The organism is Rhodophyticola sp. CCM32 (assembly GCF_004751985.1).
Lineage (GTDB): Bacteria > Pseudomonadota > Alphaproteobacteria > Rhodobacterales > Rhodobacteraceae > Rhodophyticola.
Genome location: NZ_CP038492.1, coordinates 459,628 through 571,476, shown reverse-complemented (window position 1 = coordinate 571,476; position 111,849 = coordinate 459,628). Strand labels below are relative to the sequence as shown.

The window sequence follows — 111,849 nt, the reverse complement described above, 5'->3', positions numbered from 1 at the left end:
ATCCGCCAGAAGCCGCGCACGGATCGAGACATGGTTGTCAGGGCTGTTGACCGCAATGAACAACGGGCCATCGTAATTGTGGAACGTCTCTGCCGTCAGCCCCACATCGGTCCGTACCTGGAAGATCTGGTTCACGCTGCGCGCCGCAACAAAGGGCAGATCGCCGGAGCCTTCGGGAACCTGTTGCAACCCCAGCGCCCAGCGGATCGGCGTGCCGGCGAAATAGCCGATATGCAGGCCATCGGGCGGAACCGAGTCGATCAGATATTCCACAGCGGCCGTACCACCGGCGCCCGCGCGGTTTGTCACGATCACATCCGGTGTGCCGGGCAGATGGCGCGCAACGAAAGGTGCGACCAGCCTTGCGGCGGTATCGGTCCCGCCACCGGCTGCGAAATTCACCATAATGTCGATGGTCTCACCCTCAAAGCTGACCTCTTGCGCGATCACCATACCGGAAAGGCCAAGCCCGAATGCAAACACCCCGCCAGCCAGTGCCATGCGACGTGTGACAGTCATTTTCTCCATCATATCTCTTCCTCCCTTTTACCGAACCGGCATGCGCCCCTGAGTAAAACTGTGCACCCGGCGCAAACCGACATCCCCCTTGCGGGCCGAAAGGCTAGGGCGAATAGGATAGCGGCTTTGTTCACCGGGCGACAATTGCCGTAAAAGCGGGTGACGCGCGCAAGCCGCGCCAAACGCGCCGGAACGGCCGTTTCCAGACTGGCCGAACCCCGGTCAAAACCTTGGCCTGGCATTCCGCGTGATACATATATTGCAAAGAGGGCAGAGCCCGCACCGAGGGGTGGGCGCTGCCCGGCGGTGCCGCCGGGCGGAATGGTGGTGAGGGGTGGTGCGGAATTTCAGTCCGAAGCCATCTCACCCTATAGCAAATGGAATTGTTCAACCTCGGCATGCGGGTATAGTGCTTCGAGATCGGGGATGATGATTTCCCCATATCCCAGGCGGATCAGACCTTCCTTTTCCAGATCTTTCAGAAGTTTGTTCACAGTCGGGCGCGAACACTGCACAAAACTTGCAAGAGTTTCCTGGGTGATTTTGATGTGCGGTGTGTCCCCGGATGAAAACATCGTCCGATCCCCGGTCAGCATGACAAGCGTCCGGCGAAGCCGGGTATCCAATGTATCCAGAACCAGATTATACATATGGTCATATGATTTGCGAAGCCGCGCACTCAACGCTTCGGCAATCATCGTGTTCAATTCGGGATGCTGCTTCATCAGGTTTCGAAAATCGCTGATCTGAAAGCACGCAATCTCGGTCTCGCCCTGGGCATAGATATCCCATGGGCTTGGCGTCGGGCTGACAAGGCCAATCCAGCCATAAAACGCCCCGCGGCGCAGAACCGACATCGACATTTCATGCCCGTCATAGCCGATAAGCGAGTTGCGTATGCCACCGCGAATGATCACACCGGCCAGGAGAATTTCATCTCCGCGGCTGAACAGCCGCTCATTCGCTTTGAACCGGGTCAGTCGCGTATGCCCGGCAATGGCTGCAAGTGTCGCCTCCGGCAGCTTCGCCAGCGTCGGGTTCATACGCAACCGATCCGCCAATAACGCAACGGTATGTCTGGACTTTTGCACGTTCCCCCCCAACGGCCACGCAAAATAGTTGGTGAGACCGAAGCGCCACGTCTGCGGTTCTGCCCTAGGACTATCGGTATTCTGCTTTCATCGCAACGCATTGACGGAAACGCGCCAAACCGGTCGCACGATGTGAACCGGGCCCAAACATCTGCTTATACGGGCAAAATCGACAAAGCATGCATTCCTGCCGGCACCCCCGTCACCATAGCGGACCAGTCCCCCATCATCAGTCGCAAATCCTGCCATGACGGGATGCTTTTCCGTGATGCCCCAAGGCTAGAGGCGGCGAGCCATGCGAACTGTCGGGGAGAGAACAATTCACCCGGCAGAGCGCGCGTAGCTTGGCAAAACCTGAAGGTGGCGATCAAAAACCTTGCCCTGCAAGAGCACAGAGCAAGGCCGATGCGGACCATGGGCAGGTGTCATCTTACGATTGGGCATTGCGTTCAGCATGTTGCCCGTAAGAGGCTGGTGGACGGGAGGGAAATGCACCGCATGCTGGATGTCTTGAACGCAAGTGCCGAGGGCTTCGTTCTGCTGTTCCACTGGCGGACATTCCTGTTCATGATGCTGGGCATTACGTTTGGCATGATCTTCGGCCTCATTCCCGGGCTCAGCGGGCTTACCGGGATGAGCCTGCTTTTGCCCATCGCCATCACCCAGCCGCCCGAAATCGCAATCGCCTTTCTGTTGGGCATGTATGCGGTGACCACACAGACCGATGCGATCCCGGCGGTTCTGATCGGGGTGCCGGGTACATCGGCGGCACAGGCGACCTATCTTGACGGCTATCCGATGGCAAAACGCGGCGAGGCCGGGCGCGCGTTAAGCGCATCTTACTTCGCAAGCGTCTGGGGCACGTTGGTATCGGTCTTCGTCATCATCCTGTTTCTTCCTGTCCTGCGCGCGGTGATCGACAATTTCGCGTCACCGGAATTTTTCATGACCTCCCTGTTCGGGCTGATGCTGGCCGCCTCTCTCGTGGGCACATCGGTCACGCGCGGTTTGATCGTCGCGTTTCTTGGCCTGCTTCTGTCGACCATCGGCTATGCCGAATTCGCCAGCCAGGACCGTTTCACGATGGATATCCCCTATCTGGAAGCGGGTATTCCGATTGTGCCCATTGCGCTTGGCATCTTTGCATTGCCCGAGGTGATCGACATGCTGTTGTCGCGCCGCTCGATTTCCGAGAAAGCGGAAGGCTCCAACCCCAATTCCGGGGCGCTTGAAGGGTTCAAGGACACGATCCGCAACCGGTGGCTGACCTTCCGGGCCGGGGTTATCGGCTGCGTGGCCGGGATGATCCCCGGGCTTGGCGGCACAGTGGCCGAATGGCTGAGCTATGGGCATGCTGTGCAATCGGCCAGGGACAATGCGATGTTCGGGCGTGGGGATGTGCGGGGCGTGATCGCACCCGAAGCCGGAACCGCCGCGCAGAAACCCGGCGCCATCGTGCCAACCGTGGCGCTTGGTATCCCCGGCAATGCGTCGATGGCGGTGATGATGGGGGCGCTTTTGATTGTCGGCCTGCGCCCCGGTCCCCCGATGCTGTTTGAAAACCTGCATATCACCTTCCAGATGACCTGGACGGTGGTGGTGGCCAATCTGATCGTCGCGTTCCTTTGCCTCTGGCTTCAGCGTTATCTGATCCTGATCTGCTTCGTGCGGGCGGAAATCATCGCCCCGACGATTTTCTGCTTCATGATTGTCGGCGCCTCCATGGCCTCCAACAGCATCGGCGATATCATCCTGTTCGGCGCCTTCGGGGTTGTCGGCTATATCTTCAAACATGCCGACTGGCCGCGCGTGCCGCTGATCATCGGCTTCGTTCTGGGCGGGTTGCTGGAAAACAACCTGTGGATCACGACGCGGCGCTATGATGTGGCGTTCATGTGGGAACGACCGATTGTCATGATCATGGAAGTGATGATCGCAGCGATCATCGCCAGCATCGTGATCTCGCGGCTCCGCAAGCAGAAAACCACCGTCAAACCGGCCGAAAGTTTCGAGGATTAAGGGATGGCACTTGTCCGGCAAAAGGCGCTTCGTTCAATCACATGGTGGATTGGTGTGGCCATTCTGGGCTTCGCCGCGATCACCTATGCCGTGTCCGGCGATTATGGCCGCGGTGGCATGATGCCGGGCGCCACATCAATCGCGATTATGGGGCTGGCATTGCTTCATACGGTTTATGGGCTGATTGCCGGGGTCGTGGCCAATGATGAGGAATGGCATGATGAAGACGCGCGCAAGGCCTATACCCGGCGGCGCCTGAATTATGTCGGCCTTGCATTGGCGGTTGGTATCGGCGTCTGGCTGGTGGGGTTCCATATCACCCTGCCGATCTTTCTTGTGACCTTCATCGGGGTTGTGACCGGCCGGTGGATCATCGGCACCTGCCTGGCCGTGGCAATCTGGTGTTTCACCTATCTGGTGCTGTCGCAAACGCTGAACATCGTTTTCCCCTCAACCGTCCTGCAGCGATGGATGATCGCCAATGGCTGGTTCTGAGTTTCCCCGCACACGGAGGCGTCACAGATGACCCGCAAGCCAAATATCCTGTTCATGATGCCCGATCAGCAGCGGGCCGACATGCTCGGCTCCTATGGCGATCCCTGCGCGCGGACCAAGACAACGGACTGGCTGGCCTCCGAGGGGCTGCAATTCGAAAACTGTTTCTGCCAGGCCCCCCTTTGCATGCCGTCCCGCGCCTCGATGCTGTCAGAGCGTTACGTGCGCGATCACGGCGTGTTTCAGAACGTCGCCCGGGTTCATGACACGGTGCCGACCTTCGCACAGGCGTTGCAAAGCGCGGGCTACCACACGGCCCAGATCGGCAAGACGCATTTCTATACCCACCTGCCTTGGCCCGGCGGGCATATGAATGATCAGGCTGGTATCCTGCATCACTACGGGTTTACAGAGACCCACGAGACCGCAGGCAAGGAAGCAAGCCTGAGGGTGGATTCCCTTTATACCGACTATCTGAAGGAACATGGCCTGCTTGATGAGTACCGGACCTATCTGACCAGCCGGAACAAACATGTGCTGGAAGAAAACCCCGGGATGGAGGCCGCGAAAGCCTGGAATGCCGATCCGCTGCCGCTTCCCCTGCATGCGCATCAGGATGTCTGGGTCGGGGATTATGCCGCTGACTGGATCCGCGATTACGACCGGGAAGAGCCGTTTTTCCTGCAGGTCTGCTTTGCCGGTCCGCATGACCCCTGGGATGCCCCCGAGGAGGCGCTTGACGAATATGGCACCCCCGAGATCACCATGCCGGACAGTTTCGAGCCGCCCGAAATGCCGCAAAGCGGGCCGCTTGCCACTTTCCTGGAGGTTCTGACGGACTATTGCGACACCGATACGATGACGCCCGAGGCCATTCGCAAGGCCCGCCGCGCCTATCAGGCCAACACGATGATGATCGACCAGAGCATGGGCCGGATCATCGAGGCGCTGCGGGAAAAAGGCCAGCTGGACAACACATGGATCGTCTATGTCTCGGACCATGGGGAGATGATGGGCGAACACCGGATGGTCAAGAAGATGGTGTTCTACGATCCCTCGGTGCGGGTGCCGATGATCATCCGCCCGCCCGGAGGCACCGGCCCGCGAAAAATTGACGAGATCGTCGAACTCTCTGATATTTCCACCACTTTCCGCGACATTGCCGGGGCGGATCTGCCAAGTTCGCAATTTCAATCGCTGCTGCCAGCCTTCGACGGCAAAAGCGTGGCCAAGGAGGTTGCGATCAGCGAGGCTTACGGCGTTGCCATGTTCCGCACAGCAACCCTCAAACTGGTGGTTTATGAGGATACCGGCGAGGCGATGCAGTTTTTCAACCTTGAAGAGGACCCGCTGGAAGATCGCAATCTGGTGCTTTCAGGCGGGGCCGAGGATGAGATTGAGGTGATGATGGCACGTTATGTGCGCCCGTTCTTCAAGATCCGCCCGATCCGGCCTGCCCGCACCCTGATCGAGCGTGGCTCGATGGCCAAGAACAGCTTTTTCCTGCCCGGCGATGTCTTCGTGCGATAGGCCAAAGTTCCGCAACATACCTGCACAACGCAGAGGGCAGCGCCCGCCCCACGGGGGCGGTTCGGGCGCTGCCCGGCAGTGCCGCCGGGCGGAAGGGTGGTGTGGCTGGTGCGGAATTTGAGTACGAAGCTGTAAAATGTGCCGGGGTCGACAATTGCCTGACAGAACCGCCGCTAAGCTCTGGTGAAAGATTGCGCCGGATCATGCGCATCACTGTCGGGTCGGGGAGGGCCGCGCTATGACATCATCAGAATTCTACCTGAAGCGGGGCCATCTGGCGCTGGACTGGGCGGCGGCGCTGGTCGATCCCGATACGGGCTTTCGCGATGCGGGAAACCTGATCAATGGCTACTACAAATCCATCGTGGCAATGACAACCGGCGCACGTATCCGCGAGGCGCGTGTTCTGGCGCAATTCGTCGGGCGGACCTTTCTGAAAGACGGCGACATCAACACCCTGCCCGACGATCCGACGGCGCAGGGTCTGGCCAGTTACCGCGCGGCCTGGATCGCACGGGGCCTGCATGTGCTTGGGCGCTACGATATGGCCGCAGAGATCGGCCGGCTGGTCGAAAACCAGATGCATCCGGTGACCGGCGGGCTTGCGACCCTTGCCAATCAACCTCCGGCTGAGCGTGTCTATTGCCTTGGCAGCACGGGGTCTGCGGTTCTGGCATTTCTGGCCATGGGCCGGGTCGAGGCCGCGCGCCGGGGCGGTGCCTTCATCGCCGGGTTGCTGGATGAACAGACGGGCACGAAAGGCAAGTTCTATCTGCTGCGCAACGCGGACGGGGAGATCATCCGCGAGGACCGCAAACAGGGGCTCGCCATGGTTTCCAGCATTGATATCGGAACGCCGGGGCAGGTTTACTGGTATATCGGCATGGCCATGAACGCCTGTGCCAGCCTCTATCTCGCCACCGGCGAAAAACGCTGGCTTGATGCGGGTCACAAGGCCTATGCCCTGTTCCTGAATTGCGCTGATGACATTTACCAGATCATCAGCAACGGCAAGGTTGCCTGGGGTCTGGGATGGATGCATGCCGCCACGCGCGACCCGGCCTTTGCCAGGGCCGCGCAGGAGGTCTGGGCCTGGCATTGCGATATTCAGGCCGGGGATGGCAGATGGCTCAGGGTCGGGCAATTCGACAGCCTTGATGCACAACCGCTGCATATCACCCTCGATACGACTCTTGAGCGGGCATTCTATATGTTCGAACTGTCGCGCACGCTCGACATCTGACCAAAGGATTCACCCATGCAACCGAATATCCTGATCATTCAGGTCGATGAACTGGCCCCCCAGGCAATGCCGACCTATGGCAATCAGACCGCGATCACCCCGGTTCTGGATGCCCTGGGGGCCCGCAGCGTCGTTTTCGACAATGCCTATTGCAATTATCCGCTTTGCTCCCCCTCGCGCGCCTCGATGCATGCCGGGCGGCTGCCCTTTGCGATGCGGCAATGGGATAACGGGGCCGAGTTCCATTCCGAATATCCGACCTTTGCGCATCACCTGAAACAGGCGGGTTATTCCACAACCCTTTGCGGCAAGATGCATTTCATCGGCCCCGACCAGTTTCATGGCTATGAAGACCGGCTGACAACCGATATCTACCCATCCGATTTCTCATGGACGACCGATTGGTCGAACCCGATCCGCAAGGGCGGTGGGGTGCGGGTCCGCAATGTCACCGATGCGGGTATGGCGATCCGCAACCTGCAACAGGATTTCGATGAAGAGGTCGGGTTTCAGGCGGTCAGAAAGGTCTATGATCTGGCCCGTGACCCGGATGACCGTCCCTTCCTGCTGACCGTCAGTTTCACCCAGCCCCATCCGCCATTTGTCGCCGACAAGGCACATTGGGACCTCTATGAGGGTGTCGAGATCGACATGCCGCGCGTGCCGCCCGTTCCCTATGACGAGCTTGGCCCGTTCGATCAGGCCAAGCATATTGCCCAGGGGTCCCATCTGTTCGACCTGAATGAAGAGCGTACACGCGCATCGCGCCGGGCCTATTACGCAATGATGTCCTATATCGACGACCGGGTCGGCGAGATACTGGAGGCATTGGCCGCCACCGGGCTCGACGAAAACACGGTCATCATCTTCACCTCTGATCATGGCGAGATGCTGGGCGAACGCGGCATGTGGATGAAGGATTGCTTCTATGAATGGTCAGCGCGGGTGCCGCTGTTCATTGCCGCGCCCGGTGTCGCGGCGGGGCGTTCGGATGCGGTGGTGTCTCTGGTCGATCTGATGCCGACGCTGCTTGATTTTGCCGGGGCCGATTTGCCGGTTGCAACCGGTCAGGATGGCGAAAGCCTTGTGCCGCTTCTCCATGGCGACACGGAGGGCTGGCGCGACGAGGCGATCGTGGATTATGCGGGCAGCGGATACCCCTCCCCCTCGCGGATGCTGCGCCGGGGGCGGTACAAATACTGGCTGACCTGGGGGCTTGACCCGCTGCTTTATGATGTGGTTGCGGACCCCGATGAGTTGCAGAATCTGGCCGGTCACCCGGACCATGCAGAGCTTCAGGCGGAATTGCATGCCCGTCTGATGCAGGACTGGGACCCCGATGCGGTCAAGGCCGCCTGTATCGAAAGCCAGGCGCGGCGGCTGTTATTGCGCAACCTGACGGAAACCGTACCCAGCTATGACACCTGGGCGCTGGAAGTGCGAAAAGGCGACAAGGATCGTTACGTGCGCGGGCGACAGGCGGCCTTTCACCGCAAGGCGCTGCAACGCTTTCCGGTCTTCGAACCGGTGCCGTATGATTTCGAGCCCGAGGAGGATGCCCTCAAACCCTGACGGGCCGGGCGCCGGAACTGTTTCAAACGGAACATTTGCTGTGCATCCGGGCCGGTAGGCTCATCGGACAAACGGGATCATGCCGGGGCATCACGCGATGAGCAACGAAAGCTATGACTATATCATTGTCGGGTCTGGCTCGGGCGGTGCGGCGCTGGCGGATGCCCTGGTGGAGGATGGCCGGTACAGCGTTCTGCTGCTGGAATCCGGGGCGGATGACCGCTGGATCTGGACCCGTATTCCCGCTGGTGTCTTTTACCTTTTACGCGGAGACCGGGCCCTGTCCCGCTTCTTTACCGAGCCCGAGCCGAATATGAACCGGCGCAATATCTTCTGGCCCCGGGGGCATGTGGTGGGCGGGTCCTCCACGGTCAACGGCATGATCTGGGTCCATGGGGACCCTGCCGAGTTTGACCATTGGCGCGATGCATTCGGGCTGCCCGGCTGGGGGTTTGACGATCTGGCCCCGCTGTTTCGGCGGCTTGAGACATATGCACCCGGGAACCCGGCCCATCGCGGCACGGATGGGCCGGTCACCATCACCGAATTTTCCCCCCATGCGCCGCTGATGGACGCGTTTATCGAAGCCTGCGTGACAACCGGCATTCCGGCAACCGCCGATTACAATGCCGGCGGGTATGAAGGTGTCGGATACCTTCAATTCAACACGAAACGCGGCTGGCGGCAGGGCACGCGCGAGACGTTTCTGAAACGCGCGCAACGCTCACCAAAGCTGAGGATGTTGACCGGCGCGCATGTGGGGCGGGTCACCTTTGACGGGCGGCAGGCGACCGGGGTTGTCTATACCCGCCACGGGCAGACCTGCACGGTTGCGGCGCGTAAAGAGGTGATCCTCTGCGCTGGCGCTGTCCAGACACCGCAAATCATGGAATTATCCGGTATCGGTCAGGCAGCACGGCTGAAAGCCCATGGGGTTGATGTGGTGCATGACCTGCCGGGTGTGGGTGAAAACGCCCATGATCATTTGCACACAAGGCTGAGTTACCGCTGCCGGGACGCCGTGACCCTGAACCAGATCATGCGCAACCCGATCCGCAAGGGCCTGATGGCGGCGCGGTTCGCCTTGCTGGGCAACGGGTTGATGTCATGCTCGGGCCAGATCAGCCATGCACTTCTGAAAAGCTCGGCAGAGCTTCCCCAGCCCGATATCAAGATACAACTGCACTGGCTTTCCAGCCCCGATGCACGCGACCCCAAAAGCCTTGTGCTTGACGATCACCCGGGCATTTCCATCGGGACATTTCCGCTGCGCCCGAAATCCCGCGGCTCGGTCCATATCCGGTCTGCCGACCCGATGGAAAGCCCGGCGATATCCGCCAATTATCTTGCACATCCCGACGATGTCGCAACCACATTGGCCGCCATCCGCATTGCCCGTGATGTGGCAGCGCAACCCGCCCTGCAACGGTTCGGGGTTGAGGAAATGCGCCCCGGGCCAGAGATGGAAACGGATAAAGACCTGCTCGATTTCGTGCGGCAGAGCGCGCAGACCTCATATCACCCGGTGGGGACATGCCGGATGGGCACTGACCCTGACGCGGTTGTCGGCCCGGACCTGAAGGTTCGGGGTGTTGAAAACCTTCGGATCGCCGATGCGTCGGTCTTTCCGACAATGTGTTCGGCCAATACCAATGCCGCGTCCATGGCCGTTGGCTTGAAGGCCGCAGAGGTTTTATTGCAATCGTAATATGGCGGTTCAGGGCGACAAAGCCGCGCGCATTCTGCGGCCTTCATCCCCCATCCGCGTGAATTGCACCTCTGGCAGATCGGGTTGCGGGGCATTATGGGTCCAAAGCGCATCTGATTGCGGTGTGACCACAAGCTCAACAAAGATCGGACCGTCCGACTGCAACACCCCGGGCAATGCCTCAACCCAATCCTGCAGACGATCAAACCGGTATGTCTTCGGAAACCCCGAGGCCGAGGCAAGCGTCGCATATTCCGTACCCCCCGTCCCGGGCAGGGGCAGGTTCACCATATTCTCGAACCAGACACCATTGTTGAACACGATATGCAGCAGGTTTTTCGGCGCAGCGCCCGCGATCGAAACCAGACTGCCCAATTGCATAAGCAGCGAGCCATCCCCGTCCAGCACCACAACCTTGCGCTCCGGCTGCGCCAGGGCAATGCCAAGGCCAAGCGCCGATGCCCCACCCATAAGCGGCACGCAGGAGATGTTCAGCGGGCTGGGCGAAAGCTGATTGATCCACGCGATCGAGGTCATCGTGGCCACGATAATCGCTTCATCCGGGCCGGACCCGCGATGGTCAGCCATTGCGGCGATAGCATCCTTGCATATGAAATCGGCCATGTGCAGTCCTTTCAGGCTTCAAGCGGCAGATTCTGACCGAAGATGACGGCGGATGGCCAGCCGTCTCGGAAAGCGGTCTCGAAGGCGGCATCGATGACGCCCAGATCCGAGCGATCCTCGACCCGCCAATGCGGCACTTCAACCGCGTCCAGCACCGGCTCAAGAATGCGCACGACACGGCGCGCGGATTGCGCCGGATCTGGCGTGAAATGCGCAATTTCCCGCCCGAACTGACCGATGAACAGAACCAGCGGCATCCCTGCATCAAGCCCAATGGCCCGAAGCGCATTCAACCCGGCATAGAGACCCTGGTTCTGGATAATGACAACGGGGCGTTTGCCCCCGATATGCAAGCCGGCACCGGCTGTGATCGCTTCATCTTCCGTGCAGAACGGGACCACGTCGATATCCCCATCCGCACTTAATGCCTGATGCAATCCGATCTGAATCCAATCGGGTACAGTCACCGCATGAGTGACCTTGTTTTTCTTTAGTCTGGCGAGGATGGCCTCACCCGTCGGCATCGCCATATCTGCCTCCGCCTCATCCTTCCAAAGCAGCACTCACACCGCTGCTGGAACAGTAGAGCAGATATTTCCGGGGCTTTGTCATCTGCCCGACAATGCCGGGCAAAGACAGCCGGCCTTCGCATCAGATACGCTTTTCGCACACCCGCCCGCCCGCGACGGCCGTCCCTGTCACATCGGATCGGGCAAAAGCAGGGATATGGCCGGGAACCCGGCCACGGTTTTGTATGAACTGCAAAACCAAATATCGCACTGCCACCAACCCGGCACGTTTGGCGCAAGACTGAACGTCAACACTGTCCTATCTGCTTTGACCAGAAGGATTGAATCGCTGAATCATGTCGCCGATACACTATGGCTAGAGGACCGGTTTGTAGTTGAAGCAAGTCTGCCAGTAACAAGATATGAGTGGTTGAACGCATGCCCTCCGGATCTCGCCCTGTTTGATGATGAACGCCTTCTGCGCGTCTGTGAATTTGGATGCTTTCATCGCTATCCGATCCTCTCACAGCCAAGGAAAATCTAAAGCACCCTGCCTTAAACTTGAATCACAAATACCCTGCCACGCTTCGCGTTCCCAGGGTATTTGTGATGCGCGATGTCTCAGGTTTAAGGCAGCATGCTGTAATCAACGCTGGTTCAGGCCGCCGTCACAGCCCGCCCGGTCATCACCTTCACAAGATGCGCCCGATAGGCGCCCGTGCCATGCAGGTCCGAGATCATGCCATCCTCGCCCAGGCTCAGCTCCGCAAGCGCATCGGCAGAGAAATCGGCGGAGAGCGCCGCCTCGGCCTCGGCCCAGCGGAACACACCATCATCCGAGGCACCGGTGACCGCAACCCGCACGCCGCTTGCGTATTTGCCCACAAACACGCCCACCAGCGCGAAACGCGAGGCCGGCTGCACGAATTTCTGGTAACTGGCCCGCTCCGCCACCGGGAACCGGACCTCGGTGATGATCTCCCCCTCCTCCAGCGCGGTGGTGAACATCCCCTGAAAGAACGCATCCGCCGCAATGTCCCGGGCATTGGTCGTGATCACGGCCCCGGTGCCCAGCACCGCCGCAGGGTAACAGGCCGAAGGGTCGTTATTGGCCAGACTGCCGCCCAGCGTGCCCCGGTTGCGCACGGCCGGGTCACCGATCCGCCCCGCAAGCGCGGCCAGCGCGGGAAACTGCGCCGCCGCCTCGGTCGCGACCACCGCATGGGGTGTGGCGCCCCCCACACACAGTTCACCCGCATCGCTGACGCAGACACCCTGCATCTGCGGAATACCCGTCAGGCTGACCAGACTGGCCGGTGCCGCCAGCCGCTGTTTCATGGTCGGGATCAGGGTCTGCCCGCCGCCCAGAGCCTGGGCCTCATCCCCTTGCAGCGCTGTAACAGCCTCCTGAATGCTGGCTGGGCGCAAAAAGTCGAAATCATACATCTCGGTCTCCTTGGCAAAGAGGGTCTGGCCCCCTTCTTCTTGTTCCAAATACGCAAATCCGGGCTTCTCCACAAAGGGCAGAGGCCCGAAACGTCATCCCTGCATCGCCGCCCAGACCCGTGACGGGCTCAGCGGCATGTCGATATGGGTCACATCGGCATGACCCCCCCGTTGCAGTGCATCAACCACCGCATTGACCACCGCAGGCGGCGACCCGATGGCACCTGCCTCGCCACAGCCCTTCACCCCAAGCGGGTTATGGGTGCAGGGTGTGGCACAGGAATGATCCACATCATAAAACGGCAGGTCATCGGCGCGCGGCATGGTGTAATCCATGTATGACGCGTTCACCAACTGGCCATCCGCATCATACACCGCCTGTTCCAGCAGCGCCTGGCCGATGCCCTGGGCCACGCCGCCATGGACCTGACCATCCACGATCATCGGGTTGACGATATTGCCGAAATCATCAGCGGCGGCAAAGGACATGACCTGCACCTTGCCGGTCTCCGGGTCGACCTCCACCTCGCAGGCATAGGCGCCGGCGGGATAGGTGAAGTTGCCGGGGTCGTAAAACGCCGTCTCCTCCAGCCCCGGTTCGATCTCCTCGATCGGGTAGTTATGGGGCACATAGGCCGCCAGTGTCACATCCCCCCAGGCAAGCGATTTATCCGTTCCCGCAACTGTGAACTGGCCATCTTTCAACTCGATATCGCCCTCACTGGCCTCCATCATATGGGCGGCGATCTTTTTGGCCTTGGCGATGATCTTCTCGGTCGCCCGCACCATGGCAGAGCCCCCCACCGCCAGAGAGCGCGAGCCATAGGTGCCCATGCCCATCGGCGTATTGGCGGTATCGCCATGGACAATCTCCACCTGATCCTCGGGGATGCCGATCATATCGGCCACCACCTGGGCAAAGCTGGTCTCATGACCCTGCCCGTGGCTGTGGCTGCCGGTCATCACCACCAGACCGCCGGTGGCATTGACCCGCACGGTCGCGCTTTCATACAGTCCGGCGCGCGCGCCCAACTGCCCCACCAGGGCCGAAGGCGCGATGCCGCAGGCCTCGATATAGCAGTTCACCCCAAGCCCCCGCAGCTTCCCGCGGGTGGCGCTCTCATCCCGGCGGGCCTCAAACCCGTCGCGGTCGATCATCTCCAGCAGTTTATCCATCGTCGCATTGTAATCGCCGGTGTCATATTCCACCGCCACGGGCGTGGCATAGGGAAACTCGGTGATGAAATTCTGCTGCCGCAGGGCAATCGGGTCAACGCCCAGCTCCCGCGCGGCCTTGTCGATCACCCGTTCCAGCTGATAGGTTGCCTCAGGGCGGCCCGCCCCGCGATAGGCATCCACCGGTACGGTGTTGGTGAACACCGCCCTGACATTCACATGGATATTCGGCGTCTTGTAATTGCCCGCCATCAGGATGCCATGCAGATAGGTCGGCACTGAAGGCGCGAATGTGCTGAGATAGGCGCCCATATTGGCCAGCGTGTCGGTGCGGATGCCGGTGAACATATTCTCCGCATCCAGCGCCAGTTCGATCCGGGTCACATGGTCCCGGCCATGGGCGTCGGACACAAAAGCCTCGGACCGGCTGGCGGTCCATTTCACCGGGCGTTTCAGGGCCTTGGCCGCAAAGGTGCAAAACGCCTCTTCCGCGTAATGGAAGATTTTCGAGCCGAACCCGCCGCCCACATCGGGCGCCACCACGCGCAGCTTGTGTTCAGGGATGCCCAGAACAAACGCGCCCATCAAGAGCCGGATCACATGGGGGTTCTGCGAGGTTGTATAGAGCGTCGATTCGCCGGAATGGGTGGCATAATCGCCCACCGCCACACGCGGCTCCATTGCGTTCGGGGCCAGCCGCTGATTGACAAGCTCCAGCACCGTCACATGGGCCGCGGCCTCAAACGCCGCATCGGTGGCCGCCTTGTTCTCCTCGATCCAGCCCCAGTCATAACACAGGTTGCTGTCCAGCTCGTCATGGACCTTTGGGCTCTCCCCCTCAAGCGCCGCCTTCATGTCGATAACGGCGGGAAGCTCGTCGATATCCAGCACAATCGCCTCTGCCGCGCTGCGCGCCTGCTGCCGGGTTTCGGCCACCACGGCGGCAATCGGGTCGCCCACATGGCGCAGCTTGCCCTGGGCCAGAACCGGATGGGCCGGTTCCTGCATCGGCTGACCCGCTTTGTCGGTCACCTGCCAGCCGCAGGGCAGACCGCCGATCCCCTCGAAATCGGCGCCGGTGAAAATGCGCAACACCCCGGGCATGGCCGCCGCCGCACCCGTGTCGATCCCGTTGATCTTGCCATGGGCCATGTCCGAGCGCAGGAAATGCACATAGGCCTGACCATTCAGATTGATATCATCGGTATAGCGCCCCTGCCCGGTCAGAAACCGCACATCCTCGCGCCGCTTGGTACTTGCGCCAATGCCATGATCTTTCGGCATGGTAACCCTCCCTTATGCTATGCTGTCCTCCTCCGGCGCCGCCATCATCGGGGCCACCTGAGGCGATATCCGGGGGGTGTCCCCCCTTCTTCTTGTCAAAAATACGCAAAACCCCACGCCCTCCTCCGGCGCGGGCCCGCGTTATTCCGCCGCGATGGCGGACACATCCTGCCCGCTGGCCGCCAGGATCGCCTTGACGATATTATGGTAGCCCGTGCAGCGGCAGATATTGCCTTCCAGATAGTCCCGGATCTCCGCCTCGCTTGGCGTTGGATTGTCTTTCAGAAGTGCTGCCGCCGACATCACCATGCCCGGCGTGCAGAACCCGCATTGCAACCCGTGATGGTCCTGAAAGGCCTGCTGAATACGCCCAAGCGACCCATCCGCATTGGCCATCCCCTCGATGGTTCTGACCTCGGCGCCCTCCAGTTCCAGCGCCAGAACCGTGCAGGCTTTCACCGCCTGGCCATCCACATGCACCACACAGGCGCCGCATTGGCTTGTGTCGCAGCCCACATGGGTGCCGGTCAGGCCCTGGCCCTCGCGCAGAAACTCTACCAGCAGGGTCCGCCCCTCGACATCCCCGGACATGGTGCTGCCATTCACGGTCATGCTTACCTGGGTCATCAAAATCCTCCCTCGGTTATGTCTCATATCCAATCACGGATCGGCAGAATTGCAAAAGGGATTTTCCGGGGGCTCGCCGCCGGGCCTGTTGCAGCGTGCGCTCGCATCATTCATCTTTTTGGTTGACTGATGCCGGTGTCACCTATAATTCACCCATATGGTTGAACGAACAGAGCCAGATCAGCTTACGGCGATTCTCAAAGCCGCCAGCGACCCCACCCGCCGGGCCATCCTGACGCTGCTTGCGCAGCATGGGCCGCAAAAGGTGACGGTGCTGTCGGATCAGTTTGCGATGAGCCTGAATGCGGTTTCCAAACACATCAAAACCCTGGAAGCCGCAGGTCTGGTCACCCGCCGGACCGAATGGCGGGATCACTATATCGAGTTGCAGACCGACCCGCTGTCGGAGATCGACAGTTGGTTTGCCGATCTGCGCTCGATCTGGGCCCAACGGCTTGACGCGCTCGACCGGATTTTCACCAAGGAGGCTGCCAAAGATGACTGAGACAACAGACCTGGAACTGACCACCACCCGCACCATTTCCGCCCCGCCCGAGGCCGTGTTCGATGCCTGGCTGGACCCGGCCCTGTTGACGCGATTCATGACGCCCAACCCGGACATGACCGTGCCAAGCGCCAAAACCGACCCGCGTGAGGGCGGACGTTTCGAGATTGTCATGCGCGCGGGTGAACAGGATATACCCCATGGCGGCACCTATCAGGTGATCGACCGCCCCAACCGGCTGGTCTTTACCTGGGAAAGCCCGTTTTCGACCGAGGGCAGCACCGTGACGCTGACCCTGTCACCCAGTGAGGGCGGCACCGAGGTCACTCTGCATCACATCCGCTTCCCCAGCGAGGAAAGCCGTGACAATCACGCCGGTGGCTGGGCCGCAATCCTTGCCGCGCTTGACGCGGCACTGGCATAAGGGGGCCGGGCGATGACGATCCCTGAAACCCTGAACTGGCTGGCGGTGATTGTCGGCACCGCCGTGGCCTTTGGCGCGGGCTGGCTTTGGTATGGTCCGCTCTTTGGCCGGGTCTGGGCCAGCGGCAGCGGGATGAGTGAGGCCGATCGCGACAGCATTCCGATGCTGGCCATGGTACTGCAACTGGCGGGATTGTTCCTGCTGGCGCTGGTGATCGGCGTCACCGCCACGACCGAGGCGCTTGGCACCGCACTTCTGGCCATCCTGGCCGTGGCGGTGCTGCTGATGTCCGCCGGGGCGTTCATGCGCAAATCCACTGCGGCGATGCTGATCGACGGCTTCTATGCAATCCTTGCCGGTGTGGTGATGATCGCCGCACAGGGGATTTTCTGACATGGCGGATGTCTCAAACATGTCCCGACACGTTGTACGTGACAGGCCATATGTCATGTTTCCCGGGACCTGCTGCAAGACGCCAGGAGGGTGGAAAACTCAAGTTTTCCACCCGGAATTCTGCAGAATTCCGCCTTGAACCTGCCTGCCCGATACCCTGCCCCGCCCTCGGGGCACTGGCGATGGCTCATGGCAGACACAAATCACCTTACCCGCGTTTCGGGCGTCTCTCTCGCGGTTGCGGCCGCGAGGGGATTTCCTTCAGCAGGCCCCCCACCCCCATCGCCGCAATATCCTCATGGGTCACATCAAGCCCGCAGGCGACCCGTTCCAGCACCCAGTCCGCCCCGTTCAGCGCGGGCGACCGGGCACATCCGGGCAGGCCGATCACCGGCTTGCCCGCCAGATGCCCCAGAAACAGCAGATTGCCCGGGTCCACCGGCATCCCGAATCGGGTCAACTGCCCGCCCGCCGCGATCAGGGCCGCAGGGGCCACATCGCCCGCATCCGAGGTGGCGGAGGCGGTGAGGATCAACGCCATATCAGCCCCCGCCCCCGTCCTGACCAGTGCCGCGGCAATCGCCGGGGCGGCGTGGGCCACAATCTCCACCCGGCTCAGCGTGACCCCCAAAGCCTCCAGCCGCCCGGCCACGGCGCGCACGCCCTTGTCCCCGGCATTGGCGGGTGTGCCCGGGCCTTCCGTGACAATCAACACCGCGCTGTGCCGGGCCACCGGCACCCGCCACAGCCCGCCTTTGGCGATTGTCTTCGCCTGATCCAGCGCCGCGCGCGGCACCGCGTAGGAGATGATCTTGACCGTGCCCACCATCATGCCCGCGCTGACCCGCTGGTGAAGCGGCAGGGTGGCCAGGGTGATCATCGGGTCGATGGCGTTCAACGCCGCGATCGCAGGGGCCTCAAGCCCCACGATCCCCGGCCCGGTAGCGCGGATATTCACCCGGCCGGTGAATGGCGCCTCCACCACCAGCCCGGCCTTTTCCGGTACAGGCACCAGTGCTGCGGCCAATTCGGCAGCAGCGCTGTTTTCATCCACATCCCCCGGTTCCAGCCGGGCAACGCTGACCTGCCGCAGACCGGCAGCGTGCAGGGCATCCAGATCACCGGCGGTCAGCACCCGCCCCTTGCGCAACCGCCCACCCGGCACAGCCAGCGAATGCGCCAGAATACTGCCTTCAGCCTCATCCACCGCTACCGGCCCGAATTTCATCCCTGGCGCAGCCTCTGCGTGATTTCCGCCATGATCGCCACTGCAATCTCTGCCGGGCCCTTGGCCCCGATCCGCAGCCCGACAGGCCCATGGATCCGCCCGATATCCCCGGGCGAGACCCCGGCGGCCTGCAACCGGTCCACCCGTTTTGCATGGGTCCGGGCAGAGCCGAGGCATCCCAGATAGAACACATCCCCGGTCAGGGCCGCCAGGATCGCCGGATCGTCCAGCTTGGGATCATGGGTCAGGGTCACCACGGCGGTGCGCCGGTCCAGCCCGATCGCAGACAGGGCCTGATCCGGCCAGTCCTCGACAATCCGCTCCCCGGGAAACCGGGCCTCGGCGGCGAAGGCCGGGCGCGGGTCCACCAGCACCGGGTCATATCCGGCCATCCGCGCCATCGGCAGCAATGCCTGCGCGATATGAACCGCGCCGACCACGATCATCCGCAAGGGCGGGTTGTGAATGCCGATATAGCGCGGGCCCTCCATGCCTGACCGATCCTCGCGGAACCTGTCGGCCAGCTCTGCCACCTCCGGTCCGGCCAGATGGCGGGTATCCGTGCCGGTTTCGGCGATATAGGCAACGGGGCGGCGCGCCGCGCGGGCCGCGACCAGCGCCTCCAGCATCCCGACCGGCAGCACCGGCCCCACGGGTTCGACCAACACCCGGATCGTACCGCCACAGGCCAGCCCCACCGCGAAAGCCTCATCATCGCTGACCCCGTATTCCAGAAGCCGCGCCGCCCCGGTCTCCAACGCCTCCATCGCCTCGACCACCACGGCGCCTTCAACGCAGCCGCCCGAGACGGACCCCTCCATCCCGCCGTCAGAGGAGACCACAAGCTGGCTGCCCACCGGGCGCGGCGCACTGCCCCAGGTGTCCACAACCGTGGCCAGCACCGCGCCCCTGCCCGCCCGGTGCCAGTCCAATGCCCGTTCCGGCATCCGCTCCATACTGTCGGCCATCGCCTGCTCCTTCAGGTGTATATATCAAACGAAACCACGGGCCCTGCCAAGCGGTTCCGGGGATCACGGCATATGTCCTATGCCGCCAGCCAGCGCATCAGCCTGGCCTTTTCGCCCGGGTCATCAGGACGCGACAAAGCCTCCGCCAGACCTTCCAAAGCCGCGATATTATGGCCCGCGCGGAACAGATCCACATGGGGCAGGATCGCCCGGATCCCGGCGGCTTTCGGGGCAAAGCCTTCCCATCTGAGCAGCGGGTTCAGCCAGATCACCCGCCGGGAGGACAGGTGCAGCCGCTCCATCTCGCGCGACAAGGCCCCGGCATCCTCCCGTTCAAGCCCGTCGGTGATCAGCAGCACCACCGCGCCCTGGCCCAGCACCCGGCGCGACCAGTCGCGGTTGAACCTGTGCAGGCAGGCACCGATCCGTGTGCCGCCTTCCCAATCCTGCGCCTCGGCGCCGGCGGCGGCCAGCGCGGCATCCACGTCCCGCTGCCCCAGATGCCGGGTGATATTGGTCAGGCGCGTGCCGAATGTGAACGCATGCACCCGGGCCCGGCCCGCGCGTTTCTGATTGGCCAGCGCATGCAGAAAATGCAGCACCGCCCGGCTATAGGACGACATCGAGCCGGAAATATCGCAGAGGCAGACCAGATTGGGCCAGCGCAGCCGCCGCATTTTCCGTTCAAACCCGGTGATTTCGCCCCCCTGGCGCATAGCGCGGCGCATCGTGCGCGGCCAGTCGGGCAGCAGGCCCTGCGATGCGGCCATTGTCCGGCGGCTCTGCAAGGGGCGGACCGGCAGGGTCAGACGGGACAGACGCCGCTTCGCCTCAGCCATTTCGGCTGTCGACATCTGTTCGAAATCCAGACGGCGCAACCGTTCCTCGGAGGACAGGGTCAATCTGGCATCCATCTCGATCTCGGTGCCGTCCTCTGGCCTCTCGCCGGTCCCGGGCAGATCCCGCGCGGCCCCGTCCAGCAGGGCCTCCGCGGCGCGTTTCTCTGCCGGTTTCACCAGCCTCTCTTCGGCAACACCGCGCATCGCGGGCAGCAGAAGCGACATCATATGTTCCAGATATTGCGGGTCGCGCCAGAACAGGCGAAAGACCTGCGCAAAGACCTGCCGGTGTTCCGGGCGCGTGACCAATGTGGCATGCAGCGCCCAGTAGAAATCCGTGCGGCTGGTGAACCCGGCCAGTTCCACAGCCCGGATCGCCTCGATCACCTGCCCGGGCCCAAGCGGCAGCCCGGCTTTGCGCAGCGCCCGGGCAAAATGGGTGATGTTATGGGCCAGGCGGCCATCTTCGGGCATGCTCAGCGGGGCATATTCAGACATGGATATATCCGAAACCCGAGACGCTGCATGGGTGAGCCAGGGTCATGCCGCAGCCGCCTCGGCGCGGACCTCCTGCAATATCCGTGCAGCCTCGGACCCGTCCAGCTTCTGAATATCGTCCTGATATTTCAGGATCGCCCCCAGCGTATCGGCAATCACCTCGGGGCTGAGGCTGATCACATCCAGCGCCAGCAGGCATTTCGCCCAGTCGATGGTTTCCGCCACACCGGGGCGTTTGAACAGGCCTTCGGTGCGCAGCTTCTGAACGAAGGCCACAACCTCACGCGAAAGCACCTCTGCCGCCTCGGGCACCCGCGCCGTGATGATCTCCATCTCGCGGGTGAAATCCGGGTAATCGACCCAGTGATACAGACAACGCCGTTTCAGCGCATCATGCACCTCCCGCGTGCGGTTCGAGGTCAGGATCACAATCGGCGGTTCCGGCGCCGTGATCGTGCCCAGTTCCGGGATGGTGACCTGAAAATCCGACAGGGCTTCCAGCAGGAAGGCCTCGAACGGCTCATCGGTCCGGTCCAGCTCATCAATCAGCAGCACCGGCGCGCCGGAGGCATCCGGGCGCATCGCCTGCAACAGCGGCCGTTCGATCAGATAGGTATCGGAAAACAGCGATGTGGTCAGTGCATCCGCATCCGCCCCGCCCTGCGCCTCTGCGGCGCGAATCGCCACCATCTGGGCCGCGAAATTCCATTCATAGACGGCGCTGGACGCATCCAGCCCCTCATAACACTGCAAGCGGATCAGACGCCGGCCCAGAGCAGCGGCAATCGCCTTGGCAATCTCGGTCTTGCCGGTCCCGGCCTCGCCTTCCAGAAACAACGGACGGCCCAGTTTCAGGGACAAAAACACCACGGTCGCCAGGGACCGGCCGCAGACATATTTCTGATCCGCCAAAGCGCGGGCAACCGCGTCGATACTCTGCATGGCCTGTCTCCTCCTCCGGCCCATCAAGGCGGTCTTCCGCTTGCTGCTCAGATTTTGTTAACCTCTTCTCTCTGAAAAGCCATATCTGTTTCGCAGCTTTGCCTTAGTTGCAGGTAATAACGCTCCCACATGCTGTCAAATTTGGTAAAAGGTAAATTATGTGTAGTGAAATTATGTTTAGTGAAACTGTCCAGCCATCCGCCTACGAATCGCGCAAGGCCTGGCTTGACCATCTGACAGAGATCGGGCGCAGCCACGGATTCTTTGAGCGTTTGGGTCAACATCATTCAGCGCTTTATGTGCAGGAGGGCAGCACCCTTCTGGTCACATTTGACGAGGCTGGCCGTGTCTATCGCCAGACCAAAGACGGTCTGCCCCTGGGCTTTGACGCCGTACAACGGCGGGAATGGTCGCTTCTGAACATCATGGCATCCGGCCAGAGCTGGTTTCGCGATGCAAATCTTTACCGGTTTTTCGACCGGCTGGTGGATGAGGATTTCTTTGATGATTTCGACCAGGTGATCTTTCTGGGCGCGGGGCCGATGTGCGGCTATGCGGCCTGCGCCTATTCTGTCGTTTCACCGGGCGCGCGCGTGCTTTCCCTCAGCCCGGCGGCAACGCTGGACCGCGAGGATGCGCCGTTCGAGATGCGCTTTCGCGCGGCAAGGCGGCTGAATTTCAACGATCGCTATGGCTATGCCCCCTACATGCTGGAAGGGGCAGAGCAGGCAACCATTGTCTATGATCCCCATGAACCGCTTGGCGCGGCACATGCCGCACTTTATCGCGGGCCGAATGTGCAGCGGGTTCCCATGCGCTGGTGCGGCATAAACCTGTACCCGATTCTGGAAAGCGACGGGGCGATTGACCGGCTGGTGCAGGCGACGGCACGGGGCAATCTGCGCCCGCTTCGCTTTGCGCAGATCACCCGCAACACGCGGCGGAACTATCCGCCCTATCTGTTCCGGCTGATGACCCGCGCCCTGGAGAAAGGGCACCCTGATCTGGCGCGCAAGGTCGCGGTTCATGGCGCAAAAGTTACCGATGATCCGCGGTTTGCCGAACAGCTGAAGGCGTCGGAGCAGGTGTCAGAGCCCGCCGGCGTCACGTAGAAACGCCACCACATCGGCCACCCCTGTCCCCTCCCGCAGGCTGGCCATGACAAAGGGCAGGTCGCCACGCGCGGCCTGCGCGTCACGCTGCAACAGATCGGGATCAACCCCCACATGGGGCGCCAGATCGGTTTTGTTGATGATCAGCAGATCAGACCGGGTGACCCCCGGCCCCTTCTTGCGCGGAATATCCTGCCCGGCGGCGGTGTCGATCACATAGAGCGTCACATCCGCCAGTTCCGGGCTGAAGGTCGCGGCCAGATTGTCACCACCGGATTCGATGAAAATCACGTCCAGATCCGGCAGCCGTGCCCGGAACTCCGCCACCGCCGCCAGATTGATCGAGGCATCTTCGCGGATCGCCGTATGCGGGCAGCCGCCGGTTTCCACCCCCTTGATCCGCTCGGCCGGCAGAACCTGGGCGCGCAGCAGATATTCCGCATCCTCGGCGGTATAGATATCATTGGTGATCACAGCGACCGAGAACTCAGCGGCCATCGCGCGGCATAAATGTTCGGTCAGCGTTGTCTTGCCCGCGCCGACAGGCCCGCCGATGCCCACGCGCAGGGGGCCATTGGGGCTGCTCATCTATCTGTCTCCTCATCCTCGGCATCCTCGGCAGCGAAGACCTCAAGCGCTGCGTTCAACCCGCTGATCGCGCTTGGAAACCCGCCATAAAGTGCCATCTGCCAGATCACCTCGGCAATCTCTTCCCGGCTCAGCCCCGCCTTGCGCCCGCCCGCGATATTGATCTTGAGTTGCGGCGCGGTCTGGCCGCCAAGGGCTGTCAGCGCGGCAATCGTCGCCAGAAGCCGGTCGCGCAGCGGCAGACCGGGGCGCGCATATTGGCGGCCATAGGCGAAATCAACCACCCCTTCGGCCATGCCGGGCAAGAGATCACCATAGCGCGCCTCAAGCGCGGCCTCCATCCCCGGGTTCAGCGTCTCGGAAAGCTTGCGGCCGGTTTCGGTTGTGTCAGAGAGAGGGGTATCAGACATGGAACATATTTCCTTTGCATATCAGCTGCGAAACAGCCGTACCTCCTGGGTTTCATGGGTCATCGCGGCCAGATCAGCGGCAAAGGCCGCGCCGCCCAGATCATCGGCACCGGCCAGCGCAGCCTCGGCCGCCACGTCGCGGATCACCGGGTGCAAAGCGGTAAGCACGCCCTGCCCTGCAGCCTGCCCCAAAGGCATGAACCGCACCGCCGCCGAGACCAGATTGGCCGCAAACCCATGCAGAAACAGCTCAGCCACCAGATTGGGCGGCAGCGCCAGATCACGGGCGGCATGCCCGACCACAACCGGATAGGGCAGATCGGGGATATCGCGGCCCATGGCGCGCAGGGTTTCGGCAAACGCCACCCCCTGGGCGCGGGTTTCCTCCCACCGCTCGGCAGAGCCTGCCAATGCTTCGGCCAGATCGGCCAGCGCCCCGGTCTCTTCGGCATCGCGCAGGGCCAGACACAGAAGGATTGCATCATTGCGCCCGGCGCCTGCGGCAATCACCGTGGCGATCCAGGCGCGGACCGCTTCGCTATCCTGCACCTTGCCCTCCGCCATCGCCGTCTCAAGCCCGTGGGAATAGGCATAGGCGCTGATCGGAAAACCCGGGGACAGCCATTGGGTCAGGGTCAGAAGATCGCCGGTCTCAATGGGCATGTGCATGGGTCCGGCCATGCCCATATGCCCCGCCTTCCGGTGTAAACGGCGCCATGACCGGCGTGGTCCCGGCCCCCAGCACTTTCAGCATTTCGGCCATCACATGATCGGCGCGGATCAGCAGATGATCGGCCGCAATCTGGCAGGGGGTATGACGGTTGCCGATATGCCAGGCCAGTCGCGTCAGATCGCCGGTCACCTTCAGCAAGGACTCAGGGGCGGCACATATCTCGATCATCCGGCCCAGATTGGTTTCCAGCGCATCACCATGGTTGAAAGAGACGGTTTCAGCCAGATCAACCATCAGCGCGGCACCAGAGGTTGTCACCAGCCGTTTGCGGCGCAGGAAGCGGGATTGATAATCCAGCATCAGCTGGTCATGGGCCGGACCGGACCAGGTGCCGGCACGGTGATGGATATGGGCGGCAGTCATCGGGGAAAGGGGCCTTTTGCGTGGTCAGCAGGTAAAGATATCGCTGACCACGATAAGGTGCGTGACGGGCCGCGCAATCGCAATTTGGTGCAATCGCCCGTATTCAGACGAAGAGATGACCGAAAACATGGCGCACAATGTCATCGCGCTTCAAACCGCGCTTGGCCAGATCCTCATCGCTGAGCGCCTGCAGAAACTCGACCTCGCGATAGCGGGAATTGTTTTCCATGATGTTGACCATGAAATTCCCGAAAGCGACGAACGGTTTGGTGAGCAGATCAACAATCGTGCCGGGATGTTTGATATTCGTCGTATTCGCAGCCATTTGAGAAGTCCTGTTATTGTAACACGTATATCCTCCCCCTGACCCGGATATAATGGCTTTGCTGCATTGCGGCAATTGCCGTTTCTGCAAAGCCGCAATGCAGCAGACGGGACGGAGCGCAAAGCGGTTAACAGCAGTGGAGTGCAATTCTGACCCCTGCATCACCTTCCGCCCGGCGGCACCGCCGGGCAGCGCCCGTACCGCCCCCACGGGGCGGGCGCTTCTCGCCCACCCCTCGGTTCGGGCGATGCCCTCTGCGCAATCTACATATGTTTCAGAACATGAAATAGCGCTGCGCCATGGGCAGTTCCGCCGCCGGTTCGCAGGTCAGAAGCTCGCCATCGGCGCGCACCTCATAGGTTTCGGGATGCACATCGACCTTGGGCGTCGCCGCATTGTGGATCATGTCTGTCTTGCCGATCCCGCGGGTGTTTTCCACCGGCAGGGTTTCCTTATGCAGCCCCAGTGCCGCCCCGATACCCGCAGCCTGGGCCGCGCCCGAGACGAAACTGACCGCCGAGCGGTCCACCGCGCGGCCAAACGCCCCGAACATCGGCCTGCTATAGACCGGCTGCGGTGTCGGGATCGAGGCATTGGGATCGCCCATCTGCGCCATGACGATACTGCCGCCGATCAGCGACATTTCCGGTTTCACACCAAAGAAAGCCGGGTTCCACAGCACCAGATCGGCGCGTTTGCCCGGCTCGACACTGCCGATATGTTTTGAAATCCCATGGGCAATGGCCGGGTTGATCGTGTATTTCGCCACATAGCGTTTGACACGGGCATTGTCATTCTCACCGGCTTCTTCCGGCAGGCGGCCCCGCTGTTTCTTCATCTTGTCGGCGGTCTGCCAAGTGCGGATGATCACCTCCCCCACCCGGCCCATGGCCTGGCTGTCAGATGCGATGATCGAGAAGGCCCCCATATCATGCAGAATATCCTCGGCGGCGATGGTTTCGCGGCGGATGCGGCTTTCGGCAAAGGCCACATCCTCGGGGATCGCCTTGTCCAGATGGTGGCAGACCATCAGCATATCCAGATGCTCTTCCAGCGTGTTCACCGTATAGGGCATGGTCGGGTTGGTGGAGCTTGGGATCACATGATCAAAACCCACAACCTTCATGATATCGGGCGCATGGCCGCCGCCGGCCCCTTCGGTATGAAAAGCATGGATCGTGCGGTCTTTCATCGCCGCCAGGGTGTTTTCCACAAACCCGCTTTCGTTCAGCGTGTCGGTATGGATCATCACCTGCACATCCATGTCATCGGCGACAGAAAGGCAGCAGTCGATGGCACCGGGAGTGGTGCCCCAATCCTCATGCAGTTTCATCGCGCAGGCCCCGGCCTCCACCATCTCGACCAGCGCGCCGGGCTGGCTGGCATTGCCCTTGCAGCTGAGCCCGAAATTCATCGGGAACGCGTCAAGCGATTGCAGCATCCGCCCGATATGCCAGGCCCCCGGCGTACAGGTGGTGGCCAGCGTTCCATGCGCCGGGCCGGTGCCGCCGCCCAGCATGGTGGTGATGCCGGAATGCAGTGCATCCTCGATCTGTTGCGGGCAGATGAAATGGATATGGGCGTCGAACCCGCCTGCGGTCAGAATCCGCCCCTCGCCCGCAATCGCCTCGGTGCCGGGTCCGATGATGATATCCACGCCGGGCTGCGTATCGGGGTTGCCCGCCTTGCCGATGGCGTGGATCTGCCCGTCTTTCAGGCCGACATCCGCCTTGTAGATGCCGGAATGGTCCAGGATCAGCGCATTGGTGATGACCGTATCCACCGCCCCGCCCGCGCGGGTCACCTGGGATTGGCCCATCCCGTCGCGGATCACTTTGCCGCCGCCGAATTTCACCTCCTCGCCATAGGTGGTGAGGTCGCACTCCACCTCGATGATCAGATCGGTATCGGCCAGCCGCACCCGGTCACCGGTGGTGGGGCCATACATATCGGCATAGGTGGTGCGGGGGATTGGGGTGGGCATAAGAGGTTTTCCTCCGGTCAAATATTTCAAGTGTTCACTTGATGTGAGCTTTCAACAGGTTGTCCATTCGATCCTGACCAAGTTGGTTGGAGTTACCAAGCCTCAACCATATTCGGAGGCATCAAATGACAAGCACAGCATTCTGGCTCCAAGCCATCGGCGAGACGATCTTCCTGCTGGCCATTCTCGGCCAATGGCGTGGCCGGTGGTGATGCTTCAACCAATCGCCCCGTCCGGGCGACCAGCCCGGGCAGCGCCCGACCCTCCCCCCGGGAGGGCGCCCATGCAAGGTTGCAAACCAATCCAACGACAGATGCGTGCGACACCGTAAAACGCTCAACACCTGCGTTGTGATGCGCCCACCCAGGGTCGGGCGCTGCCCTCTGTTCCGCCACAGCCTTCACGCCCTGAACACCTCATCCACGTCAACCTGCAACCCCGTCACCAACCCGTTGGTCTGCATCGCCATCCCGATCACGGCCAGAAGTTCCCCGTGCTGCTCTGCCGTCATCCCACGGGCCTTCGCCGCTGCCGTATGGGAATGCACGCAATAGGAGCAGCCATTCGCGGTGGAGACCGCCACATAAAGCATCTCTTTCACCAGCGGGTCCAAAGCCCCCGACCCCATCACCTTTTTCAACCGCTCCCATGTCGCTTTCAGCGTCACAGGGTCATGGGCCAGCGCGCGCCAGAAATTATTGATGAAATCGGTGCCACGCACCGCGCGGATATCCTCAAAGACGGCCAGCGCCTCGGCGCTGACCTCCTCATCTGACAAAAGCGGAACGGTTCCCATTCAGACCATCCCGAAAATGCGCGCCGGGCCGCCGGTGCCGCGCCCGGTTTTCGGCGCGCCCACAACCAGCGTGGCACCGGAGGCCGGCATCTGATCCAGCCCCGCAAGGCATTCGATGCCAAACCGGTTGCTGGGCAGCCATGCATAATGGGTTGCAAAATCACCTGATGGCCCGTGATCCAGCGACAGGGTATCGACCGCAATCGCGCCCGCGCCGGTTTCCAGCAGCATCTGCGTCGCCTCGATATGGAAGCCTGGGAAATGCATCACGCCTTCACCATCGGCATTGCGGAAAGCCTCGGTCTGCACCTTCGGGCCCCACCCCGAATGCATCGCCACGCAGGCACCCTCGGGGATTTCCCCATTGGCGGCGATCCAGGTCGACAGATCATCCGGCGTCACCTGCGCATCCGCATCTTCGGCCGCACGCGCCGCGATATCGACCACGCAAAGCGGGCAGACCAGATTTTCCACCGGAATTTCATCAACCGAAAGCCCATCCGCCGAGAAATGCAGGGGCGCATCAATATGGGTGCCGGTGTGTTCATTCACCGTCAGCACATTCAGATTGAACCCGTTATCGGCAAAGTTGAAAACCTGATCATAGGAAATCCCCGGCTCGCCGAAATATGTGGGAAATGTCTCATCCATCATATGGGTCATGTCGAACACCCCGCCATGACCGGCCGCCATCGCGGGTGTCGTTGCCCCGGTGCTCAGCGCCACCGCAGCCGTGGCTGCAACCCCGGCGGTAAAAAAGCTCCGCCTGGACAGCATCTGATCCTTTACCACATTCATTACGCAGATATCGCACATCGCTTCGTCTCCCGTTTTATGGCCCGGTTGAGCCCTTTCCCTGTCTGCCTGATGCCGGTTTGTGCCGGTCTGTTTGCCCCCCGTTACCCTTTATGCTTGGATTTCAGCCACATATCTTCCTCGCAGAGCAGCACTGCCTGTCTGCGCGGGGGCCCTCACAACGGGCCCATGACATGTTGATTGAACCCGTAAACCACCCGATCACCGCCAAATGGCACCAGTTGCACCTCCCGGGTCTGGCCCGGCTCAAAGCGCACGGCGGTGCCTGCGGCGATATCCAGACGATAGCCACGGGCCGCCGCCCGGTCAAAATCAAGCGCGGCATTGGTTTCCGCAAAATGATAATGGCTGCCGGCCTGAACCGGCCGGTCGCCGGTATTGGCCACGGTCAGGGTGATCGCCGCGCGGCCCTCATTCAGCACAATCTCTCCCGGGGCGGTCAGAATCTCACCGGGGATCATCCGTCATCAGCCTTTTTGGATTTGCGCGGCTTGCGGGGTTTGGCGCTGGCCGGTGGCGGTGTTTCGGCCTCCGCTGCGGCCTCGGCGGGTTCCGCCGCCGCCTCAACCTGCTCTGCGTCGTCCGGTGGGGCCTCATCTGCCGGGGCCAAATCCTCCGCCGCCGTCTCAGGCGTCATGATCATCTGGTAAATCTGCTTGCCAAACAGCCCCGACAGCGCGCCCAGAACCAGCGGAAAGGCCATGCTGTTGAGGCCGAACAGCCAGACCAGTATCGCCGCCGCCAGCAACAGCGTGACCAGGCTCAGCATGTCATAGTCAACCTCCCCCGGAGGAGGTTTGACCTGAAAGGTATCCTCCAGCACCCGTTTGATATGCGGGGCGGCAATCGGGGTCAGATACCCGGCGATCGCCCCCAGGACCAGGTTCAGCAACATCTCGGTTCACTCCTTTGGCACGGAAGATTGGTATGAAACGCGGGGCCTGCCCCGCCATCCTTTGTCTCACGGGGCAATCGCCCAAACGGATCGGCACAGATGATTCCACAGATACGCATACGACCCTAGCGGATCGGATGGTGGACAGTCACCAGTTTGGTGCCGTCGGGAAAAGTTGCCTCCACCTGCACATCATGGATCATCTCGGCAATCCCCGCCATGCATTGATCTGCGGTGATCACCTGCGCACCGGCGGTCATCAGTTCCGCCACACTGCGCCCGTCGCGCGCGCCCTCGACAACGAAATCCGTGATCAGCGCAATGGCTTCGGGATGGTTCAGCCTGACACCACGGTCCAGACGGCCCCGCGCCACCATCGCGGCCAGGCTGATCAGCAATTTGTCTTTTTCCCGGGGGGTAAGGTTCATCGGATATCCTTGGTTGTGGTCACATCTTTGCCTGGGCTCACATCTGCCAGACCCGCGGCAGGGGCTGACCGCTCAATACCTCTATGGCGCGGCCCACGGCACGGCGCAGCGGATAGGCGTCAGTGGCCATGAAACGGGCGGTGATCCGCCCGCCCCAGGCCGAGGCTGCGGCCACCACGCCTTCGGCGGGCAAAACCCGGCGCAGGGCCGCCAGCCGGTCCTCTGCACCGGGCGCGATCATCGTCAGACTGGCCAGCGCCCCGGCCCCGTTCAGGCCCGCGCATCCCGCCCGGGTCAGATCAGCGGTGTTCAGCCGCACCGGTTCCACCATCATCAACCGCCCGGCCCGGCGCACGGCCCGGTGATCCCGCAAATCGACCCGGGCCAGCACCTCGCCCATGGCTGCACGCCCCAGAACCAGTGTTTCCAGAGCAATCAAGGTGGCATCGGCGGCCATATCAACCTGAAAATCCCGCTCCAGCGCGGCCCCGTCAAACAGGATCAGCTCCTGCGGCAGCCAATGCAGAACCGCCCCGGGCCCCAGGGTCAGACGGGTGGCCACCCGGGCCCGCCCGCCGGCGCTGCGATAGGCCCGCTCCGCCGTCTGGGTGGTGACAACCGCCGCACTGTCTGCACCCAGATCAACCTCATACTGCAACCGGTCCCCGCCGGTGACCCCGCCCGCGGTGTTCAGAAACACCAGTTCGGGCACGCGCCCATGCATGCGCGGCAGCATCGCCTTGGCGGCGCCTTCCTGATGCAGATGGGTCAGCCGCCTGCCCGCGATGGCAACATGGGCCCGCCCATGGGTGCGTTGCAGGGGAAGAACGGGAGCGGCGGCATCAAACATGGACCGACTCTTGCAAGCCACCCCCGCCAAGACAAGCGACCCCCGGGCCTGCCCCCATCTTCGCATTGCAATTCGCACAATATTTAGGCAGATCGGCGCAAAAATCCGGCATGGCCCATATATCCCCCGCCCTGCGCCTTCCCCCTTGGCAGTTCCCGCCCCCCGGTGTAGCGCTAGGCCCATGACCACGCTGACCCTGCGCCGCCCCGATGACTGGCACCTGCATCTGCGCGATGGCGCGATGCTGGCCGCCGTTCTGCCGGAAACCACCCGCCATTTCGCCCGGGCGATCATCATGCCCAATCTGGTGCCGCCGGTGGTGCGCGGCACGGATGCCGCCGCCTATCGCGCGCGCATCCTCGCCGCCCTGCCCAAGGGCAGCCCTTTTACCCCGCTGATGACGCTGTATCTGACCGAAGACACCGACCCGGATGATGTGGCCGCCGCCCATGCAAGCGGGCTGATCACCGCCGTGAAACTCTACCCGGCAGGCGCCACCACAAATTCCGCCTCGGGCGTGACCGATTTCGACAAGGTGCGTGGCGTGCTGGACAGGATGGCCGAGATCGGCCTGCCGCTCTGCATCCATGGGGAAGTCACCAGCCCCGAGGTCGATATCTTCGACCGGGAACAGGTTTTTCTGGACACCGTGCTTGACCCGCTGCGCCGCGCCACCCCCGGCCTGACGGTCACTCTGGAACATATCACCACAAGCCATGGCATCGACTATGTCTCTGACGCCACAGGAAAAATCGCAGGCACCATCACCACGCATCACCTGATGATCAACCGCAACCATATTCTGGCAGGCGGTATCAGACCGCATTATTACTGCCTGCCCGTGGCCAAACGAAACACCCATCAACAGGCCCTGCGCCGGGCCGCGACCTCGGGCAATCCGCGCTTCTTTCTGGGCACGGACAGTGCGCCGCATACGGACCCGAACAAACTTTCGGCCTGCGGCTGCGCGGGCTGCTTCACCGCAACCAACACGCTGTCCTGCCTCGCCCATGTGTTCGAGGAGGAAGAGGCGCTTGACCGGCTGGAAGGCTTCACCTCGCTCCACGGCCCGGCCCATTACGGCCTGCCCCCCAATGACGCCACACTCACCCTGACCAAACAGGCCAGCCCCGTCCCCTACCCGACCCAGATCGCCACCGATGAAGGCCCCGTCACCCTGTTCGATCCCGGCCATCCGCTGTTCTGGCAGGTGACCTGATCTTCTCTGCTTGATAAATATCCCCGCCGGAGGCATTCCCGGCCCACCACAATACCCGCCATATGAGGCACCAGATGATCCCTGCCACCTATCCCGACCCACACACCATGGCGCAGATGACTGCCCGCATGTTGCTGGACATCAAGGCCGTTCATTTCAATGCGGCAGAGCCGTTCACCCATTCCTCGGGCAAACAGGCGCCAACCTATATCGACTGCCGAAAACTCATCTCCTACCCGCGCATCCGCGCGACGCTGATGGATTTTCTGACCTGCACGGTGATGCGCAATGCCGGGCTGGAGGCTTTCGACAATATCGCCGGGGGCGAAACCGCCGGCATCCCCTTTGCCGCGCTGGTTGCCGAGCGTATGGCGCTGCCGATGACCTATGTCAGAAAGAAGCCCAAAGGCTATGGCCGGGATGCCCAGATCGAGGGCCAGATGAACGCAGGCGAGCGGGTGCTGCTGGTGGAGGATCTGACCACCGATGGCGGCTCGAAACTGAAATTTGTCGAGGCGATCCGCAAGACCGGGGCCCTTTGCGGCGACACAGCGGTGATTTTCTTCTATGACATCTTTGCCGATACGCTGCCCGATCTGGCGGCCGAAGGCATCACCCTGCATTACCTGTGCACCTGGGCCGATGTGGTGGCCGAGGCGCGGCGGGCGGGCGATTTCGATGAGGAAACCCTGACCGAGGTGGAGCGATTCCTTGCCGGCCCCGACGCCTGGCGCGCGGCCCGCGGCGGCGGCTGACCCGAGGCCGCCTGCGAATAAATCCCCCGCGTGTTTATTTGGCCACGGACATGGCGCAAAACCACCAGATGTTGACGTCTGCCCCATAAAAAAGGCAATATACAGGTCCGATTTCGACCCACAGCCTATCCACAGCTTATCCAGATTGACCGGTCTGCGCCTGCTCCTGTAGGCCCGATCCAAAGGTGGGGACCAGGGCGGCAAAAGCACAATAAGGGACGGCGACATGAATGAGGTACAGGCCATCAATCCGACCGGCGACGCGTTGGAAGCCGCCGCAGAGCTGCCCCATAACATCGAAGCGGAACAACAGCTTCTGGGCGCGATCCTGTCCTCCAATGATGTGCTGGACCGGGTGGATGACCTGGTCAAACCCGACCATTTCTATGACCCCGTCCATGGGGAGATTTTCGCCACCGCCGCCAGCCGGATCACCAAGGGGCTGCAAACCGACGCCACCACGCTGAAGAATTTTCTGGCCGATCATCCGGGACTGAAAGACCTGGGCGGGGCGGAATATCTGCTGCGCCTGCAACTGTCCGCCATCGCCACATCGGCGGCGCGCGATTATGCGCAACTGATCCATGATCTGGCGCTCAGGCGCGAATTGATTGATCTGGGGCGCACCATCGCCGACCGCGCCCAGACCGTCCGCGATGAGGCCACACCGGATGAACAGATTGTCGAGGCCGAAGCGGATTTGTTCAAACTCGCCTCCTCCGGCACCACCTCGCGCGGGTTTCAAAGCTTCCTGCGGGCCCTGACCGACGCGGTGGATATCGCCAATGCGGCCTATAACCGGGGCGGCGGTCTGGCCGGGATATCGACCGGCCTGACAGATATGGACAAGATGCTGGGCGGCTTGCACAATTCCGATCTTCTGATCCTTGCCGGTCGTCCCTCCATGGGCAAGACATCCCTGGCCACCAATATTGCCTTCAACGTGGCCAGGGCCTGGAAACGGGGCGCGAAACCCGATGGCAGCGACGGCACGGTCGATGGCGGGGTTGTGGGGTTTTTCTCGCTTGAGATGTCGGCGGCGCAGCTGGCGCAGCGGGTGTTGTCCGAGGCGGCAGAAGTGCCCTCGGAACTGATCCGCAAGGGCGATCTGAATGAGCAGGAATTTCAACGGTATCTGCGGGCGGCGCAGGATCTTGAAAGCTGCCCGCTTTATATCGACGACACGCCTGCTCTGCCGATCAGCCAGCTGGCGGCCCGGGCCCGGCGGCTGAAACGCTCCCCCAGGGGCTGGACCTGCTGATCATCGACTATCTGCAGCTTCTGCGCGGGTCGGGGAAATCCGAGAACCGGGTGAATGAGGTCTCGGAAATCACCCAGGGCCTGAAGGCCATCGCGAAAGAGCTGAACATCCCGGTGATTGCCCTGTCGCAGCTTTCGCGCCAGGTTGAACAGCGCGAGGACAAGCGCCCGCAATTGAGCGATTTGCGTGAATCCGGCTCGATCGAGCAGGATGCGGATGTGGTGATGTTTGTCTATCGCGGTGAATATTACAAAGAGCGTGAAAAGCCGGGCGAAGACAATCTGGAAGCCATGGCGAAATGGCAGCAGGAGATGGAACAGCTTCACGGCAAGGCCGAGGTGATCATCGGCAAGCAGCGGCACGGGCCCGTCGGCTCGCTTGATCTGAGCTTTGAGGGGCAGTTCACCCGGTTCGGCAATCTGGTCAAACCCTGGCAGGCGGGCAATTCGGACGGGTTCTGATGGCAATCTCGGGGGTCAATCACATCACATTGGCCGTGTCCGACCTGAGCCGGTCCTTGCAGTTTTACGAGGATGTTCTGGGCGCGCGCCGGGCCGCCATATGGCCCCGGGGCGCCTATCTGGAGCTTGGCACGCTCTGGCTCTGTCTGGAAGTGAGCACCGAGATGTCGCCACGCGGCGATGACAGCCATATCGCCCTATCCTGCAGCCCCGGAGGTTTCGCCGATCTGGCCAGGAAAATCGCCGCCTCCGCGCGCCTGTGGAAAGACAATCGCAGCGAGGGCGCATCGCTTTATTTCCTTGATCCCGATGGCCATAAACTGGAGCTTCACGAGGGCGATCTGGCCTCGCGGCTGGCGCATTATCGCACCCATCCCGCCCCCGGCATGACCCTCACCGACGCCAAGACACCCTCTTGACGCTCCGGGCCACAGACCCGACAGAGACATATGGCAACCGGAATCCTGCATATCGACCTTGATGCGCTCTGCGCCAACTGGCGCGCGCTGGACCGTCTTTCAGCCGGAGAGACCGGTGCCGTGGTAAAGGCCGATGGCTATGGGCTTGGCCTGGTGGAGGTGACCCGGGCGCTGGCCTCGGCGGGGGCCAGACGCTTCTTCGTGGCGGTCGCCGAGGAAGGCGCCACCCTGCGCAAGGCCCTTGGAGAAAATGTTGAAATAAATGTCTTTTCCGGCCATATGGTGACAGATACGGCCATAATCCGTGGCGCGGGTCTGACCCCGATGCTGAACAGTGCGGCGCAGGTGGCGCGCCATCGTGAGGCCCTGCCCGATGCGCCTTACGGGGTACAGCTTGACACCGGCATGAACCGTCTGGGGATGGAGGCCGATGAATGGGCCGAACTGCGCGCCGGGCTTGAGGCCGGGCCGCTGACCCTGGTGATGAGCCATCTGGCCTGCGCCGACACGCCGGAACACCCGCAAAACGCCGCGCAACTGGCGCAATTCATTGCGATGACCGAGGGGCTTCACGCTCCCAGATCGCTGAGTGCGACGGGCGGTATCCTGCTGGGGCCTGAGTATCATTTTGATCTGACACGCCCGGGGATCGGCCTTTATGGCGGCCTGCCTTTTGCGGCGGCCCGCCCGGCCCTGCGCCTGTCGCTGCCGGTGATCCAGACACGCGACATCGCCCCGGGGGAGACCGTGGGCTATGGCGGCACGTATTGCGCGCCCTCGCCCCGGAAGATCGCCACGGTTTCAGGCGGCTATGCCGACGGGTTGATCCGGGCGCTGAGCGGGCGGGCCCGGCTGTTTGCGGGCGATACGCCCTGCCCCGTGGTCGGTCGCGTGTCGATGGATATGATCGGGGTGGATGTGACCGATCTGCCCCACATGCCCGAGATGCTGGATATTATGTGCCCGGCCCAGAATGTGGATGCCCTGGCCGAGGCCGCAGGCACCATCGGCTATGAAATACTGACATCGCTTGGCGCGCGGTATGAGCGTCACTATAGCGGGGGGCCGTCATGATCCTGCTCTCCCCCCTTGCTGCGACAGGCCGGGCGACCCTTGGCATGCTGGGCGTTATCGGGCGGATCGCACTTTATGCCGCGCAGACGCTCAGCCATCTGGTCCGGCCACCATTCTACCCGCGTGAATTTGCCCATGCGCTGATGCAGATCGGCTGGCTCAGCCTGCCGGTGGTGGGGCTGACGGCGCTTTTCACCGGGGGCGCGCTGGCCTTGCAGATCTATGCGGGCGGGTCCCGGTTCAACGCGGAATCCGTTGTGCCCTCGATCGTCGCCATCGGCATGGTGCGCGAGCTTGGCCCGGTTCTGGGCGGGTTGATGGTGGCCGGTCGTGTGGCCGCCGCGATTGCCGCCGAGATCGGCACCATGAAAGTGACCGAACAGATTGACGCGCTGGTCACGCTGTCGACCCATCCGATGAAATACCTGACCGTGCCGCGGGTTCTGGCCGCGGTGCTGACCCTGCCGCTGCTGGTGGCGGTGGGCGATATCATCGGCATTTTCGGCGGTTATCTGGTGGGCACAACACGGCTTGGCTTCAACCCGGCCATCTATCTCGACAACACGGTCGATTTTCTGGAACTGTGGGATGTGTTGTCGGGCCTTGTGAAAGGGGCGGTTTTCGGGTTCATCGTGGCGCTGATGGGCTGCTATCACGGGATGCATTCGGGCCGGGGCGCGCGCGGCGTGGGGCGGGCCACGACCAATGCGGTTGTGTCGGCCTCGATCATGATCCTGGCGGCCAATTACCTGCTGACGGAGCTGTTTTTCACCGGATGATCGAGCTTGACGATGTTCATAAATCCTTTGGCGCCAAGCAGGTGCTGCGCGGCGTCGACCTGAGCCTTGTGCGCGGCCAGAGCCTGGTGATCATCGGCGGGTCCGGCACCGGCAAATCGGTTCTGCTGAAATCCATCCTTGGCCTGATCCGCCATGACAGCGGCACGATCCGTTTCGAGGGTGAGGATATCCGCAAGACCGACCGCGATGCGTTTCTGGCGCGTTTCGGGATGCTGTTTCAGGGCGCCGCGCTGTTTGACAGTCTGACGGTCTGGCAGAATGTGGCCTTCCGGCTGTTGCGCGGCTCTTTGAAGCGACCGGTGGCCGAGGCCCGCGAGATTGCGGTTGAGAAACTGCGCCGCGTGGGGCTGAACCCGGATGTGGCAGAGCTGTTCCCGTCTGAATTGTCCGGCGGCATGCAGAAACGGGTTGGGCTGGCGCGCGCCATCGCCGCGGAACCGGATGTGATTTTCTTTGACGAACCGACCACCGGGCTTGACCCGATCATGGCCGGTGTCATCAACGCGCTGATCCGTGAGATCGTGGTCGAGATGGGCGCCACGGCGATGACCATCACCCATGACATGTCATCGGTGCGTGCCATCGCCGACCGGGTTGCGATGCTCCATGACGGGGTGGTGAAATGGGAAGGCCCGGTGGCCGGGATGGATGCGGCACCTGACCCTTATCTGCACCAGTTCATCACCGGCGCGGCGGAGGGGCCGATCGAGGCGGTGCGCTAGATGGGCCGCGAAACCCTTCCCCCGATAGCGATACCCCTGCCCGGTGACCTGCCGCCTGTCTGGGGCGGGTTTTATCTGCTGTTCAATCTGATGCTGGTTCTGGTGCCGTTTCTGGCATGTGTCTTTGCCGTGCTGAACCTGCGGGTGACACCTGAACAGAAGGCCCAGTTTGCCTTTGCGGTGATCTCTTCCGGTCTGACGGGGCTGACCACATCATGGGTCATCTATCTGCCCCGCGCGGTTCCCGCAACGCTGCGATCCGAGAATATTCTGGAATTCACGCTGGTCTTTCTCTGGGCCTGGACCCTGCTGGATTTCTGGCGCGGCACAAAGGCGACCGGCTGGCGCCCCCGGCTTGCGGCCATTGCGGTTGCGCTGAGTGTGATATCCCTGCCGGTGATCATGGCGCTGCTTTGGCTGCTTGCCCCATGAGCCCCATTGCCACGATCGAGGTGATCGCAACCGGGCTTTGGGTCTATGCCGGGCTGGGTCTGGCGGATTGGGGGCTGCGCGTGTTTCAAAGCGAACGCGGCCAGCATATCGCTTCTGTGACCGGATTGCTGGCCAATCTGGTGCCGGTGATGATTGCGCTGGTGGTGGTGGTCATGGTCGGGGCGGTGATCGGGTTGCCATCGGTTGTTGTGATCATCGCATTGCTGTTCCCGGCCGGGTTGGGCTTTGGGGTGCATCAATCGCTCAACGAGATGCGCGAGACGCGCTGGCGGTTTGAAGCAGGCAAACTGGCACTGGCAATCGTGATCTCGGCGGCGGTGATCTGGCACCGGCAATTTGCCTGAAGGCTTTGGGGTATAAAGTAATTCGGAAACGCGCCTCCACCAGTTCTGAGGGCAGTGCCCGAACCGAGGGGTGGAAAACTCCAGTTTTCCACGGGGAATTCTGGAGAATTCCGCCCGAAAGCGGTTCACCTTTGATCTGGCCCGCAAACCACTGCCTCTCTCGCCATCCGCTCCAGTGCTTTTTCGATATGACCCGTTTCAGGTTGACCCCGAAAAGCCATCATTACGACCCTCAGGCCAGCGGTTTGCGCATGATCGGCCGTGTGTCTGATCGCCGTGCGACCTCCACAAAGCCCGCCTTGCGATAGGTGCCCATGAACCCGGTCCAGGCATAGACCGGCGGGTAGCTCTTTTTCGGGCTGTCGATCGGATACCCTTCGATCATCCTGGCCCCCTGCCCTTTGGCAAAATCGCAGGCCGCGTTCAGCAGGGCGGTCGACAGACCCTTGCGCCGAAACCGCTTGTCCACCAGAAAGCAGGACACACTCCAGACCGGCAGGTCATCAACCGGTTTCAACACCCGCGACCGGTCAAGCCTTGGGAAGGCGGCGCGCCTGTCCACCTGTATCCAGCCAATGGCAACAGCGTTGTGATAGGCCACAAGCCCCGGCACCTCACCCGCCGCAAACAGCGCCTTCATCGCCCTGCGGTTGCCATCCCCCAGACCGGCATCCATCTCGGATTTCGACAGCCGCCAGATCATGCACCAGCACCCGCCACAGCCGCCTTTCTCGCCCATCACGGCGCTGAACCCGGCCCAATCGGCGGGGCGAATGTCAAATTCCATTGAAGAGGCCCGGTGATCTGTCATGAAACTCTCTTACAGCTTGCCTGATGGTAAATAAGAACATATAGGGAACATATAATCAATCACCAGGCACCGCTGATGGGCAAAGACTTGCGCATCCCGCATGCCTTGGGTCATGTCAGGGCCGTGGCCCGTCACATATCAGGATCGCCCATGCGCGTGTTGCTTATCGTCAATCTGTTCCTGCTGATCCTGTTCCCGATCTCGTGGTTTGCACCATTGATGCGGGCGGGTCTGCTGCCGCTGTTCGGGCTGGATGAAATCTCGGTCCTGTCCGGCATTGGCGCCCTTTGGGAGGATGAAACGCTGTTGGCCATACTGGTGGTGTTTTTCGCCCTGGTGGCGCCGATCAGCAAGACCATCGCACTGGCATTCATCCATGCGGGGCGTCTGGCCGAACGCTGGCTGCCGTTGACCGCGGCGCTTGGCAAGCTGGCCATGGCAGATGTGTTTCTGATCGCGCTTTATATCGTGCTGGCCAAAGGGGTCAGCGTCGGCCGGGTGGAAACCGCCTGGGGGCTCTGGCTGTTCACCGGCTGCATTCTGGCCTCGCTGGCGGTCAGCCTGTGGACCAGCCATCTGGTCAAGCAGGGCCGGCTCGGCTAAGCCCTTCCCATGGCCAAACCCGTCACCCGTTTTGTCTGTTCCGCCTGTGGCAGCGTCACCCAGAAATGGGCCGGGCGCTGCGAAAACTGTGGCGAATGGAATACCATCGCCGAGGAAGCGCCGCTTTCCGCCGGGCCGGGCAAATCCCTTGGTGTGGTCAAGGGCCGGGCCATGGTGCTAAGCGATCTGACCACCGAAGAAGCACCACCCCCCCGCCAGAGCGCGGCCATGGCCGAGTTGGACCGGGTGCTGGGCGGCGGGCTGGTTCCGGCCTCGGCCTGTCTGGTGGGCGGCGACCCGGGGATCGGGAAATCAACGCTGCTGTTGCAGGCGGCGGCCAGTTTCGCGCGGACCGGGCTGAAGGTCATCTATGTCTCGGGGGAAGAGGCCACAGCCCAGGTGCGGATGCGCGCTCAGCGGCTTGGCCTGTCCGACGCCGCTGTAAAACTTGCCGCTGAAACCAATCTGCGCGACATCCTGACCACGCTGGATGCGGAACGCCCGGATCTGGTGATCATCGATTCGATCCAGACCATGTGGCTGGACACGGTGGAAAGCGCCCCCGGCTCGGTCAGCCAGGTGCGCGCGGCGGCCCATGAACTGGTCACCTTTGCCAAGAAACGCGGTGTGGCGGTGATGCTGGTGGGCCATGTGACCAAGGAAGGCCAGATCGCGGGGCCGCGTGTGGTTGAACATATGGTCGACACGGTGCTGTATTTCGAAGGCGAACGCGGCCATCAGTTTCGCATCCTGCGCGCGGTGAAAAACCGGTTCGGCCCGGCTGATGAGATCGGCGTTTTCGAGATGACCGGCACAGGTCTGGCCGAGGTGCCAAACCCGTCAGCCCTGTTCCTGTCAGACCGTGACAAACCCGCCCCCGGTTCGGTGGTGTTTGCCGGTATCGAAGGCACCCGCCCGGTTCTGGTGGAAATTCAGGCGCTTGTGGCGCCCTCCTCTCTCAGCCAGCCGCGCCGGGCGGTGGTGGGCTGGGACAGTGGCCGCCTGTCGATGATCCTGGCAGTGCTTGAGGCGCGTGTCGGCATCTCGTTTCAGGGGCTTGATGTCTATCTGAATATCGCCGGCGGCATGCGGGTCTCCGAACCGGCGGCCGATCTGGCCGTTGCCGCCGCCCTTCTGTCCGCCCGGGAGGATGCCGCAATTCCGCCACATTGTGTGGTATTCGGGGAACTGAGTCTCTCTGGCGCGCTGCGTCCGGTGGCTCAGGCGGAAAACAGGTTGAAAGAGGCCCGGAAACTTGGTTTTTCACAGGCCATGGTGCCCGAGGGGTGTAAAACCGGCGACGGGGCCGGGATGGACCTGATGCCCATGGCCGATCTGACCCGTTTTGTGGGCGATGTGTTCGGGGCCGCGTAAAACAGCGTTGCGAAATCACTGCGTCAACGGACGCGCGTATATGTAGAAACAGACGAGGGCAGCCATGGACGGCTTCACAATCATCGACGGCGTTGTTGCAGCCGTTATCGTGATCTCGGCCATTCTGGCCTATTCCCGTGGCTTCGTGCGCGAAATCATGGCCATCGCCGGATGGGTCATCGCCGCGATTGTCGCCTTCATCTTTGCCCCGAATGCCTTTCCCCTGGTCCGTGAAATTCCGTATGTGGGGGATTTCATCGGGGACAGCAACGAACTTGGGATCATCGTCGCCTTTGCCGGTGTCTTTGCAATCGCCCTGGTGATCGTGTCGATTTTCACACCGCTGTTCTCCACCGCGATCCAGCGGTCGGTTCTGGGGGGGCTGGATGCCGGGCTGGGGTTTCTGTTCGGGGTCGCGCGCGGGGTGTTGCTGGTGGTCGTGGCGCTGGTTGTCTACGACCGGGTTGCAGGCGATCAGGCGGTGCCGATGGTTGATGACAGCCGGACGGCACAGATTTTCGCCCGGCTGAAAGATCGGATCGAAGCGCAGATTCCAAGTGATGCCCCGGGCTGGATTCTGGACCGGTATGACGAGTTGATCAACTCCACCGATGCCGCCACCGAAGAGGCAGCACCGGTCGAAACACCCCCGGTGGCCACCGACAATTAGGGCAGGACCGCAACAATTGTGACAGGTTGGAGAACCGACGCGTGACAGAGCGGGTCAGACACCCTACACAACACTCGAACCACCCTCGGATTCGGACCTCACCTGCTGCCACAGGAGCGACTGAATGAGCCACCCGACCGGCGCCGCTGACGCCCGTTTCCCCGCCCATCCCTTTGATCCGTTCGACGATGATAAATTGCACGAGGAATGCGGCGTTTTCGGCGTGATCGGCCTGACTGACGCAGCCAATTTCGTCGCCCTTGGCCTGCATGCGCTGCAACATCGCGGGCAAGAGGCCGGCGGGATCGTCGCCCACCACCCCGATCACGGCTTCAACTCCGCCCGGCGATTTGGCTATGTGCGGGACAATTTCACCTCCCACAAGGTGATGGAAACCCTGCCCGGGCCGCTTGCCATCGGTCATGTGCGCTATTCCACCACCGGGTCCAAGGGCAACACCGCGATCCGTGACGTGCAGCCGTTTTTCGGAGAGTTCGCCATGGGCGGGGCTGCCATTGCCCATAATGGCAATATCGTCAATGCCGAGGAATTGCGCCGCGAGCTGATCGGGCGCGGCTCGATCTTTCAAAGCTCAAGCGACAGTGAATGCATCATCCATCTGATGGCGCGCAGCTATCAAAAAACCATCCCTGAGCGGATGAAAGACGCCCTGCGCCGGGTCGAGGGCGCGTTTTCCATCGTTGCGATGACCCGGACCAAGCTGATCGGTGTGCGCGACGCGCTTGGCGTGCGGCCGCTGGTTCTGGGCCGCTTGGGCGAGGGTTGGGTGCTCAGCTCCGAGACCTGCGCGCTGGATATCATCGGCGCCGAGTATGTGCGTGATGTGGAACCCGGTGAAATGGTGGTGATCAACGGCACTGGCATCGAAAGCTATATGCCGTTCGAGCCGCGCAAACCGCGAAGCTGCATCTTCGAACATGTGTATTTCAGCCGCCCTGACAGCATCCTTGGCGGGCGGTCGGTGTATGAGACCCGCCGTCAGATCGGTGTGGAACTGGCCCGTGAGGCCCCGGTTGACGCCGATCTGGTCTGCCCCGTGCCCGACAGTGGCACACCGGCAGCGATCGGTTTCAGCCAGGAAAGCGGTATCCCCTATGCGATGGGGATCATCCGCAACCAGTATATGGGCCGGACCTTCATCGAGCCGACCGAACAGATCCGCAATATGGGTGTGCGTCTGAAGCTGAACGTGAACCGCGCGCTGATCCGCGACAAACGGGTGATCCTGGTGGATGACAGCGTGGTGCGCGGCACCACCAGCCGGAAGATCAAGGAGATGATCCTGGATGCGGGCGCCGCCGAGGTGCATTTCCGCATTGCCAGCCCGCCCACGGCCTGGCCCTGTTTCTACGGCGTCGACACGCCGGAGCGGGAGAAACTGCTGGCCTCGACCATGTCGGAAGAGGAAATGCGCGCCCATCTGCATGTGGATTCGCTGCGCTTCATCTCGCTGGATGGTCTTTACCGCGCCGTGGGCGAGGCCAAGGGCCGCAACACTCACGCCCCGCAATATTGTGACGCCTGTTTCACGGGCGACTACCCGGTCAGGCCCACGGATATGGCGGCCAAAGGGTTCGAGTTCTGCAAAGAACCGGCAGAATAGAGCGAGCCGGGATATTCCTTCGCTGCGTTAAAGCGGTTTGTGAGCGGCCCATGGGGACGGATCAGGCGCTGCCCTTCGTACAATACATATGTGCTGCAGAGTTTTGGTCCTGAACCTCGTGGGTCTGACCATGAAAACCCATGCTGCCTTCTCAAAGCTCAAGACATACAGGGCGGTCGCGACCGGAGACGAGAAACATGACGCGACCTTCCGCGCCCTCGTCAGGCACGCCGCCGCTCGCATCTGGTTGCGCGTTTATGAGTTGGTGGCCTACGGCACCTTGCCGGTCCCCTGTGTCACCAGCCACAGCAGGCCGATCAGCACCGGCTGGTGAACCAGATAGACCGCCAGAGAATGCCGCCCCGGCCAGGCCAGCACCCGCTGCACCGCCCCGGGCACCGCCGGGCGCGGCAGCCAGCCGGACCGGTCCAGCATCCGCGCCACGCCCAGCCCTGCCAGAAACGGCGCCGCCCAGGGAAAGATCGGCTCATAATCCATCGTCGGGGGCCAGATGGTGCCAAGGCCCGTCCACCAGAACCAGGGCGTATTGAACAGCTCGAACCGCGCATATTGCGGCAGCAGCAGCACCCCCAGGGCACATCCCAGTGTCAGCAACCCCGGCAGGCGCAGAAAGGCCAGACCGATCACACTGCACATTGCGATGGAGTGTAAAATGCCAAAGAAAATAAAGCTTTGCGGCATCGCCACATAAGTCGCAACCGTGATCAGCGCCGCCGCGCCGCCCACCATCGCCAGCCGCCGCCGGAAAGCGGGCCAGAGCAGCCCGCGCCCATGGGCCAGCCACAGGCTCCCCCCCGCCAGAAACAGAAAGCTCCCCGCCACCAGTTTGGCAAATGCCGCCCAGACACCGGTGATGGCCGTGTCAGGCGGCAGATACCCGAACAGCGCCAGATCGAAGGTGAAATGATAGAGGATCATCCCCAGCAGGGCCGCGCTCCGCGCCAGATCCAGCGCCATAATCCGCCCTGTCGGCCCTGCTATCGCCCCGGTCGCATCCCGCGCCTCCACCTGTGTTCCGGGGCCAGCCTAACGCCAAGCCGCGCCCATGCCACCCCCCTGGCGCAGAAATCCGCGCACGGATCAGGTGGGCGTCTTATCCCTGTTACACAGAGCACCCATCCAGACAGTCATGAATATCGCAGCCCGCACCGACCCGCTGATCGCCGAGCGCGCGCCCTGGCTGTTTTCCGGGCGGCCCGGGACCGCCTTTGCCCGCGCAGCGCTCAACCATATTCTGGGCTATCACCGCACGCTCCGGCTTGGCGATGCGCTCACCACATTGCCGATGCCACAGATCATGGACCATCTGGCACAGATGATCGCCCAGAATGTCACCGCCCGTGGCCTCGCCCATATCCCCGTAACCGGCCCGGCGCTGATTGTGGCCAATCACCCCACCGGCATCGCCGATGGCATTATCCTGCATCACCTGATCTGCAAGCGGCGGCCGGATGCCTTCATTATGGCCAATGCCGATATCCTGCGGGTCCTGCCGCAGATGGAAGAGTTGATCCTGCCCGTTGAATGGCGGCCCGAAAGGCGCGGGCATGCGAAAACCCGGGGCACGATGCAGGGCCTTCATCGCGCCCTGGATACAGGCCGGATCGGGGTGATCTTCCCTGCGGGCAGGCTTGCCAAACGCCGGGGCCTGCGGCTGCATGAACGCCCCTGGATGCGTTCGGCGGCGATGATCGCGCGGAAATTCGACCTGAGCGTTATCCCGGTGCATATCCGCGCCCGCAATTCAGCCCTGTTCTATGCCTTTGATGCGCTCCACCCCACCCTGCGCGACATCACGCTGTTCCATGAGACCCTGAACAAGGCCCGCCAGCCCTTTCGTGTCACCATCGGCCGGCCCGTTCCACCCGGTGAACTGGCCTGTGACAGCGCCGAGGCGATCGTTCAGTTGCGCAACTATACTCTGGCGCTGGCAGGCCACATGCCTGCTGTTTCGCTGACCCGGGCCTGCCGTCCCGTCTTTGGCCAGAGTTCGACCTGAGCTTTCCCAATCTGCGCCACATTGCGGGCGCAATGACCCCGTAGCTCAATCCCCATGACATGTGACTTCAGCTATCGCACCCGGCCCGGCGGGCTTGTGCTCAGCGCCACGGCCTTTGCCGGGCTGGCCCTGCTTACCGCTTTTCTGTGGCATCTGATCCCCGGTTTTGTGCTGTTGCTGTTGATCCCGGCCCTGGCAGGCTGCCTGTGGCAGATGATCGTGACCCCGGTCTATGGCCTGCATCTGTCGCGCGATGTCTGGTATGTCTATGACGGCCCCGATGATCACATCCTGCCGATCAAATCCATTGCCCATCTGCGGGTCTGTGACCATGACGGCCCGGCGCGCTGCACCATTGTGATGACCGACGGGTCCCATGTGGGCGTGCCCGAACAGGCCATGCCCGCGCCGCTTGTGCTGATCCGCGAGGCCACGGATCGCGGCATCCCCGTACGGGCGCTTTAAGCGCCCTGCCTTTATAGCGTTTCGACTTTACATTGAAGCAGTAGAACGGCTTTCGCGTTTGAGCCGAAGGCGAAAGGCAGCGAAAGGCATTTCAACAGTAAGTCGAAACGCTTTAAAGCACCCTGCCTGAAACTTGAATCACAAATACCCTGCCACGCTTCGCGTTCCCGGGACATTTGTGATGCGCGATGTCTCAGGTTTAAGGCAGCATGCTTTAGTCGACGACAGCGTTTGGAACTGCGTGGCCCTGATCCGGTCGGGGCAGCGGCGTCACCGGCCTTGGCACCAGCCCTGCAGGCCGGATATGCGGCCGTGTCGGCGGGCGGCAATAGGCCTGCCGCCGCACCCAGCTTTGCATCTCTTCCTGTTTGCGGCGGGAATGGAACGGCCCCCAATCGACCGCCAGCCCGCGCATCCCTTCAGAGATCACCCGATCCCGGGTCACCGTGGCCGCCATAATCGTGATGCCACAGCGCAGGTTGGCAGGCCCGTCCAGAAGCGCCTGCCCCGACCTGACCTCGCAATTGCGCCAGCGCGCAGTGCCCGGCGCAATCTGCACCAGCCCGAACCAGCGTCCGCCCCCGCCGACAGCGCGGGGTCGCCAGGAACTTTCATGCCAGGCCAGTGCCGATACCAGCCCGGCCCAGAACGCGGCCCGTTGCGCCCGGTCGCCGGCCTCATATCCCGGGCACCAGCTTGTGATATCGCCGGGCACCACATCCATCAGCTCGGCCCCCGGCCCGCGCAGGGCTGACATCACTGCCAGGCTCCACCCCGGGCCATCGGGTTGCCCATCCCAGGCCAAGGCCGGAAGCGTCCAATCCTCACGCGCCATGGGCAGGGGGCTGAGACCCGGTGCAAGCGCGCTGATCTCATCAAAAGGCTCGGACGGGGTGGACAGCGTCATGGAACCGATGACCAGATCAGACGCGGCCAGATCCGGGGCAATCACCGGTGCATCCTGAGCAAGGGTGACCCCGGGCAAAACCCCAAGAAAAATCACGTAAAACGTATCGCGCCACCCCATGCGCAGCCTCCCCCCAGATGCTTCGCCGTTCAGGGTGACGCTTTGTTAACCATTCAGCAAGCCCAGATATCGCGGGATTCACGAAACAATCCACCAAGCTGTCCACAGGGGCGGTTTACCGCCTCTGCCCCGAATATGTATCGCGCGCAAACAAGCGCTATCCGGGCGCAGCGACAGTATCCAAAACCCGCTCACATGCCACAAATGCCCCGTCGGAACCGAGCCTGCGCAACGCCCATCAGGCCAAGCCGGACAGGTTCAGCCCTGGCAATAGCTTTGCTGACGGGTCCATGTCTGCATTTCTTCGCGTTTCGAACGCATCACCATCGGCCCCCAATCGGCCGCGATCCCGTCACCACCGGCGGAGATCACCCCATCCCGCGGCACCGTGGTTGACCAGATCCGAAGCGCACATTGCAGGTTCGCCGACCCCTCCTGAAGGGCCGCGCCACTGCGCGCGGAACAACCATATCCCCTTGCTGTTGCAGGCGCGATCTGCACCAGACCGAACCAGCGGCCACCGCCGCCAACCGCCTCGGGGCGCCAGGTGCTTTCGTGATGGGCCAGAGCCGATAACAGCCCGGCCCAGAACGCCGCCCGCTCCTGCACGCTGGCCTCGGGATATGCCGGGCACCAGGTGCGGATATCATTGGGCACAATCCGGGTCAGCACGGCGGCATCCCCCTCCAGCATCTCCATCGACGCCTCGGTCCATAACGCGCCTTCGGGGCGGAAATCCCAGCGCATTGGCGGGCTCATATTGCTTGACGACATATCCGGCGTCGCGGCCACACATCCGGCCAGCCCCGCAAGACTTATGGATAAGACGATCCCACACAGGAAACGATGCATAAACTGACCCCCAAATCAGAAACAATATCGCAGACGGCGCCTCATGCCGGACAGTGCCGCGCAGTGCAAGTGGTCAAAACAGACATGGGCAAATCGCCGCTCAGAAGGCGCTAAAACCCGGCTTTCCGCCGCCAATATTTGACCAGGATCCCGCTTGCCGCCCCTTGCCCCCCCCGCCCCGCTCACCTAAACCCGTTCCGTCCCATGACGGAGGCCCCGATGCTTGATTTGACCTATGATCTGCCCAAACCCAAAACCATCTCCGGTGCCAGGCAGGATTGGGAACTTGTGATCGGGATGGAGGTTCACGCCCAGGTTGCCTCCGACGCCAAGCTGTTTTCCGGCGCCTCCACCTCATTCGGGGCCGAACCCAATTCCAATGTGGCCTTTGTCGATGCGGGCATGCCCGGCATGTTGCCGGTGATCAATGAATTCTGCGTCGAACAGGCGGTGCGCACCGGCCTTGGCCTGAATGCAGAGATCCACCTGCGCTCGGCCTTCGACCGCAAGAATTATTTCTATCCCGACCTGCCCCAGGGCTATCAGATCAGCCAGCTTTATCATCCGATCGTGGGCGAAGGCGATGTGCTGGTCGAGATGGGCGATGGCACCGCGCGTCCTGTGCGGATCGAGCGGATTCATCTGGAACAGGATGCGGGCAAACTGATCCATGACATGGACCCGGCCATGTCCTTTGTCGATCTGAACCGCACCGGTGTGGCACTGATGGAGATCGTCTCCCGCCCTGACATCCGCGGCCCGGAAGAGGCGGCGGCCTATGTCACCAAACTGCGGCAGATCCTGCGTTATCTGGGCACCTGTGACGGCAATATGCAAAACGGCAATCTGCGCGCCGATGTGAATGTCTCTGTCTGCGCCCCCGGCCAGTATGAAAAATATCAGGCGACCCAGGATTTCGATCATCTGGGCACACGCTGCGAAATCAAGAACATGAACTCCCTGCGGTTCATCCAGCAGGCCATCGAGGTGGAGGCCAAACGCCAGATCGCGATACTGGAGGCAGGCGGCAAGATTGATCAGGAAACCCGTCTCTACGACCCGGACAAGGGCGAAACCCGGTCCATGCGCTCCAAGGAAGAGGCGCATGACTATCGCTATTTCCCCTGCCCCGATCTGCTGCCGCTGGAGATTGAACAGGCCTGGGTTGATGAGATCGAAGCCTCCCTGCCAGAGCTTCCCGATGCCAGGAAGGCCCGTTTCATAGATGATTTCGGGCTCAGCGATTATGACGCCTCGGTGCTGACCGCCGACACGGATTCCGCCGCCTATTTTGAGGCAGTGGCCGCCGAAAGCGACGGCAAGCTGGCCGCCAACTGGGTGACCAATGAATTGTTCGGCAGGCTGAAAAAGGAAGATCACGATATCACCGCATCGCCCGTCAGCCCGGCGCAGCTGGCCGGTATCATCACCCTGATCACCGCCGGTGACATCTCGGGCAAGATCGCCAAGGACCTGTTCGAGATTGTCTATACCGAAGGCGGCGACCCGGCGGAAATCGTCGAGGCGCGCGGCATGAAACAGGTCACCGATACCGGCGCGATCGAGGCCGCGGTGGACGAGATCATCGCCACCAATCCGGCACAGGTCGAGAAAGCCAAACAGAACCCGAAACTCGCGGGCTGGTTTGTGGGTCAGGTGATGAAAGCCACCGGCGGCAAGGCCAACCCGAAAGCGGTGAACCAGATCGTGAGCGATAAGCTGGGCCTGTGACCATGCCGCATATCCGCGACGATCTGCTGATACGAAACGAACGGCTGAAACTGCTGGCTAAAGCGTTTCGGGAAACCCTGAGACACCGAATATCACTTTTCGCGTTTGAGCCGCAGGCGAAAGGCAGCGAACAAGTGATCCAGGTATGTCCCGAAACGCTATAGTTTCCTGAATGCCGTTTCGCTTGGTATGATCGGCTTTGCAATCCTGCATCACATATGCATTGCGCGGAGGGCATCGCCCGAACCGAGGGGAGGGCGAGAAGCGCCCGCGCCCCGTGGAGGCGGCTCAGACGCTGCCCGGCGCTGCCGCCGGGCGGAAGGGTGATGTGGGGTGCTTCAGAATTTCAGACCGAAGCTATAGGATATCTGAAAAAGGAGGCCGATCATGTCGATTGAGATCGCCGTGCCATTCATGGCCCTCGCACTGGCAGGCGCCGGTATCATATGGGCGCATGTCAGTGGCAAAGCCCTTGACCGGAAGCTTGAACAAAGCCGCCAGGACCACCCCGCCGAATAACCGGCCCATACCTCCGCACACCCCGATTTCCGCCCCGACCGGCCTTGCCCCGGCGCCGGTTTTGCCTATGCTGCCGCGCGTCACAGGCCTCGCGGGGATCCCATGCAGATATATGAATACAAGGTTGTTCCGGCGCCCGAAAAAGCGGTGAAGGCCAAGGGTGTGAAACCCGGTGCCGCGCGGTTTGCCCATACGCTGGAAACCCTGATGAACGCGCTTGGTGCCGAGGGTTGGGAATATCTGCGCGCCGATACACTCCCCGCGACGGAACGGGCGGGGCTGACCGGCAGTCAGAAGATCTATCGCAACATCCTGATTTTCCGCCGTATTCTGGAAGAAGAGGCCACGGCATCCGCCGAGACCCCGATCCTTATCGCCGCCCCGGTTGCGCCGGACCCCGCGCCAGAGACGCCCCCTGAGGAGCAGCCCGGGGGCGATCCCGCAGAGCCGGAGACCCCGGTGGAAGCCCCGGCAGACCTGCGCGTGACCTAGAGTACCCTGCCTTAAATCTGAGACATCGCGCATCACAAATACCCTGGGAACGCGAAGCGTGGCAGGGTATTTGTGAGTCAAGTTTCAGGCAGGGTGCTTTAACTGCGGATATCCAAGGACAGGGCGTGAATCTCTGCCAGCAGCTCGCGGCCCAGGGCGTCATGTACCGCGCGATGCTTCGCGATCCGGCTCAGCCCCTCAAACCCATCGCTTTGAATCGTCACATGAAAATGGCTTTCGCCACCCTCCTGATACCCGGCATGGCCGCGATGGCTTTCGCTGTCATCCACCACCTCCAGCAGCGCGGGATCAAATGCCTCTCTTAACCGTGACCGGATTTTCTCTGCCCGCGTCATTATTTTCGCCCGCCCCCTCTTCACCTCACCGTCCAACACTCTAAACTGGCTGTTCCGAGTCGAAAAGGCACCCTGATGACCGAAAAAGACCCGTTCAATTTCGACCTCCGCGTCTCGACCGACAAAAAGAAACGCCGGGGCGGGCGGCGCGGCATGTCCGGTGCGTTTGAAACCTCGCAGCGGGTCTGTGAACATCCGGGCTGTAACGAGGCCGGGCAGTATCGCGCCCCGAGATCACCCGATGTGCTGGATGATTACCTGTGGTTCTGCCGCGAACATGTGCGCGAATACAATCTGAAATGGAATTTCTTCGAAGGCACCACCGAGGCCGAGATGGAAGCGCAGCTTGACCGGGACCGGGTCTGGGACCGGCCCACAAAATCCTTCAAGCAATCGGCGGAAGAACGGGCCTGGGCCCGGCTTGGGGTGGATGATGCCCATCAGGTGCTTGGCGGCAATGCGACCCAGAACCGGGGCCGCTCGATCACCGGCACCCGCAAACTGCCGCCCACGGAACGCCGGGCGCTGGATATTCTTGAGGCCAAGGACCACTGGGCCAAGGCCGAAATCCGCAAATCCTACAAGGCGCTGATCAAGATCCTGCACCCTGATATGAATGGCGGCGACCGCACCGATGAAGACCGGCTGCAAGAGGTTGTCTGGGCCTGGGACCAGATCAAGGAAAGCCGCAATTTCAAAGACTGAGCCACATCCCGGCCAAACCCGGCCCCGGCTTCTTCTTGTCCCAAATACGCCCGCCGGAGGCGTCCCACGCCTGCAAGAGGCCCAATGCCCCGCCCTGTTCACAGTGTCACAACCCTGATCCTCGGCGCAGGTGCCGCAGGCCTTATCTGTGCCGCCCATGCGGGGGCCGACACGCTGGTCATCGACCATGCCAAAGCCCCGGGGGAAAAGATCCGCATCTCCGGCGGCGGGCGCTGTAATTTCACCAATCTGAACACCAGTGCCAAAAATTTCCTGTCGGAAAATCCGCATTTCGCCAAATCCGCGCTCAGCCGGTTCACCCCGTGGGATTTCCTTGATCTGGTGGAGCGGCACAACATCCCCTGGTACGAAAAGACCCTGGGGCAGCTTTTCTGCGACCGATCCGCCAAGGACATCATCCAGATGCTGCTGGCCGAAATGCAGCCCGCCGATCTGTGGCTGAACAGTTCGGTCGAGGATGTGACACATACCGGCACAGGGTTCCAGGTGCGGCTCAACCGGGGTGGCACGGCCGTCACGGTCACGGCCCGCAATCTGGTGGTGGCCACAGGCGGCAAGTCGATCCCGAAAATGGGTGCCAGCGCTTTGGGCTATCGTCTTGCAGAACAGTTCGGCCACCGGTTGACCGAAACCCGCCCGGGCCTTGTGCCCCTGACCTTTAATGAAGAGGTCAAAACCGCCCTCGCCCCCCTGTCGGGCATCTCTGTGGACACACGGATCACCTGCAACGGCAGCAGCTTTGACGAGGCGATGCTGTTCACCCATCGCGGATTGTCGGGGCCCGCAATCCTGCAAATTTCGTCATACTGGCGTGAAGGTGACCGGCTTCAGGTCGCGCTGCGGCCGGAGACCGATCTTTTCGCCCATCTCCACACCCGCCGGGATCAGGCCGGAGGCAAGGCGGTGGTCACGGCCCTGGCTGAGCTTCTGCCGCAGAAACTGGCCCGGTATCTGGGGATCGAACTGGGGCTTTCGGGCAATCTGGGCGATCTGTCCGACAGCGCCCTGCGCCGGTTGACCGATCATTTGACCAGGTGGGAGATGACGCCAACCTCCTCCGAAGGCTACCGCACGGCGGAGGTCACGCTTGGCGGTGTGGCCACCGATCAGATCAACTCAAAAACCATGGCCTCCGGTCAGGTGCCGGGCCTCTATCTCATTGGCGAGGTTGTGGATGTGACCGGATGGCTGGGGGGCTATAATTTCCAATGGGCCTGGGCCTCGGGCGTGGCAGCCGGACGCGCGATTGAGGCGCAGCGATAGGGCCTCGGGCTAACATTCCGACGCCAGCCCACACCACCTTCCCGCCCGGCGGCACCGCCGGGCAGCGTCTGAGCCGCCCCCACGGGGCGCGGGCGCTTCTCGCCCTCCCCTCGGTTCGGGCGATGCCCTCTGCGCAATGTATATGCGGTTCAGAATTTCAGTCCGGCGCCATGGCATGCTCTGCCCCCAGCCATGCCGCTTCGCCCGGATCAGGCGCGCCAGAACGCTGCGGTGAACAGAACGAAAACCAGCATCAGTTCCAGCCGTCCGATCAGCATCGCCGCCGATAAAATCCATTTCGCCGTATCATTCAGCCCCGCGAAATTGCCCGCCGGGCCGATCTCGGGGCCCAGCCCCGGGCCGATATTGCCCACAGCGGTTGCCGCGCCCGAAACGGCGGTGACGAAATCCAGCCCGGTCAGACCCAGCAACACCGCCACCACCCCCAGCGTCACGAAGAACAGCACAAAAAAGGCCATCACCGAATTCAGCACATCCTCGGATACCGGGCGGCCCTCAAACCGCGGCTCAAACACTCCATGGGGGGCATAAAGCCGTTTCACCTGGGTCGAGATCGAAGCCATCAGCATCTGGTAGCGGAACACCTTGATCGAGCAGGAAGTCGAGCCGGCGCAGCCCCCGATCAGGCCGATGAAAAAGAACAGGACCACCGGAAAACTGCCCCATAGCTGATAATCCACACTGGCATACCCGGTGCCGCTGATGATCGAGGTGACATTGAAAATCCCCTCGCGAAACCCGTGTTCCAGATGATCGCCATTGACCACCATACGGTAAACGGTTGTCACCAGGGTCAGGGTCAGGATTGTGACCAGATAGGCGCGTATCTGGCTGTCACGAAAGATCGGGCGCGCGGTGCCTGCGACCAGCTGGATATACCGCACAAACGGCAGGCTTGCCAAAATCATGAAGACAGCGGCGGCATATTCCATTGGCCCCTGAAACGCCCCGAATGAGGCATCATGGGTGGAAAACCCCCCGGTCGAGAGCGACGTCATCGCATGCACGACCGCATCGAAGACCGGCATGCCCAAAGCGGCATATGTCAGCGCGCACATCACTGTCAGGATCAGATAAATCACTGAAATCCGGTTTGCGATCTCGGTGGCGCGGGGCAGAATTTTACCCATTGTATCAAAGGCTTCCGAGCGGAATACCTGCATACCGCCGACCCGCAGTTCAGGCAGAAACACCATGGCCACGACAATGATCCCGATACCGCCGAACCATTGCAGCAACCCGCGCCATAACAACAGCCCCGCTGGCAGATCATCCAGCCCGCTGAACACGGTCGACCCGGTGGTTGTCAGCCCGGACATCGCCTCGAAAAACGCATCGGTCCAACTTGCGCCGGTCGCCCCCAGCATGAAGGGCAATGCCCCGAAGACCGGCAGCACCAGCCACACACCCGTGGTCAGCATGAAGGTCTGTTGCAGGCCCAGCCCCCGGGTCACAGCATTTGCGCAGGCAAGCGTGAGGAAGCCACCAATGCCCATCGTGACCAGCGCGCTTTCCGCAAATCGCTGCCAGTGGCCGTTCTGCAGATAGAGATCGACAGCCATAGGCAGCAGCATCGTCGCGCCCAGCACCGACACCAGAAGTCCCAGAACATAGCCCACGGGGCGCAGATCAAACATGGGGTGGAGCGTTGGCGCGCCAGGCTCTGCGTGTCAAGCGCACGGGTCCGATTCCTTCGCAACCGCAGCATGAAAAACCCGGGCAGGACGCGCCCATATCTATTGAGTCAACCGGTCAGTCAGGCTAGCGTGTTCACAAGTTACCAGCTTCTGATTACTTTTCAGGCGGAACATAGCCGCAACACTTCATAGCCACCCGGGGCCTTCACGGTCGCGCATTCGCCAATGGGAGTTAAATATGAGCGACAGGCAGGACGGTAAAACGTCCCTATCAGATTCCGATATTTCCACCTCAGTTGATCGTCGCGGCATATTGCGCGGCGCGGGAACCACAGCACTTGGTGTCACCATCGCCGGTGTTGCAACCGGTCGTGCCCAGGCCGGAACCGACAGTGACAACGGCCCGATCACCGATGCGGGTGGCGCCGGTCGCGGCTATTGCCGGGCCTATAGCTCTGGTGCGACGGATCAGGACAACGGCAGCTGGAGAGACCCGGGCGGCAATGGCCGCGGGGATGGCAACCAGCAACGCGGCGGGTATACGGACAGCGATAACGGGTCCTGGACGGATCCGGGCGGCGCCGGTCGTGGAGCCCCCCGCAATGTGGCCAGCGGATTGACTGATATTGATCAGGGCGCTTGTTCAGACCCCGGCGGCAATGGCCGCGGCTGACTGACATTATCGGGGTGTTGGCATAACAGCCAGCACTCCATTTGCATTTTCATGCCCTGATTCTGACCGGCGAGGCTGGGAGATTCAGTACATTTGAATGACGAAAGGTGATTTTTATGTGTGATGACCAGAAACCGAAACGCTCTGATAAGAACAGCCTCAGCGATGGGGACATTGAAACCACACGCGGGTTGAACCGGCGTCGATTGCTGCGCGGCATGGGCCTCGGCACCATTGGTCTTGGGCTCAGCGGCTGCGTGGTGCCCGCCACCACTGGCACCGGAATGACCGATTCCGATAACGGGCCGATCACCGATGCGGGCGGAAACGGGCGTGGCGGGCGCAGGTCTGTGCGCACCGGTCTTACCGATGCGGATAACGGACCGATCACCGATGCCGGGGGCTATGGCCGCGGTGGCGGTGGTGGTTTCACACCTGTCAGTTCCGGGATTACCGATTCCGATAATGGCCCGATCACAGACCCGGCGGGGAATGGCCGGGGCGGACGGCGCGGATATTATACAGGGATCACAGATTCCGATAACGGCCCGATCACAGACCCTTCCGGTCAGGGGCGCGGGCGGTAACGGTTTTCGTTTCACTCGCCAGGGCGCACGACATAAAGCGGTTTGCGGTTTATATGAGGCAGCCCCATCGAAAACCGCGTTCGAGCCGAAGGCGAGAGGCAGCGGTTTTCGATAAAGATCAAACGCAAACCGCTATAGACCGCAACCTGCCCCTGGTCAGCCGACATGGAACAGGGTTGCGAACAGTTTCGGGTCCAGACTGTCGGCGGCAAAGGTTTTCCCTTCGGTCAACACGCTGACCGCGTCATGGCTGTGCAGACTTTCCTGATGGCTGGCGACAACGCGGAAATCATTGATCCGCCCATCGGCCTGCAACTGCTCTGCAAACAGGCGGGCAGCATCCTCGACAAAGATCGGATTGACCGCGTTCAACTCTGCAAAGGCCTGTTCATCCTCGCGTTTGACCATCACCTGGGTCTCGGTCGGCACAGCGGCGCGGGCCATGTCGATCAGATCCTCGAACCACAGGCAATCGGCGGCGCAATTGACCTCCACCGACAGCCGCGCGACGGAACGCTGCGAATGCGGCGTCGCCAACTGCCCCCTTGTATTGCGGGCATGTTCAGACAGTTCCAGAGAACACGGGCAGGTGGAGGAATAGACATAATCCAGATGCACGATCTTTTTGCGCACGCCGCCCTGTTCCACCAGTTCCAGCGCGATATCGTAATACTGGTATCCGCTGAGACCCGAGCGCAGGCTGGTCACCTTCATCGGGAAGCTCAACCGCATCTGAATGCGGGCATCGAAACTTTCCAGATCGGTCTTGTAATCATCCAGCGCCGCCTCGATCACCTCGAAGCTGAAGGTCCGGTCCGCATGGGCATAGAAGGACCGCATGATCCGGGACATGTTGATGCCCTTTTTCTCGGCCTCAAGGCTGACCGTGCCGGTGACCGAGGTTTCCAGGGTCAGATCGCCATTGTCCCGGGTGTGATAGCGGATCGGCAGGCGGAAATTCGAAATGCCCACATGCTGAATCTGCCGGTTCGCCCCCTTGATCAGCGAGGCCGGACCATTCTGCAAATCGGGCAGCGACGCTTTATAGGCCGCATCCACGGTGAAATCATCGGGATAGTCGCGCGCCAGTTCTTTCGGGGCCTGCTCTGCCAGCAGCCGGGAGGCCGCCGGGTGCAGCGCGCTGATCTCACTTGCCGTGGCGGTTTCTGCCCAGGCTTTCAGCATTTTCAGCGCTTCTGCCGCGTCATCACGGCTTGGCGCTTCTGACGTCTGTGACACATGGACGTTCATAATAGACCCTCTCTGCGCAGCGTCGAACCCCAATATGGGACAAAATCGGCGTCATTCAAATGCCTGACCTGCCCAAAAGATACGCGCACACCGTCACATCAGATCACAATTGCGGCACGAAACTGCCTGAGATGAAGGGGTTAGGGCCTGACCCTAGCTGCGATAGCGGGCCACGAATGCCCCCGGCATTTTTGCCCGCACGGTGACCTGCTCTGCCAGAAGCGCGGCATATTCCTCGTCAGCGGCCGCATCTTCGGGCCGCAACTGGATGATCAGAAACGGTTTCATACCCGGGCAAGGGCCTGTTGCAGATCCGCCAGCAGATCGCCTGCATCTTCCAGCCCCACACTCAGCCGCAGCATGCCTTCGCTGATCCCAAGGGCGTCGCGCTGCGCTTCTGTCAGGCGCTGATGGGTGGTGGTTGCCGGATGGGTGACAAGGGATTTCGCATCACCCAGATTGTTCGAGATCGTGATGATCTCCAGCGCGTTCAGCAGACGGAAGGCCGCGGCGCGCCCGCCTGCCACCTCCAGCGCGATCATGGTGCCGCCCTTTTCCATCTGGCGGAGCGCCAGATCATGCTGCGGGTGGCTGGCCAGCCCCGGATAGATCACCCGGCGCAGGCCGCTGGCACCTTCCAGCCCCCGGGCCAGAACCAAGGCCGTCTCGGCCTGGGCCCGGCAGCGCAGATCGACGGTTTCCAGGGCTTTCAGCATCACCCAGGCGTTGAAGGGCGACATCGAGCCACCGGTATGTTTCAGATAGGGTTCTGCCGTGTTGCGGATGAAATCCTGCGTGCCGCAGATCACACCGCCCAGCACCCGGCCCTGCCCGTCGATATGTTTGGTGGCGGAATAGACCACCACATCGGCGCCAAGCGCGATACTGTCCTGAAACACCGGGGTGGCAAAGACATTGTCCACGATCACCAGTGCGCCCACCCCATGGGCCAGATCGGCCACGGCGGCGATGTCGATCACCTCCAGCACCGGGTTCGAGATCGACTCGAAAAACACGGCTTTGGTATCGGGCCGCAACGCGGCTTTCCACTGATCCAGATCGGTGCCGTCGACAAAGCTCACCTCCACGCCATAGCGCGGCAGGACATCCTCCAGAATATAGAGGCAGGAGCCGAACAGAGCCTTCGCGCTGACCACATGATCACCTGCCTGCAACAGGGAGGTCAGCGCGCCATTGACCGCCGCCATCCCGCTGGCGGTGGCAAACGCATCCTCGGTGCCTTCCAGCGCGGCGATCCGATCCTCGAACATCCGCACGGTGGGGTTGCCATAACGGGCGTAGATGAACTCATCGGGCCCGGCCTCGATAAACCGTGCTTCGGCGGCCTCGGCGGTGTCATAGACAAAGCCCTGGGTCAGAAACAGCGCCTCGCTGACTTCGCCATACTGGCTGCGCCTTGTGCCGGAATGCACGGCGCGGGTGCGCTTGTGCCAGGGTTTGGGTGGGGTCTGCGTCATCGTATTATCTCCATACGCGGCCGGGCATAAAAATACCCCGGACCAAAGGAATGGCCGGGGCGCGCATAAGGGTCAGCACCTTCGACCTCTTTAGCGGAATATTTTCCGTGGCCCGCAATCCGGTAACAAATCGCCACATCCGCGTGGTTAGGCCTGCGCCACGCGCAGGTCAAGCGGCAATCGGGTCACTGTCACTGACCTGTTACAGGGCCGTTACCGGGATTTTGCGCAGGCGTCACCCAAATGTTGTGGAACGGACTTATCCACACCCCAGACCAAGTGGGGATGGCATGATGCCCGTTTTGCCCGTGACGGCCAGATGCAGCCAGATCGACGCGCCTGATGCGCTGGTTGCGGCGCTGACGGCCCTGCCCTTTGGCAGCAGCGCAAGTTTCATGATCCATGGCTACCGTTTTTGCCCGCATTCGCCGGAAAACAGCCCACATCGCCATATCCTGTCGCCCCGGCCCGACAGCAGCTGCTGGAAGGCGATCAGCTGGCCCCGGCACCTGCATCTGGACCGTCCCGGTGCCGGGCTTGGCATCGGTTTTGGCTGGCCCGCCATGGGTCGTCTGGCCAGGGTTGCGAACCGGGCCTTTGCCGCGGGTGCGGCACTGGCCGGGGCCATTCGCCTGACCCGTGACACCCGGCCTGATCTGCAGATCAACATTCTGGCCCATTCGCTTGGCGCAAGGGTGGCGCTGGCCGCCCTGCCCCGTCTTGACCCCGATGATGTGGCCCGGATGATCCTGCTATCGGGCGCTGAATATCGCAGCCTTGCGGCCCGCGCCATGGCCGGGCGGCGGCTGCAGGTGCTGAATGTCACCAGTGGCGAAAACGCCCTGTTCGACGGGCTGTTCCGTACGCTGGTTCCGGCCCCGCAGCTGTTTGACCGCCCATTGGCCGCCGGTCTGGGCCAGGCATCGCCGCGCTGGATTGATCTGGCGATTGATGCAGGCCCTGATCGCGCGGCGCTGACCCGGCTTGGCTTTGCCACCCGCCAACCCGTCACCCGGGTCTGCCACTGGTCCGGGTATCTCAGACCCGGGATGTTTGCACTTTATCGCGGGTTTTTCGATCCCGGCCAGACGGCCTTGTTCGACCGGCTTCGCATGGCCCTGCCTGCCGGACCGTCACAAAAGCGGAGATCAAGCCTCAGCCGGTTCGCCGATATCCGAACCCGGTTTTCCGGCACCGCGCAGCCCTGATCCTTATCTCTTGTTCCGCACAACCATCTGGCTGACAGTGCCCGCAGACCGCAACGGGAGCGCCGCCATGATTGATCTTTATTACTGGCCCACGCCGAATGGCTGGAAAATCACCATCGCGCTGGAAGAAATGGGCCTGCCCTATAAGCTTCACCTGATTGATATCGGCGCGGGCGATCAGTTTGATCCGGGGTTTCTGAAAATATCGCCCAACAACCGGATGCCCGCGATCACCGATCCAGACGGACCGGACGGGCCGCCGGTTTCGATCTTCGAATCCGGCGCGATCCTGCAATATCTGGCGCGGAAAACCGGGCAGTTCGGCGGCCCCACGGAACGCGACCGGATCGCGGTTGACCAATGGCTGATGTGGCAGATGGGCGGTCTGGGCCCGATGGCGGGTCAGGCGCATCATTTCCTGAAATACGCCCCAAATATGGACCCGCCAAATGACCTGCCCTATGCCAAGGATCGCTATCGGGCCGAGGCCGGGCGGCTCTATGGCGTGCTGGACAGGCAGTTGGCCGGGAATGAATATGTCGCGGGCGATTTCTATTCCATAGCCGATATGGCGATCTGGCCCTGGGCCAGCCTGTGGGAAGGTCAGCAGCAGACACTGGAGGATAAACCGCATCTGGCGCGCTGGCTGAAGACGGTCGGCAACCGCCCTGCTGTGCAGAAAGGCCGCGCGGTCGCCGCAGACCGGCGACAGGAAACCCATGGCAAGGCTGCGCAGGACCGGCTTTTCAAACGCAACTGACGGGGAAAATGCGACGCCACGTCCCCTCTTGGCGCGGACAATCCCTTGGATTAGAGGGGATATGATCTGCGACCACTGGCCCAAACATGGCAAAAGCCCTGCTATGTCTGGTTTTATCTGCAAGAATGCCTATCGTAGAGGGTAGCAAAAAGATGGAGCGACGATGACCTCCAACACCATACGCGGCGTGGCGTTTGCAGCGCTCTTTGTGATCATTCTGATGGCCGTTTTCGGCGGCTTCGGAGCCCTTTGAGATGGCCAAGCGCTATGGGGGAGAATTCAGCCCCGCAGATACCGGCAATGATGCCACCGCGCGGGACCGTGTGACCGCCCCGGTCCCGCCCCCGCTTGAGGCCAGTTTCAAAGGCCGCAGCCCGGCCCGCCACGGGGCCAAGATAAACCTGTTGTTCATCGCCCCTCTGGGCGTGTTCCTGACGGCGTTTTTTCAACCGACCGTGGCAATGGCCACGGATCTGGCGGGTGGGGCGGTGCTGCTTCTGGCGGCCTGGCTGCTGCGCGACGGGATACGCGCCGAAGATGCCTATAATGAACGCAAGGTGGCCCGGCGCCCGGCGATCCCGCGCAAGATTTTCGCAAGCGCCCTGACCGCCGCGGGGGTAGGATTGCTGGTTTTTGGCGGGCAGTGGAACCTTGTCACAGCCGTGATCGCCGGGGCCGTTGCCGGCGCATTGCATCTGTTCATTTTCGAACCCGACCCGATGAAAGACAAAGGGCTGGACGGGGTCGATAATTTCCAGACCAACCGGGTCGCCCGCAAGGTGGAAGAGGCCGAAACCCTGCTTGAAGCGATGAAAGACGCGATCCTGCGCGCCCGCGACCGGCAGCTTGAAACCCGGGTTGACGGGTTTCAGGCCACGGTCCGGCAGATGTTCCGCACCGTGGAGGAAGACCCGCGCGACCTGACCGACGCCCGCAGATATCTGGGCGTCTATCTGCAGGGCGCACGCGACGCGACGGTGAAATTCGCCGATCTTTATGGCCGCAACCGTGACCCGGACGTGCGCGCCGATTACGTTCAGCTTCTGGACGATCTTGAAACCAATTTTTCCGCCCGCACCCAGAAAATGCTGATTGATGATCGCGGTGATCTGGATGTGGAAATCGAGGTCCTCAGGGACCGTTTGAACCGCGACAATCTGCACATTACAAGCAAGGACATACACCATGACTGAGACCGTCCGGCAGCAAGCCGAAACCGCCGCAAAAATGGTTGATGAACTGAATGCCATCGTGCTGCCAGACCCCTCGACGGAACTGGTGCCGCTGGCCGATGCCGAGCCCCCACGGCGGAAGAGATTCGCTCTCGGATGGCCGAGATCGACATGACCGACACAAACTCTATCGTGAGTTTCGGGTCGAACGCGCAAGCCGAATTGCAGACGATTTCGCAAGCCATGCTGCAAGGCGTGAAGAACAAGGATGTCGGCCCGGCAGGCAACAGCCTGCGCGATATCGTTGGCACGATCCGCGGATTTTCGGTGGATGAGCTGGACCCGAACCGCAAGCAAAGCTGGTGGGAACGTCTGTTTGGCAAGGCCAGGCCGATCCACAATTTCATGGCCAAATATGAAGATGTGCAGGGCCAGATCGACAAGATCACCGATGAGCTTCTGGCCCATGAGCACACCCTGATGAAAGACATCAAATCGCTCGACCATCTCTATGACAAGACCCTGGCCTTCTATGAGGAACTGGCGCTTTACATCACCGCGGGTGAGGAAAAGCTGACGCTTCTGGACGAACAGGACATACCCGCCAAAGCGGCCGAAGTTGACGCCGCACCGGAAGAGGATCAGGTGATGAAAGCCCAGGAACTCAGGGATCTGCGCGCCGCCCGCGACGATCTGGAGCGCCGGGTCCATGACCTGAAACTGACCCGTCAGGTGACCATGCAATCGCTGCCCTCGATCCGGCTGGTGCAGGAAAATGACAAATCCCTGGTGACCAAGATCAACTCGACCCTGGTGAACACCGTACCGCTGTGGGAAACGCAACTGGCCCAGGCCGTGACGATCCAGCGCTCGACCGAGGCTGCGGCCGCCGTGCGGGAAGCCAATGATCTGACCAATGAGCTGTTGACCTCAAACGCCGCCAATCTGCGGACCAGCAACCGCATGGTGCGCGAGGAAATGGAGCGTGGCGTGTTCGATATCGAAGCCGTGAAACAGGCCAATGCGGATCTGATCGCGACGATCGAGGAAAGTCTGGCCATCGCCGATGAGGGCAAGGCCCGCCGCGCCGCCGCCGAAGAAGAGATGCAGAAGATGGAAACCGAATTGCGCGACACCCTGTCAGCGGCCAGCGCCCGGGGTGATGGCACCGGCAGCAATGTCGGTGAATCCGTTCCGTCAGAGTGACAGAGCATTTTGTGTTTTGTCTGAAACAGGGCATATCGAAAGACAGCGTCTTTCAAGTCGCGGGACGTGCAGAATGCTATACATGTCGGATGGCGGGAATAGGAACCGGGACATGAGGCAAAGCAAGGGTCGGATCTGGGCCGGGCTGCTGGCGGTTGCGTTTATCGTGACCGGCTGCGATCTGTTTGCCCCGGGCGCGCCCGCGACCCGCCCTGCCCCGCGCAGCGCGCCACAGGCAGATGCGGTGCCCGAACCCTCCGCCGAAAGCCAGTCATATGCGCGCTATTATGCCACTGTGCAGCAGCGCCTGATTGCAAACGGGTTGCTGCGCACCGATGGCGGCGGACCGGATACACCGATCACAAACCGCAATCTGGTGGCCAATTTCGAACGGATCGCCCTGTTTGACGAATACGCGCTGACCAATGGCCGGTTTGTCCAGCAACAGACCCCCTCGCGCCTGCGCCGCTGGCGGGGGCCGGTCCGGCTGCAGGCCCATTTCGGCGCCTCCGTCCCGGCGGAGGAACGGGATCGCGACCGGTCGATCCTGGGCACCTATGCCACAAGGCTGGCCCGGGTCACCGGTCACCCGATCCGGCAGGTGACCGGTGGCGGGAATTTCCATGTTCTTTATCTGAACCGCGACGAACAACGGGACGCAGGGCCGCTGTTGCGCCGGCTTCTGCCCAGCATCGGGGAGGAAACGGTTCAGGAAATCACCAGCCTGCCGCGTTTCACCTTCTGCTCGGTCTATGCGTTTTCGGCCACCGGCGCGACGCCGAACTATGTGACCGCGATTGCCATCATCCGCACCGAACATCCCGATCTCCTGCGCCGGTCCTGCGTGCATGAAGAGGTCGCCCAGGGCCTTGGCCTGCCCAATGACAGCCCGGTGGCGCGCCCCTCGATCTTCAATGATGATGAGGAATTTGCGCTGCTGACCCGCCATGACGAGCTTTTGCTGGAAATCCTCTATGACCCGCGCCTGCGCCCGGGCATGGAACCGGCCGAGGCCCGGCCCGTCGTGCAGGTCATCGCCAGCGAGTTGCTTGGCGGATCAAGTTGAACCGCCAAGATTTGATTTCAAAGGAGACTTCATATGCCGATTTTCGATTTCCTGTCCGGTCAGTTCATCGACGTCATCGAATGGACCGATGATACCCGCGACACCATGGTCTGGCGGTTTGAACGCCATGGCCATGAAATCAAATACGGCGCCAAACTGACCGTGCGCGAGGGCCAGACCGCCGTTTTCATTCATGAAGGCCAGCTGGCCGATGTGTTCACCCCCGGCCTCTATATGCTGGAAACCAACAACATGCCGATCATGACCACGTTGCAAAACTGGTCACATGGTTTCAAATCCCCGTTCAAATCCGAGATCTATTTCGTCAGCACCAACCGGTTCACCGATCTGAAATGGGGCACGAAAAACCCGATCATGCTGCGCGATCCCGAATTCGGCCCCACCCGCATCCGCGCCTTCGGCACCTATACGGTCAAGGTCAAGGATGCCGCCCGCTTCATGACCGAGATTGTCGGCACCGACGGCGAATTCACCAAGGATGAGGTGAGTTTCCAGATCCGCAACATCATCGTGCAGCAGTTTTCCAGCGTGGTTGCAGGCTCCGGCATTCCGGTGCTGGACATGGCCGCCAATACCGGCGAGATGGGCGGGCTTCTGGCCTCGAAAATCTCGGAAACCATCGACCAGTACGGGCTGGTCCTGCCGGAGCTTTATATCGAAAACATCTCGCTGCCGCCCGCGGTGGAAGAGGCGCTGGACAAACGCACCTCCATGGGCGTGGTGGGCGACCTGAACAAATACCAGCAGTTCCAGACCGCCGAGGCGATGCGCGCCGCCGCTGAAAACCCCGGTGGCGGGGGCGGGATGGGCGCGGGCCTTGGCATGGGCATGGGCATGGCGATGGCCAATCAGATGGCCCAGGCCGGACCCTGGGGCGGCGGCGCCCCGCCACAGCAGGCACAACCCGCAGCGGCCCCCGCAGCCCCGCCTCCCCCGCCGGTGGAACATGTCTGGCACATCGCCGAGAACGGTCAGACCACGGGCCCGTTCTCCAGGGCCGATCTGGGCCGGATGGCCAGCGATGGCAGCCTGACCCGCGAAACCCATGTCTGGACCCAGGGCCAGGACGGATGGAAAACCGCCGAGGATGTGCAGGAACTGGCACAGCTCTTCACGGTGATGCCCCCGCCGCCACCGCCTCCTGCCGGGTAAGGCGCGGGTCTTCTATGCTTCATAAATATCCCCGCCGGAGGCCCTTTTCTCATGGCAGATGCCATCCCTGACACCCCGATCGAGGAACACCGCTTTCCCTGTGACAATTGCGGTGCCGATTTCCGCTTTGACCCGGATCAGGGCAAACTGGTATGCGATCATTGCGGCAATGAACGTGTGATCGAGGGGGATGGCCCCTGGGCCGGCAGCGCAATCCGCGAGCTGGATTTTCAGACCGCCCTGCGCGACCTGCTGCCCGCCCAGGAGATGGAGGAGAAACGGGTCACTTCCTGCCCCAATTGCGGCGCGCAGGTGGAATTCTTGCCCGAGATCCACGCAAAGGAATGCCCGTTCTGCGCCACCCCCGTGGTCACCGATACCGGGCAGCAGAGACAGATCAAACCCAAGGCGGTTCTGCCCTTCAAACTGGATGAACACGCCGCCCGCGATGCGATGACCCGCTGGCTGGGCAAGCTCTGGTTCGCACCGAACGGATTGCAGGAATATGCCCGCAAGGGCCGCAGGCTTGACGGGATGTACACCCCCTACTGGACCTTCGATGCGGACACGCATAGCCGCTATCGCGGGCAGCGCGGCACGGTCTATTTCGAGACCCGCAGCGATGGCAAGGGCGGCACAAGGCAGGTGCAGAAAATCCGCTGGCGCCGGGTATCCGGCCGGGTGGCGCGGTTCTTTGACGATGTGCTGGTTCTGGCCTCAACCTCCTTGCCGAAACGCTATACGGACCGACTGGCGCCCTGGGACCTGACGGCGCTTGCCCCCTACACGCCTGAATTTCTGGCCGGGTTCCGGGCCGAAGGCTATACGGTCGATCTGGAAGGCGGGATGGATGAGGCCCGCCGGATCATGGATGCGCAGATCACCCGGGACATCCGGGCCGATATCGGCGGGGATATGCAAAGGATTGACCAGGTCGAGACGGATATCGCCGATGTGACCTTCAAACATGTGCTGCTGCCGGTCTGGCTGGCAGCATATAAATATCGCGGCAAAAGCTATCGCTTTGTGGTCAACGGTCAATCCGGCAAGGTGCAGGGTGAACGCCCCTATTCGGCGTGGAAAATTGCCTTTGCGGTTCTGGGCGCCGTGATCGTGATCGCCCTTGGCGTCTATCTCTACAGCGTCTATGGCGAAGGTGGCAGCGGGCAATTGCTGCCCCGGGGCGGCTTTGGCCCGGGCACGAAATAACACACCCATAGGAAAGGGACGCCAATGATCCTGTGCTGCGGCGAGGCGCTGATCGACATGTTGCCACGCAAGACCGAGGATGGCGCGGCGGGTTTTGCACCCTATCCCGGCGGCGCGGTCTTCAATACCGCCCTGGCCCTGGCCCGGCTTGGGGCGGAAACCGGGCTGTTCACCGGCCTCTCCCGTGATCTGTTCGGCCAGCGGCTGGAGAATGTTCTGCGGCTGAATGCTGTGAACAGCGACCGGATTGCCCGGTCCGACCGGCCCACGACACTGGCCTTCGTCACCCTGACAGACGGTCAGGCCGAATATGCGTTTTATGATGAAAACACCGCCGGACGTCTGCTGGCCCAGGCCGATCTGCCGCAGGATCTGACCGGGGTCGAGGCGCTGTTTTTCGGCGGGATCAGCCTGGCGGTGGAACCCTGCGCCGATGCCTATGAAGCGCTGTGCCTGCGCGCGCCGGAGGCACAGCTGATCATGATCGACCCCAATATCCGCCCCGATTTCATCGCCGATGCAGAGAGGTATCGCGCCCGGCTGGCGCGGATGCTGGCGGTTGCCGATGTGGTGAAGCTTTCCGATGAGGATCTGATCTGGCTGGAAGGTGACGGCGATCTTGCTTCCCTCGCCCGGGGATTGCTGGACAAGGGCCCGAAACTGGTTTTGATCACCGAAGGCAGGGACGGTGTGACCGCCTATTCCGCCAGCGGCGCGGTGCAGGTGCCCGCGCAGGCGGTCGAGGTCGTCGATACGGTCGGCGCGGGCGATACATTCAATGCGGGGTTTCTGGCCGGGCTGTCCGAGGCCGGGATGCTGACCAAAGCCGCCATCGCCAAGGGGCTGGACAAGGCGGTTCTGACAACAGCGCTGAGCCTTGGCGTGGCGGCAGCGGCCGTGACCGTATCGCGCGCCGGGGCCAACCCGCCGCAGCGCGAGGATGTTGCCATATGAGGGCACTGATCCAGCGGGTCAGCGCGGCCCGTGTCTCGGTGGAACATGCGGTGATCGGAGAGATCGGGCCGGGCCTTCTGGTTCTGATCTGCGCCATGCAGGGCGACACAGAGGCCGAGGCAGACAGCATGGCCGCCAAAATCTCCAAACTGCGCATTTTCAGCGATCAGGCAGGCAAGATGAACCGCAGCCTGACAGATACCGGCGGCGGCGCCCTGGTTGTCAGCCAGTTTACCCTGGCCGCCGACACGTCCCGCGGCAACCGGCCCGGGTTTTCAGCCGCTGCCCCGCCTGCAGACGGCGACCGCCTGTACCAGCATTTTGCACGCGCCCTCGCCGATCTTGGCATCCCCGTCGAGACCGGCGCCTTCGGGGCTGATATGGCGGTCACGCTGACCAATGATGGGCCCGTCACAATCTGGCTCGACACCAATCAAACCGCTTAATTATTGGGCAGATGTCAGAAAGCCTTATGTAAAATAGGGGCTTCCGCCCATAAATCCGGCAAATGCTTGCAGTCCGAGACCCAGCCGATAGGGTGGATATCATGAAGGACAAGCCTGATTTCTTCGACGAGATGACCGGCGGAGCCGACGCCGCGCGCCCTGCATACCAACCCTATGAGACATGGTTCCAAAGCGAGGATCTGCGCGATCTGCGCAAGAAATCCACCGAGGCCGAGCGGTTTTTCCGCCGCACTGGCATCACCTTCAACGTCTATGGCCAGGACGAGGCGGATGAACGCCTGATCCCGTTCGATATTGTCCCCCGGATCATATCGGGCCGCGAATGGGCCCGTCTGACCAAAGGCATCGAGCAGCGGGTGCGCGCGATCAACGCCTTTCTCCATGACATCTATCACCGGCAGGAGATTTTGCGCGCCGGGCGGGTGCCGCCCGAGCTGATTGCCCGCAACGATGCGTTCCTGCCGCAGATGCTGGGCGTGACCCCGCCGGGCAATATCTACACCCATATCGTCGGTGTCGATCTGGTGCGTACCGGCGAAGATGATTTCTTCGTGCTGGAAGACAATGCGCGCACGCCTTCGGGTGTCTCCTACATGCTGGAGAACCGCGAGACGATGATGCAGATGTTCCCGGAACTGTTCAGCCGGATCAAGGTGCGCGAGGTGCAGGATTACCCCGTGCAACTGCGCCGGTCCCTGACCGCCTGCGCCCCGCCTGCGGCAAAGGGCGGCTGCTGTGCGGCGGTGCTGACGCCCGGCATCCATAATTCGGCCTATTTCGAACATGCCTTTCTGGCCGATCATATGGGCGTTGAACTGGTCGAGGGCAGCGACCTGCGGGTGATCGACGGGCGCATCGCCATGCGAACGACGCGCGGCTATCAGGCAATTGATGTGCTCTATCGCCGGGTTGATGATGATTTTATGGATCCGCTGAACTTCAACCCGGACTCGATGCTGGGGGTGCCGGGTATCATGGATGTCTATCGCGCGGGCGGGATCACCATTGCCAATGCGCCGGGCACCGGCATTGCGGATGACAAGGCAATATACAGCTACATGCCTGATATCGTGGAGTTTTACACAGGCGAAAAGGCCATTCTGAAAAACGTGCCCACCTGGCGCTGTTCCGAGGCGGAGGCGCTGTCCTATGTGCTGGACAATCTGCAGGATCTGGTGGTGAAAGAGGTCCATGGCTCGGGCGGCTATGGCATGCTGGTGGGGCCTGCCGCCTCGAAAAAGGAACTGGCCGCGTTCCGCGCCAAGCTGAAGGCGAAGCCGGGCAATTACATCGCCCAGCCCACGCTGGCGCTGTCAACGGTTCCGATCCTCACACAAAAGGGACTTGCCCCGCGCCATGTGGATTTGCGACCCTTTGTGCTGGTCTCTCCCGACCGGATTGACATCACGCCGGGCGGGTTGACCCGCGTCGCCCTGAAACAGGGGTCTCTGGTGGTCAATTCAAGCCAGGGCGGCGGTACCAAAGACACCTGGGTTCTGGAGGAATAGGAGCGATGCTGGGCAAAACCGCAGGCGGCCTGTTCTGGATGTTCCGCTATCTGGAGCGATCGGAAAACACCGCCCGCCTGATCCAGGCCGGGTTCCGCATTGCCCTGACCCGCCCGGACGGGGCCGATGATGAATGGGCCAGCGTGTTGAAAACCGCCGGGGTCGCCGATCTCTACCATGCCGGACATGACGGGATGGATGCCGCCCGGGTGATCAATTTCCTGCTGCGCGATACGGCCAACCCGTCATCGGTGATGTCGGCCATAGCCGCCGCCCGGCAGAATGCGCGGCTGGTGCGCACCGCCATCACCCGCGAGGTGTGGGAAGCGGTGAATGACACCTATATGATCCTGAAACAGACGCTGGCGCGGCCGGTAGCGCCGCGCAACCTGCCCGAGGTTCTGGGCATGATCCGCCAGCAATCGGCGCTGGTGCGCGGTGCAACCCATGGCACGATGCTGCGCAATGACATGTTTGATTTCTGCCGCATCGGCACATTTCTGGAACGCGCCGACAACACCGCGCGCATTCTGGATGTGAAATATTACGTGCTGCTGCCGTCGATCAGTCAGATCGGCTCAAACCTGGACAATGTGCAATGGGAGACCATTTTGCGCTCGGTTGCCGGGCAACGGGCCTATCGCTGGATCAGTGGCGGCGAATCGAGCCCGATGGGCATTGCCAATTTCCTGATCTTTGACGGGCGGATGCCGCGCAGCCTGAAATTCACCATCGGCAAACTGGCCACCAATCTGGGCTATCTGGAACGGGAATATGACGCCCGACACAGGGCCCATGACATGGTCGAGGATCTGGCCGGGCGTCTGTCGCGCACCACGATCGAACAGGTGTTTGACGAGGGGTTGCATGAATATATCGTCGATTTCCTGCGCGATCTGGGGCAGCTGGGGGCCCAGGTCAACAGCGATTACCGGTTTCTGGGATAGGCTATGCGGCTGAATATTCACCACACCACGACCTATCATTTCGATCATCCCACCGCCTACGGGCTGCAACAATTGCGGCTGATCCCCAAAAGCCGCCCCGGGCAGGATGTGTTGACCTGGCAGATGGAGATCGAGGGCGGCACAGAGCAGACCAGATTCACCGATCACCATCAGAACCAGGTCTCGCTGATCTCTTTCGATGACAGCGCAACCTCGATTGTGGTGCGCTGCATCGGGGATGTGGACACCCATGATCAGGGCGGCGTGATCGGCAAACATGGCGGGTTTGCGCCGCTATGGCTGTTTGAACGCGCCACGGATCTGACCCGCGCGGGCAATCATGTGCGCCAGCTGATCCGGGGGCTGAAGGATGAGTATGACGCGGATATTCCCCGGCTGCATGCGCTGTCGGCCCGGATATCCGAGGCGGTGCGCTATGAAATCGGGGCCACGGGGGCGGAAACCACCGCCGAAGAGGCGATCGAGATCGGCTGCGGTGTATGTCAGGATCACGCCCATATCTTCATCGCGGCGGCCCGGGCCATGGGCTATCCGGCGCGCTATGTTTCGGGTTATCTGATGATGGATGACCGGGTGCATCAGGATGCCAGCCATGCCTGGGCCGAGGTGCATGTGGCGCCGCTTGGCTGGGTGGGGTTCGATATCTCGAACGGGATATCGCCCGATCCCAGATATGTGCGGGTGGCCACCGGGCTGGATTATGCCGAGGCCGCGCCAATCTCGGGCCTGCGCTATGGCAAGGCCGGAGAGGCGATGATGGTGGATATACAGGTGCAGCAACAATAGCCGCGAGGCCCCGGGGGGCGCAGACGGCAGATACAGAGGGATAGAACGGGCATGACCTATTGCGTGGGATTGCGGCTGAACCGCGGCCTGGTGATGATGTCGGATACACGCACCAATGCGGGCGTGGATAATATCAGTGTTTTCAAGAAGATGTTCACCTGGGAGGCTGAGGGCGAACGCTCGATCACATTGATGACAGCGGGCAATCTGGCAACGACCCAGGCGCTGGTCAGCCTGCTGAGCGAACGGGCAAAACCGGTTGAGGAACGGGGCGCGCCCTCGATACTTGTGGCGCCGTCGATGTTCCAGATCGCGCGGCTGATCGGGGCCACCCTGCGCGAGGTGATTGCCGACCAGTCCGGGCAAAGCGGTCAGGAAGCCGACAGCCCGTTTGCCGCGACCCTGATACTGGCCGGTCAGGTCCGTGGCAGTGACCCGCGCCTGTTCATGATCTACCCTGAGGGCAATTTCGTCGAGGCCAGCAAAGACACGCCGTTTTTCCAGATCGGCGAGACGAAATACGGCAAGCCGATTCTGGTGCGGGCCTATGACCCGGAGATGAGCTTCGAGGATGCGGTGAAGCTGTTGATGCTGAGTTTCGATTCGACCATCAAGGCGAACCTGTCAGTGGATCTGCCGCTGGATCTGCATCTGTATGAAACCGACACATTCCGCCACGGGCAGTTGCGCCGGATCGAGCGGGGTGATCCCTATTTCGAGATGATTTCCTCCAGCTGGGGCGAAGCGCTGCGGGAGGCGTTTCAAAGCCTTCCGCCTTATTCGCTGGACTGACAGGGCGGGCGGCGCCCCGGGGTTTTGGCAAGCGCGGTTCTGACCGGCAAGACCTGTTTCCGGATCGGGCCTTGAGGAGCCTCCGGCGGGGATATTTGACAAGCAGAGAAAACGGGAGAGCGGATCAGGGTCTGGTGACGTCATGCCCGTAGAGCCATTCAAACCGGTTTGAGGCGAGATGCGGGGCAAAACGGCTGGCCATGCGCAGGGCGGTATGGGCGGCAAACCGGTAGGGGCCGGGGCGCAGATGGTAGTTTTCGGCATTTTTTGAGGCCGCATCGACGATTCTGGCGCAGCGGCGGCGGCGGCGGGCCTCATAGCGGGCAAAGCCCGTGGGCAGGTCGGCCTCCTGCGCCAGACTGTCGGCCAGCACCCAGGCATCTTCAAGCGCCATATTCGCCCCCTGGGCGAGGAAGGGCAATGTGGGATGGGCGGCATCGCCGATCAGCGCGGCGTGGTCACTATGCCAGTGGCGCGCCAGCGGGTGGCGGAACAGGCCCCAGAGATAGACCTCTGTCGCCCGGTCCAGCATCTGCCGGATTTCAGGCGCGAAATCGCGGAAGGCACGGCGCAGATATGTCGGGTCATCCCGGTGATGCCAGCCCTCAGTGGCCCAGGCATCGCGTTCCTCGACCGCGACCACATTCAGGACAGTGCCCTTGCGCAGGGGATAGCGCACCAGATGACGCCCGGGGCCCATGAAGACCTGTGCCTCGGCGGGCGGCGGGGTGGCGCCCGTCAGCGGGAGGATGCAGCGCCAGGCGACCTGACCCGTGAAAAACGGCTGGCTCCGGGGGTTGAGCGCGGCGCGGGTGGGGGAATGCAGGCCGTCGGCTGCGATGAGGCAGGGGGTGGTCTCTGCCCCTCCATCCGCGAAATGCAGGGTCATCGCCCCTGCCCCTTCGGTGACTTTCTCCACCGCATGATCAAGCTTTATGGTGACACCGGCGCTTAGGGCGCCCTGGTGCAGCATCCCGATCAGATCGGCGCGGTGGATGAAATGATAAGGCCGGTCGGGGCGGGTGAGCGGCAGGCGGAACACCTCGGCCCCGCGGCGGAAATCCCTGAGAGAAACCGCCTGTGCCAGAGACGCGGCCTCTGACAGACCCGCGCCCAGACCAAGCGCATGCAGCACGGTGGCGCCATTCGGGCTGATCTGGAGCCCGGCGCCCAGTTCGGCAATCTGCGGGCTTTGTTCCAGCACACGCACCTGCGCACCGCGCTGCGCCAGGGCCGTGGCTGCCGCAAGCCCGGCAATCCCGCCCCCCAGAACCGTAATCTCGCGTCCGATCAGCATCCCGTATCCTCAACTGAAAAAGGGCACCCGACGGGGATGCCCTTTTGCTCTGTTCCAGCCCCGGCCCCGCAAGGGATCAATCGTCGCGATGGACCTTTTCGCGCCGTTCATGGCGTTCCTGGGCTTCCAGGCTCATGGTTGCGATCGGCCGTGCATCCAGACGTTTCAGAGAAATCGGCTCACCGGTGTCTTCGCAATAACCATATTCGCCCTCTTCGATCCGGCGCAGGGCCGCATCAATCTTGGCGATCAGCTTGCGCTGGCGGTCACGTGTGCGCAGTTCCAGCGCCCTGTCGGTTTCTTCCGATGCGCGATCCGCCACATCGGGAATGTTCCGTGTTCCATCCTGCAGACCCGCGACCGTATCCCGACTGCCCGCCAGAAGATCTTCTTTCCAGGTGTTCAGCTTGCGGCGGAAATACTCCACCTGGCGCTCGTTCATAAACGGTTCGTCCTCGGCGGGACGATAGTCTTCAGGCAGAAAGACTTCGACTTTCATGTCATTCCCCTTATCGGAGCCGAAATGATTTTGCATTCTTGGTTCTGCATCCATCCGGCCATTTCCAAGGCCCGATTATCCGAATGTCTGTGTCTTGTCACGCGTCTAATGTGCCGGTAAGGCCAACGCAAGGGATCCCGCACTCGGATTCCAGTGAAGCGCCAGAGTTTTGAGAGGGTTGCATGAAATTCAGCGGGACAAGGAACTATGTGGCAACCGAGGATCTGACGGTTGCGGTCAACGCGGCGGTGACGCTGGAGCGTCCGCTTCTGGTCAAGGGCGAGCCGGGCACGGGCAAAACCGAACTGGCCCGTCAGGTGGCCGGTGCGCTGGACCTGCCGATCATCGAATGGCACATCAAATCAACCACAAGGGCACAGCAGGGCCTGTATGAATATGATGCGGTCAGCCGGTTGCGGGACAGCCAGCTGGGCGATGAACGTGTGCATGATGTGGCCAATTACATCAAACGCGGCAAGCTGTGGCAGGCGTTTCAGGCCGAGGGTCGGGTGGTGTTGCTGATTGACGAGGTGGACAAGGCCGATATCGAGTTTCCGAATGATCTTCTACAAGAGCTGGATCGTATGGAATTTTTTGTCTATGAGACCGGAGAGACCATAAGCGCCCGCCAGCGTCCCATCGTCATCATCACCTCAAACAATGAAAAAGAGCTGCCGGATGCGTTTCTGCGCCGCTGTTTCTTCCACTATATCCGTTTCCCCGAGATGGAGGTGATGAAGCAGATTGTCGAGGTGCATCACCCCGGCATCAAGCAGGCGCTGCTGACCACGGCGCTGACCCGGTTCTATGAGATTCGCGATCAGCAGGGGTTGAAGAAAAAGCCCTCGACCTCGGAGGTTCTGGACTGGCTGAAACTGCTTCTGGCCGAGGATATGGACCCGGAGGATTTGCGCCGGGAGGGGGCCAATGCGTTGCCGAAACTGCATGGTGCGCTGCTCAAGAACGAACAGGATGTGGCGCTCTTTGAACGGCTGGCCTTCATGGCGCGCGGCCAGCGCTGAACCACCCCGTCCTGACCGTTAATCGCGGGCATCCTGCCGCACCCGCAGCGTATCGGCTATACTCTGTGCCATCGGGGACAGGCGGGATGCCGCAACACCCTGTCGATCCTGCCGGGTTTTCCGGCGCTGATGACCAAGTGTGCCTTGCATTCGGGCAGTTCCGGCTTCAGGTTTTCCATCTGCCATTTCTCTCGCGATATTGACCGCCAGACTGCAAACTGCTTTTGGCAACGGGGGGAATCTGTGTCACAGTTTCCCTATTACGACAGCGCGAACCGGATCAGACAGCACAAGACGTGACATTCGACATTTCCATCCGCCCGCTTGGCCCCGGGGATAAGTCCGTTTGGGCACCGCTTTGGCGGGATTATCTGGCGTTTTACGAAACCGCGCTGCCGGAAGAACAATATACCCTGACATTTGACCGCTATACCGACCCCGCGCGGGATGACATGCAGGGCTGGCTGGCATGGACCGGCACCAGCGCTGTCGGGCTGGTCCATGCGATTGCCCATTCCCATGGCTGGAAAACCGAACCGGTGACCTATCTGCAGGATCTTTTCACCACGCAGGCCGCCCGTGGCAAAGGCGTGGCCCGCGCCCTGATCGAAACGGTCTATGCACAGGCCGATGCCGCCGGTCGCGGCGCGGTATACTGGCTGACCCAAACCGACAACACCCCGGCCCGCGCCCTTTACGACCGGGTCGCCACCCCAACCAATTTCATGAAGTATTCCCGGAGTTAATCTTTTTGCGTCTTTTTTCGATAATCGGGCTTATGGTCCTGACCGCCTGCAACCCATCCCAATTCAACGAGATGCCCGAGCGTCGCGACGCCAACTCGCAATCGCACTCCGCCCTGCCGCCAATGGCACAATTTTCCACCCGCGCCGCACGGGCCACCACCCGGTCGAACACCGCGATTGCGCAGGATATTCTTGATCTGAGCTTCATGATGGAAAGCGGGCGGCCCATCACCCATCTCAGCCGTTTTGAAGGGCCGATCACCGTCACTGTGGCCCCCGGCGCGCCTGCCTCGCTTGGCCCGGATCTGGACCGGCTTTTGAACCGTCTGCGCCGCGAGGCCCGTATTGACATCACCCGCGTGGCGCCCGGCGGGGAGACCTCCGCCTCGATCACCATCGAGACGCTGCCGCGCAGCCGGATGCAGCGCGTGGTGCCAAAGGCCGCGTGTTTTGTTGTGCCGCGCCAATCCAGCTGGGATGAATTCCGCCATTCCCGCAACAGTCAAAGCCTGGACTGGACCACCCTGACCACCCGCGAACGGGTCGCGGTCTTCATTCCGTCCGATGTCGCCCCGCAGGAAATCCGCGATTGCCTGCATGAAGAAATCGGCCAGGCCATAGGCCCGCTGAACGACCTCTACCGCCTGTCTGACAGCGTATTCAATGACGACAATTTCAACGCGGTTCTGACCGGATTCGATATGCTGGTGCTGCGTGTCTATAATAATTCTGACTGGAGATCGGGGATGACACGGGCCCAGGCTGCCGCCACCCTGCCCGGGTTGCTGTCCCGGCTGAACCCCCGCGGCAATTACCCGGGCAGAGGGACCACAGACCACAGCCCCCGGGCCTGGATCAGCGCAATTGAAACCGCCCTGGGGCGCAACACCAGCGGACCAAGGCGCATCGGGGCCGCGCGGATGGCCCTGAGCCTGGCCCAGTCCCGGGGCTGGCAGGACAACCGCCTGGCATTTTCCTATTTCGCGCTTGGCCGTCTGACCCTGGTTCGGGACCCTGAGCTTTCGCTTGCCTCATTCCTGACCGCAGGCCGGATTTACAGCCGGATCGCGCCGGGCGGCATTCAGGAGGCCCATGTCAATATGCAGCTTGCCGCCTTCGCATTGTCATCCGGTCAGGCGGACCAGGCGCTGGCTCTGACGGGTGCCGCCATGCCCGCCGCCACGCGGGCGGAAAATGCCAGCCTTCTGGCCACGCTTCTGATGATCCGCGCCGAAGCGCTGGACCTGTCCGGCCGCCCGTCCGAGGCGCGTGCGGTTCGTCTCGACAGTCTGCGCTGGGGGCGATATGGCTTTGGCCGGACCGAGGCCGTTCGGGCCCGGATGACCGAGGTTGCGGCGCTCAGCCCTGACGCCTGACCCCAGGGGGCAGATATGCTACATTTCATCGGCTTTGGCCTGGGTATTCTTCTGGGCCTCTGGACGGCAAGACGACGGGGCGGCAACCGGCTGGATCTGTTGCATTACGCCACGATTTTCGGGCTGATCGGTTTCCTGATCGGCGCATTTGCAATGCTTGTGATCCCTGCCCCCGCGTGACAGGCTTACACCCATGTTCCTGCCGTTTTTCGAAACCCTCCGCATGGCCCGTATCCCGGTCAGCCTGCGGGAATACTTAAGCTTTCTCGAAGGCGTCTCTGCCGGTCTGGTGACCTATGATGTGGATGGGTTCTATTACCTCGCCCGGGCCGCGATGGTGAAGGATGAACGCCATCTGGACCGGTTCGACCGCGCCTTTGCCCATGCCTTTGGCGGGTTGGAACAGATCAGTGCCGAACAGGTGCTGGAGGCAACCGATATCCCACGGGACTGGCTGGAGAAACTGGCCGAAAAGCACCTGAGTGAGGAGGAACGCGCCGAGATCGAGGCCCTGGGCGGCTTTGACAAGCTGATGGAGACCTTGCGCGAGCGGCTGAAAGAGCAGGAAAACCGCCATCAGGGCGGCAATAAATGGATCGGCACTGCCGGAACCTCGCCCTTTGGGGCCTATGGCTACAACCCCGAAGGCGTGCGGATCGGGCAGGACAGCTCGCGCCACCGGAGGGCGGTGAAAGTCTGGGACAAACGCGATTTCAGGAATCTTGACGGCGATGTGGAACTGGGCACCCGCAACATCAAGGTGGCTCTGAAACGCCTGCGGCAATGGGCGCGGACCGGCGCGACGGATGAGCTGGATCTGGATGGCACGATCCGGGCCACCGCCGAACACGGGTATCTGGACGTGAAAACCCGGCCTGAACGCCGCAACGCGGTGAAGGTGCTGCTGTTTCTGGATGTGGGCGGGTCAATGGATGACCATGTGCAGGTGGTTGAGGAATTGTTCAGCGCCGCGAAATCGGAATTCAAGCATCTGGAACATTACTATTTCCACAATTGCCTCTATGAAAGCGTCTGGCGCGACAATCGCCGCCGGTGGAGCGAACAGACCCCGACATGGGATGTGTTGAACACCTACGGGCCTGATTACAAATGTATTTTTGTCGGAGACGCGGCAATGTCCCCCTATGAGATCGCCTTTGCCGGCGGCGCGAATGAGCATTGGAATGCGGAGGCCGGTCAGGTCTGGCTGGAGCGCGCCTGCAGCCAATGGCCCGATTTTCTCTGGATCAACCCGGCCCCCGAGAGGCAGTGGCGCTATACCCGGTCGACCGCAATGATCGCCGAGATTTTTCAGGGGCAGATGGTGCCGATGACCCTGGAAGGGCTGGATCGCGGCATGCGGGCGTTGAGCCGGTAGCTGTTTCTGGAAGTGGTTGAGGGGGCGCTGCCCCCGCCTTCGGCCCCCCGAAGTATTTTTGAGATAGAGAAGGGGTGGGCTGCAGTGATGCGGCCCCATTGTTGTTGCCCCCGGCCTGCCCCATATCAATCCCATGTTGGCAGCGACCCCCATTCTTCTGGCGATCCTTTATGCGCTGGTGATGTATCAGTTTTCGGCCTGGCGGACCCGGCGGGAGCTGGACAGAAAATCGGCGGAGTTGGCCGATCCCGACCTGCGCGCACTGACCGACCGCATGGCCGGGGCTTTGGGCGTGGATCACATCAGGGTCCATCTTTATGAGATCGCGCCGGTGAACGGGTTGGCCGCGCCCGACGGGCGTATTTTCATCACCCGGGGATTCTTTGACAAATACCGTCTGGGCGAGGTGACGGTTGAGGAATTATCCAGCGTCATTGCCCATGAACTGGGCCATGTGGCGCTTGGCCATACCCGCCGCCGGATGATTGATTTTTCCGGCCAGAACGCGGTGCGCGTGGCGCTGGCCACGGTTCTGGGCCGGATCATCCCCGGTGTCGGCGTCTGGATCGCCAATGGGCTTGCCTCGCTTCTGATGGCCCGGCTGAGCCGGCAGGATGAATATGAGGCGGATGCCTATGCCTCGGCCCTGCTGATCAAATCGGGGATCGGAACCGGGCCGCAGAAATCCCTGTTTTCCAAGCTGGAACGCCTGACCGGAATGGGTGGGCGCGGCATGCCCGCCTGGCTGATGAGCCATCCGAAGACCAGTGACCGGATCGCGGCGATCGAGGCGCTGGAAAATCGGTGGCGGCAGGAATTGCCAGCGGACTGAACCGGGTCGCGGCGCTAGTCGGCCAGGGCCTTGCCCAAACGGGGCAGCCGGGCCCGTTTCATCAGCCTGCGCAGGTCAAGGGGCCCGCCAGACAGGGTTTCGGCCCGGTGATGGACCTTATGCACCACCTGTGCCACCGGGTCGGGATGAGCGGCCCAAAGCCTGCGCAGCACCGCGTCGGGATGTTCCGCGCGCAGGTTGTGAGCGTTCAATTCCCGCGCCGGGAAATCTTTCAGATTGAGGGTGATGATGGCCTCTGCCCCGCCTGAAATCGCCGTGGCCAGCACATGCAGATCGCCTGTATCCGGCAGCCATAACTGCGCTTCAAGCGCCGGGTTGGCCGCGGTTTCCGCCCCGGGCCAGGCCGCGCGCAACGCCGCGATCTCACCACGCGCGATCACCTCATCGCCCGGGTTGCGCCGCGCGGCGGCCCGGGCCCATTCCTCCAGTATCCGCGCCGACCAAAGCGGCGTGATCAGCCCCGCGCGGGCCACGCCGATGAGAATCTCGCGCAGCACCGTGGGGTAAAGCACGCAGGCATCGAGGCAGGCCTTCATGGCAGCAGCCGGAAGGCCAAAACTTTCAGATAGCCGGTTTCGGTCAGGTCAGGATGCTGCGGATGGTCAGGCCCGGCAAACCCCGTATGGATCAGACGCGGCACCCGGCCCGCCCGACCGATGCCGCGCAGGCAGGCGGCGCGGAACCTGGTCAGATCGGCGGCATGGGAACAGGAGCAGAGGATCAGGACACCGCCCGGGGTCACCAGCGGTGCCGCCAGCCGCGCCACCCGTTCATAGGCCCGCAGGCCTTTGTCCAGCGCCGGTTTCGAGGGTGCAAAGGCCGGCGGGTCGGCGATCACCAGATCAAAACCCGCCCCTTCACCCGCCAGGTCCTCCATCACCGCAAAAGCATCACCCCGGCGCGTGGTCAGGCACGTGCCGATCCCCATCGCCTTTGCCCCGCCCTCTGCCAGGTCCAGCGCCGGGGCCGAGGCATCGACCGCCAGCGCACCCGCCGCGCCAGCGGCCAGGGTTGCCAAGGCAAAACCGCCGGCATGGGAAAACACATCCAGCACCTGACCGTCCCGCGCCAAAGAGGCGGCAAAGGCGTGGTTGGGGCGCTGATCATAGAACAGCCCGGTTTTCTGCCCGCCCATCACATCGGCCAGATATGTCGCCCCGTTCATCTGCACCGCAATCGGGCCACCCGGCGCTGTGCCGGTCAGAACCGTCATCTCATCGGCCAGCCCCTCAGCCGCGCGCGCCCGGCCGCTGCCATTCTTGATGATCGTATTGCACCCCGTCAGATCCCGCAGACAGGCGGTCAACAGGTCCAGCCGTTCCTCCAGCCAGATCGCATTGGGCTGCACCACCAGCGTGTCACCGAACCGGTCGACGATCAGCCCCGGCAGCGCATCGCCTTCGGCATGGATCAGGCGGTAGAAAGGGGTGTCGAAACACTGATTGCGCAGGGTCAGGGCCGCACCGATCCGGGCGGCGAACCAGCCCGCGTCAATCACCGCATCCGCATCCCGGTCCAGCATGCGAAAGGCGATTTTCGTCGCAACCGTGGCTATGCCAAGGCCCAGGGGCCGCCTGTCCGCATCTTCCAGAATTGCCAGAGACCCGGGGCGCAGCCCGCGCGTGCGCCGGTCGAGCACCAGTTCATCGGCCCAGGCCCAGGGGGCGCCATGGCGGATGCGCCGGGCATCGGATTTGGGTTTCAGACGTATGTTGGGCAAGGCGGAAGGGGGCGTCATCATGCGCCCCCTCTACCCTGCTTCAGGACTGCCGAAAAGAGATCAGTTGGCCAGCGCCACCTGCATACCGGGGGTCGTGCCTTCAAATGCCTCGGCCAGCCAGTCGCTCAATCGGGTCTGAATGCGATCACGCTGATAGATACCCTGACGCTCAGCCGCAATCGCCTCGGCCCCGCCAAGCGCGTCAAAGGTCAGATCCACATGTTCGGGACCATGAAGAAGCGCACCGCTCTCGGCATCACGGATCAGCAGATCGAACTCGATCTCATGTTTGCCGCGAAAGGCATAGCGTGTGCGATCGGTCAACGCGTGAAACCGGGTCACCGTCAGCTGAATTTCTACCGGCACCGGCCCGTCAAGACGCGCAAATGCCTCTTCCAGGGGCGGCGTCATCACATTGGCGACCTGCTGATGGCGGTTGCCCAGAGGGTCTTCGCGCCAGACGATATCGGCCCGTGGCTTGATGGTATTGGCCTCGGATACCGTCAGCGTTTCGGGCACATCGACATGCAGTGCGGTCACATGCCAGCTTTGCGCCGGAAGGGCGGGTTGGGCAGATTGCACCGCCTGCTCAGGCGCCAGATCAAGGGGGGCGTTTCGGCTGACAGCGCCGGGTGTGGAACAGGCCGAGACAGCCAGCGCCATGCCAAGAAGGGCCAAAGAGATCAAACGGGTCATGCTTTTCCTCCTGCCCATATCTGTAGCGGGCATTTCAGGGGTGATGCATGCAAACTTGTCCGCAAATATGGGCCAGAATGCGAAGAGACCGGCACAAGGCCGGGGCCATTTGATGATGAATAAAGCCTTAAATATGGCGCGATCAGGCCCTGCCAGCGGGCTTTACCCCTGGGCCACATCCATCCGCTGCTGTCCCAGCCCGTCAATTTCCAGAACCACCTCATCCCCCGGGGCAAGATAGGTCTCGGGCGTCATGCCCAGCCCGACACCCGGCGGTGTGCCGGTGCCGATGATGTCGCCGGGATAAAGCGTGAAGAACCCGCTGAGATAGGAAATCAGATGCCTGACGCCAAAGATCATCTGTGCCGTGGTGCCGTTCTGACGCATCTGGCCGTTGACCGACAGGCGCAGCCCCAGGTTCTGCGGGTCCGCCACCTCGTCAGGGGTGACCAGCCAGGGGCCAAGCGGCGCAAAACTGTCGCAGCTTTTGCCCTTGGTAAACTGGCCTGAGCGGAATTTCTGATAATCCCGTTCCGACACATCATTCAGCGCCACATAGCCGGCCACATGGGTCAGCGCTTCGGCCTCGGTCACATGTTTGGCGGCGGTGCCGATGACCACGCCCAGTTCCACCTCCCAATCGGTTTTGACGGAGCCACGGGGGATATAGATTATGTCATTCGGCCCGGTGATGGCCGAGGTTGCCTTCATGAAGATCATCGGCTCCGGCGGCGGGGTGGAGCCGGTTTCCGCCGCGTGATCCGCATAATTCATGCCGATACAGATGATCTTGCCGGTGCCCGCCACCGGCGGCCCGATACGCGGATTGCCCTCGACCACCGGCCCATCTGCGGTCAGCCCGTCCAGACGGGTCAGACCATCGCCGCCCAGATCATCCACCTGACCCGACAAATCCCGCAATTGCCCCTGTGCATCCAGAACACCGGGCTTTTCGGCACCCGGCGGGCCATATCGCAGAAATTTCATCGTCTCATCCTCAGGTCAGGTCGTGCGGCCCGGCCAGCCTACGGTTTGCACAGGGCAGGACGTGGGGGAATGTTCCCGGGTGACCCTGCCGGGATCACCCGGGGAATGCAATTGCCGATGAGAGGCTTTATAGATTTGGACTGAAATTCCGCGCCACCCCGCACCACCCTTCCGCCCGGCGGCCCCGCCGGGCAGCGTCTGAGCCGCCCCCACGGGGCGCGGGCGCTTCGCTTCCTGCCCCTCGGTTCGGATCGAATGGACAACCTACTGAAAGCTCACACCTAGCAGGCAGAAACCGGAGTTGGTGGCACCCCCGCCATCTGCTCTGAGCCTGTTGGGGCCGCGGCTGTCGCATCGCTGCCAATGGGTGCAGATTCTGGCGGCGCGGCATCCATCGGGGCGGTGTCAGGCATCGGCGCCGAAGGCGGTTTTGGGGTCTGCGCCACGGGGCCCGTGGTCAGACACACGGCGCGTTTGCCGCCCTGCTGTCCCAAACGCCCCCTCAGAACATTCCGGCCTCTGGCATCCTCCAGCATCACATTGGCCAGATCGGCCGCGTCAAACGGAATCAGATCGCCCGGCGCCAGCTGTTCCAGTTCGGCCAGGCTGCGCATCTGGCGAATCAGCGTCACATCAAAAACAACCTCTGCGGCGAAGAGCGCCTGCCGCAACCCGGCCTGCCAGGCCGGATCAGCCGCCGCCTGCCCGGCCTTGTCGGTGAGGGCACCCGACCCGGCCTCTACCGGTACCGCCAGAAGAACCCTGCCCGTCTTGGCGCCATCACCGAAAGCAAGGTCAACCGCGAATTGGTGATATAGCCCGTCGGGGATCAGCAGCGGCAATTGCCGACGATCTGCCAGCGGGCCGCCAAAGCTCATCCGCCGGGGCCAGTCAACACCCTGCACCCCGTCCAGCTCTGCCGAGAAGGCCGACAGCAGCAGATCAATGAAATCCCGTGTCAGGGCGATGTCGATTTTGGTGAAAGGGCGCGCCGGGCCTTCTACCGGGTCCACCCGGCCAGTGGTCTGCACCTCGATCAGCGCATCGACCACCGATTGTTGCAAAAGGCACAGGCCACGGGCACCATGAGGCCCGTCCAGCCCCACCAGCAACCCGCCATCGGGCAGCCCGGTCAACAGATCGCCCACCAGCATGGACCAGGTCATATCCTCCTGCCCCGGTTCCGGCTCCAACCCCGGAAAGGGGGCGCCCGCGCGCCGCAAGGCCCGCTGAAACGCCCGGCGCAGGCCCGCCCCGCGATCGGCACAGGGTGTCGCGCGGGCGCGTCGGGCCATGCGTTGCAGGACAGAAGGGCTGGCAGGCTCCGCCATCTATGCGGTCCTTTCCGGGTAAGGCAATCAGCCCCGATTATGCGTCCTGCGGGGTTAAGAAACCTTTAGGGTCAGGACCCCTGCCTTTTTCAGATTGAGTTGTCTGGTTTCGAAGTCAACGGGCGACAGTATGCCGTTGTTGGTGTGCTTGCGTTTTGGGTTGTAGAACACCTCTATGTATTCGAACACATCCTGCCTTGCGCTCTCGCGGGTGGAATAGGTCCGTCGCCTGACCCGTTCTCGTTTTAGAAGTTGGAAGAAGCTTTCGGCGACGGCGTTGTCGTGGTAATTCCCGCGCCTGCTCATGTTGGGCTCCAGATTGTGCTGGTGGAGAAACGTCTGCCATTCTCGGCTGGTGAATTGAGAACCTTGATCTGAATGCACCGTGACCTTCCGGTCTGGCTTTCTCCGCCAGACGGCCATCAGTAGGGCCTGCAAGGCGAGGTCGGTTGTCATGCGCGATTGTGCCGACCAGCCGACCACACGGCGCGAGAACAGGTCGATGACAACGCAGAGATACAGCCAGCCCTCGTGGGTCTTGATATAGGTGATGTCGGTCACCCAAACACGGTCGGGCTGAGAGGCATGGAACTGCTGCTCAAGCCTGTTCTCAGCCACGATGGCTGGTTTGCCACCATAGCGACCCGGACGACGGCGCCTGTCGCCTATCTGTGCGGCGATCCCGGCCAGCGATGACAGCCGGGCGGGCGACCCGGTTCTCGGAGATGCGTTCGCCCTGGTCGCGCAGACCGGATATCCGAGAGCCGTGATTTGATACACCGCGTCACGCTTGAACTCGTCGCTGTAATTGCTTGTCCCCATGTCGGCATCCTTGCCTCAAAGTTAGGGGGCAAAGCGTCTACAAATCTAGGAGCACCTCAGGCCTCCCGGGCTAAAGCACCCTGCCTGAAACTTGACTCACAAATACCCTGCCACGCTTCGCGTTCCCGGGACATTTGTGATGCGCGATGTCTCAGGTTTAAGGCAGCATGCTGTAGTTGTGGAGATATGTGCAGCTACGCCAATTGTCATCGATTTGGTTGGTTCAGAATGAGGACCGACTGTATTTGCTCGGCAGTCCGGGTTTGAACAGATAAACGAGGCTCTTTTTGCAAGACTGTCTACGGTAGCCTTTGTAAAGCTTGGCGCCATGTCACACTCCAAAAAACACATATATCTATATCGACGATCTCGATCAAACCTCCTCCACCGTCATCACCCCGCCAAGGCTTTTCAGCGCGCCTTTGATTTGTGGGTTCACAGGGAAATCCTCGCCCAGAAGCACCTCAACCTCGCCCGGCAGATCGGGGTCCATGAGGCAGAGATGGACCGGACCGCGGCCTTTCAGTTTGCCCTCCCCCTTTGCACGGGCCAGCAGGCCCGAGACCATGGAAATCGCGTCAGGTTCTTCTACAAAAATACGCAAGCCCTTGCCGATCTCGCTGGCCACGCTGTCATCAATCGGCTCCACGCCGCGGGCCAGCAGCTTCAGGCTGTCGCCTTCCTGTGTCGCCTCGACCTGCAACACCACATTGGCGCCGGTATCCAGATGGTCGCGGGCAACCTCCAGCACATCGCTGAACATGGTGACCTCAAAAAGCCCTGTGGGATCAGAGAGTTGCACAAAGGCAAACCGATTGCCCCGCTGGCTTTTGCGTTCCTGTCGGCCTGATACAGCCCCGGCCATTCTGGCCACAAAAGCGCCGCCCTGAACCCGGTCTTCAACCTCTGCCAGCGTCAGGCAGCCCTTACGTTTGAGGCTGGGCATATAATCGTCAAGCGGATGGCCGGAGAAATAGAAACCGATGGCCATATGTTCATTGGCCAAGCGTTCATTGGGCAGCCAGTCATCGCGGTCGGGCAAGCGCGGTTCGGGCAGATCCTCCCCCGCCTCCCCGAACAGCGACACCTGATCAGAGGCACGTTGGTCATGGATCACGGCGGAATAGGCGGTCAGCGCATCAAGGCTGTCGAAAACCCGGGCGCGATTGCGGTCAAGATCATCGAAAGCCCCGGCGCGGGCCAGCATTTCCAGGCTGCGCTTGCCGATCCGTTTCAGGTCAACCCGGCGGGCAAGGTCGAACAGGGTGGCGAAAGCTGTCTCAGCACGGGAGTCTTCTATAAGTTTCATGGCCTCAACGCCGACGTTCTTCAGACCACCAAGGGCATAGACAACCTGACCCTCTTTCACCGTGAAACTAGCCGCAGACCGGTTGACACAAGGCGGGACCGTTTCGATGTCAAGCCGGTCAATCTCTTGTTTATAAACGCTGAGTTTATCTGTCAGATGAATATCGCAATTCATCACGGCCGCCATGAATTCAACCGGATGGTTGGCCTTCAGCCAGGCGGTCTGATAGCTGACCACCGCATAGGCGGCGGCGTGGGATTTGTTGAATCCGTAATTTGCGAATTTGTCGAGAAGGTTCCAGACTTCGATCGCTGTCTTCTCGTCCACCCCGTTTTCTGCCGCGCCTTTCAGGAATTTCGGGCGTTCGGCATCCATCGCCTCCTGAATTTTCTTGCCCATGGCCCGGCGCAGCAGGTCGGCGCCGCCAAGGCTGTAGCCCGCCATCTCTTGCGCAATCTGCATCACCTGTTCCTGATAGACGATAATGCCCTGGGTCTCGTCCAGAATATGGTCGATGGTGGGGTGCAGAAGCTCCCGGTCCGAAAGGTTGTTTTTCACCTCACAGAATTTCGGGATGTTTTCCATCGGGCCGGGGCGGTACAGCGCCACAAGGGCGATGATATCCTCGATACAGTCCGGTTTCATGCGCCGCAGCGCGTCCATCATGCCCGAGCTTTCCACCTGAAACACAGCGACGGTTTTGGCAGAAGCGTAAAGCTTATAGGTCTTTTCATCATCCAGAGGGATCAGGCCCGGATCAATCTGAACCCCCCGTTCCTGTAGAAGATCAACGGCATTCTGCACCACGGTCAGGGTTTTCAGACCCAGAAAATCGAATTTCACCAGACCCGCCGGTTCGACCCATTTCATGTTGAACTGGGTCGCGGGCATGTCTGAACGCGGGTCCTGATAAAGCGGCACCAGCTCGTCCAGCGGACGGTCACCGATCACAACACCGGCCGCATGGGTGGAGGCGTTGCGCAAAAGCCCTTCAACCTGTTGGCCATAGGTCAGAAGACGCTCAACAACCTCTTCCTCCTTCGCCATTTCCCGCAGGCGGGGTTCATCGGCCAGCGCCTTTTCGATGGAAACCGGTTTGACCCCCTCAACCGGGATCATTTTTGACAGTCGGTCGACCTGCATGAAGGGCATCTGCAGAACCCGGCCCACATCACGCACCGCCGCCTTGGACAAAAGCGCGCCGAAGGTGATGATCTGGCCCACCTTGTCGCGGCCATATTTCTCCTGCACGTAGCGGATCACCTCTTCCCGCCGGTCCATGCAGAAATCAATGTCGAAATCGGGCATCGACACCCGTTCCGGGTTCAGGAAACGTTCAAACAGAAGCGAATAGCGCAGCGGGTCAAGATCGGTGATGGTCAGCGCATAGGCGACAAGACTGCCCGCGCCGGACCCACGGCCGGGACCGACGGGAATGGCATTTTCCTTCGCCCATTTGATGAAATCGGCCACGATCAGGAAATACCCGGGGAAACCCATGCCCTCGATGATATCAAGCTCAAACTCAAGGCGCTTTTCATACTCGTCAACCGAGGTGGCGGGCGCGATGATGCTCAGCCGCTTTTCCAGCCCCTCACGGGACTGACGGCGCAGTTCCTCAACCTCATTTTCGGCGAATTTCGGCAGAATAGGGTCATGTGTGCGGGCGCGAAAGGCACAGCGCCGGGCAATTTCCACCGTGTTTTCAAGGGCCTCCGGGAGGTCCGCAAACAGAACCGCCATCTCGTCAGGGGTTTTGAAATAATGCTGCGGGGTCAGGCGGCGGCGCGGTTCCTGCTGGTCCACATAGGCACCCTGGGCGATGCAGATCAGCGCATCATGGGCCTCGTACATATCGGGTTTCGGGAAATAGGTATCATTTGTGGCCACCAGGGGTATCCCCTGCGCATAGGCGGTTTCGACGCACCATGCCTCGGTCAGGCGTTCGGCCTCAGGCGGGCTGGCATCATCGCGCGGATGGCGTTGCAATTCGATATACAGACGGTCGGCATAGATGTCTTTGAGGCTGGCCAGAACGGCGGCGGCGCGGGTTGTCAAACCGTCCTGCAAAAGACAGCCAAGGGGCCCGTCGGGGCCACCGGTCAGACAGATCAGACCGGCGCCATGCTGTGCCAGATCCGCCATTGTGACATGGGGCAGCGCACCATCACCGCGCAGGTAGAGCGCAGAGTTGAGCTTCATCAGATTGGCATAGCCCGTGGCATTCTGGGCCAGCAGCACGATGGCAGCGGGCGGGCGGGCCCTGTCACCCGGTGCGGCGGTTTCATATTCCAGATCAATCTGGCAGCCGATGATCGGCTGCACACCCGCCTTGGCAGCGATTTCTGAAAACTCCAGCGCACAGAACATATTGTTGCTGTCGGTCACCGCCACGGCGGGCATGCCTGCATCGGCCACCATGCCCGGCAGTTTCTTGACCCGCATCGCGCCTTCCAGCAGCGAATATTCGGTATGGAGACGAAGATGGATGAATCGGGGAGAGCTGCTCATACCCATAGCCTATTTGGGGGCTTTGATGAGGGGAAGACACCATCTGATGTTTTTCCTGCCACCATGCGCAGAGACCTGAGTGGAAAGGGCAGGCCCGCATGGCGGGCAGGACGGCGACGCATCCGGCCCAAATGCCCAAAGCGCGGGCATTTGCCCGCCCTCTGTGCAGCGACGAATATCTGAAAGCTTGCAATATGCTGTGTTCCCGGCTTTTCTACCCAATGGTCAACAGGGAAACGGGCCGCCTTCTACGCCGCATCGAAGGACGGAGACCACCCGTATAAAAGGTAACGCGGCAGGCATATGGCATGGGCATTCGGTTTCTTTTGAATGGAGACCCGGTGGAGGTTGACGCCTCCGCGACCACAACCTTGCTGGATTGGCTGCGGGAATATCGCGGACTGACCGGAACCAAAGAGGGATGCAACGAAGGGGATTGCGGCGCCTGCACGGTGATGGTGCAGGATGGTGAGGGCGCAAAGGCGCTGAACGCCTGCATTCTGTTTCTGCCGCAACTGGAAGGCTGCGCCGTGCGCACCGTGGAAGGGATCGCAGGGCCCGAGGGGCAGTTGCACCCGGTTCAGACCGCGATGGTGGCGCATCACGGCTCCCAATGCGGGTTCTGCACACCGGGTTTTGTTGTCTCGATGGCGGTGGCGCATCTGAACGGACGGCAGGATTTCGATGATCACCTGGCCGGAAACCTGTGCCGCTGCACAGGGTATGCGCCGATTGTGCGCGCGGCAGACGCCGCAGCAGAGGCGCCCGTGCCGGGTTGGATGATGGAGGATGCGGAGGCGTTGGATCTTTGGGCGCTGGACGGCGCGCCGGGTGATCCTGCACCCGTGGCGCAGGATCAGACGCCTTTCATGCCCCGCTCTGCCGATGAACTGGCCGGGTGGTATGTAAACAACCCGGAAGCCACGCTGATTGCCGGCGCAACCGATGTGGGTCTCTGGGTGACCAAACAGTTGCGCGATCTGCACCCGGTGGCCTTTCTGAACCAATGCGCGGACCTGCGCGGGGTCACGTCTGACGCAAACACAATTCACATCGGCGCCATGACCAGCCTGACAGCACTGGGCGAGGCGATTGCCGACCGGCATCCGGGCTTTGCCGAGATGATCCGCCGCTACGGCTCGGTTCAGGTGCGCAATGCGGCGACGGTGGGCGGAAATATCGCCAATGGCTCCCCCATCGGGGACAGCCCGCCAGCCCTGATCGCGCTTGGGGCAACCCTGCACCTCAGACAGGGGGAGAAACGCCGAGACATCCCGTTGGAGGATTTCTTCATCGCCTATGGCAAGCAGGATCGGAAGCCCGGCGAGTTTGTGGAAGCCGTATCGGTGCCGGTGCAGCCGGACCGCCTGCGCTGCTACAAGCTGAGCAAACGGTTTGATCAGGATATCTCGGCGGTCTGCGGCTGCTTTTATATTCTTGCAGAAGATAATATCGTGCAGACCGCGCGGATCGCCTTTGGCGGCATGGCGGGCACCCCGAAACGCGCCCCGACCGTAGAGGCCGGTTTGATCGGACAGCCCTGGACAGAAGCCAGCGTGCAGACCGCGATGGCCGGGTTCGAGGCCGATTATGACCCGATGAGTGATATGCGTGCCTCCGCCCACTATCGTATGGCGGCGGCGCAGAACATGTTGCTGCGCTATTTCCATGAGGATCAGGGCGTGGCCGCGAATGTGCTGGAGGTCGCGCCATGAGTGTGGCCCGCCCCCTGCCCCATGACGCCGCCGCCCTGCATGTCACCGGCGCCGCGCGCTATGTGGATGACATCCCGACCCCTGCGGGCTGCCTGCATCTGGCCTTCGGGATCAGTTCCATTGCCGCCGGAACCGTGACCGCAATGGATTTGACAGCGGTGCGCGCCACGCCGGGTGTGGTTGCGGTTCTGTCGGGCGCGGATTTTGAGGAGATACCCGATTGCTCCCCTTCAGCCCATGATGAGCCTTTGCTGAGCGACGGGCAGGTCCATTATCTGGGTCAGCCCCTGTTTCTGGTGCTGGCAGAAAGCCATCTGGCCGCCCGAAAAGCCGCCGCTTTGGCAGAGATATCCTATGATGAGGCCCCGCCGGTCCTGACGATTGAGGAGGCTTTGGCCGCAGGCACGATCTTTGAAGATGGTCCGCGGATTTACAGCAAGGGCGATGTGGAGGCCGCCATACCCGCAGCCCCACATCATCTGGACGGCCAGATCGAGATTGGCGGGCAGGAACATTTCTATCTTGAAGGACAGGCCGCCCTGACCCTGCCCCAGGAGGGGGGCGATATGCTTGTCCATTCCTCCTCCCAGCATCCAAGCGAAATACAGCACAAGGTCGCCCATGCGCTTGGCCTGCCCCAGCACGGGGTGCGGGTCGAGCTGCGGCGCATGGGAGGCGGGTTTGGCGGCAAGGAAAGCCAGGGCAACCATCTGGCGATTGCCTGCGCCCTGGCCGCCGCACGTACCGGGCGGCCCTGCAAGATGCGCTATGACCGGGATGATGATTTTCTGATCACCGGCAAACGGCATGATTTCCGAATCTCCTACCGCGTGGGGTTTGATGACCGGGGCCGGATCGCAGGCGTCGATTTCACCCAATATGCGCGCTGCGGCTGGTCGATGGATTTGAGCCTGCCGGTGGCGGACCGGGCGATGCTGCATGCGGATAATGCCTATCTGCTGCCTGCCTGCCGGATCACCTCGCACCGGTTGCGGACCAACACCCAGAGCGCCACCGCCTTTCGCGGCTTTGGCGGACCGCAGGGAATGCTGGGGATTGAACGGGTCATGGACCATATCGCCCATACCCTGGGCCGCGACCCGCTGGAGGTGCGGCGGGTCAATTATTACCGCGCGGCGGATGCGGAGGGGGCCGAGGCCTCCGGCGGAAGTATTTTCGAGATAAAGAAGGGGAAGGGGCTGGACAGCGATGACCTCGCCGGGCGCGGATCGGTGAAGCTTGAAAGCGGGTCAGGCGGGGCGCGGCGATTTGGCGGGGTCCAATTTGGCGGGGCCCATTCGCCAGTGTCCGGCAGGGGGGAGAATACCACGCCCTATGGGATGGAGGTGGAGGATTTCATTCTTCATGAGATGACCGATGTCCTGAGCGAGCGCTGTGATTATGCGGCAAGGCAGGCAGCGGTGGCGGATTGGAACGCACGGGAACCGCTGTTGAAAAAGGGGATCGCCCTGACGCCGGTGAAATTCGGGATTTCCTTCACGCTCACCCATCTGAATCAGGCGGGCGCGCTTGTGCATCTGTATCAGGATGGATCAATCCACCTGAACCATGGCGGGACCGAGATGGGTCAGGGCCTGTTCCAGAAAGTGGCGCAGGTGGCGGCAGCCGCGTTCGGGGTGCCTGTGGATCAGGTGAAGATCACCGCCACGGATACGGGCAAGGTGCCGAACACCTCGGCCACGGCGGCGTCATCGGGGACCGATCTGAACGGGATGGCGGTGCAGGTGGCCTGTGAGGAGATCAAGGGCCGGATTGCCGGGGTTGTGGCCGCAGAATTGCAGGCCGTGCCTGAAGCGGTGGTGTTTGAAGGCGGGATGGTGCGCGCGGGCGCGGCCTCGATGCCATTCGAACAGGCGGTGGAAAAAACTTATATGGCGCGCGTTTCGTTGAGCGCGACCGGATTTTACAAAACACCGGGGCTGGACTGGGACCGGATCGCCGGGCATGGGCGGCCGTTTTTCTATTTCGCCTATGGTGTGGCCTGTTCAGAGGTGGTGATTGACACCCTGACCGGAGAGAACCGGATTTTGCGCACCGATATCCTGCATGATGCGGGGGCGTCCCTGAACCCGGCGCTGGATATCGGCCAGATCGAGGGCGGGTTTGTGCAGGGCGCAGGCTGGCTGACCACGGAAGAGCTGGTCTGGGATGCAAGGGGCGCGCTGAAAACCCATGCGCCTTCCACCTACAAGATCCCGGCCTGTTCGGACCGGCCCGATATATTCAATGTCGCGCTTTGGGACGCACCGAACCGGGAAGAAACGATTTACCGCTCCAAAGCCGTGGGGGAACCGCCGCTGATGCTGGGAATTTCCGTATTGGCGGCCCTGTCGCAGGCCTGCGCGGCTTGCGGACCCGGCTATCCCGATTTGCAGGCGCCCGCGACGGCGGAAGAGGTGTTGCGCGCCGTCGGAAGGGCGCGGGCATGAGCTTTGACCTGACAGGCTTGCAACGCGCTGTTGCGGCGCATGGTGCCGTGTGCCGCGTTGTGATCGTCGCCGTAAAGGGCTCCACCCCGCGCGATGTGGGGACCGCGATGCTGGTCTGGCCCGGCGGGCAATCGGGCACTATCGGCGGGGGTCGGCTGGAATTCGATGCCGCCGCCATGGCGCGCAAAAACCTCGACCGTGAGATCACGCATTCCGCCAGAACCTTCGCGCTTGGCCCGGCGCTGGGCCAATGTTGCGGCGGCGCGGTGACCCTGTCCTTTGAGCGGTTCATGCCCGACCATCTGCCCGAAAAGTTCCCCCATGCCCATCCGGTCATGGCCCATTCTGGCCGGCCTGACGCAGTGACCCGTGCCATCGCCCGGGGCGTCGAAGCGCCGCTTCATATCGCGGATTGGTTCATCGAACCCCTGGCCCAGCCGCGCCAATCGCTTTGGATATATGGCGCGGGCCATGTGGGGCGCGCCGTGGTCGATATCATGGCCCCCCTCCCGGATTTTGCCATCACCTGGGTCGATACCACCCCCGGGCGCTTCCCGGACCCGCTGCCCGACAGGGTGACGGCGCTGCCCGCCGCGAAACCCGAACTGGCGATGCGACATGCGCCAGCCGCGGCGCATCATCTGATCATGACCTATGATCACGAAATGGATTTCGCCCTTTGCCATACCGTCCTTGGCCAGCCCTTCCAGAGCTGCGGGTTGATCGGCTCTGCCACCAAGAAGATGCGGTTCCGCTCCCGATTGCGCGATCTGCGGCACGAAGATGCCCAAATTTCGCGCATTACCTGCCCGATCGGGGCCCCGCATCTTGGCAAACACCCACAAACCATTGCCGTGGGGGTGGCCGCAGACCTACTTTCAAGGCAGATGCTCAATGATTCAGCGACAGAGTCCCTGCGGACAGGAATGCGTGCGTGACCGCGCTTTTGACCATTGACGGGCTGACCAAAGCCTATCCGGGCGTGGTGGCCAACGCAGCCGTTTCCTTTCAGATACAGCCCGGTGAGGTGCATGCGCTGCTGGGCGAGAACGGTGCCGGAAAATCCACATTGGTCAAGATGATCTATGGGCTGGTGCGCCCGGATGCCGGGGCGATGACGCTGATGGGCGCGCCCTATACCCCGGCGGAACCACGCGCCGCGCGCGCCGCAGGCGTGGCCATGGTGTTTCAGCATTTCTCGCTGTTTGAAGCGCTGAATGTGGCCGAAAACATTGCCCTTGGCATGGAAAACCCGCCCCGCCCGCGCGATCTGGCGGCGCAGATCCGCGAGGTGTCCGAGACCTATGGCCTGCCGCTGGACCCGGACCGTCTGGTGGGAGATCTGAGCGCGGGAGAACGTCAGCGGGTGGAGATCATCCGCTGTCTGTTGCAGGACCCCAAACTGCTGATCATGGATGAGCCGACCAGCGTTCTGACCCCGCAGGAGGTGGAGATTCTGTTCCACACCCTGCGCAAGCTCAGCGCCGAGGGCACGGCCATTCTCTATATCTCTCACAAGCTTGAGGAAATCCGTGCGCTCTGTGACGAAGCCACGGTGTTGCGGCTTGGCAAGGTGGTGGCCGAATGCACCCCGCGCGAGGTCTCTGCCGCGCATATGGCCGAGTTGATGGTGGGCAAATCGCTGGCCGCACCGGCACGGGAAGCCACGGAACCGGGTGCGGTTCTGCTGGAAGTGGCGGGGCTTTCGCTGGACCCGGCCACGCCGTTCGGCACCCCCTTGCGCCATATTGGGCTGGAATTGCGCGCAGGCGAGGTTCTGGGCATCGGCGGGGTGGCGGGCAACGGGCAGGATGAATTGCTGGCCGCCCTGTCGGGGGAGGCACGCTCACGACCCGGGGCGATCCTGTTCGAAGGCGCGCCGGTGGGCGATCTGGGCCCGAATGAACGGCGCGTTCTGGGCCTGCTTTGCGCGCCCGAGGAACGGCTGGGCCATGCGGCGGCCCCGGATATGAGCCTGACCGAAAACGCGGTTCTGACCGCGCGGCTGCGACAAGGGCTGGACCGGAACGGGTTTCTGAACTGGCCCGGCGCCACCGGATTCGCCGAAACGGTGATCGCGGAATTTGATGTCCGCACACCGGGCACCCATGTGGCGGCCCGGGCGCTGTCAGGCGGGAATTTGCAGAAATTCGTCATCGGGCGGGAGATTTTGCAGACCCCGCGCGTGCTGGTTGTGAACCAGCCGACCTGGGGGGTGGATGCCAGTGCTGCCGCCGATATCCGGCAGGCGCTTCTGAACCTCGCCCATGGCGGGGCGGCGGTGATCTGCATCAGTCAGGATCTCGATGAATTGCTGGAAATTTCCGACCGGTTCTGCGCGCTGAACGAGGGGCGGCTTTCAGCCCCCCGGCCCGCGCGCGGGTTGAGCATGGAGGAAATCGGGCTGATGCTGGGCGGGGCCCATGACATGCATGATATCGCGCCAGAGGCCCTGCCGGAACATGTGACGCCGGAGGCAACCCCATGATCCGGCTTGAAAAGCGCCCCACCCCGTCTCGCGTCTGGATCGTGGCGACGCCGATTGTCGCCGTGATCCTGACAATGATCGCTGGCGGGATCATGTTTGCCGTTCTGGGCCAGGACCCGGTGGAGGCCATTCGGATCATCTTTCTGGACCCGCTGTTCGATGACCGGTTTGCCGCATTCTCGCGCCCGCAGATTCTGGTGAAGGCCGGGCCGCTGATCCTGATCGCGATCGGCCTGTCGCTTGGGTTTCGGGCAGGCATCTGGAATATCGGCGCCGAGGGGCAATATATCATCGGCGCGATATGCGGGGCCGGGTTCGGGCTGGCCCTTTACCCGTCGGAAAACCTGCTGATCCTGCCGGGGATGGTGATCGCGGGCGCGCTTGGGGGCTGGGCCTGGGCGATGATCCCGGCGATATTGCGCACCCGGTTTCGGACCAATGAGATACTGGTGTCGCTTTTGCTGGTCTATGTGGCCGAGGCCATTCTCGCCTCTGCGGCCACCGGTTTTCTGCGCAACCCGGACGGGCATGGTTTTCCCGGCTCGCGCAATCTGAGCCAGCATCCGGGCACCGAAAACCCGGAACTGATTGCCGGCACCGGCATGCATTGGGGGGTGGTCGCGGCCTTTGTCGCGGTGATCTTTGCCTATGTGCTTTTTAACCGTCACCTGCTTGGCTATCAGATCAAGCTGGCTGGTCAGGCGCCGCGCGCCGCACGGTTTGCAGGTGTGAACCCGACCCGGTTGATTGTGGTGTGTCTGGGTGCCTCGGGCGCGTTGGCGGGCATGGCGGGCCTGTTCGAGGCCGCAGGCCCGGCCGGGCAGATCAGCATTGATTTCAATGTCGGCTATGGGTTCACCGCAATCATCGTCGCGTTTCTGGGCCGGTTGCACCCGGTGGGCATTCTGCTGGCCGGGTTGCTGATGGCGCTGACCTATATCGGTGGCGAACTTGCGCAACTGATGCTGGGCCTGCCCGCCTCGGCCATTCAGGCGTTTCAGGGGATGTTGTTGTTCTTCCTGCTGGCGCTGGATGTCCTGTCGAATTACCGGATCCGGCTGAAACGCGCAGAGGTGACCTCATGATGGGTATTGATCCGGTCAGCCTGATTGTCGCGCTTATCGGGGCCTCGACCCCGATCCTGCTGGCCGCAATCGGCGAGCTTGTGGTGGAGAAATCCGGCGTCCTGAACCTGGGCGTTGAAGGGATGATGATTGTCGGTGCGATCTCGGGCTTCATCATCGCGGTCAATACCGGGTCGCCCTGGCTGGGCTTTGTGGCCGGGGCGTTCGGGGGCGCGGTTCTGTCGCTGATCTTCGCGCTTCTGACCCAGTATCTGTTGTCCAATCAGGTGGCGACCGGGCTGGCGCTGACGCTGTTCGGTCTGGGCCTGTCTTCCTTGATGGGCGAGGCCTATTCCGGCATCAACCCGCCCCTGACCGCCGATCTTTTCCCCGCAGCCCTGCGCGACATCCCCGTGATCGGGCCGATCCTTTTCGGCCATGATCTGATTGTCTACCTGTCGGTTTTGCTGGTCGCGGGCACCTGGTACATGCTGCGGCATACACGTATGGGCCTGATCCTGCGCGCGGTGGGCGAAAGCCATGAAGCGGCCCATGCGCTTGGCTATAAGGTCATCCGCATCCGCATCTATATCATCCTGTTCGGCGGGGCCTGTGCCGGGCTTGGGGGCGCCTATCTGTCCCTTGTCCGGGTGCCAAGCTGGACCGAAGGCATGACCGCGGGCGCAGGCTGGATTGCCCTGGCCATCGTGGTTTTTGCAAGCTGGAAACCCTGGCGCGCCCTGATCGGGGCATATCTGTTTGGCGGGATTGCCGCCCTGCAACTGCGCCTGCAGGCGGCCGAGATCAACATCCCGGTCATGGTTCTGGATATGTCTCCCTATCTGGTGACAATCCTTGTTCTGGTCATTATTTCCTCAGACAGGGGACGTGCTGCATTGAACGCGCCCGCAGCACTTGGCAAGGTATTCCATGCAAGCGGTTAAAAGGGGTCATGGTCATGCGCCGCGCCGGGATCATCCAGCTGCTCGACGGGAGACATCCACGCAATGGTCGATCGGTGACCTTTGCGCTGAACGGGCTGATCCTGCTGTCGGCGATCGCAATCGCGGTGGAGACCATGCCGGACCTGCCGGACCGGGCACAGGATTTTCTCGGCTGGTTCGAAATCACCGTGCTGCTTGTCTTCGCGCTGGAATATCTGACCCGGGTGATCTGTTCACCGCGCCCTCTGCGCTACATCTTCAGCTTCTGGGGGCTGATCGACCTGCTTGCGATCCTGCCGCTTCTGGCGCTGTTGCAACCGCAATGGACGGCGGTGCGGATTCTGCGCCTGCTGCGGTTGATCCGTCTGCTGAAACTCTTCCACACCTCGCTTGCGCTCGACCGGATGTCGCGGGCCTTTCGGGCGGTCAGGGGCGAATTGACCGTCTTTGGCGCGCTGGCCGCGATGATGCTTTATGTCTCGGCGGTGGGGATTTATGTTTTCGAACACCCGGTCCAGCCCGAGGCCTTCACCTCGATCCCGATGTCGCTGTGGTGGGCAGTCGCGTCCCTGACCACGGTGGGGTATGGCGATCTGGTGCCGATCACGCTTGGCGGGCGGCTTTTCACCACACTGATGCTGTTCATCGGTTTGGGCATTGTGGCCGGTCCGGCAGCGATTATCACAACCGCCCTTCTGGAAGCGGATAAGTTCGGAGTAGAATCACCGCCCGGATCAAATACGAAAAACATGTCCAACAAGGAGATTAAAAAATGAATCTGACACTGAAATATCTGGCCAGCGCTGCGCTGTGTCTTGGGCTGGCAGCCCCCGCGATGGCTCAGGATGACCCATTGCAGGTTGGCTTTGTCTATGTCGGGTCGATCGGCGATCTGGGCTGGACCTATGAACATGATCAGTCGCGTCTGGCGGTCGAGGCGCATTTCGGTGACGCGGTTGAAACCACCTATGTGGAAAACGTGCCCGAAGGGGCCGATGCGGAACGGGTGATGACGCAGATGGTGCTAAGCGGCGCCGATCTGATCTTCACCACCTCTTTCGGCTATATGGACCCGACCAATGCAGTGGCCGAACAGTTCCCGGAGGTGTATTTCGAACATGCCACCGGCTATCGGCGCGATCACCCGAATGTCTCGACCTATTCTGCGCGGTTCTATGAAGGCCGCGCGGTGATCGGCCATATCGCGGGCCAGATGACTGAATCGAATATCGTCGGCTATATCGCCTCCTACCCTATCCCCGAAGTGATCCGGGGCATCAATTCGGCCTATCACCATGCCCATGCGGTGAACCCGGATGTCGAGTTTCGTGTGGTCTGGGTCTATACATGGTTTGACCCCGCGCAAGAGGCCGATGCCGCCCAGGCGCTGATTGATCAGGGCGCCGATGTGATCATGCAGCACACGGATTCGACCGCGCCGATGACCGTGGCGGCCGAAGCAGGCGCCGTGGCCTTTGGTCAGGCCTCGGATATGGAGCAGTTTGCCCCGTTTCCCCGTGTCGCCTCGATCATCGACAACTGGGCGCCCTATTATATCGCCCGGACACAGGCGGTGATGGACGGCACCTGGGAACAGGCCGATACCTGGGACGGGATCGGCGCGGGCATGGTTGAACTGGGCGAGATGTCCGATGCCATCCCCGAAGAGGTCCGCGTTTCAGCCCAGGCGCTGGCGGATTCGATTGCTGATGGCAGTTACCATGCCTTCACCGGCCCGCTGAACCGGCAGGATGGCAGCGCCTGGCTGGCCGAGGGTGAAACGGCCGATGATGGCACATTGGCGGGTATGGATTTCTACATTGAAGGCATCACCGGCGACATCCCGAACTGAGGCACGTAAATGGGGCAGGCATCAACATTGGTTTGGTGCCTGTCTCGGACTGACGGTATTTTGGTATCGTGGGACCTGAGGGCCGCATCCGCCCGCCCGGCGGCACCGCCGGGCAGCGTCTGAGCCGCCCCCACGGGGCGGGCGCTTTGCTTCCTGCCCCTCGGTTCGGGCTCTGCCCTCTGCTCTCATTTTGGTAAGTTCACTCTACGCAACCCGACTGGCCCACCTGGGGACAATGTCCATAACGGTTGCCTTTTCCATCTGTTCCGCCTTATGGCCCACAAGAATGCTGGGCATGGATTCCAGGGGGAAATAAGCCCATACCCCCCGCCCCTACAGGTCTGCCTGAGCGATGTTCGCAATCTTTTGTCTGATCAGATCACGGCTTTCTGCGGCCATCTGTCGGAGGGATTCGATCCCGTCGGCATAGGCCGGGGCCACACCCTGTTTGCTGGCCGCGGCGATCAGATCAACCTCTGCAACAAGGGCGGTCAGCCCAAGAAGGGCGGCCGAGCCCCGCAGTTTATGGGTCTCGGCCGAGATATCCTCGGCATCCGCGCCCACGGTCAGCCCGACCAGTCGCGCAAGCGTTGTCTCAAGCTCTTCAAAGAACCGGTCCACCGTCGCGGTTGTTTTCTCGGCCCCCAATGCACCGACAAGTTCCGTCAGCGTGGCGCTGTCTATCTGCTCGGAATCCGCCACAATGTCACCGGCAGAAGAGGCTTCTGCCCCGCCAATCCCCGCAAGGATATCCTGCAACGCATAAAGGCGAATGGGTTTGGTGCAAAACCCGTCCATCCCCGCCGCTTCGGCCTTGGCAAGGTATTCCTCGCGGCCATGAGCGGTCAGCCCCAGGACATAGGTCCGCTGGTTCGGGCCTGCCATTTCCCGTATCCGGCGCACGGCCTCGATCCCGTCCATGACCGGCATGTTGATATCCATGATGATCAGATCGACGCGCCGTTTCTGGGCCGCCTCCACCCCTTCGGCGCCGTCGCAGGCCTCGGTCACCTTATGCCCAAGCCCTTCCAGCATATCCCTCAGCACCGAGCGGTTGATCGCATTATCCTCGACAATCAGAACCTGCTGCGCCGAGGGTGGATCAATGATGACCCCGCCGGTTCCATCATCATGGGTGGCCTGAATATCTTCCGCTGTCGATCTTTCCAGCGACAGGGACAGGGTAAAGCTGCTGCCCTGCCCCACCACGCTTTGCACGGTCAGATCCCCGCCCATCAGACGCGCGATTTTGCGCGAGATCGACAGGCCCAGCCCGTCTCCGCGCGACTGCCGCCCCTCCGCATGGGTCAGCGCGACAAAATCCTCGAAAATATCCTCAAGCGACTCCGGTGGAATACCCGCACCCGTATCCGTGACCGAGATCGACGCCGCGGTCATATCCGCCCCATGGACCCCGCCAACCGCCACCGTGATGCTCCCGCTATTGGTGAACTTGATCGCATTGCCGATCAGATTGGTCAGAATCTGCCCGATCCGCCCGCCATCGGCCAGAAACGGGCGGGCCATGCCCGGGTCGAATTGCAGATTGAGGCTCAGGTTTTTCTCATGCGCCAGCGGGGTCAACACATCCACGATGGATTGCACCACCACATCCAGATTAAAGGGGCTGGGGGCCAGTTTCATCGTACCGATTTCGATCCGGGTGATATCCAGCGCCTCATTGACATGTTCCAGCAAGATCTCGCCCGACGCGGATGCAACGCGGACATACCGTTCCTGCCGGGAGGTCAGATCAGTGGTGCGCATCAGGTCAAGAACGCCCAGGATACCGTTCAGCGGTGTCCGCATTTCATGGCTCATCACCGCCAGAAACTGGGATTTCGCCCGGTCCATCCGTTCCGCCCGGTCGCGCGCATCAATCAGCTTCTGCTCGGCGATCTTGCGGTCGCTGATATCGCGCAGATAGGCGATGAACAGCTCCCCGTGATTGCCCTGCGCCGAGGTGATGTTCAATTCGATCGGAAATTCCTCGCCGGATTTGCGAAGCCCGCTCAACTCCACCCGCCCGCCATCGACAACCCTGGGCGTGCCGGTTGTCAGATACCGCTCCATCCCGGCGGCATGGGCGGCGCGATAGCGATGGGGGACGATGGTATCCTCCATCTTCTGGCCCAGAATATCCGCCCGGGACCAGCCAAAGATGGTTTCCGCCGAAGCATTGAAATCGACGATCTCACCCTGTTCATTGGAGGTGACAATCGCATCAAGCGATGCCGCCACGGTTGAGGTAAGCCGGTCGCTGGAGGCAAGAAGCTGGGCATCGCGTTCACGCGCCCGGGCCAGCATCCGGTCAAGGATCAGCAGCAGAACCGTCAACCCGATGATCAGTGCGATGGCGCTTATCCCGGTCAGCCGCAATTGCCGCGCAAATTCTTCCCGCTGCGCTTCCGAGCGTTCGACACCACGTTCCAGCCCCAAAAGCGCCAATTGCCTGACATCGGGCCGGATTTCATGGGTCAGCGCCCGCAGTTCAAGCAGTTGCGTGCGCCCCAGTTCCCCGGAATTGTCCAGTATCTCGATGGCGCGGTCCGAAAAAACCTCAAGCCCCTGTCGCAGACGTGCGGTTTCAGGGTCTTCGACAAAGGCTTGGCCCGTACGTCCACTGTCGATCAGCGCCACACGGCTGAGAGCGATATCGGCCCTCAGCCGCACAACCCCGATATCGGGCTGTTCGGCAGCAATCTGATCGGACAGAACAGCGTTCAGGTTGGCAATCTCGGTTTCCACCTGCAGGATCGTCCACTGCATATTGTCATTGCTGGCAGTGGACAGATAGCGCAGTTCAAGCAGAACATTGATCCCAAGGATCCCGAACCACATCATCAGCAGGCCGGTCGCAATCAGAACAACGAATCTTTTGCCAGTCATGCCTTGGTCCGCTGCGTTGCTACCTCTGGTGCGAAGCTTAGAACGCAACGGCTGATCAATCCATCACAGACAGGCGGTTCAGCTGCCAAATACTGCGGGAATAGATGGTTTCGGTCTGAAAGTCCGGATCACTGTCATAGGGATAGACCACCCAGAACGGCCCTTTGTCGCGCACCGACATGGTCTGCCCGTCCATCCGGGTTGCAATGATCGGATACATATCGCCGATCTCCGCCACCGGCATTTCAACCGCATAATCGTTCAGGGCGGTCATTGTCAGGGTGGTGCCGTCCACATCGCCGGCCTCCAGAATGTCGCTGAGCGGCACACCGCTGAAGGTGACCGGGTCATCGGTCCAGATGGTTGTGGTGGTGAATTCAACCTGCGGCAATGCATCAAGTGCTTCCAGGTTCAAATCTGTCTGCTGTGCTCCGCCATCGGCGGAAACCTGCAGGATCATTCCCTCCTGCGCCAGAACTGAAGTTGCAAAGAGGCCCAAAAGACCTGTGGCTGCCGACAGGCATGTGAAACGATTTAGCATTGATGAACCTCGCGTAGGTATAAAAGTTATAGGATGCACAGCAGTTAGCATGCAGATCGGCATCAGATTCAGATCATCGGGGTAGGTTCCTATACTTTGGTATAGGTTCTGCCTCTCATTGCTTGATATGAGTGCTGAAATTCAGTCCAGACAAATCAGATGAGTATTGCCATGCCGAATATTCTGATTGCCGATGACCACGATCTGGTGCGTGACACAATCGCTGCGTATCTTGGCCAGGTGGAGGAGTTTTCCGTTCTCACCGCGGCAACGCTGGATGAAGCCGTCAAGGTCATTGCCGGAGAGATCCCGATAGATCTTGTCATTCTGGATTATAACATGCCCGGCATGAACGGCCTGAAAGGTCTTGAACATATCACAAGCCGTTACCCCCATATCAAGGTCACCCTGATGTCGGGGATTGCAACGCCGGATGTGGCGAATGAGGCGATGGAGCTTGGCGCACAGGGGTTTTTCCCCAAATCGGCGGCAGCCAGTTCCATGGTCAATGCCATCAAATTCATCCTGTCGGGAGAGCGGTATTTCCCCGTTGGCTTTACCAGCGAAGCCCCTGAGCGTCAGGCCCCCGGCGGGTTCATGGGCCTGTCCCCGCGCGAGATGCAGACGCTGGAAAAGCTCTGCCAGGGTCAGTCCAACAAGGAAGTCGCGCGCGAACTTGGCCTGCAGGAGGTGACGGTCAAACTTCATGTGAAGAATATTCTGGCCAAGCTGGGCGTCAGCAACCGCACGCAGGCCGCCCTGATGGCAAAAGAGAACGGCATTTTCTGAAGCGGCCATCCGGCCCGCTCAGGCCTGAACGGGCCCGTTTGTCTTGATTCGCTTCAGAACCATGTTGGTCTGCGCGCTTCTGAGGCATGGCATGGCAAACAGCACCTCTTCCAGAAAACTGTTATAGGCCTCGATATCCCGGCAGATGACGCGCAGATGATAATCGGCAGTCCCTGTTGTCGCGACACAATCCACCACCTCCCCCCGTTGCAGCACCGTCTCCATGAACAGATCGACACCCGCGCGGTCATGGCGGTTCAACTGGATATGTACGATCGCCTCGAACCGTAACCCCATGCTTGGGGGGTCGATGACAGCGGTGTATCTGGAGATCACCCCCTGATCTTCCAGCGCCTTCACCCGGCGCCAGCAGGACGAGGTGGACATTGCCGTCTGATCCGCCAGTTCGGCATTCGAAAGCCGGGCATTGTCTTGCAGCAGATGCAGCAGCAACAAATCCCGTTGTTCAATCATATCTGGCATGTATTTTCGAGTTTATATCAAAATTCGGCATACTCTACCAAATTATTCCATATTCCCGAGATGATAGACAAGATATTTCACACGCTCCCCGGTAAAATAATCCGGTATCAGGGATATGGGGCACATGACACGACACCTGATGATGGACAGGTCATACGCGCTGGACGATTGTTATGACCGTCTGGACGGGCGGGTGTTCATGACCGGCACCCAGGCGCTTGTGCGGATCATGATCGATCAGGCGCGGCGCGACCGTCAGGCCGGATGGAAGACCGCCGGTTTTGTCTCGGGCTATCGCGGGTCGCCCCTTGGCGGGGTCGACAAGGCGCTTTGGGGTCTTGGTCCCCGGCTGGAAGAGAACCGCATCACCTTTCAACCCGCAATCAACGAAGATCTGGGGGCCACCGCCATTCTGGGCGCACAACAGGCCAGTCTTGACCCCCATGCGACGGTCGAGGGTGTGTTTTCCATGTGGTATGGTAAAGGCCCCGGCGTCGACCGGTCGGGCGATGCGCTCCGCCATGGCAACGCCTATGGCTCCGCACCGAAGGGCGGTGTTCTGGTGGTGGCCGGTGACGATCATGGCTGCGTGTCCTCGTCGATGCCGCACCAATCCGATGTCGCCTTCATGACCTGGTTCATGCCCAGCCTGAACCCGGCCTCGGTGACCGAATATCAGGCGTTCGGGGAATACGGCATCGCGCTTTCGCGATTCTCGGGCAGTTGGGTGGGGTTCAAAGCCATCTCGGAAACGGTGGAATCCGCGCAATCGGTCACCCTGACCCCGGACCGGGTGTTTGTACAGCCTGATTACACCGCGCCGCCGGGCGGCCTGCATGTGCGGTTGGGCGATCTGTCAAGCGCCGGGATCGAGGCCCGGATCGGCGCCAAGCTGGAGGCGGTTGACGCTTTCGTCCGGGCCAACCCGATCGACCATGCGCTTTATGATCTGCCGCAGGCGCGTTACGGCATTGTCACCACCGGCAAGGCCCATCTGGACGTGATGGAGGCCCTGCGCCTGCTGGGGCTGGATGCCGCCCGCTGCCGCGATCTTGGGCTTGATATCTACAAGGTCGGGATGGTCTGGCCACTGGCCCGCCGTGATGCGCTGCGGTTTGCGCGCGGCAAGCAGGAGCTTCTGGTCGTCGAGGAAAAACGCGGCATCGTTGAAAGCCAGTTCAAGGAACATTTCTATGACTGGCCGGGGGACAAACCCGCCCGCATGGTCGGCAAGCATGACGAAGAGATGCAGCCGCTGATCCCCTGGACCGGGGAATTGAGCCCGCTGAAACTGGTGCCGATACTGGCCGCACGGCTGGACCGCATGTTCCCGGATCTGAACTTGACAGCCCGTGCCCGCGCACTGACCCGACAAACGCCCCCGGTTTTGCAGGTCGCAGGCGCGGCGCGCACGCCTTATTTCTGCTCGGGCTGCCCGCATAACAGCTCCACCAAACTGCCCGAGGGCAGTCAGGCGGCCTCGGGCATCGGTTGCCATGTGATGGCAAGCTGGATGGACCGGGAGACCACCGGCTTTGCCCAGATGGGGGGCGAGGGCGTGCCATGGACCGCCACATCGCGGTTCAATGGCGGCAAGCATATCTTCCAGAATATCGGCGAGGGCACCTGGTATCATTCCGGCTCTCTGGCGATCCGTCAGGCGGTGGCGGCAAAGACCAACATCACCTTCAAACTGCTGTTCAATGACGCGGTGGCGATGACCGGCGGGCAACCGGTTGACGGCCCGATTTCCCCTGCCGCCATCGCCTGGTCCAGCCATGCCGAGGGCGTCGGGCAGATCGCGCTGGTCAGCGATGATCCGGGCAAGTTCACCCCTGCCGATTTCCCCCCGGGAACCCGGTTCGAACATCGCGCCCGGCTGGACGCCGTTCAGCGTGACCTGCGCGAGATCCCCGGCGTGACCATGCTGATCTATGAACAGGCCTGTGCCACCGAAAAACGCCGCAAACGCAAACGCGGCCAGATCGAAGACCCGGCCCGGTTTGTGGTGATCAATGATCTGGTCTGCGAAGGCTGCGGCGATTGTTCGGTCGAAAGCAATTGCCTGAGTGTGGAGCCGAAACAGACACCCATTGGGGTCAAACGACAGATCAACCTGTCAAGCTGCAACAAGGATTTTTCATGCCTGAACGGGTTCTGCCCCAGTTTCGTGACGGTTGAAGGTGCCACCCGCCGCCGCAAAACCGGTGCGGGCCTTGATACCGTCGCGCTGGCGGCGGATCTGCCCCTGCCCGATCTGCCAAGGCTGGACCGGCCCTTTGACCTTCTGGTCACCGGTGTCGGTGGCACCGGCGTGATCACCGTGGGCGCCGTGATCACCATGGCGGCGCATCTGGAAGGGCATGGCGCAAGTGTTCTGGATTTCACCGGGTTTGCGCAGAAATTCGGAACCGTCCTCAGCTATATCCGCATTGCCGCCACGCCAGAAGATATCCATCAGGTGCGGATCGAAGAGGGTGCGGCCAGGGCTGTGATCGGCTGCGATGCGGTTGTCTCCTCCTCCCCCAAAGCCTCGGTCCATTACAATGCCAACACGCATATGGTGCTGAACCTTGCGGAAATGCCCACCGGTGATCTGGTGCTGAACCGGGATGCCGATCTGCGGATTGAGACACGTGTTGCGGCGATTGCCGGGGCCATTGGCGCGGGCAATCTTGATACGCTGGATGCAAACACCCTGTCCGAGGCCCTGTTGGGCGATACAGTCTATGCCAATGTCATTCTGATGGGTTTTGCCTGGCAGCGCGGGCTGGTGCCTGTCGGCCTGGCGGCACTGGATCGGGCATTGGAATTAAATGCCGTATCGCTTGAGAAAAACCGGATGGGTTTTGCCGCAGGTCGATTGATGGCTGCGGCCCCGGATTATCTGGCAAAGGTGCTGCCCCCGAAAGATGACAAGACGGAAACGGTGGAGGATATCATCACCCGCCGTGCGGGGTTTCTGACCCAATATCAGAATGCGGATTATGCCGCGCGCTATCGCCACCGCCTTGATCGCTTTGCGGCCTCCATGCCGGTCTGGTCCGATGCTCTGCATGCGGCAACCGCCAGATCGCTGTTCAAGCTGATGGCCATCAAGGATGAATACGAGGTCGCACGGCTGCACCGGGACAGCGGTTTTCACCAGAGCATCGCGGCGGAGTTCGAGGGCGATTACCGCCTGAATTATCACCTTGCCCCGCCGATCCTGAACACGCGCCGCGACGGGCGCGGACGACCGGAAAAGCGCGCATTCGGCACCTGGATGGGCGTCGCCTTTGCCGGTCTCGCCCGTCTGCGGCGCCTGCGGGGCACAAGACTGGACCCATTCCGGTTCAGCGCTGACCGGCGGCTTGATCGTGACCTGCTGGACTGGTTCGAAACCCTGATGCGGGATCTGCCCGCGCAGGCCGGAAGCCATGATGAAAAGACACTGGAAGCGATCCTGTCCGCGCCCATGGACATTCGGGGCTATGGGCCCGTCCGGGAGAAGGCGGCAGAGCAAACGCGCCGGAAAGTGACTGACTTGTTGGGTAAAAGCACCATCCGAAACGCCGCCTGAAACGTGTCGGACACATGCAATAGAAAACCCAAGCCGCGTCTTCAGATCACCGCTTTTTCAATAAAGGGGGCGCCAAGCGCAATCCGATCATAATGGAACGGGGTCAGATCCAGACTGCGATAGCCGCCATAGGTCAGATATTCAGCAGTGCCCCGCCCCATGGCCGGGGATTGCTGTAACCCGTGGCCGGAAAGCCCGTTGAGAAAGAAGAAATTCCCGATCTTGGGATGCGGCCCGATGATCGCGTTATGATCCAAAGTGTTCATGTCGTAATGGCCTGCCCATTCGGTGACCACGCGGATCGCCTCGAATTGCGGGATGCGGGTGGCGATGACAGGCCAGATATCGCTTTCCCAGATCCCGTGATCCATCGCGAAATCATCCGGGTCAACCGCAGGGTCAATATGGGAATGCCCGCCCGCCATATAGGTTTTGGGACCGTCCTGACGGAAATGAACGCCTGACGGGTCGATGGTCAGCGGCAGTTCACGATCCAGAGGCTGTTCCGCCGAGAATATCCAAGTGTAGCGTTTGCGGGGTTCAACCGGGATGTCGATACCCGCCATCGCCGCCGTCCGCGCGCCCCTTGTGCCGGACGCATTCACCACCTGCCCGCAGGCAATCACCGCGCCCGAGGCCAGTGTCACACTGTCCACTTTCGTGCCCGTGCTGTTGCGCGTCATCGCCACAACCTCACCCGCCACGAAGTCCACACCACGTTCGCGGGCTGACCGGCGCCACCATTCAAACACGGTGCCGCCGTCCCAATACCCTTCATCAACCGTGTTGATGCTGCCCAGCACCAGATCATCCACGCTGTAAAACGGATAGGCTGCCTTGATCTCATCAGGCGTCATCAGCTTTGTGCCCGCACCTTCGGCGATCTGCACCTTATGGCTTTCACGCAGTGTGTCGGCAAAGGCGTCGGTATCGGCCAGATACATATACCCGTAATTCTGGATGCCCAGTTCCGGCACACGCGGGTCATCCCCCATATACTGCGGGAAATTATTGACGAAATCGGCCGCAAACTGCGAGATTTTCACGTTCAGGGCACTGCTGAATTGCTGCCGCATACAGGAGTTGGTGTGGGCCGTGGCAGAGTTTTCATAGCTTGGGTCACGTTCGACAATCAGGATTGAGCCATCGAAATCAGACATTTCGGTCAGGAACCACGCAGTTGACGACCCAAGCATCGCGCCACCCACGATCACCACGTCATATGAGGATTTCAAAGGCGTTGTGGCAAAACCGGCGGTGGTCATTGGCATTTCCTTCGTTCGGGACCGGCACGGGTATGTCCCGGTTTCGGGCCGATCAGAGGAATACCTTTCCCTGCAATCTGCTTTGATGCAAGCGGGCAGATATGTACCGGCACAGAACAGAGCGCCCTGCCCGGTAGGTGCAGCCAAAGCCACCCCTATAGCGCCGGACTGAAATTCTGCATCACATATACATTTTGCAGAGGGCAGCGCCCGAACCGAGGGGCAGGAAGCGAAGCGCCCGAACCGAGGGGCAGGAAGCGAAGCGCCCGCCCCGTGGGGGCGGTTCGGGCGCTGCCGCCGGGCGGGAGGGTGATGCGGGGTGGTTCAGAATTTCAACCCGGCGCTATAGCATTCCAGCTTGGCAAAACGACGCCAGACTGGCATCACCAGCCCATCCACCAGAGCAGGAGCGATATGCGATGCGCCTCTTCGTCGGACTTGGCAATCCGGGCGGCAAATATGCCGGGAACCGCCACAATATCGGGTATATGGCCGTGGACCGGATCGCCGAAGATCACGGGTTTGGCCCTTGGCGGTCGAAATTTCAGGGTGTGATCGCCGAGGGTCGGCTGGATGCGGAAAAGATCATGCTGCTGAAGCCCGAGACCTTCATGAACCTGTCCGGCCAGTCCGTGGGCGAAGCGATGCGTTTCTACAAGCTGGCACCGGAAGACGTGACTGTGTTCTACGATGAACTGGACCTCGCCCCCGGCAAGCTGCGGGTGAAGACCGGCGGCGGGCTGGCCGGGCATAACGGGCTCCGCTCGATCAACGGGCATATCGGGCCGGATTTCACGCGTGTGCGCATGGGCATCGGCCATCCGGGCCATAAAGACCGGGTGTCGGCCCATGTGCTCTCGGATTTTGCCAAGGTTGAACGGGAAAGCTGGCTGAGCGACCTTCTGCAAGGGTTGAGCGAAGGGGCCGCGGATCTGGCGGGCGGCGATGCAGGCCGGTTCATGAACGCGGTCGCCCTGCGCACCGCCCCGCCCCGGTCATCGGCCACGACCCCAAAAGCCGAAACACCGGTGCCGGCACCGGCGGCACAACCAGACCCGCAACCGGATACCCGCAATCCGCTGCAAAAACTGATGGATAAATTCAAATGACGGACGCGCTGCGCCAGGCTTTCCATTTTCAGGCCAAAAGCTGTGAGATGTTGGGCTCCCCCTTCATGGGGCGGCTGATGACCCTGTTTGCAGAGCGTCTTTCCCCCGGCAGCGCCGTCGCGGACAGGTTGCTGGGCTGGCCGGGCGATGTCGGCCCTGCCGCGCAATCGGTTCCGCTGCGTATCGCTGGCAGTTTGCATGGGCTGGTGCTGGATGGCAGCGACACGGGGCTGGCCGCTGTCTACCCACCGAATACAGCCAGCGATACGGATTTATGGGCCGGGATTTTGCGCGTTTTCGAGCATCATGAGGCCCGGCTGATGGATTGGCTTGATCTGCCACCCCAGACCAATGAGGTCAGGCGCAGCGTGGCCCTGATCCCCGCCGCGCTGCACCTGACGGACCGGTTTGGCCTGCCCCTGACAATCTCGGAACTGGGGGCAAGTGCGGGGCTGAACCTGGGCTTTGACCGCTATGGGCTGATGATCGGTGATGAGATGCGGGGCCCGGCAGAAAGCCCCGTTTGCCTTGCGCCCGACTGGTCCGGCGCCCTTCCCCCCGATCTGCCACTGCAGGTCACAGGGCGCGCGGGTGTCGATCTGAACCCGCTGGATGTCACCCGGCCCGATCAGGCGCTGCGGCTTCTGGCCTATCTCTGGCCGGATCAGCCCGACCGGCTGCGCCTGACCCGCGCGGCCATGGAACTGGCCGACACAAAGCCCGATACGGGCGATGCGGCAGGCTGGCTGAAACAGCGTCTTGCAACCCCGCATCCCGGCACAACCCATCTGATCTATCACACCATCGCCTGGCAGTATTTCCCGCCCGAAACGCAATCTGCCTGCACAGAAGCCCTTGAAAGCGCAGGCCAAACCGCAACCCCGGACGCACCCCTTGCCCATTTCTCGATGGAGGCAGATGGCCGGGCCAAAGGCGCGGCACTGACCCTGAAGATATGGCCCGATGGCACCGAAATCCCCGCCGGACGTGTCGATTTCCATGGTCGCTGGATCGACTGGCAGCTTTGATCATTGCATTCGCATCTGCACCCCCTACACTGACAACGGAGGCATACGGATATGGGGCGCGAGATGGCACCATCGCTGAATGTACTGGGCGAGGGGTTGCAAGGCTGCTCCACAGACCCGGTCACCGGTTTCTTCCGAAACGGATGCTGCGATACCGGGCCGGAGGATCACGGCTCCCACACGGTTTGCGCAGTGATGACCGCGGAGTTTCTGGCCTTCTCGAAATATATCGGCAATGACCTGAGCACACCGCGCCCGGAATACGGGTTTTCAGGTTTGAAACCGGGGGATCAATGGTGCCTCTGCGCCGGGCGGTTCCTGCAGGCCCATGAAGACGGGGCCGCGCCACAGGTCAGGCTGGCCGCAACCCATCAGGCCGCCCTTGAGATTGTGCCGCTCTGTGTCCTGCAGCTTTATGATGCGGATCAGGGCGACTGAACCAGCCGTGACCGCTCAGAAGCCGCCCATCTCGAACCCAAGCGCGCGCGCGACGGTGAAGATATCCTTGTCGCCCCGGCCGCACATGTTCATGACGATCAGGTGATCCTTCGGCAGGTCCGGCGCGAGTTTCATCACATGGGCCAGCGCGTGGGATGGCTCCAGCGCGGGGATAATCCCTTCCTGCTCACAGCAAAGCTGAAAGGCCTCCAATGCCTCAACATCGGTGATCGAGACATATTGCGCCCGCCCGATCTCATGCAGCCAGGAATGTTCCGGCCCGATGCCGGGATAATCCAGCCCCGCCGAGATGGAATACCCTTCCAGGATCTGCCCATCCTCATCCTGCAAAAGATAGGTCCGGTTGCCATGCAACACCCCCGGCCGGCCACCGGTCAGCGAGGCGCAATGCTCCATCTTTGCGTTCACACCCTTGCCGCCCGCCTCAACACCGATGATCTGCACCTCCTTGTCATCCAGGAACGGAAAGAACAGCCCCATCGCGTTTGACCCGCCGCCAATGGCCGCAATGATCGTATCGGGCAACCGGCCCTCGGCCGCCATCATCTGCTCTTTCGCTTCCTTGCCGATGATCGCCTGGAAGTCGCGCACCATCGCCGGATAGGGATGCGGCCCCGCCACCGTACCGATGCAGTAAAACGTATCGCGCACATTGGTCACCCAATCGCGCAACGCATCATTCATCGCGTCTTTCAGCGTGCCCCGCCCGCTGGTCACCGGGATCACCTCGGCCCCAAGCAATCGCATGCGAAACACGTTCGGCGCCT

The 111,849-nt window shown here is 61.8% G+C and carries 108 protein-coding genes, 4 pseudogenes and 1 riboswitch (2 of these 113 cut by a window edge); of the genes and pseudogenes, 64 read left to right on the top strand and 48 right to left on the bottom strand.

Features of this window, described 5'->3' with window-relative positions; all coding sequences use genetic code 11:
* Together E2K80_RS02845 and E2K80_RS02840 are read right to left on the bottom strand one after the other, a co-directional pair.
* A protein-coding gene (locus E2K80_RS02845; protein ID WP_135372577.1) for a hypothetical protein crosses the window boundary here: on the bottom strand, positions 1 to 531 show its 5' end (the start). It extends 561 nt beyond the left edge of the window; 531 of the gene's 1,092 nt are visible here — the first part of the coding sequence; its start codon is at positions 529 to 531; its stop codon lies off the left edge, out of view.
* Between the two features lie 356 nt (positions 532 to 887).
* Positions 888 to 1,562, bottom strand: a complete 675-nt coding sequence (locus E2K80_RS02840; protein WP_135372575.1) for a Crp/Fnr family transcriptional regulator — start codon at positions 1,560 to 1,562, stop codon at positions 888 to 890.
* Between the two features lie 546 nt (positions 1,563 to 2,108).
* On the opposite strand from E2K80_RS02840, the gene E2K80_RS02835 reads away from it, so the two are divergent.
* The 6 genes from E2K80_RS02835 (at position 2,109) to E2K80_RS02810 (ending at position 10,177) form a co-directional block, all read left to right on the top strand.
* Positions 2,109 to 3,629, top strand: coding sequence for a tripartite tricarboxylate transporter permease (locus E2K80_RS02835; protein WP_168193080.1), 1,521 nt, complete (start codon positions 2,109 to 2,111; stop codon positions 3,627 to 3,629).
* Positions 3,630 to 3,632: 3 nt separating this feature from the next.
* Positions 3,633 to 4,124 carry a tripartite tricarboxylate transporter TctB family protein gene (locus E2K80_RS02830; RefSeq protein ID WP_135372571.1) on the top strand — a complete coding sequence of 164 codons (492 nt, stop codon included), beginning with the start codon at positions 3,633 to 3,635 and terminating at the stop codon, positions 4,122 to 4,124.
* A gap of 27 nt (positions 4,125 to 4,151) precedes the next feature.
* Positions 4,152 to 5,654: a sulfatase family protein gene (locus E2K80_RS02825; protein ID WP_135372569.1), complete on the top strand. Its 1,503-nt coding sequence runs from the start codon at positions 4,152 to 4,154 to the stop codon at positions 5,652 to 5,654.
* A 238-nt stretch (positions 5,655 to 5,892) separates the two neighbouring features.
* Complete coding sequence (locus E2K80_RS02820) at positions 5,893 to 6,897, top strand: hypothetical protein (RefSeq protein ID WP_135372567.1); 1,005 nt, start codon at positions 5,893 to 5,895, stop codon at positions 6,895 to 6,897.
* Positions 6,898 to 6,912: 15 nt separating this feature from the next.
* Positions 6,913 to 8,469, top strand: coding sequence for a choline-sulfatase (betC, locus tag E2K80_RS02815; RefSeq protein WP_135372565.1), 1,557 nt, complete (start codon positions 6,913 to 6,915; stop codon positions 8,467 to 8,469).
* A 97-nt stretch (positions 8,470 to 8,566) separates the two neighbouring features.
* On the top strand, positions 8,567 to 10,177 hold the full coding sequence (locus E2K80_RS02810) for a GMC family oxidoreductase (protein WP_135372563.1): 1,611 nt from the start codon (positions 8,567 to 8,569) through the stop codon (positions 10,175 to 10,177).
* Between the two features lie 9 nt (positions 10,178 to 10,186).
* Here E2K80_RS02810 and E2K80_RS02805 read toward each other — a convergent pair whose 3' ends face one another.
* The 6 genes and pseudogenes from E2K80_RS02805 to E2K80_RS02780 form a co-directional block, all read right to left on the bottom strand.
* Entirely contained in the window at positions 10,187 to 10,801 is a 615-nt protein-coding gene (locus tag E2K80_RS02805) for a thiamine pyrophosphate-dependent enzyme (protein ID WP_135372561.1), read from the bottom strand.
* Positions 10,802 to 10,812: 11 nt separating this feature from the next.
* Positions 10,813 to 11,331, bottom strand: a complete 519-nt coding sequence (locus E2K80_RS02800) for a thiamine pyrophosphate-binding protein (RefSeq protein ID WP_135372559.1) — start codon at positions 11,329 to 11,331, stop codon at positions 10,813 to 10,815.
* Between the two features lie 367 nt (positions 11,332 to 11,698).
* A pseudogene (locus E2K80_RS19995) lies at positions 11,699 to 11,818 on the bottom strand (IS3 family transposase); the annotation flags it as partial.
* A 149-nt stretch (positions 11,819 to 11,967) separates the two neighbouring features.
* A complete protein-coding gene (locus tag E2K80_RS02790; RefSeq protein ID WP_135372555.1) occupies positions 11,968 to 12,756 on the bottom strand; it encodes an FAD binding domain-containing protein in 789 nt (262 codons plus the stop codon).
* A 93-nt stretch (positions 12,757 to 12,849) separates the two neighbouring features.
* On the bottom strand, positions 12,850 to 15,216 hold the full coding sequence (locus E2K80_RS02785; RefSeq protein ID WP_135372552.1) for a xanthine dehydrogenase family protein molybdopterin-binding subunit: 2,367 nt from the start codon (positions 15,214 to 15,216) through the stop codon (positions 12,850 to 12,852).
* Between the two features lie 141 nt (positions 15,217 to 15,357).
* Positions 15,358 to 15,843 (bottom strand): (2Fe-2S)-binding protein, encoded by a 486-nt coding sequence (locus E2K80_RS02780; protein ID WP_135372550.1) that lies wholly within the window; start codon positions 15,841 to 15,843, stop codon positions 15,358 to 15,360.
* 157 nt (positions 15,844 to 16,000) lie between these two features.
* Between E2K80_RS02780 and E2K80_RS02775 the strand changes: the two genes are divergently transcribed.
* From E2K80_RS02775 to E2K80_RS02765, 3 genes are read left to right on the top strand one after another with little or no spacing between them, the layout of a single operon-like run.
* Positions 16,001 to 16,348: an ArsR/SmtB family transcription factor gene (locus E2K80_RS02775; RefSeq protein WP_135372548.1), complete on the top strand. Its 348-nt coding sequence runs from the start codon at positions 16,001 to 16,003 to the stop codon at positions 16,346 to 16,348.
* Positions 16,341 to 16,772: an SRPBCC family protein gene (locus E2K80_RS02770; protein ID WP_135372546.1), complete on the top strand. Its 432-nt coding sequence runs from the start codon at positions 16,341 to 16,343 to the stop codon at positions 16,770 to 16,772. The genes E2K80_RS02775 and E2K80_RS02770 overlap by 8 nt, the downstream gene beginning before the upstream one ends.
* A gap of 12 nt (positions 16,773 to 16,784) precedes the next feature.
* Positions 16,785 to 17,165, top strand: a complete 381-nt coding sequence (locus E2K80_RS02765; RefSeq protein ID WP_135372544.1) for a DUF1761 domain-containing protein — start codon at positions 16,785 to 16,787, stop codon at positions 17,163 to 17,165.
* 208 nt (positions 17,166 to 17,373) lie between these two features.
* Here E2K80_RS02765 and E2K80_RS02760 read toward each other — a convergent pair whose 3' ends face one another.
* The 4 genes from E2K80_RS02760 to E2K80_RS02745 all read right to left on the bottom strand — a co-directional run bounded on the left by E2K80_RS02760 (position 17,374) and on the right by E2K80_RS02745 (position 21,640).
* A complete protein-coding gene (locus tag E2K80_RS02760; RefSeq protein ID WP_135372542.1) occupies positions 17,374 to 18,393 on the bottom strand; it encodes a molybdopterin-binding protein in 1,020 nt (339 codons plus the stop codon).
* A complete protein-coding gene (locus E2K80_RS02755) occupies positions 18,390 to 19,361 on the bottom strand; it encodes an XdhC family protein (RefSeq protein ID WP_135372540.1) in 972 nt (323 codons plus the stop codon). Before E2K80_RS02755 ends, E2K80_RS02760 begins: the two co-directional genes overlap by 4 nt.
* Before the next feature lie 77 nt (positions 19,362 to 19,438).
* Positions 19,439 to 20,698 (bottom strand): vWA domain-containing protein, encoded by a 1,260-nt coding sequence (locus tag E2K80_RS02750; protein WP_135372538.1) that lies wholly within the window; start codon positions 20,696 to 20,698, stop codon positions 19,439 to 19,441.
* Positions 20,699 to 20,740: 42 nt separating this feature from the next.
* A complete protein-coding gene (locus tag E2K80_RS02745; RefSeq protein WP_135372536.1) occupies positions 20,741 to 21,640 on the bottom strand; it encodes an AAA family ATPase in 900 nt (299 codons plus the stop codon).
* A gap of 173 nt (positions 21,641 to 21,813) precedes the next feature.
* Between E2K80_RS02745 and E2K80_RS02740 the strand changes: the two genes are divergently transcribed.
* Positions 21,814 to 22,752, top strand: a complete 939-nt coding sequence (locus E2K80_RS02740; protein ID WP_135372534.1) for a phosphoadenosine phosphosulfate reductase — start codon at positions 21,814 to 21,816, stop codon at positions 22,750 to 22,752.
* Here the strand turns inward: E2K80_RS02740 and ureG are convergent.
* The 12 genes from ureG to E2K80_RS02680 form a co-directional block, all read right to left on the bottom strand.
* The gene (gene ureG, locus E2K80_RS02735; protein WP_135372532.1) at positions 22,729 to 23,340 is read right to left on the bottom strand and encodes an urease accessory protein UreG; all 612 of its coding nucleotides are present in this window, start codon (positions 23,338 to 23,340) and stop codon (positions 22,729 to 22,731) included. The genes E2K80_RS02740 and ureG overlap by 24 nt on opposite strands.
* A complete protein-coding gene (locus E2K80_RS02730) occupies positions 23,337 to 23,750 on the bottom strand; it encodes a carboxymuconolactone decarboxylase family protein (protein WP_135372530.1) in 414 nt (137 codons plus the stop codon). Before E2K80_RS02730 ends, ureG begins: the two co-directional genes overlap by 4 nt.
* A gap of 21 nt (positions 23,751 to 23,771) precedes the next feature.
* Positions 23,772 to 24,413: an urease accessory protein UreF gene (locus tag E2K80_RS02725; RefSeq protein ID WP_238475634.1), complete on the bottom strand. Its 642-nt coding sequence runs from the start codon at positions 24,411 to 24,413 to the stop codon at positions 23,772 to 23,774.
* Positions 24,403 to 24,846, bottom strand: coding sequence for an urease accessory protein UreE (locus E2K80_RS02720; protein ID WP_135372526.1), 444 nt, complete (start codon positions 24,844 to 24,846; stop codon positions 24,403 to 24,405). The genes E2K80_RS02725 and E2K80_RS02720 overlap by 11 nt, the downstream gene beginning before the upstream one ends.
* Positions 24,847 to 24,949: 103 nt before the next feature.
* A complete protein-coding gene (locus E2K80_RS02715) occupies positions 24,950 to 25,171 on the bottom strand; it encodes a DUF1127 domain-containing protein (protein WP_135372524.1) in 222 nt (73 codons plus the stop codon).
* A gap of 274 nt (positions 25,172 to 25,445) precedes the next feature.
* Positions 25,446 to 27,155 (bottom strand): urease subunit alpha, encoded by a 1,710-nt coding sequence (ureC, locus tag E2K80_RS02710; protein WP_135372522.1) that lies wholly within the window; start codon positions 27,153 to 27,155, stop codon positions 25,446 to 25,448.
* Positions 27,156 to 27,555: 400 nt separating this feature from the next.
* Positions 27,556 to 27,951 carry a carboxymuconolactone decarboxylase family protein gene (locus E2K80_RS02705; protein WP_135372520.1) on the bottom strand — a complete coding sequence of 132 codons (396 nt, stop codon included), beginning with the start codon at positions 27,949 to 27,951 and terminating at the stop codon, positions 27,556 to 27,558.
* A complete protein-coding gene (locus E2K80_RS02700; RefSeq protein ID WP_135372518.1) occupies positions 27,952 to 28,767 on the bottom strand; it encodes a cyclase family protein in 816 nt (271 codons plus the stop codon).
* Between the two features lie 155 nt (positions 28,768 to 28,922).
* Complete coding sequence (locus tag E2K80_RS02695; protein WP_135372516.1) at positions 28,923 to 29,228, bottom strand: urease subunit beta; 306 nt, start codon at positions 29,226 to 29,228, stop codon at positions 28,923 to 28,925.
* Positions 29,225 to 29,662, bottom strand: a complete 438-nt coding sequence (locus E2K80_RS02690) for a hypothetical protein (RefSeq protein ID WP_135372514.1) — start codon at positions 29,660 to 29,662, stop codon at positions 29,225 to 29,227. The genes E2K80_RS02695 and E2K80_RS02690 overlap by 4 nt, the downstream gene beginning before the upstream one ends.
* 125 nt (positions 29,663 to 29,787) lie before the next feature.
* Positions 29,788 to 30,090, bottom strand: a complete 303-nt coding sequence (locus E2K80_RS02685; RefSeq protein WP_135372512.1) for an urease subunit gamma — start codon at positions 30,088 to 30,090, stop codon at positions 29,788 to 29,790.
* A gap of 37 nt (positions 30,091 to 30,127) precedes the next feature.
* Positions 30,128 to 30,940 (bottom strand): urease accessory protein UreD, encoded by an 813-nt coding sequence (locus E2K80_RS02680; RefSeq protein WP_135372510.1) that lies wholly within the window; start codon positions 30,938 to 30,940, stop codon positions 30,128 to 30,130.
* Between the two features lie 181 nt (positions 30,941 to 31,121).
* On the opposite strand from E2K80_RS02680, the gene pyrC reads away from it, so the two are divergent.
* From pyrC to E2K80_RS02635, 9 genes and pseudogenes are all read left to right on the top strand, one after another.
* Entirely contained in the window at positions 31,122 to 32,159 is a 1,038-nt protein-coding gene (gene pyrC / locus E2K80_RS02675; RefSeq protein ID WP_135372508.1) for a dihydroorotase, read from the top strand.
* Between the two features lie 74 nt (positions 32,160 to 32,233).
* Positions 32,234 to 32,914 carry an orotate phosphoribosyltransferase gene (locus tag E2K80_RS02670; protein ID WP_135372506.1) on the top strand — a complete coding sequence of 227 codons (681 nt, stop codon included), beginning with the start codon at positions 32,234 to 32,236 and terminating at the stop codon, positions 32,912 to 32,914.
* A gap of 226 nt (positions 32,915 to 33,140) precedes the next feature.
* Positions 33,141 to 34,636: pseudogene (locus tag E2K80_RS02665) on the top strand (replicative DNA helicase).
* Entirely contained in the window at positions 34,636 to 35,055 is a 420-nt protein-coding gene (locus tag E2K80_RS02660; RefSeq protein ID WP_135372504.1) for a VOC family protein, read from the top strand. Before E2K80_RS02665 ends, E2K80_RS02660 begins: the two are co-directional and overlap by 1 nt.
* Positions 35,056 to 35,085: 30 nt before the next feature.
* Positions 35,086 to 36,129 carry an alanine racemase gene (gene alr, locus E2K80_RS02655; protein WP_135372502.1) on the top strand — a complete coding sequence of 348 codons (1,044 nt, stop codon included), beginning with the start codon at positions 35,086 to 35,088 and terminating at the stop codon, positions 36,127 to 36,129.
* Positions 36,126 to 36,908 (top strand): MlaE family ABC transporter permease, encoded by a 783-nt coding sequence (locus E2K80_RS02650; protein WP_135372500.1) that lies wholly within the window; start codon positions 36,126 to 36,128, stop codon positions 36,906 to 36,908. Before alr ends, E2K80_RS02650 begins: the two co-directional genes overlap by 4 nt.
* Complete coding sequence (locus tag E2K80_RS02645) at positions 36,905 to 37,651, top strand: ABC transporter ATP-binding protein (RefSeq protein WP_135372497.1); 747 nt, start codon at positions 36,905 to 36,907, stop codon at positions 37,649 to 37,651. Before E2K80_RS02650 ends, E2K80_RS02645 begins: the two co-directional genes overlap by 4 nt.
* Complete coding sequence (locus E2K80_RS02640) at positions 37,652 to 38,083, top strand: hypothetical protein (RefSeq protein ID WP_135372495.1); 432 nt, start codon at positions 37,652 to 37,654, stop codon at positions 38,081 to 38,083.
* A complete protein-coding gene (locus E2K80_RS02635) occupies positions 38,080 to 38,448 on the top strand; it encodes a hypothetical protein (RefSeq protein ID WP_135372493.1) in 369 nt (122 codons plus the stop codon). The genes E2K80_RS02640 and E2K80_RS02635 overlap by 4 nt, the downstream gene beginning before the upstream one ends.
* A gap of 232 nt (positions 38,449 to 38,680) precedes the next feature.
* Here the strand turns inward: E2K80_RS02635 and E2K80_RS02630 are convergent, their stop codons facing one another.
* Complete coding sequence (locus tag E2K80_RS02630) at positions 38,681 to 39,259, bottom strand: GNAT family N-acetyltransferase (RefSeq protein ID WP_238475633.1); 579 nt, start codon at positions 39,257 to 39,259, stop codon at positions 38,681 to 38,683.
* 156 nt (positions 39,260 to 39,415) lie between these two features.
* Between E2K80_RS02630 and E2K80_RS02625 the strand changes: the two genes are divergently transcribed.
* From E2K80_RS02625 to purF, 4 genes are all read left to right on the top strand, one after another.
* Positions 39,416 to 39,862 carry a paraquat-inducible protein A gene (locus E2K80_RS02625; RefSeq protein WP_168193249.1) on the top strand — a complete coding sequence of 149 codons (447 nt, stop codon included), beginning with the start codon at positions 39,416 to 39,418 and terminating at the stop codon, positions 39,860 to 39,862.
* Positions 39,863 to 39,871: 9 nt separating this feature from the next.
* Positions 39,872 to 41,236 (top strand): DNA repair protein RadA, encoded by a 1,365-nt coding sequence (radA, locus tag E2K80_RS02620; protein ID WP_135372489.1) that lies wholly within the window; start codon positions 39,872 to 39,874, stop codon positions 41,234 to 41,236.
* A 64-nt stretch (positions 41,237 to 41,300) separates the two neighbouring features.
* Positions 41,301 to 41,906 carry a CvpA family protein gene (locus E2K80_RS02615; protein WP_135372487.1) on the top strand — a complete coding sequence of 202 codons (606 nt, stop codon included), beginning with the start codon at positions 41,301 to 41,303 and terminating at the stop codon, positions 41,904 to 41,906.
* 124 nt (positions 41,907 to 42,030) lie between these two features.
* Positions 42,031 to 43,530 carry an amidophosphoribosyltransferase gene (purF, locus tag E2K80_RS02610; RefSeq protein WP_135372485.1) on the top strand — a complete coding sequence of 500 codons (1,500 nt, stop codon included), beginning with the start codon at positions 42,031 to 42,033 and terminating at the stop codon, positions 43,528 to 43,530.
* Between the two features lie 270 nt (positions 43,531 to 43,800).
* Here the strand turns inward: purF and E2K80_RS02605 are convergent, their stop codons facing one another.
* On the bottom strand, positions 43,801 to 44,508 hold the full coding sequence (locus E2K80_RS02605) for a DUF1624 domain-containing protein (RefSeq protein WP_135372483.1): 708 nt from the start codon (positions 44,506 to 44,508) through the stop codon (positions 43,801 to 43,803).
* A gap of 172 nt (positions 44,509 to 44,680) precedes the next feature.
* Between E2K80_RS02605 and E2K80_RS02600 the strand changes: the two genes are divergently transcribed.
* Together E2K80_RS02600 and E2K80_RS02595 are read left to right on the top strand one after the other, a co-directional pair.
* Positions 44,681 to 45,550 (top strand): lysophospholipid acyltransferase family protein, encoded by an 870-nt coding sequence (locus E2K80_RS02600; RefSeq protein ID WP_135372481.1) that lies wholly within the window; start codon positions 44,681 to 44,683, stop codon positions 45,548 to 45,550.
* A 54-nt stretch (positions 45,551 to 45,604) separates the two neighbouring features.
* Complete coding sequence (locus E2K80_RS02595) at positions 45,605 to 46,015, top strand: hypothetical protein (protein ID WP_135372479.1); 411 nt, start codon at positions 45,605 to 45,607, stop codon at positions 46,013 to 46,015.
* A 214-nt stretch (positions 46,016 to 46,229) separates the two neighbouring features.
* On the opposite strand, the gene E2K80_RS02590 is transcribed toward E2K80_RS02595, so the two are convergent.
* On the bottom strand, positions 46,230 to 47,042 hold the full coding sequence (locus E2K80_RS02590) for a lytic transglycosylase domain-containing protein (RefSeq protein WP_238475632.1): 813 nt from the start codon (positions 47,040 to 47,042) through the stop codon (positions 46,230 to 46,232).
* A gap of 258 nt (positions 47,043 to 47,300) precedes the next feature.
* Entirely contained in the window at positions 47,301 to 47,894 is a 594-nt protein-coding gene (locus E2K80_RS02585) for a transglycosylase SLT domain-containing protein (RefSeq protein ID WP_135372477.1), read from the bottom strand.
* Positions 47,895 to 48,113: 219 nt separating this feature from the next.
* Here E2K80_RS02585 and gatB point away from each other — a divergent pair, with 219 nt between their 5' ends.
* From gatB to E2K80_RS02575, 3 genes are all read left to right on the top strand, one after another.
* Positions 48,114 to 49,625: an Asp-tRNA(Asn)/Glu-tRNA(Gln) amidotransferase subunit GatB gene (gene gatB, locus E2K80_RS02580; RefSeq protein ID WP_135372475.1), complete on the top strand. Its 1,512-nt coding sequence runs from the start codon at positions 48,114 to 48,116 to the stop codon at positions 49,623 to 49,625.
* A 387-nt stretch (positions 49,626 to 50,012) separates the two neighbouring features.
* Positions 50,013 to 50,144, top strand: a complete 132-nt coding sequence (locus tag E2K80_RS19745; protein WP_274379245.1) for a hypothetical protein — start codon at positions 50,013 to 50,015, stop codon at positions 50,142 to 50,144.
* A gap of 102 nt (positions 50,145 to 50,246) precedes the next feature.
* The gene (locus E2K80_RS02575) at positions 50,247 to 50,636 is read left to right on the top strand and encodes a DUF4177 domain-containing protein (RefSeq protein ID WP_135372473.1); all 390 of its coding nucleotides are present in this window, start codon (positions 50,247 to 50,249) and stop codon (positions 50,634 to 50,636) included.
* 98 nt (positions 50,637 to 50,734) lie between these two features.
* Here the strand turns inward: E2K80_RS02575 and E2K80_RS02570 are convergent, their stop codons facing one another.
* Entirely contained in the window at positions 50,735 to 50,992 is a 258-nt protein-coding gene (locus E2K80_RS02570) for a BolA family protein (protein WP_135372471.1), read from the bottom strand.
* Between the two features lie 75 nt (positions 50,993 to 51,067).
* Here E2K80_RS02570 and E2K80_RS02565 point away from each other — a divergent pair, with 75 nt between their 5' ends.
* Both E2K80_RS02565 and E2K80_RS02560 read left to right on the top strand, forming a co-directional pair.
* On the top strand, positions 51,068 to 51,697 hold the full coding sequence (locus E2K80_RS02565) for a DnaJ domain-containing protein (protein WP_135372469.1): 630 nt from the start codon (positions 51,068 to 51,070) through the stop codon (positions 51,695 to 51,697).
* Positions 51,698 to 51,781: 84 nt separating this feature from the next.
* Positions 51,782 to 52,981 (top strand): NAD(P)/FAD-dependent oxidoreductase, encoded by a 1,200-nt coding sequence (locus tag E2K80_RS02560; protein WP_135372467.1) that lies wholly within the window; start codon positions 51,782 to 51,784, stop codon positions 52,979 to 52,981.
* Positions 52,982 to 53,190: 209 nt separating this feature from the next.
* On the opposite strand, the gene E2K80_RS02555 is transcribed toward E2K80_RS02560, so the two are convergent.
* A complete protein-coding gene (locus E2K80_RS02555; RefSeq protein ID WP_135372465.1) occupies positions 53,191 to 54,639 on the bottom strand; it encodes a TrkH family potassium uptake protein in 1,449 nt (482 codons plus the stop codon).
* A gap of 238 nt (positions 54,640 to 54,877) precedes the next feature.
* Here E2K80_RS02555 and E2K80_RS02550 point away from each other — a divergent pair, with 238 nt between their 5' ends.
* Positions 54,878 to 55,312: a hypothetical protein gene (locus tag E2K80_RS02550; protein WP_135372463.1), complete on the top strand. Its 435-nt coding sequence runs from the start codon at positions 54,878 to 54,880 to the stop codon at positions 55,310 to 55,312.
* A gap of 116 nt (positions 55,313 to 55,428) precedes the next feature.
* Entirely contained in the window at positions 55,429 to 55,899 is a 471-nt protein-coding gene (locus E2K80_RS02545) for a hypothetical protein (protein ID WP_135372461.1), read from the top strand.
* 156 nt (positions 55,900 to 56,055) lie between these two features.
* Here E2K80_RS02545 and folE2 read toward each other — a convergent pair whose 3' ends face one another.
* The 3 genes from folE2 to metZ all read right to left on the bottom strand — a co-directional run bounded on the left by folE2 (position 56,056) and on the right by metZ (position 58,628).
* Positions 56,056 to 57,150, bottom strand: a complete 1,095-nt coding sequence (folE2, locus tag E2K80_RS02540; protein ID WP_135372459.1) for a GTP cyclohydrolase FolE2 — start codon at positions 57,148 to 57,150, stop codon at positions 56,056 to 56,058.
* A 153-nt stretch (positions 57,151 to 57,303) separates the two neighbouring features.
* Positions 57,304 to 57,438, bottom strand: a complete 135-nt coding sequence (locus E2K80_RS19740; protein ID WP_274379244.1) for a hypothetical protein — start codon at positions 57,436 to 57,438, stop codon at positions 57,304 to 57,306.
* Positions 57,435 to 58,628: an O-succinylhomoserine sulfhydrylase gene (metZ, locus tag E2K80_RS02535; RefSeq protein WP_135372457.1), complete on the bottom strand. Its 1,194-nt coding sequence runs from the start codon at positions 58,626 to 58,628 to the stop codon at positions 57,435 to 57,437. Before metZ ends, E2K80_RS19740 begins: the two co-directional genes overlap by 4 nt.
* 69 nt (positions 58,629 to 58,697) lie before the next feature.
* Positions 58,698 to 58,775, bottom strand: a riboswitch (SAM riboswitch).
* Positions 58,776 to 58,921: 146 nt separating this feature from the next.
* Between metZ and E2K80_RS02530 the strand changes: the two genes are divergently transcribed.
* The 13 genes and pseudogenes from E2K80_RS02530 to E2K80_RS02470 all read left to right on the top strand — a co-directional run bounded on the left by E2K80_RS02530 (position 58,922) and on the right by E2K80_RS02470 (position 71,897).
* Positions 58,922 to 59,836, top strand: a complete 915-nt coding sequence (locus tag E2K80_RS02530; protein ID WP_168193078.1) for an alpha/beta hydrolase — start codon at positions 58,922 to 58,924, stop codon at positions 59,834 to 59,836.
* Between the two features lie 67 nt (positions 59,837 to 59,903).
* Entirely contained in the window at positions 59,904 to 60,596 is a 693-nt protein-coding gene (locus E2K80_RS02525) for a glutathione S-transferase N-terminal domain-containing protein (protein WP_135372453.1), read from the top strand.
* 254 nt (positions 60,597 to 60,850) lie between these two features.
* Positions 60,851 to 61,789, top strand: a complete 939-nt coding sequence (locus tag E2K80_RS02520; protein ID WP_135372451.1) for a 5-bromo-4-chloroindolyl phosphate hydrolysis family protein — start codon at positions 60,851 to 60,853, stop codon at positions 61,787 to 61,789.
* Positions 61,782 to 62,974: pseudogene (locus tag E2K80_RS02515) on the top strand (toxic anion resistance protein). Before E2K80_RS02520 ends, E2K80_RS02515 begins: the two are co-directional and overlap by 8 nt.
* A 112-nt stretch (positions 62,975 to 63,086) precedes the next feature.
* Positions 63,087 to 64,040, top strand: coding sequence for a DUF2927 domain-containing protein (locus E2K80_RS02510; protein WP_135372449.1), 954 nt, complete (start codon positions 63,087 to 63,089; stop codon positions 64,038 to 64,040).
* Positions 64,041 to 64,073: 33 nt separating this feature from the next.
* The gene (locus E2K80_RS02505; protein ID WP_135372447.1) at positions 64,074 to 65,213 is read left to right on the top strand and encodes an SPFH domain-containing protein; all 1,140 of its coding nucleotides are present in this window, start codon (positions 64,074 to 64,076) and stop codon (positions 65,211 to 65,213) included.
* A gap of 51 nt (positions 65,214 to 65,264) precedes the next feature.
* On the top strand, positions 65,265 to 66,422 hold the full coding sequence (locus E2K80_RS02500; protein WP_238475631.1) for a TFIIB-type zinc finger domain-containing protein: 1,158 nt from the start codon (positions 65,265 to 65,267) through the stop codon (positions 66,420 to 66,422).
* 24 nt (positions 66,423 to 66,446) lie between these two features.
* Entirely contained in the window at positions 66,447 to 67,376 is a 930-nt protein-coding gene (locus E2K80_RS02495) for a carbohydrate kinase family protein (RefSeq protein WP_135372445.1), read from the top strand.
* On the top strand, positions 67,373 to 67,822 hold the full coding sequence (dtd, locus tag E2K80_RS02490) for a D-aminoacyl-tRNA deacylase (protein ID WP_135372443.1): 450 nt from the start codon (positions 67,373 to 67,375) through the stop codon (positions 67,820 to 67,822). Before E2K80_RS02495 ends, dtd begins: the two co-directional genes overlap by 4 nt.
* 101 nt (positions 67,823 to 67,923) lie before the next feature.
* Positions 67,924 to 69,351 (top strand): circularly permuted type 2 ATP-grasp protein, encoded by a 1,428-nt coding sequence (locus tag E2K80_RS02485; RefSeq protein ID WP_135372441.1) that lies wholly within the window; start codon positions 67,924 to 67,926, stop codon positions 69,349 to 69,351.
* Positions 69,352 to 69,356: 5 nt separating this feature from the next.
* Positions 69,357 to 70,298, top strand: a complete 942-nt coding sequence (locus E2K80_RS02480; protein ID WP_135372439.1) for an alpha-E domain-containing protein — start codon at positions 69,357 to 69,359, stop codon at positions 70,296 to 70,298.
* 3 nt (positions 70,299 to 70,301) lie between these two features.
* Positions 70,302 to 71,105, top strand: a complete 804-nt coding sequence (locus E2K80_RS02475; protein ID WP_135372437.1) for a transglutaminase family protein — start codon at positions 70,302 to 70,304, stop codon at positions 71,103 to 71,105.
* A 51-nt stretch (positions 71,106 to 71,156) separates the two neighbouring features.
* Positions 71,157 to 71,897: a proteasome-type protease gene (locus tag E2K80_RS02470; RefSeq protein ID WP_135372435.1), complete on the top strand. Its 741-nt coding sequence runs from the start codon at positions 71,157 to 71,159 to the stop codon at positions 71,895 to 71,897.
* Positions 71,898 to 72,021: 124 nt separating this feature from the next.
* On the opposite strand, the gene E2K80_RS02465 is transcribed toward E2K80_RS02470, so the two are convergent.
* Both E2K80_RS02465 and dksA read right to left on the bottom strand, forming a co-directional pair.
* The gene (locus tag E2K80_RS02465) at positions 72,022 to 73,194 is read right to left on the bottom strand and encodes an FAD-dependent oxidoreductase (RefSeq protein ID WP_135372433.1); all 1,173 of its coding nucleotides are present in this window, start codon (positions 73,192 to 73,194) and stop codon (positions 72,022 to 72,024) included.
* A gap of 76 nt (positions 73,195 to 73,270) precedes the next feature.
* Positions 73,271 to 73,693 (bottom strand): RNA polymerase-binding protein DksA, encoded by a 423-nt coding sequence (dksA, locus tag E2K80_RS02460; protein ID WP_210405417.1) that lies wholly within the window; start codon positions 73,691 to 73,693, stop codon positions 73,271 to 73,273.
* A gap of 182 nt (positions 73,694 to 73,875) precedes the next feature.
* Between dksA and E2K80_RS02455 the strand changes: the two genes are divergently transcribed.
* Positions 73,876 to 74,715 (top strand): AAA family ATPase, encoded by an 840-nt coding sequence (locus E2K80_RS02455; protein ID WP_135372429.1) that lies wholly within the window; start codon positions 73,876 to 73,878, stop codon positions 74,713 to 74,715.
* A gap of 18 nt (positions 74,716 to 74,733) precedes the next feature.
* Here E2K80_RS02455 and E2K80_RS19735 read toward each other — a convergent pair whose 3' ends face one another.
* A complete protein-coding gene (locus E2K80_RS19735) occupies positions 74,734 to 74,865 on the bottom strand; it encodes a hypothetical protein (RefSeq protein ID WP_274379243.1) in 132 nt (43 codons plus the stop codon).
* Between the two features lie 146 nt (positions 74,866 to 75,011).
* Between E2K80_RS19735 and E2K80_RS02450 the strand changes: the two genes are divergently transcribed.
* The 5 genes from E2K80_RS02450 to E2K80_RS02435 all read left to right on the top strand — a co-directional run bounded on the left by E2K80_RS02450 (position 75,012) and on the right by E2K80_RS02435 (position 79,047).
* The gene (locus E2K80_RS02450) at positions 75,012 to 75,461 is read left to right on the top strand and encodes a GNAT family N-acetyltransferase (RefSeq protein ID WP_135372427.1); all 450 of its coding nucleotides are present in this window, start codon (positions 75,012 to 75,014) and stop codon (positions 75,459 to 75,461) included.
* 32 nt (positions 75,462 to 75,493) lie between these two features.
* Positions 75,494 to 76,837, top strand: a complete 1,344-nt coding sequence (locus tag E2K80_RS02445; protein ID WP_135372425.1) for a DUF2927 domain-containing protein — start codon at positions 75,494 to 75,496, stop codon at positions 76,835 to 76,837.
* Positions 76,838 to 76,852: 15 nt separating this feature from the next.
* On the top strand, positions 76,853 to 77,017 hold the full coding sequence (locus tag E2K80_RS19010; RefSeq protein ID WP_168193077.1) for a hypothetical protein: 165 nt from the start codon (positions 76,853 to 76,855) through the stop codon (positions 77,015 to 77,017).
* Positions 77,018 to 77,030: 13 nt separating this feature from the next.
* Positions 77,031 to 78,215 carry a vWA domain-containing protein gene (locus tag E2K80_RS02440; protein ID WP_135372423.1) on the top strand — a complete coding sequence of 395 codons (1,185 nt, stop codon included), beginning with the start codon at positions 77,031 to 77,033 and terminating at the stop codon, positions 78,213 to 78,215.
* A gap of 133 nt (positions 78,216 to 78,348) precedes the next feature.
* The gene (locus E2K80_RS02435) at positions 78,349 to 79,047 is read left to right on the top strand and encodes a M48 family metallopeptidase (protein WP_135372421.1); all 699 of its coding nucleotides are present in this window, start codon (positions 78,349 to 78,351) and stop codon (positions 79,045 to 79,047) included.
* A gap of 14 nt (positions 79,048 to 79,061) precedes the next feature.
* On the opposite strand, the gene E2K80_RS02430 is transcribed toward E2K80_RS02435, so the two are convergent.
* From E2K80_RS02430 to dnaE, 7 genes and pseudogenes are all read right to left on the bottom strand, one after another.
* A complete protein-coding gene (locus tag E2K80_RS02430; RefSeq protein ID WP_135372419.1) occupies positions 79,062 to 79,604 on the bottom strand; it encodes an RSP_2648 family PIN domain-containing protein in 543 nt (180 codons plus the stop codon).
* Positions 79,601 to 80,806 carry an RSP_2647 family RNA methyltransferase gene (locus E2K80_RS02425; protein ID WP_135372417.1) on the bottom strand — a complete coding sequence of 402 codons (1,206 nt, stop codon included), beginning with the start codon at positions 80,804 to 80,806 and terminating at the stop codon, positions 79,601 to 79,603. Before E2K80_RS02425 ends, E2K80_RS02430 begins: the two co-directional genes overlap by 4 nt.
* A gap of 42 nt (positions 80,807 to 80,848) precedes the next feature.
* Positions 80,849 to 81,484, bottom strand: coding sequence for a DUF6778 family protein (locus E2K80_RS02420; protein ID WP_135372415.1), 636 nt, complete (start codon positions 81,482 to 81,484; stop codon positions 80,849 to 80,851).
* Between the two features lie 162 nt (positions 81,485 to 81,646).
* Positions 81,647 to 82,471 (bottom strand): fumarylacetoacetate hydrolase family protein, encoded by an 825-nt coding sequence (locus tag E2K80_RS02415; protein ID WP_135372413.1) that lies wholly within the window; start codon positions 82,469 to 82,471, stop codon positions 81,647 to 81,649.
* 281 nt (positions 82,472 to 82,752) lie between these two features.
* A complete protein-coding gene (locus E2K80_RS02410; protein ID WP_168193076.1) occupies positions 82,753 to 83,766 on the bottom strand; it encodes a FliM/FliN family flagellar motor switch protein in 1,014 nt (337 codons plus the stop codon).
* Positions 83,767 to 83,856: 90 nt separating this feature from the next.
* Positions 83,857 to 84,507 (bottom strand): annotated as a pseudogene (locus E2K80_RS02405) (IS3 family transposase); the annotation flags it as partial.
* Positions 84,508 to 84,997: 490 nt separating this feature from the next.
* Positions 84,998 to 88,444, bottom strand: coding sequence for a DNA polymerase III subunit alpha (gene dnaE / locus E2K80_RS02400; protein ID WP_135372409.1), 3,447 nt, complete (start codon positions 88,442 to 88,444; stop codon positions 84,998 to 85,000).
* A 308-nt stretch (positions 88,445 to 88,752) separates the two neighbouring features.
* Here dnaE and xdhA point away from each other — a divergent pair, with 308 nt between their 5' ends.
* From xdhA to E2K80_RS02360, 8 genes are read left to right on the top strand one after another with little or no spacing between them, the layout of a single operon-like run.
* Positions 88,753 to 90,159, top strand: a complete 1,407-nt coding sequence (gene xdhA, locus E2K80_RS02395; RefSeq protein WP_135372407.1) for a xanthine dehydrogenase small subunit — start codon at positions 88,753 to 88,755, stop codon at positions 90,157 to 90,159.
* On the top strand, positions 90,156 to 92,609 hold the full coding sequence (locus E2K80_RS02390) for a xanthine dehydrogenase molybdopterin binding subunit (RefSeq protein ID WP_135372405.1): 2,454 nt from the start codon (positions 90,156 to 90,158) through the stop codon (positions 92,607 to 92,609). The genes xdhA and E2K80_RS02390 overlap by 4 nt, the downstream gene beginning before the upstream one ends.
* Positions 92,606 to 93,547, top strand: a complete 942-nt coding sequence (xdhC, locus tag E2K80_RS02385; protein WP_135372403.1) for a xanthine dehydrogenase accessory protein XdhC — start codon at positions 92,606 to 92,608, stop codon at positions 93,545 to 93,547. The genes E2K80_RS02390 and xdhC overlap by 4 nt, the downstream gene beginning before the upstream one ends.
* Entirely contained in the window at positions 93,544 to 95,097 is a 1,554-nt protein-coding gene (locus E2K80_RS02380) for an ABC transporter ATP-binding protein (protein WP_135372401.1), read from the top strand. The genes xdhC and E2K80_RS02380 overlap by 4 nt, the downstream gene beginning before the upstream one ends.
* A complete protein-coding gene (locus E2K80_RS02375) occupies positions 95,094 to 96,182 on the top strand; it encodes an ABC transporter permease (RefSeq protein ID WP_135372399.1) in 1,089 nt (362 codons plus the stop codon). Before E2K80_RS02380 ends, E2K80_RS02375 begins: the two co-directional genes overlap by 4 nt.
* The gene (locus E2K80_RS02370) at positions 96,182 to 97,105 is read left to right on the top strand and encodes an ABC transporter permease (RefSeq protein WP_135376447.1); all 924 of its coding nucleotides are present in this window, start codon (positions 96,182 to 96,184) and stop codon (positions 97,103 to 97,105) included. Before E2K80_RS02375 ends, E2K80_RS02370 begins: the two co-directional genes overlap by 1 nt.
* Before the next feature lie 8 nt (positions 97,106 to 97,113).
* Positions 97,114 to 97,881 (top strand): ion transporter, encoded by a 768-nt coding sequence (locus E2K80_RS02365; protein WP_238475630.1) that lies wholly within the window; start codon positions 97,114 to 97,116, stop codon positions 97,879 to 97,881.
* Positions 97,878 to 98,957: a BMP family ABC transporter substrate-binding protein gene (locus E2K80_RS02360; RefSeq protein ID WP_135372395.1), complete on the top strand. Its 1,080-nt coding sequence runs from the start codon at positions 97,878 to 97,880 to the stop codon at positions 98,955 to 98,957. The genes E2K80_RS02365 and E2K80_RS02360 overlap by 4 nt, the downstream gene beginning before the upstream one ends.
* 333 nt (positions 98,958 to 99,290) lie before the next feature.
* Here the strand turns inward: E2K80_RS02360 and E2K80_RS02355 are convergent, their stop codons facing one another.
* Together E2K80_RS02355 and E2K80_RS02350 are read right to left on the bottom strand one after the other, a co-directional pair.
* Positions 99,291 to 101,846: a hybrid sensor histidine kinase/response regulator gene (locus E2K80_RS02355; protein WP_135372393.1), complete on the bottom strand. Its 2,556-nt coding sequence runs from the start codon at positions 101,844 to 101,846 to the stop codon at positions 99,291 to 99,293.
* Between the two features lie 55 nt (positions 101,847 to 101,901).
* A complete protein-coding gene (locus E2K80_RS02350) occupies positions 101,902 to 102,306 on the bottom strand; it encodes an oxidoreductase (RefSeq protein ID WP_238475629.1) in 405 nt (134 codons plus the stop codon).
* Between the two features lie 240 nt (positions 102,307 to 102,546).
* Between E2K80_RS02350 and E2K80_RS02345 the strand changes: the two genes are divergently transcribed.
* Entirely contained in the window at positions 102,547 to 103,176 is a 630-nt protein-coding gene (locus tag E2K80_RS02345; protein ID WP_238475628.1) for a response regulator transcription factor, read from the top strand.
* A gap of 18 nt (positions 103,177 to 103,194) precedes the next feature.
* Here the strand turns inward: E2K80_RS02345 and E2K80_RS02340 are convergent, their stop codons facing one another.
* Positions 103,195 to 103,650: an Lrp/AsnC family transcriptional regulator gene (locus tag E2K80_RS02340; RefSeq protein WP_338014574.1), complete on the bottom strand. Its 456-nt coding sequence runs from the start codon at positions 103,648 to 103,650 to the stop codon at positions 103,195 to 103,197.
* A 133-nt stretch (positions 103,651 to 103,783) separates the two neighbouring features.
* Here E2K80_RS02340 and E2K80_RS02335 point away from each other — a divergent pair, with 133 nt between their 5' ends.
* A complete protein-coding gene (locus E2K80_RS02335) occupies positions 103,784 to 107,221 on the top strand; it encodes an indolepyruvate ferredoxin oxidoreductase family protein (RefSeq protein ID WP_135372387.1) in 3,438 nt (1,145 codons plus the stop codon).
* Positions 107,222 to 107,262: 41 nt separating this feature from the next.
* Here the strand turns inward: E2K80_RS02335 and E2K80_RS02330 are convergent, their stop codons facing one another.
* A complete protein-coding gene (locus tag E2K80_RS02330; RefSeq protein WP_135372385.1) occupies positions 107,263 to 108,486 on the bottom strand; it encodes an NAD(P)/FAD-dependent oxidoreductase in 1,224 nt (407 codons plus the stop codon).
* A gap of 419 nt (positions 108,487 to 108,905) precedes the next feature.
* On the opposite strand from E2K80_RS02330, the gene pth reads away from it, so the two are divergent.
* From pth to E2K80_RS02315, 3 genes are read left to right on the top strand one after another with little or no spacing between them, the layout of a single operon-like run.
* A complete protein-coding gene (gene pth, locus E2K80_RS02325) occupies positions 108,906 to 109,595 on the top strand; it encodes an aminoacyl-tRNA hydrolase (RefSeq protein WP_135372383.1) in 690 nt (229 codons plus the stop codon).
* Positions 109,592 to 110,623 carry a DUF2332 domain-containing protein gene (locus tag E2K80_RS02320; RefSeq protein ID WP_135372381.1) on the top strand — a complete coding sequence of 344 codons (1,032 nt, stop codon included), beginning with the start codon at positions 109,592 to 109,594 and terminating at the stop codon, positions 110,621 to 110,623. The genes pth and E2K80_RS02320 overlap by 4 nt, the downstream gene beginning before the upstream one ends.
* A 51-nt stretch (positions 110,624 to 110,674) precedes the next feature.
* A complete protein-coding gene (locus E2K80_RS02315; protein WP_238475627.1) occupies positions 110,675 to 111,061 on the top strand; it encodes a DUF2237 family protein in 387 nt (128 codons plus the stop codon).
* Between the two features lie 15 nt (positions 111,062 to 111,076).
* Here E2K80_RS02315 and trpB read toward each other — a convergent pair whose 3' ends face one another.
* A protein-coding gene (gene trpB, locus E2K80_RS02310) for a tryptophan synthase subunit beta (protein WP_135372379.1) crosses the window boundary here: on the bottom strand, positions 111,077 to 111,849 show its 3' portion. 457 nt of this gene lie beyond the right edge of the window; only the last 773 of its 1,230 coding nucleotides appear in the window; its start codon lies beyond the right edge, outside the window; it ends in the stop codon at positions 111,077 to 111,079.

What these genes read in the sequence shown, in the direction of transcription:
- E2K80_RS02765 (WP_135372544.1), top strand. Translation starts at nt 16,785, where the DNA reads ATGACGATCCCTGAAACCCTGAACTGGCTGGCGGTGATTGTCGGCACC.
- E2K80_RS02680 (WP_135372510.1), bottom strand. Translation starts at nt 30,940, where the DNA reads ATGTTTGATGCCGCCGCTCCCGTTCTTCCCCTGCAACGCACCCATGGG.
- E2K80_RS02690 (WP_135372514.1), bottom strand. Translation starts at nt 29,662, where the DNA reads ATGTTGCTGAACCTGGTCCTGGGGGCGATCGCCGGGTATCTGACCCCG.
- E2K80_RS19745 (WP_274379245.1), top strand. Translation starts at nt 50,013, where the DNA reads ATGTCGATTGAGATCGCCGTGCCATTCATGGCCCTCGCACTGGCAGGC.
- E2K80_RS02525 (WP_135372453.1), top strand. Translation starts at nt 59,904, where the DNA reads ATGATTGATCTTTATTACTGGCCCACGCCGAATGGCTGGAAAATCACC.
- E2K80_RS02745 (WP_135372536.1), bottom strand. Translation starts at nt 21,640, where the DNA reads ATGCAGAGTATCGACGCGGTTGCCCGCGCTTTGGCGGATCAGAAATAT.
- E2K80_RS02825 (WP_135372569.1), top strand. Translation starts at nt 4,152, where the DNA reads ATGACCCGCAAGCCAAATATCCTGTTCATGATGCCCGATCAGCAGCGG.
- E2K80_RS02715 (WP_135372524.1), bottom strand. Translation starts at nt 25,171, where the DNA reads ATGGCTGCGAATACGACGAATATCAAACATCCCGGCACGATTGTTGAT.
- E2K80_RS02465 (WP_135372433.1), bottom strand. Translation starts at nt 73,194, where the DNA reads ATGCTGATCGGACGCGAGATTACGGTTCTGGGGGGCGGGATTGCCGGG.
- E2K80_RS02410 (WP_168193076.1), bottom strand. Translation starts at nt 83,766, where the DNA reads ATGGCCCGACGCGCCCGCGCGACACCCTGTGCCGATCGCGGGGCGGGC.
- E2K80_RS02360 (WP_135372395.1), top strand. Translation starts at nt 97,878, where the DNA reads ATGAATCTGACACTGAAATATCTGGCCAGCGCTGCGCTGTGTCTTGGG.
- gatB (WP_135372475.1), top strand. Translation starts at nt 48,114, where the DNA reads ATGCTTGATTTGACCTATGATCTGCCCAAACCCAAAACCATCTCCGGT.
- E2K80_RS02420 (WP_135372415.1), bottom strand. Translation starts at nt 81,484, where the DNA reads ATGACCCGTTTGATCTCTTTGGCCCTTCTTGGCATGGCGCTGGCTGTC.
- E2K80_RS02345 (WP_238475628.1), top strand. Translation starts at nt 102,547, where the DNA reads ATGAGTATTGCCATGCCGAATATTCTGATTGCCGATGACCACGATCTG.
- E2K80_RS02640 (WP_135372495.1), top strand. Translation starts at nt 37,652, where the DNA reads ATGGGCCGCGAAACCCTTCCCCCGATAGCGATACCCCTGCCCGGTGAC.
- E2K80_RS02495 (WP_135372445.1), top strand. Translation starts at nt 66,447, where the DNA reads ATGATCCTGTGCTGCGGCGAGGCGCTGATCGACATGTTGCCACGCAAG.
- metZ (WP_135372457.1), bottom strand. Translation starts at nt 58,628, where the DNA reads ATGACGCAGACCCCACCCAAACCCTGGCACAAGCGCACCCGCGCCGTG.
- E2K80_RS02730 (WP_135372530.1), bottom strand. Translation starts at nt 23,750, where the DNA reads ATGTCTGATACCCCTCTCTCTGACACAACCGAAACCGGCCGCAAGCTT.
- E2K80_RS02685 (WP_135372512.1), bottom strand. Translation starts at nt 30,090, where the DNA reads ATGAACCTTACCCCCCGGGAAAAAGACAAATTGCTGATCAGCCTGGCC.
- E2K80_RS02435 (WP_135372421.1), top strand. Translation starts at nt 78,349, where the DNA reads ATGTTGGCAGCGACCCCCATTCTTCTGGCGATCCTTTATGCGCTGGTG.
- E2K80_RS02775 (WP_135372548.1), top strand. Translation starts at nt 16,001, where the DNA reads ATGGTTGAACGAACAGAGCCAGATCAGCTTACGGCGATTCTCAAAGCC.
- E2K80_RS02390 (WP_135372405.1), top strand. Translation starts at nt 90,156, where the DNA reads ATGAGTGTGGCCCGCCCCCTGCCCCATGACGCCGCCGCCCTGCATGTC.
- alr (WP_135372502.1), top strand. Translation starts at nt 35,086, where the DNA reads ATGGCAACCGGAATCCTGCATATCGACCTTGATGCGCTCTGCGCCAAC.
- E2K80_RS02755 (WP_135372540.1), bottom strand. Translation starts at nt 19,361, where the DNA reads ATGGCCGACAGTATGGAGCGGATGCCGGAACGGGCATTGGACTGGCAC.
- E2K80_RS02840 (WP_135372575.1), bottom strand. Translation starts at nt 1,562, where the DNA reads ATGAACCCGACGCTGGCGAAGCTGCCGGAGGCGACACTTGCAGCCATT.
- E2K80_RS02555 (WP_135372465.1), bottom strand. Translation starts at nt 54,639, where the DNA reads ATGTTTGATCTGCGCCCCGTGGGCTATGTTCTGGGACTTCTGGTGTCG.
- dksA (WP_210405417.1), bottom strand. Translation starts at nt 73,693, where the DNA reads ATGAAAGTCGAAGTCTTTCTGCCTGAAGACTATCGTCCCGCCGAGGAC.
- E2K80_RS02660 (WP_135372504.1), top strand. Translation starts at nt 34,636, where the DNA reads ATGGCAATCTCGGGGGTCAATCACATCACATTGGCCGTGTCCGACCTG.
- E2K80_RS02760 (WP_135372542.1), bottom strand. Translation starts at nt 18,393, where the DNA reads ATGAAATTCGGGCCGGTAGCGGTGGATGAGGCTGAAGGCAGTATTCTG.
- E2K80_RS02780 (WP_135372550.1), bottom strand. Translation starts at nt 15,843, where the DNA reads ATGACCCAGGTAAGCATGACCGTGAATGGCAGCACCATGTCCGGGGAT.
- E2K80_RS02470 (WP_135372435.1), top strand. Translation starts at nt 71,157, where the DNA reads ATGACCTATTGCGTGGGATTGCGGCTGAACCGCGGCCTGGTGATGATG.
- E2K80_RS19010 (WP_168193077.1), top strand. Translation starts at nt 76,853, where the DNA reads ATGCTACATTTCATCGGCTTTGGCCTGGGTATTCTTCTGGGCCTCTGG.
- betC (WP_135372565.1), top strand. Translation starts at nt 6,913, where the DNA reads ATGCAACCGAATATCCTGATCATTCAGGTCGATGAACTGGCCCCCCAG.
- E2K80_RS02415 (WP_135372413.1), bottom strand. Translation starts at nt 82,471, where the DNA reads ATGAAATTTCTGCGATATGGCCCGCCGGGTGCCGAAAAGCCCGGTGTT.
- E2K80_RS02790 (WP_135372555.1), bottom strand. Translation starts at nt 12,756, where the DNA reads ATGTATGATTTCGACTTTTTGCGCCCAGCCAGCATTCAGGAGGCTGTT.
- E2K80_RS02485 (WP_135372441.1), top strand. Translation starts at nt 67,924, where the DNA reads ATGAAGGACAAGCCTGATTTCTTCGACGAGATGACCGGCGGAGCCGAC.
- E2K80_RS02635 (WP_135372493.1), top strand. Translation starts at nt 38,080, where the DNA reads ATGAGCCCCATTGCCACGATCGAGGTGATCGCAACCGGGCTTTGGGTC.
- E2K80_RS02425 (WP_135372417.1), bottom strand. Translation starts at nt 80,806, where the DNA reads ATGACGCCCCCTTCCGCCTTGCCCAACATACGTCTGAAACCCAAATCC.
- xdhC (WP_135372403.1), top strand. Translation starts at nt 92,606, where the DNA reads ATGAGCTTTGACCTGACAGGCTTGCAACGCGCTGTTGCGGCGCATGGT.
- E2K80_RS02320 (WP_135372381.1), top strand. Translation starts at nt 109,592, where the DNA reads ATGACGGACGCGCTGCGCCAGGCTTTCCATTTTCAGGCCAAAAGCTGT.
- E2K80_RS02595 (WP_135372479.1), top strand. Translation starts at nt 45,605, where the DNA reads ATGACATGTGACTTCAGCTATCGCACCCGGCCCGGCGGGCTTGTGCTC.
- E2K80_RS02545 (WP_135372461.1), top strand. Translation starts at nt 55,429, where the DNA reads ATGTGTGATGACCAGAAACCGAAACGCTCTGATAAGAACAGCCTCAGC.
- E2K80_RS02330 (WP_135372385.1), bottom strand. Translation starts at nt 108,486, where the DNA reads ATGACCACCGCCGGTTTTGCCACAACGCCTTTGAAATCCTCATATGAC.
- E2K80_RS02605 (WP_135372483.1), bottom strand. Translation starts at nt 44,508, where the DNA reads ATGGCGCTGGATCTGGCGCGGAGCGCGGCCCTGCTGGGGATGATCCTC.
- E2K80_RS02805 (WP_135372561.1), bottom strand. Translation starts at nt 10,801, where the DNA reads ATGGCCGATTTCATATGCAAGGATGCTATCGCCGCAATGGCTGACCAT.
- E2K80_RS02670 (WP_135372506.1), top strand. Translation starts at nt 32,234, where the DNA reads ATGATCCCTGCCACCTATCCCGACCCACACACCATGGCGCAGATGACT.
- E2K80_RS02560 (WP_135372467.1), top strand. Translation starts at nt 51,782, where the DNA reads ATGCCCCGCCCTGTTCACAGTGTCACAACCCTGATCCTCGGCGCAGGT.
- E2K80_RS02720 (WP_135372526.1), bottom strand. Translation starts at nt 24,846, where the DNA reads ATGACTGCCGCCCATATCCATCACCGTGCCGGCACCTGGTCCGGTCCG.
- folE2 (WP_135372459.1), bottom strand. Translation starts at nt 57,150, where the DNA reads ATGAACGTCCATGTGTCACAGACGTCAGAAGCGCCAAGCCGTGATGAC.
- E2K80_RS02315 (WP_238475627.1), top strand. Translation starts at nt 110,675, where the DNA reads ATGGGGCGCGAGATGGCACCATCGCTGAATGTACTGGGCGAGGGGTTG.
- E2K80_RS02770 (WP_135372546.1), top strand. Translation starts at nt 16,341, where the DNA reads ATGACTGAGACAACAGACCTGGAACTGACCACCACCCGCACCATTTCC.
- E2K80_RS02550 (WP_135372463.1), top strand. Translation starts at nt 54,878, where the DNA reads ATGAGCGACAGGCAGGACGGTAAAACGTCCCTATCAGATTCCGATATT.
- E2K80_RS02335 (WP_135372387.1), top strand. Translation starts at nt 103,784, where the DNA reads ATGACACGACACCTGATGATGGACAGGTCATACGCGCTGGACGATTGT.
- E2K80_RS02650 (WP_135372500.1), top strand. Translation starts at nt 36,126, where the DNA reads ATGATCCTGCTCTCCCCCCTTGCTGCGACAGGCCGGGCGACCCTTGGC.
- E2K80_RS02505 (WP_135372447.1), top strand. Translation starts at nt 64,074, where the DNA reads ATGCCGATTTTCGATTTCCTGTCCGGTCAGTTCATCGACGTCATCGAA.
- E2K80_RS02430 (WP_135372419.1), bottom strand. Translation starts at nt 79,604, where the DNA reads ATGAAGGCCTGCCTCGATGCCTGCGTGCTTTACCCCACGGTGCTGCGC.
- purF (WP_135372485.1), top strand. Translation starts at nt 42,031, where the DNA reads ATGAGCCACCCGACCGGCGCCGCTGACGCCCGTTTCCCCGCCCATCCC.
- E2K80_RS02630 (WP_238475633.1), bottom strand. Translation starts at nt 39,259, where the DNA reads ATGACAGATCACCGGGCCTCTTCAATGGAATTTGACATTCGCCCCGCC.
- E2K80_RS02645 (WP_135372497.1), top strand. Translation starts at nt 36,905, where the DNA reads ATGATCGAGCTTGACGATGTTCATAAATCCTTTGGCGCCAAGCAGGTG.
- E2K80_RS02455 (WP_135372429.1), top strand. Translation starts at nt 73,876, where the DNA reads ATGAAATTCAGCGGGACAAGGAACTATGTGGCAACCGAGGATCTGACG.
- radA (WP_135372489.1), top strand. Translation starts at nt 39,872, where the DNA reads ATGGCCAAACCCGTCACCCGTTTTGTCTGTTCCGCCTGTGGCAGCGTC.
- E2K80_RS02725 (WP_238475634.1), bottom strand. Translation starts at nt 24,413, where the DNA reads ATGCCCATTGAGACCGGCGATCTTCTGACCCTGACCCAATGGCTGTCC.
- ureG (WP_135372532.1), bottom strand. Translation starts at nt 23,340, where the DNA reads ATGAGCAGCCCCAATGGCCCCCTGCGCGTGGGCATCGGCGGGCCTGTC.
- E2K80_RS02600 (WP_135372481.1), top strand. Translation starts at nt 44,681, where the DNA reads ATGAATATCGCAGCCCGCACCGACCCGCTGATCGCCGAGCGCGCGCCC.
- E2K80_RS02700 (WP_135372518.1), bottom strand. Translation starts at nt 28,767, where the DNA reads ATGTGCGATATCTGCGTAATGAATGTGGTAAAGGATCAGATGCTGTCC.
- E2K80_RS02500 (WP_238475631.1), top strand. Translation starts at nt 65,265, where the DNA reads ATGGCAGATGCCATCCCTGACACCCCGATCGAGGAACACCGCTTTCCC.
- pyrC (WP_135372508.1), top strand. Translation starts at nt 31,122, where the DNA reads ATGACCACGCTGACCCTGCGCCGCCCCGATGACTGGCACCTGCATCTG.
- dnaE (WP_135372409.1), bottom strand. Translation starts at nt 88,444, where the DNA reads ATGAGCAGCTCTCCCCGATTCATCCATCTTCGTCTCCATACCGAATAT.
- E2K80_RS02800 (WP_135372559.1), bottom strand. Translation starts at nt 11,331, where the DNA reads ATGGCGATGCCGACGGGTGAGGCCATCCTCGCCAGACTAAAGAAAAAC.
- E2K80_RS02365 (WP_238475630.1), top strand. Translation starts at nt 97,114, where the DNA reads ATGGTCATGCGCCGCGCCGGGATCATCCAGCTGCTCGACGGGAGACAT.
- ureC (WP_135372522.1), bottom strand. Translation starts at nt 27,155, where the DNA reads ATGCCCACCCCAATCCCCCGCACCACCTATGCCGATATGTATGGCCCC.
- E2K80_RS02440 (WP_135372423.1), top strand. Translation starts at nt 77,031, where the DNA reads ATGTTCCTGCCGTTTTTCGAAACCCTCCGCATGGCCCGTATCCCGGTC.
- E2K80_RS02810 (WP_135372563.1), top strand. Translation starts at nt 8,567, where the DNA reads ATGAGCAACGAAAGCTATGACTATATCATTGTCGGGTCTGGCTCGGGC.
- E2K80_RS02565 (WP_135372469.1), top strand. Translation starts at nt 51,068, where the DNA reads ATGACCGAAAAAGACCCGTTCAATTTCGACCTCCGCGTCTCGACCGAC.
- E2K80_RS02590 (WP_238475632.1), bottom strand. Translation starts at nt 47,042, where the DNA reads ATGGGGTGGCGCGATACGTTTTACGTGATTTTTCTTGGGGTTTTGCCC.
- E2K80_RS02510 (WP_135372449.1), top strand. Translation starts at nt 63,087, where the DNA reads ATGAGGCAAAGCAAGGGTCGGATCTGGGCCGGGCTGCTGGCGGTTGCG.
- E2K80_RS02695 (WP_135372516.1), bottom strand. Translation starts at nt 29,228, where the DNA reads ATGATCCCCGGTGAGATTCTGACCGCCCCGGGAGAGATTGTGCTGAAT.
- E2K80_RS02370 (WP_135376447.1), top strand. Translation starts at nt 96,182, where the DNA reads ATGGGTATTGATCCGGTCAGCCTGATTGTCGCGCTTATCGGGGCCTCG.
- E2K80_RS02445 (WP_135372425.1), top strand. Translation starts at nt 75,494, where the DNA reads ATGGTCCTGACCGCCTGCAACCCATCCCAATTCAACGAGATGCCCGAG.
- E2K80_RS02375 (WP_135372399.1), top strand. Translation starts at nt 95,094, where the DNA reads ATGATCCGGCTTGAAAAGCGCCCCACCCCGTCTCGCGTCTGGATCGTG.
- E2K80_RS02520 (WP_135372451.1), top strand. Translation starts at nt 60,851, where the DNA reads ATGGCCAAGCGCTATGGGGGAGAATTCAGCCCCGCAGATACCGGCAAT.
- E2K80_RS02705 (WP_135372520.1), bottom strand. Translation starts at nt 27,951, where the DNA reads ATGGGAACCGTTCCGCTTTTGTCAGATGAGGAGGTCAGCGCCGAGGCG.
- E2K80_RS02480 (WP_135372439.1), top strand. Translation starts at nt 69,357, where the DNA reads ATGCTGGGCAAAACCGCAGGCGGCCTGTTCTGGATGTTCCGCTATCTG.
- E2K80_RS02585 (WP_135372477.1), bottom strand. Translation starts at nt 47,894, where the DNA reads ATGCATCGTTTCCTGTGTGGGATCGTCTTATCCATAAGTCTTGCGGGG.
- E2K80_RS02475 (WP_135372437.1), top strand. Translation starts at nt 70,302, where the DNA reads ATGCGGCTGAATATTCACCACACCACGACCTATCATTTCGATCATCCC.
- E2K80_RS02740 (WP_135372534.1), top strand. Translation starts at nt 21,814, where the DNA reads ATGTTTAGTGAAACTGTCCAGCCATCCGCCTACGAATCGCGCAAGGCC.
- pth (WP_135372383.1), top strand. Translation starts at nt 108,906, where the DNA reads ATGCGCCTCTTCGTCGGACTTGGCAATCCGGGCGGCAAATATGCCGGG.
- xdhA (WP_135372407.1), top strand. Translation starts at nt 88,753, where the DNA reads ATGGGCATTCGGTTTCTTTTGAATGGAGACCCGGTGGAGGTTGACGCC.
- E2K80_RS19740 (WP_274379244.1), bottom strand. Translation starts at nt 57,438, where the DNA reads ATGAAACCGTTTCTGATCATCCAGTTGCGGCCCGAAGATGCGGCCGCT.
- E2K80_RS02530 (WP_168193078.1), top strand. Translation starts at nt 58,922, where the DNA reads ATGCCCGTTTTGCCCGTGACGGCCAGATGCAGCCAGATCGACGCGCCT.
- E2K80_RS19735 (WP_274379243.1), bottom strand. Translation starts at nt 74,865, where the DNA reads ATGCAAGGCACACTTGGTCATCAGCGCCGGAAAACCCGGCAGGATCGA.
- E2K80_RS02785 (WP_135372552.1), bottom strand. Translation starts at nt 15,216, where the DNA reads ATGCCGAAAGATCATGGCATTGGCGCAAGTACCAAGCGGCGCGAGGAT.
- E2K80_RS02355 (WP_135372393.1), bottom strand. Translation starts at nt 101,846, where the DNA reads ATGACTGGCAAAAGATTCGTTGTTCTGATTGCGACCGGCCTGCTGATG.
- E2K80_RS02830 (WP_135372571.1), top strand. Translation starts at nt 3,633, where the DNA reads ATGGCACTTGTCCGGCAAAAGGCGCTTCGTTCAATCACATGGTGGATT.
- dtd (WP_135372443.1), top strand. Translation starts at nt 67,373, where the DNA reads ATGAGGGCACTGATCCAGCGGGTCAGCGCGGCCCGTGTCTCGGTGGAA.
- E2K80_RS02340 (WP_338014574.1), bottom strand. Translation starts at nt 103,650, where the DNA reads ATGATTGAACAACGGGATTTGTTGCTGCTGCATCTGCTGCAAGACAAT.
- E2K80_RS02575 (WP_135372473.1), top strand. Translation starts at nt 50,247, where the DNA reads ATGCAGATATATGAATACAAGGTTGTTCCGGCGCCCGAAAAAGCGGTG.
- E2K80_RS02750 (WP_135372538.1), bottom strand. Translation starts at nt 20,698, where the DNA reads ATGTCTGAATATGCCCCGCTGAGCATGCCCGAAGATGGCCGCCTGGCC.
- E2K80_RS02570 (WP_135372471.1), bottom strand. Translation starts at nt 50,992, where the DNA reads ATGACGCGGGCAGAGAAAATCCGGTCACGGTTAAGAGAGGCATTTGAT.
- E2K80_RS02350 (WP_238475629.1), bottom strand. Translation starts at nt 102,306, where the DNA reads ATGATCCTGCAGGTTTCCGCCGATGGCGGAGCACAGCAGACAGATTTG.
- E2K80_RS02835 (WP_168193080.1), top strand. Translation starts at nt 2,109, where the DNA reads ATGCTGGATGTCTTGAACGCAAGTGCCGAGGGCTTCGTTCTGCTGTTC.
- E2K80_RS02615 (WP_135372487.1), top strand. Translation starts at nt 41,301, where the DNA reads ATGGACGGCTTCACAATCATCGACGGCGTTGTTGCAGCCGTTATCGTG.
- E2K80_RS02820 (WP_135372567.1), top strand. Translation starts at nt 5,893, where the DNA reads ATGACATCATCAGAATTCTACCTGAAGCGGGGCCATCTGGCGCTGGAC.